Raw genomic sequence first — 113679 nt, forward strand, 5'->3', positions numbered from 1 at the left:
GGGGTTCGAGGATCTTCAGCTCGGCGGCGTCCGGCAGCTGCCGTGCTGCCAGCGGGCTGTTGGCGAAGAAGCTCTGCTGGCGGATGTACATGCTGCGCATCAGCTGGCGGTTGGTCCACTCGAAATCCCACAGCAGGGCCAGGGCCTGGCGCACGCGACGGTCCTTGAACACTGGCCGTTGCAGGTTGAACACGAAACCCTGGGCGGCCTGCAGGCTTTGCGGCGCCAGGTGGGCGCGTTGCAGGCGGCCGTCGTCCAGCGCCGCGCTGTTGTACTTGATGGTGTAGCCGGTGGCGGAAAACTCGCGGTTGTAGTCGAAGGCGCCGCCCAGCAGCACCTGGCGCGCCACCTCGGTGTCGCCGAAGAACTCGATGCCGAACTGATCGAAGTTGTACAGCCCGCGGGTCACCGGCAGGTCCCGGGCCCACCAGTCCTTGTCGCGCTGGAAGGTGATGCTGCGGCCGTTGTCGACCTTGCCTACGGTGTAGGGGCCACTGCCGGGCGCGGCCTCGAAGCCACCGCCGTTGGCGAAGTCGTGGTCTTTCCACCAGTGCTCGGGCAGCACCGGCAGCGAGGCCAGGTCCAGGGGCAGGCTGCGGTTGTCGTTGGCGCTGAAGTCGAAGCGCACCTGGCGCGGCCCTTCGACCTCGACGTCTTTCACCTCGGCGAACTGGGTGCGAAAGCGCAGGCTGCCCTGGGTCATCAGCAGGTTGAAGGTGAACTTCACGTCGGCGGCGGTGATGGGCACGCCGTCGCTGAAGCGCGCCTTGGGGTTGATATAGAAGCGCAGCCACAGGCCGCTGTCGTCGCGTTCCATTTTCTCGGCGATCAGGCCGTACACCGTGTAGGCCTCGTCCAGCGAGCGCAGGGCCAGGGGTGCGTACAGCAGGCCGTCCACCTGGCTCACGCCGGTGCCCTTGTCTATATAAGGCAGCAGGTGGTCGAACTGGCCGATTTCCACGGCCGAGCGGCGCAGGCTGCCGCCCTTGGGGGCATCGGGGTTGACGTAGTCGAAGTGCTTGAAGCCGTCGGGGTACTTGGGCGGCTCGCCGTAGACGGTGAGGGCGTGCTGCGCGGCGGCAAGGGCGCAGGGGAGCATCAGCAACTGGGCGGTCAGCAGGAGAAGGGCGAAAACCGAGCGCATTGTCTGCCTTGTTCGAATGAGTGTGGGCGCGTGCTTACCCTATCATCAACCAAGGCACTGATCACAAACAAAACGGCCCGCACAAGGCGGGCCGTCAGCAGCGGGACAGGTATCAGTCCTGGCGGCTGGTGACTTCCAGCAGGTGGTAGCCGAACTGGGTCTTGACCGGGCCTTGCACCACGTTGATCGGGGCGCTGAACACCACGGTGTCGAATTCCTTGACCATCTGGCCTGGGCCGAACGAACCCAGGTCACCGCCCTGGCGGCTGGATGGGCAGGTGGAGTTGGCCTTGGCGACTTCGGCGAAATCGGCGCCGCCTTCGATTTGCGCTTTCAGTTCGTTGCACTTGGCTTCGGAGGAAACCAGGATGTGACGGGCAGTGGCTTTGGCCATGGGAAAGTACTCCAAAAAAACCTAAAGAAGGCAGCCTACCGCAATTTGCGCAAAAGCGCTGCCCCGGGGGCGATTATGTGGCGCCCCGGGACGCGGCCTGCGGCCGCTGCTACGGGACCGCATTACACGCGTAGCAGCAACTGTCTTGTGGGAGCTGGCTTGCCAGCGAGCTTTTAAGGCCCCAACAGCTCGCTGGCAAGCCAGCTCCCACAGGATGTAGCAGCTGCCGAAGGCTGCGTCCGCTTCAGCCGCGCAATTGGCGGGCGGCGTTGCGCAGCAGCGCCTCGGTGTCGTCCCAGCCCAGGCAGCCGTCGGTCACCGACACGCCGTAGCGCATGCCCGGGCCAATGGCCTGGCAGCCTTCGAACAGGTGGCTTTCGAGCATCGTCGCCACCAGCGAGCGGTCGCCGGCCAGGCGCTGGCGCAGCACGTCGTTGAACACCTCGGGCTGGCGCAGCGGGTTCTTGCTGCTGTTGGCGTGGCTGCAGTCGACCATGATGCGCGCCGGGATGCCGGCCTTGCCCAGGGCGCTGTGCACCTGCGCGACGCTGTCCTGGTCGTAGTTCGGCCCGCGGTGGCCGCCGCGCAGCACCAGGTGGGTGTCGGGGTTGCCGGCGGTCTCGATGATGGCCGGGTGGCCGTCGGCCGACACGCCGAAATGGCGGTGCGGGTGGGCAGCGCTGCGCATGGCGTCGCAGGCAATGGCGATGCCGCCATCGGTGCCGTTCTTGAAGCCCACGGGCATCTTCAGGCCGCTGGCCATCTCGCGGTGGATCTGCGATTCGGTGGTGCGGGCACCGATCGCCACCCAGCTCAGCAGGTCGTCCAGGTAGCCGGCGGCCATGGGCTGCAGCAGCTCGGTGGCCAGGGGCAGGCCCATGTGCAGCATTTCGCGCATCAGGTCGCGGGACAGCTTCAGGCCGCCGACCATGTCGTCGCTTCCGTCCATGCGCGGGTCGTACGCCAGGCCTTTCCAGCCGACCGTGGTGCGCGGCTTTTCAACGTAGGCGCGCATCACCAGCAGCAGCTGGCCTTTCAGGTCGCTGCCCAGGGTGGCCAGGCGCTCGGCGTATTCCAGCGCGGCTTCGGGGTCGTGCAGCGAGCAGGGGCCGACCACCACCAGCATGCGTTCGTCGCGGCCTTCGAGAATGGCGCGGATCGCGTTGCGGTGGCCGTTTACCTGTTGGGCCAGGTCGCGGCTCAGGGGCAGCTGTTGCTTGAGTTCGGTGGTGCTGGGCAGGCGTTGCAGGGCCGGGGCATTGGCGGCGGGGGCCAGGGGCTGGACGGCGGCGGTGGCGAGGGGCAGGGCGCTGATGGAGATGTTCATGTGTAATTTTTCCCTGGGCTGGCGGCGCAGTCTGCTGCGCTCGCTCAGCCCTATCGCGATGTTCGACTAATGACGTTTGTCTGTGTATGGCCACCCAGGCAGGACCGGTCGGAGGCGGCAAGCTGGCCCGAACGGAGGGTGGTAAATCGCCAGGCGGTGCAGTAGTCGTAGCGGTAATAGGTGGCGTAGTTCATTGCGGTAATCCTCTGTATCAAATTGGTGGAAGGCGGAAAAAACAAAACCCCCGGTCGGGAGGCCGACCGGGGGTTTTGGAGTTTCTCAAACCGGGCGACCTTGGGATCTGGCCGCCGGATATCTAGGTATCAGGCGCGCCAGTGGCTAAACCAATACCCATAGTAATAATCTGCAACAACGGCAGCGCACGCGCAGGCAACCGCTACCGGGCGACGAGCGCTGGCAGTGTGTTGAGCCTTGAGGTGAGCTGGGTGCGACATGAAATGTCTCCGTTTGAATGCGCCGAGCTTACTGCAGCGTGGCTAAATGTTTCAAGCACTATTCACATCACCCCTGTAGCAGCGGCCACCGGCCGCGTCACCGGGCACCGCGGAATTCGCGGATGGCCTGGGACGCCGCCTTCGGCAGCTGCTACGGGGATCGTGCGCTGGCGGAAATGTTGCGGCATGATGCAGGCCTTCTCGTCTCGCCAAAGGGAAGGACCCATGACTCGCCTGTGCATTGCCGCCGCCCAAGCCTGCGCCGTGGCTGGCGACCTCGTCGCCAATATCGCCCACCACCTGCGCTTCATGGACCTGGCCGCCGCCCACGGCGTGCAGTTCCTGTTGTTTCCCGAACTGTCCCTCACCGGCTACGAGCCGACGCTGGCTGCCGAGCTTGCGCTGGCGCCCGACGCGCCCGTGCTGCAACCCCTGCGCGACCGCGCACGCCAACTGGCGATGACCACCGTGGTCGGCCTGCCCCTGCGTGAAACCGGTCAAACAGGCGTGCAGGTGGGCGCGCTGGTATTGGGTGCCGATGGCCAGCAAGCGGTCTACACCAAGCAGCACTTGCACGGCGGTGAGGAGGCGTATTTCATCCCCGGCCATGGCGGTGCGCCGCTGCAACTGGGCGGCGAGCAGATTGCCCTGGCGGTGTGCGCGGACTTCGGCCAGGCCAGCCATCCACGCCTGGCACGCGAGGCCGGCGCCAGCCTGTACGCCGCCAGCGTGCTGATCGGCGAATCGGGCTACGCGGTCGATGGCGCCATCCTTCAGGGCTATGCTCAAACCCATGGCATGGCGGTGCTGGTGGCCAACCATGGTGGCGTCACCGGTGGCTGGCAGGCTGCCGGGCGCAGCGCGCTGTGGGACGCTTCCGGCTCACTTGTCGTCGAAGCCCAAGGCGCGGGCGACCAGTTGCTGCTGGCGCGCCTGGCCGCCAACGGTTGGCAGGGCAACGTGGTTCAGTTCACTTGAGGGGAGGGACGATGGAGCTTGCGCTGCGTGCGGCCACCGAGCACGACCTGACCTTCGCGCGTGACCTCACGCGCCGTGCCATGCTGCCGTACTACGGCCGCTACAGCCTGCTGTGGCAGGAAGAGGCGTTCAACCAGGCGTGGTTGTGGCGCGACAATTTCATTGTCCTGGCCGATGGCGTCGCCCAGGGGTATTTCAGCCTGAGCATCGACCGGCAGGCGCTGTTCATCCGTGAGCTGCACCTGCTGCCCGAAGCGCGCAACCGCGGCATTGGCGGGTGGGCGCTGGACCGGATCGTGGAACTGGCCCGCGAGCGGCGCCTGCCGCGGGTGCGGCTGATGGTGTTCCAGTCCAATCCGGCGCGGCACCTTTACCTGCGCAAAGGCTTTGCCGAGGTTGGCGAGGACCAGTGCTTCTGGCGCATGGAGCGCCTGAGCGGCGACTGATCCGGGGCGCCCGTCACTCTGGCGCCCGGTCCGGCAATATCCCTTCCTTCATCCCCAACAAAACGGCGACGCGGTGCGATTCCCCGCGGCGTCCCTTCTTGCGTCCCGACAGCACCTGGTAGGTGGTGGCCGGATCCACGCCATGTTCCCTGGCAAACTCTTGTACCGATTTTCCCTGCTGGTCTAGCCAGGCCCTGGCTTGTGCGGCAGTCCGTATACCGTGCATAGTTCAAGTCCGTTTTATTTGGTGTAATTGTGGTTATAAACATCACCCGATTGGGTGATTAATAAGGGATTATACATTCAAATGACTGGAATCGGTTCGCGTTTGAGGGAAGAACGGGACAGGCTTGGCCTGACCCAGAAGGAGTTCGGCGACATCGGTGGTGTCGAGCCCAACGCCCAGGGAAAATACGAAAGCGGTGAACGCACCCCCAAGGCTACGTACCTTGCCAGCGTCGCCACCCACGGGGTGGACGTGCTCTATGTGCTCACCGGGGACCGCGCGCCCATCCCCGCTGATCGGCTAAGCCAGGCCGAGGAGCATGTTCTGGGGCATTATCGGGTTCTCCCACGGGAGGGGCAGGACGCCATCCGGCACATGGCAATCAGCCTGGCGGAAATGGCCGCCAGCTACACCGCGCGCCCGCGTCGCGGGTCGCCCAAGCCTCGATGAAGGCAGCCAGGCAGGCGCATGGCGTCATGTGGATGACGCTTTGCGCTAGGTTCCGGATCCGATTTTTTGCTAAGGTGGCTAACATTCCGTAAAAGACCACAACAACGAGGTGTCTGCTTGATTAGGGTCCTAGTAGTCGATGATCATGATCTGGTACGTACGGGCATTACCCGTATGCTGGCGGACATCGACGGGCTGCAGGTAATCGGCCAGGCCGAGTCGGGTGAAGAGGCCCTGCGCCTCACGCGCGAACTCAAGCCCGACGTGGTCCTGATGGACGTCAAGATGCCTGGCATCGGCGGTCTGGAAGCCACGCGCAAGCTGCTGCGCAGCTACCCCGACATCAAGGTGGTGGCGGTGACGGTGTGCGAGGAAGACCCGTTCCCCACGCGCCTGCTGCAGGCCGGCGCTGCCGGCTACCTGACCAAGGGCGCAGGCCTGGATGAAATGATCCAGGCCATTCGCCTGGTGTTCGCCGGGCAACGCTACATCAGCCCACAGATCGCCCAGCAGCTGGCGCTCAAGTCGTTCCAGCCGCAAACCACCAACTCGCCGTTCGACCTGTTGTCCGAGCGCGAGATCCAGATCGCGTTGATGATCGTCAACTGCCAGAAAGTGCAGATCATCTCCGACAAGCTCTGCCTGTCGCCCAAGACCGTGAACACCTACCGCTACCGCATCTTCGAGAAACTGTCGATCGCCAGCGACGTGGAGCTGACGCTGTTGGCGGTACGGCACGGTATGGTTGACGCTGCACTTTGACCATGGACACCCCCTTCGATCCTTCTGCCTTCCTGTCCACCTGTAGCGGTCGCCCCGGGGTGTACCGCATGTTCGACAGCGAGGCGCGCCTGCTCTACGTGGGCAAGGCCAAGAACCTCAAGAAGCGTCTGGCCAGCTATTTCCGCAAGACTGGCCTGGCGCCCAAGACCGCCGCGCTGGTGGGGCGTATCGCCCAGGTGGAAACCACCATCACCGCCAACGAGACCGAGGCGCTGCTGCTGGAGCAGACGCTGATCAAGGAATGGCGGCCGCCGTACAACATCCTGCTGCGCGACGATAAATCGTATCCCTATGTGTTCCTGTCCGATGGCCAGTTTCCGCGCCTGAGCATTCACCGCGGGGCGAAGAAGGCCAAGGGCAAGTATTTCGGGCCTTACCCCAGCGCGGGCGCCATCCGCGAAAGCCTGGGCCTGCTGCAGAAGACCTTCTTCGTGCGTCAGTGCGAGGACAGCTACTACAAGAACCGTACCCGGCCCTGTCTGCAATACCAGATCAAGCGCTGCAAGGCGCCCTGCGTAGGCCTGGTGGAGCCGGAGGAATACGCCGAGGACGTCCGCCACTCGATCATGTTCCTCGAAGGGCGCAGCCACCAGCTCACCAATGAACTGTCGGCGAGCATGGAAAAGGCCGCCATGGCCCTGGACTTCGAGAACGCCGCCTTGCTGCGCGACCAGATCGCCTTGCTGCGCCGGGTCCAGGACCAGCAGAGCATGGAAGGCGGCAGCGGCGACGTCGACGTGGTGGCGGCCTTCGTCAACCCGGGCGGCGCCTGCGTACACCTGATCAGCGTGCGCGGCGGGCGCGTGCTGGGCAGCAAGAACTTCTTCCCGCAGGTGGGCATCGAGGAGGAAGTGGCCGAGGTCATGTCGGCGTTCCTCGCGCAGTATTACCTCACCAGTTCGGAGCGCGACCTGCCCAGCGAGCTGATCGTCAACGTGGTGCCCGAGGACGTCGAGGCCCTGGTGGCCGCCATCGACAGCCTGCGCGGCCGCGAGCTCAGCGTCAGCCACCGGGTGCGTGGCACTCGCGCGCGTTGGCAGCAGTTGGCAGTGACCAACGCCGAGCAGGCCCTGAGTGCGCGCCTGGCCAACCGCCAGCACGTGGCCGCGCGGTTCGAAGCCCTGGCCGAAGTGCTCAACCTCGACGAGCCGCCGCAGCGCCTGGAGTGCTATGACATCAGCCATTCCAGCGGCGAGGCCACGGTGGCCTCGTGCGTGGTGTTCGGCCCCGAGGGGCCGATCAAGTCGGACTACCGCCGTTACAATATTGAAGGCGTCACCGCCGGCGACGACTACGCCGCCATGCACCAGGCCCTGACCCGGCGCTTCAGCCGGCTCAAGGAAGGCGAGGGCAAGCTGCCCGACGTGCTGCTGGTGGACGGCGGCAAGGGCCAGCTGAACATGGCCCGCGAGGTGCTCGAAGAGCTGGCGGTGCCCGACCTGATCCTGCTGGGCGTGGCCAAGGGCACCACCCGCAAGGCCGGTTTCGAAACCCTGTACCTGAACGACGTGGCCCACGAATTCACCCTCAAGGGTGATTCGCCGGCGCTGCACCTGATCCAGCAGATCCGCGACGAAGCCCACCGTTTTGCTATCACCGGCCACCGGGCCCGGCGTGGCAAGACCCGGCGCACCTCCACCCTGGAAGGGGTGGCGGGCGTGGGGCCGAAGCGTCGACGCGATTTGTTGAAACATTTTGGTGGCTTGCAGGAGCTGTCTCGTGCAAGCATCGAAGAAATTGCCAAAGCCCCTGGCATCAGCAAAAAGCTGGCGGAGTCGATTTATGCGAATCTGCACAGCGAGTAGAATGCCCCACTCACCCAGCCGCCAGTTGTGCCGATGAATATCCCGAACCTGCTTACCGTTCTGCGCGTCCTGCTCATTCCGTTTTTCATCCTGCTGTTCTACCTCCCTTACGAGTGGAGTTATGCGGCGGCCAGCACGGTCTTCGCCATTGCCGCCGCCACTGACTGGCTGGACGGCTACCTGGCGCGTCGCCTGGAGCAGAGCACACCCTTTGGTGCGTTCCTGGATCCTGTGGCCGACAAGCTGATGGTGGCGGTGGCTCTGGTGCTGCTGGTGCAGGCCCACCACAACGTGTGGCTGACCTTGCCGGCGGCGGTGATCATCGGCCGCGAGATCGTGGTGTCGGCGCTGCGCGAATGGATGGCCGAGATTGGCGCGCGCGCCCATGTGGCGGTGTCCAACCTGGGCAAGTGGAAAACCGCTGCGCAGATGCTGGCGCTGGTGATCCTGCTGGCCAACCCGCCGGCCATTACCTTCTGGGTGCTGCTGGGCTATGGCCTGCTGGTGGTGTCGGCGGCGCTGACGCTGTGGTCCATGGCGCACTACCTGCGCGCTGCGTGGCCGCACCTGAACAGCCATTCTGAAAATAAATAAAACTTTTTTGAATCAAAGGGTTGACGGCGATTTTTAAATCGTTAAAATGGCGCCCATCAACACGACGCGGGAATAGCTCAGTTGGTAGAGCACGACCTTGCCAAGGTCGGGGTCGCGAGTTCGAGTCTCGTTTCCCGCTCCACTTTACATGTGGAGCAGCGGTTGTAAAGTTGCTTCACATTTGAGGCCGAGTAGCAAAGTGGTTATGCTCCGGATTGCAAATCCGTCTACGCCGGTTCGATTCCGACCTCGGCCTCCATTATAAACGAGCTCTGTAGATCCTTGATCTACAGAGCTTTTTTATTTCCAGGGCAGTGTAATATTTTGTCTTGGAAAGCCCCTGATGGTTGTTGCGTGATCAGGGGGGGATGTATATATTCAACGGCTCGCTGTTGTATGGCCTGATGATTTCGATGGTTATTACACAGCCAGCGCAGGGGATTTGAAATTCCTTGTTGCAAGCAACACCGCGCTACCGCCCGAATGGCGAAATTGGTAGACGCATGGGACTTAAAATCCCCCGTTCGTAAGGACGTGCCGGTTCGACCCCGGCTTCGGGCACCAACTCCATACAAGGGCTTGCCGCACACTGTGCTGGCAGGCCTTTGTTGTTTCTGGCGTTCTGTTTTTACTTTGTAACAAGACAGTCACCGTTCATGGTGCGTCTGTTTTTCCCATGTTATCGTCCGATTTTTTGGGGAAATACCCGCACCATGGACGTTTTAATCAGGCAGGTCGCCCAGCGGCCTGGCAGGAGCATCTTCCTGATCAGCCTCGTTGTACTGATGGCGCTGCAATACAAACCCGCCGTACTCAACTACACCACCCGCTTTGTCGACTTCGCCGACTACATGTTGCATCACGGCCTGACGCTGTTTCCCATCGCCGATGACTTGCAGCCGTATCCTGACTACACCATTGCCAATACGTTGTTGGTGTACCTGGCCTCGTTGCCGTTTGGCCGCTTGTCGATCCTGTCCATGGGGCTGCCCGTGTGCATCGCCGGCGCACTGATGCTGGTGTTCGTCTACAAGCTGGGGGCGCTGCACGACAAGCGCTGGGGCGCCTATGGCGTGCTGTTTTCATTATTTACCTGGGCGTTTCTCGATGGCGTAAGTTACCTGGCGCTGGATGTTTACCCGGCGCTGGTAACGCTCCTGTGTTTTTACCTGGCGTACCGCGCCGATATTAAGCAGGTGCGGGCGCAACTGCCGCTGATAGGGGTAGCGCTGGCGCTGGGCTTTTTCTTCCGCGGGCCGGTGGGGCTTATCGGGCCCACCATTGTAGTGGCGGCTTACTACACGTTGAGCCGGCAATGGCGAACGCTGTGCTACTTCCTGTTGGTTGCGGGGCTGACCCTGATGGTCGGCGTGGCATTGCTGACGTGGGCGGCCTATGTGCAAGGGGGCAGGGCGTTCATGATGGAAGTGCTGATGATGCAAGGCCTGGGGCGCGTGGCCAATACCCACGCGCCGCGCTACTACTTCTATTTCAGCGCTGGCCTGCTGACGTATGGCGTGACGGTGTTCTACGCCTTGCAGGTTATCTTCAAGCGCTGCCGGCACTTCCTGGCCGCACCGCGCCAAGCGGATACGGCGTTGCTGCTGTATCTCGCGGCCTGGTTGCTCGCGCTGCTGGTGTTCTTCACCATCCCCAACTCGAAGAAGCCGCGCTACATCCTCTCGATTACCCCGGCCATTGCCCTGCTGGCCGCCTACATCTTCGTCGACGCCGACGGGCAGTTCGCCAAGGCGCGGCGCGGCTTGTTGCGCTTTTGCCTGAACCTGCCGCTAGTGGGGCTGGCGATGTTGTTGGTGGTGGTGGCGTACAACCAGGTCGCCGCCACGCCGCTGCAGCCCAATTACCCGGTCGTCATCGGCGGCTGCCTGCTCCTGGCGCTGGCGCGCCCGCTGCTGGCCAGGCAGCTGGCCGGCCATGCGCACCGGGAGTTCATCACCCTGGCGTTCGGGTTGGTGGCGTTCCTGTGGCTGGATGCGTTCCTGTTCAATGCCAGTACCTACCAACTGGAGCTGGCGGTGGAGCCTACGCCGAAGTTCTTGCCGTATTGGTTTTGGTGAGCTGACGGTATTTGCTGAAGACGTGGCCGGTGCGGCCTGCCTTGAGCGTCAAGCGCAGGATTGAAGGCGGTGAACCTCCCGACATATTTGATCACCGTTCTCCATCTGCGCTCTGCGCAGGTCGTAGGCTGCCTGCAGGTTTAGCCAGAATTGGGCGGTAGTTCCCAGTGCGGCCGCTAGACGCAGTGCAACATCAGCGCTGATATTCCGACGTTGCCGAACAATGTCATTCACCGTGGGGGCAGAGACGCACAGTGCCCGGGCAAGGGCGGCTGCGGTGATGCCTAGCGGCTCCAGATACTCTTCCTTCAAAATTTCGCCCGGATGAATGGGGCGCATGCCGTTGTTGTGCATGGTTAGCCTCAGTGGTAGTCGACTATCTCCACGTTTTCCGGGCCAGTACGCCCCCACGTGAAGCAAATTCGGTATTGTCTGTTGATGCGTATGCTGCACTGGCCAAACCTGTTGCCTTCCAGCGCCTCAAGGCAGTTTCCAGGTGGTGATCTCAGATCATCAAGCTCCACGGCGGCATCCAGCATTGTCAATTTTCGCTCACATACCCTGCTGATGGCGCTCCAGCGGCGCGTTCGGCCGGTTTTGAATAGCAGTTCCGTCTGAGTGCAGCGAAAGGATCGAATCGTCATAATGGTTAACGTTATCCGTTAATATGCAGCTTACAGGAATTTGCGGGCTTTTCAATTTCCTGTCCAGTGAGGCACAGGAAGTGCGCGGCCTCGATGAGCTCATGGAATTTCTGATGCGAAGGGGAAAGCCTGCCTATCGTTGCTCCTCAATCCTCCGCTGGCTACCCGACACGCGGCGCAAATTGATAACAGAACGTAACTCACGGGCAGTCGGAACACCGACACCCCACCCTTGACCCAAATCACCCCCCACCCCGCATTCCCCATTTATCCTGTTTGTAGTAAAACGATTCCACGGCCGTGTTGATCCAATGCGTAGCCCCCGTGTTTCAAGGACTGAAACCATGACCCCCAGCAAAGCCCTGGCCTGCGGCCTATTGTTTTCCCCGGTGGTGGTAGCGCTGTCTGGCCACGCCGCGCCGCTTGAGCGACCGACGGTGGCCGAAGGCAACCGCGAAATCTCGATTTATGACATTCCCTTGAAGGACCAGGACAACCTGGAGTCGGCCATGACCAGCGCGCACTTGCTGCGCGCCAGCAGCGGCCCCGGCAGCGGGCCCAGTGCCGAGGAGCGGGCGCTGATCGCGGAGAAGTTGCGCCAGCGCAGGAAGCCCAGCAGCTACGTGGAAACCGTGGACAACGCCAGCATGGCCACGCGCCTGGCGCAGATGCAGGCCCAGCGCCCGGCGCGCAAGCGCGCCAACGGGCCGGGGCTGTACGAGGCGCCGCGCCTGAGCCTGACACGGCAGTGCGAGGTGCAGGCGTCGTACAAGATGGGCGTGGCCACCGATGCCGGCTTGAACGGGCTGCGCCGCTACCTGCATTGCCCGGACGGTGACCTGCTGCTGCAGGACATGGTGCTCAAGGGCGTGTCGGTAACCACCATCAAGGAGCTGGCCAACGTCGACCTGGGCGGCCACCGCGGCATGATGTACGGCGTGCGCGATGGCAATGGCAACAGCTACACCCGGCTGACCTGGGTGTCGAACAACACCCATCACCTGGCGGACAAGGCCGGCACCACGCCGCAGGTGCGCGGCTGGCTGGTGAGCTACGGCAAGGAATTGGTGGCGAAAGGGATGTGACCCTCGTAGCAGCTGCCGAAGACTGCGTCACGTACCCTGACGCCGCCTTCGGCAGCTGCGACGGGGTGGCGGGTTGTACAACGTCTGTAGAGGTTTTTTCCAAGGCAACGCGATAGAATTTGCTACTGTGCTGTCTGAGTCCTGACTGTCTGTTTGATTTATAAGCGGATGACCATGATTCGTGCCATTTCCGTACCGGATTGATCGGCACGCATAAGGAGATCTTCTTTGACATCCGGCGACAATTCAGCTGCCTTGGCCCAGGCCACTGACAACTGCGCGAAAGAACGCATCCACCTGCCGGGCAGTATCCAGCCCCATGGCTTCATGCTGGTGCTCGACCCCCAGAGCCTGGTGGTGCTGCAGGTCAGTGAGAACATCCAGCACTGGCTGGGCGAGCCCGCCCCCTGGTGGCTGGGGCAGGCGTTGCCGGCGTTGCTGCACAACGGCGCCCAGGTGGTACGGCTGCTGGCCGAGCGCGCCAGCGAGGAGCACAAGCCGGTGCACGTGGCGGACGTGCGCTTTGCCGTGGGCACCTATGACGGCCCGCCAATCGCACTGATGGTGCACCGCTTCGACGGTGTGCTGATCGCCGAATTCGAGCCCGCCAGCGACGTGCTGGCCGCCTATGCCAGCCTGTACCCGCTGGTGCGTACCTTCATTGGCCAACTGCAGGGTTCGCAGAGCATCCAGCAGGTGTGCGCCCAGGCGGTTGCCGAGGTCAAGCGCATCACCGGTTTCGGCCGGGTCAAGGCCTACAGTTTCGACGAGGCAGGCAACGGCCTGGTGCTGGCCGAGCAGGCCGACCCTGGTTACCCCAGTTACCTGGGCCTGTGTTTCCCCGCCTCGGACATTCCGCCCCAGGCGCGGGCGCTGTATTGCGCCAACCGCATCCGCGTGATCGAGGACGCCAACTACGTGCCGGCGGCGCTGTTGCCGCAGCTCAATCCGGTCACCGCCAAGCCGCTGGACCTCAGCCACGCGGCCTTGCGCAGCGTGTCGCCGGTGCACCTGCAGTACATGCGCAACATGGGCACCCTGGCGTCCATGTCGATTTCCATCGTGGTCGGCGGCAAGCTCTGGGGCCTGATTTCCTGCCACCACGCCGAGCCGCGCCCGGTGCGCTTCCAGAGCCGTACGGCCTGCGAGCTGCTGGGCAGCGTGTTGTCGCTGCAGATCGAATCCATGGAGCTGCACGTACGCAACCAGCGCCTGCTGGGCGTGCGCCAGCAGATCGTGCAGCTACTGTCGGCCATGGCCGACCGCGACAGCGTGCGTGAGGGCGCCCTGGTGCTCAGCGACACCCTGCTGGGCTTCGCCCAGGCCACGGGGGCCGCCATCATCACCTCGTCCAGCTGCGACCTGGTGGGCCAGACCCCGCCCCAGGAACTGGTGTTGGCGCTGACCGAGTGGCTGGCCGAGCGCGGCGGCGGCACCGTATTCCACAGTGACAACGTGGGCCGCGACATTTCCAGCCTGCAAGGCCTGGCCGCCCACGTGGGTGGCGTGCTGGCCGTGGCGATTTCGGAAATCCATTCCCATTACCTGATCTGGTTCAAGCCCGAGCAGGCGCGCACCGTGACCTGGGCCGGGCAGCCGGCGAAGGCGGTCAGCGCCAGTGGCGTGCTGACCCCGCGCAACAGTTTCGACAGCTGGCAGCAGACCGTGAAAGGCTTCTCCACCCCCTGGGACCCGCTGGAGGTGGAGGGCGTGGCCGAGTTGCGCACCGCGGTGCTGGGCATCGTGCTGCGCAAGGCCGAGGAGCTGGCGCAGCTGGCCGGCGAGCTCAAGCGTTCGAACAAAGAGCTGGAAGCGTTCTCCTACAGCGTGTCCCACGACCTGCGCGCGCCGCTACGGCATATCGCCGGCTACGCCGAGCTGCTGGGCGACTTCGAGGGCGAGAAGCTTTCCGAGCGCGGCCAGCGCTTCCTCGACCACATCGGCGAGTCGGCGCGCTTCGCCGGCAGCCTGGTGGACAACCTGCTGAGCTTCTCGCAGATGGGCCGCGCGGCCCTGCGCCTGTCCGACGTCGACCTGGGCGCGCTGGTGGAGGCCATCCGCCTGGAAATGGCCCCTGACTACGAAGGACGCGAGGTGCAATGGCGCATCCAGGCCCTGCCGCGGGTGGTGGCTGACGCTGCGTTCCTGCACCTGGCGCTGCGCAACCTGATCAGCAACGCCATCAAGTACAGCCGCGACAGCACCCCGGCCATCATCGAGATCGGCGCCGAGGAGCAATTGGGCGAAATCGTGGTCTATGTTCGTGATAACGGTGTGGGTTTCGACATGCAGTACGTCGACAAGCTGTTCGGCGTGTTCCAGCGCCTGCACCGCATGGAAGAGTTCGAGGGTACCGGCATCGGCCTGGCCAGCGTGCGCCGCATCATCGAACGCCATGACGGCCGCGTGTGGGCCCAGGGCAGCCTGGGCGAAGGGGCGACCTTCAGCTTCGCCTTGCCCCGGCCCGCGGCCAGCCCCCAAGACTGAATTTTTTTACCGAGGCTGCACATGCTTAAACCCATCCTGCTGGTGGAAGACAATCCACGAGACCTGGAACTGACGCTGGTGGCGCTGGAGCGCAGCCAGCTGGCCAACGAAGTGATCGTCATGCGTGACGGCGCCGAGGCGCTGGACTACCTGTTTCGCCGCAACGCCCATGCCGAGCGCCTGGAGGGCAACCCGGCGGTGCTGCTGCTGGACCTCAAGCTGCCCAAGGTCGATGGCCTGGAAGTATTGAAGGCGGTGCGCGAGACGCCCGAGCTGCGCAGCATTCCCACGGTGATGCTGACCTCGTCGCGCGAGGAGCCCGACCTGCTGCGCGCCTATGAACTGGGGGTCAACGCCTACGTGGTCAAGCCTGTGGAGTTCAAGGAGTTCGTCGCGGCGATCTCCGACCTGGGCATATTCTGGGCCGTGCTCAACGAGCCACCGCCGGGGTCGTTGCGCTTGCAGCGCCGCCCTACCTGAACCTTTAGCGGTCTACATCAAGCGAGAACGACACCTGCGTATGCTGTCCAAGCCCTTGCAATTGCTGATGATCGAAGACAGCCCGCGCGACGCCGAACTGAGCTTGCTCACGTTGGAGCGAGCCGGCCTGGTGATCGAATCGACACTGGTGTTCAACCACCAGGGTGCCGAGCAGGTCCTGCGCACCAAAGTGTTTGACCTGATTCTGTGCGACTTCCTGCTGCCGGGGTCCTCCGGGGCCCAGGTGCTGCAGCGTGCGCGGGAAATTGCCCCGCAAACCCCGTTCATTTTCCTCTCCGGCGTGTTCGGCGAGGAAAACGCCGTGGAGATGATGCGCCTGGGCGCCATCGACTACGTGCTCAAGCAGAACCTGAGCCTGCTGCCCAAGGCCGTGAAGCGCGCCCTGGCCGAGGTGGACGAACGTCGCCAGCGCGTGCGCGCCGAGGAAAACCTGCAGCAGGTGGAAGTGCGTGCGCGCCTGGCCATCGATGCCGCGCAGATGGGCGTGTGGGACCTGTCGCCGGTCACCGGCCTGCTGCTGTGGGACGAGCGCTGCCGGGCGCTGTACGGCATTCCTGAATCCACGCCCATCGACCTGGATTATTTTCTCGTCCACTGCCACCCCGAGGATCGCCCGCTGGTGGAGGCCAGGATGGCCCAGGCCATGTCGCCCGAGGGCAACGTCGGCTACCAGGCCGAATACCGCGCGCTGCTGCCCGATGGCGGCGAGCGCTGGCTGTCCACCAGTGGCCGGGCGTTCTTCGAGGGCCTGGTGTGCGTGCGCTTCACCGGCGTGATCCAGGACATCACCGAGCAGAAACAAGCCACCGAAGCCTTGCAGCGCCTCAATGAGCTGCTCGGGGACCGGGTGGAAAAACGCACCCGCGAACGCGACCGCACCTGGGAATTGTCCCGCGAGCTGCTGGCGGTGATGCGCTTCGACATGTCGCCCATCGCCCTCAACCCGGCCTGGGAAGACGCCCTGGGCTGGTCGCGGCAGACTCTGGGGCAGATGCAGTTGTGGGAGCTGGTGCACCCCAACGACATCGGCGCCACCGTGCGCGAGACCGAGAACATCGCCAGCGGCAATGTCTCTACGCGCTTCGTCAACCGCATGCGCCACGCCGACGGCGACTACCGCTGGCTGTCCTGGACCATCGTGCCCGACGAAGAGCTGATGTACGCCGCCGTGCGTGACATCACCAGCGAGCGCATGGTGCTCGACGAACTGGCCGCGGCCAACGAACAGCTGCGCCAGCAGATCAAGGAGCGCGAGCGCATCGAGGCCACGTTGCAGCAGATGCAGCGCCTGGAGGCGGTGGGGCAACTCACGGCCGGCGTCGCCCACGACTTCAACAACCTGCTGACGGTGATCCTCACCAGCGCCACTTTCCTGTCCCGAGACCTGGAGCGCGGTGTGCACGAGAAGGTGCAAAGTCGCCTGCACAACATTCGCGAGGCGGGCGAGCGCGGGGCCAAGCTTACCGCCCAGCTGCTGGCGTTCTCGCGTCGGCAACGGCTGGAACCGATTCCGGTCAACCTCAACGACACCGTGTTCGGCATGTTCGAGCTGCTGCAGCGCACCCTGGGCGGCAGCATCTGGATCCAGACCCACACCGATGACGGCCTGTGGAGCGCCCTGGTCGACCCGACCCAGACCGAGATGATCATTCTCAACCTGGCCATCAACGCCCGCGACGCCATGCCCGGTGGCGGCACCCTGCGCCTGGCGACCCGCAATGAAATCGTCGAGCGCCCGGCGCAGCACCCCCAGGACCCCGAGCCGGGAGCCTACGTGGTGCTATCGATTGGCGACACCGGCAGTGGCATGAGCGCCCAGGTGCTGGCCAAGGCCTTCGAGCCATTCTTCACCACCAAGGACATCGGCAAGGGCTCGGGCCTGGGCCTGGCCCAGGTGTTCGGCTTCGCCAAGCAGTCGGGCGGCGGCGTGGGTATTGTCACGGCGCCGGGGCAGGGCACCACGGTGGACGTCTACCTGCCGGCCCTGGCCGCCCATGTCGAGCGGCCGGTGGCCGTCGTTGCCACCAGCGTCGAGCGCCCGCTCAGCGGCGGCGACCGCACGGTGCTGCTGGTGGACGACGACCACCAGGTGCGCGAGCTGACCGCGCAGCTGCTGGCGCGCCTGGGCTACCGGGTGCTGGAAGCCGCCAGCGGGCAGGCCGCGCTGGACGTGTTGAGCGAGCAGGTGGATGTGCTGGTGACCGACTACGCCATGCCTGGCATGAACGGCGCGCAGCTGGCGCAGGTGGCGAGGGGAGTATTCCCCGGGCTGCCGGTGGTGTTCATCACCGGTTATGCGGACATGGGCGGCTTCGAGGGGCAGGACCCGCTGGTGGTGCAGAAACCGTTCCGTGACGACGAGCTGGCGGACAAGCTCGAGCAGGCATTGATGCCCGAGCGCAGCCTTGCGGACACGCGGCCGCTGCCCTGAGTGAACAGGGGCACCTTCAGCGCTGTGGGTGCTTGGAAAACGTGCGACTGGGCCTAGGGCCCAGGCGGCAAGGCGGGAACGCAGGAGACCTTAGTGGTTGTGGTCTTCTTTTTCGGGGGCAGGGCTGCCGGCCTGAATGCGTTTGTAGATTTCTTCGCGGTGAACCTGGACTTCCTTCGGCGCGTCGATGCCGATGCGGACCTGCATCCCCTTTACGCCCAGGATGGTAATTTTGATGTCGTCGTTGATGACGATGGTCTCGCCTACTTTACGGGTGAGTATCAGCATGTGCTGCTCCTTGCTGGGTCAGTGAGTCCACTTATGACGTTTGGGTCGGGATTGAGACGCACAGGACCGGATTAAATTCCCCGAACTTGCCTTGATCCGGTCTTTTCAGAATAGGAAACAAATAAGTATCAGGATGTGATGCATGCCATTATGGCTGTTTCCGCGCGTTTGCGCCTGCCTGAATGAAAAACTTCATTGCGCATGCACAATTCGTCATGCCCCAGGGCCCCGGACGCGGCCTGGCGGCCGCTGCTACGGGATCGTGCACGGGGGTCACGGTTGCCAATGGGTGCGCTGGCCGCCCAGCTTGCGGTCGAGGAAGCTGGCCGCGCTGATCAGCGCCAGGTGCGACAGCGCCTGGGGCGTGTTGCCCAGGTGGCAGCCCTGGCGGTCGAACTCCTCGGCGTACAGGCCCAGGGGGTTGGCGTAGCGCAACAGCTGCTCGAATTCCAGGTGCGCCTGCTCCACCCGGCCGGCCCGCGCCAGGCACTCCACGTACCAGAAGCTGCACGCGGTGAAGGCGCCTTCCTCGCCGTCCAGGCCGTCGCCGCTGCGGTAGCGGTAGACCATGCCGTCACGCACCAACTCGCGCTCGATCACCGCCAGCGTCGCCAGCCAGCGCGGGTCGCTGGCGCCGACGAAGCGCACCAGCGGCATCAGCAGCAGGGCGGCGTCGACGTCGCGGCTGCCCAGGTGCTGCACGAAGTGCCCAGCGTCGGCGTCCCAGAAGTTGTCCCAGATGTCGGCGTGGATGGCCTGGCGCACCTCGTCCCAACGGGCGAAGGGTGCCGGCAACGAACGCTTGTTGGCCAGGCGCAGGGCGCGGTCCAGGGCCACCCAGCACATCAGCCGCGAGTGCAGGAAGTGCTGCGGGTTGTCGCGCATCTCCCAGATGCCCACGTCCTTGCTTTGCCAGCGCTCGCACACCTTGTCCACCAGGGTGCAGACATTGCTCCAGCCTTCGTGGGAGATGGCCTCGCCGTATTTGTTCGCCAGGTACACCGCGTCCAGCAGCTCGCCGTAGATGTCCAGCTGGGTCTGGGTGTAAGCGTCGTTGCCGATGCGCACCGGGCGCGCGCCGCCGTGGCCGGCCAGCTGCGGCAATTCACTCTCCGGCAGCTGCTGGCGGCCGTCCAGGGCGTACATCAGGCGCAGGTCGACCTTCTCCTGGCAGCAGTCGCTGACCCGCGCGCGCACCCAGCGCACGTAGTCGTTGGCCTCTTCGCTGAAGCCCAGGCGCATGAACGCGTAGACGGTGAACGAGGCATCGCGGATCCAGGTGTAGCGGTAATCCCAGTTGCGCGCGCCGCCGGCCTGCTCGGGCAGGCCGAAGGTGGGGGCGGCGATGATGCCGCCGTGCTTGCGTGAGGTCAGCAGCTTCAGCGCCAGGGCCGAGCGGTGGACCATCTCGCGCCAGCGGCCCTGGTAGTGGGACTGGCGCAGCCAGTCGCGCCAGAACTTCAGGGTGTGTTCGAAGCAGCTCAGGCCCTGGCCGGCGCGCACCAGCGGGTCGTCGTCGCCGCCCAGGATGAATTCGGCGCACTCGCCTTCGGCCAGTTCGAACTCGGCCAGCGCCCAACCGTCACCCGTGGCGCTCAGTGCCTGGCAGGACGCCAGGCGCAGGCCCGGCTGGCCGTCGGCGGTGAAACAGACGCTGTCGCCGTCCTGCCGGGCGCTGGAGGCGGCGCGGCTGTAATCGTGGCGCACCCGGCAGCGCATGCGCACCTGGGCGCTGCCGTTGACCACGCGGATGCGCCGCACCAGGCGCGGCAGGTCATCGGCGGTCTCGCCGATGGGCATCAGGTCGGTGATCTCCACCACCGCGTCATGGTCGATCCAGCGGGTCTGCAGGATGTTGCTGTCGGGCAGGTAGATCTGCTGGCGGCGCGCGTCCGGCAGCACCGGGCCGAGTTCGAATACCCCGGCGTCGGGGGTGTCCAGCAGTGCGGTGAAAATCGACGGGCTGTCGAAATCCGGCCAGCAGAAGAAGTCCACCGCGCCGGTGTCGGCGATCAGGGCGGCGCTGCGCATGTCGCCGATGATGCCGTGGGCCTGGATGGGGCGCTGCGAATTGTGTTCAGCCATTGTCTTTGAATCCTGGGTAAAGGCTCATGCCGCCATCGATGAACAGGGTGGTGCCGTGCACGTAGTCCGAGGCATCGGAGGCCAGCCAGACCACGGCGTTGGCCACGTCCTCGACCTCGCCCAAGCGGCCATAGGGAATCAGTTCCAGCAGGCGCTTGGCGTTGTCGCCCGCCGTGGTGTCCTGGTTGATGGCCGTGCGCACCGCGCCCGGGGCGATGGCGTTGACGCGGATGCGCTGGCCGCCCACTTCCTGGGCGATGCTGCGCATCAGCAGGTCGACGGCGCCCTTGGAGGCGGCGTAGTTGGCGTGGCCGGCCCAGGGAATCAGCTGGTGCACCGAGCTCATGTGGATGATCTTGCCCAGCGCCCGCGACACCCAAGGCCGCGGGCCCTGGCGGGTGAACTGGCGCAGGGCCTCGCGGGCACAGAGGAACTGGCCGGTGACGTTCACCTCCAGCACCTGGTTCCAGTCGGCCAGGGTCATGTCGACGGTGGCGGCGTCGCGCTGCAGGCCGGAGTTGGCCAGCAGGATGTCGAGCGCGCCGAAGGTCTCGACGGTGCGGGCGAACAGGGCCTGCACCTGATCCTCTTTTGACACGTCGGCCTGCACGGCGATGGCCTTGCCGCCCTGCTGGCGTATGCGCTCGGCCAGCTGTTCGGCGGGCTCGCCATGGCGGTTGTAGTTGATGACCACCGCCGCGCCGGCCTCGGCCAGGGCCAGCGCGGCCCCGGCGCCCAGGCCAGAGCTGGCGCCGGTCACCAGCGCGACCTGATGTTGCAGGGAAATGTGCATGCCGTTCTCCGGGCAATGGGCGTGCACAGTCGACTGGCGCGCGGCGCCAGGAGTTCAGCGCAAATCCCTGCCCTGTAGCAGCGGCCACAGGCCGCGTCCAAACATTCCGCGCACCCCCAGGCAGACGGCGTCGCAGCCTGACGCAGCCTGCGGCAGCTGCTACGGGGGGGTGTTTGCAAGCGTTGCGGCAAGGTAGGGGGCGGTCTTGCTGGCCTTCGCGCTCGCCACCTTCTCCGGGCGCCCGCTGGCCACCACCGTGCCGCCCTTGTCGCCAGCCCCCGGCCCCATGTCGATCACCCAGTCACTCTGGGCCACCACGCGCATGTCGTGTTCCACCACGATCACCGTGTTGCCGGCATCTACCAAACCGTTGAGCTGCGCCAGCAGGCGGTCGACGTCGCAGGGGTGCAGGCCGGTGGTGGGTTCGTCCAGCACGTACAGGGTGGCGCCGCGCTGGCCACGTTGCAGTTCGGTGGCCAGCTTGATGCGCTGGGCCTCGCCGCCCGACAGCTCGGTGGCCGGCTGGCCCAGGCGCAAATAGCCCAGGCCGATGTCGCGCAGCACCGTCAGCGCGCGGCTGATGGCCGGCTGCCCGGTGAACACCGCGCAGGCCTGGTCCACGGTGAGTTGCAGCACCTGGGCGATGTTCAGGCCCAGGCATTGCACCTCCAGCGTCTGTGGGCTGTAGCGGGCGCCGTGGCAGGTGGGGCAGGGCGCGTAGACGCTGGGCATGAACAGCAGCTCGACGCTGACGAAGCCTTCGCCCTCGCACTGCGGGCAGCGCCCCTTGGCGACGTTGAAGGAGAACTGCCCGGCGTCGAAGCCACGCTCGCGGGCCTGGGGCGTGGCGGCGAACAGCTTGCGCACCTGGTCGAACAGGCCGGTGTAGGTGGCCAGGTTTGAACGAGGAGTGCGGCCGATGGGTTTCTGGTCGACCTTCACCAGCCGCTGGATGGCGGCCATGCCGTCGACGATATGCCCTGACTCGGTGACCGGCGCCGCGTCTTCCAGCGGGTTGTCCTGGCCTTCTTCTTCATCGGGCAGGGCGTGGCCCAAGGCGGTGGCCACCAGCTCCAGCAGCACCTGGCTGACCAGGCTGGACTTGCCCGAACCGGACACGCCGGTGACGGCCGTGAAGGCGTGCAACGGGAACGCCACCGCCAGTCGGTGCAGGTTGTTGCGGGTGACGTCGGCCAGCTTCAGCCAGTCGCGCACCGGGCGCCGGGGGAAGGGCACCGGCACTGCGCCGCCATACAGATGCAGGCGGGTCTGCGATTCCTCGATATCGCTCAGGCCATGGGGCGGCCCGCTGAACAGCACGGTGCCGCCGTGCTCGCCAGCGGCAGGGCCGACGTCCACCAGCCAGTCGGCGCGGCGCATGGTCTCCAGGTCGTGCTCCACCACGAACAGCGAATTACCGGCGGCCTTCAGGCCCTGCAACGCCGTGAACAACGCCTCGCCATCGGCCGGGTGCAGGCCGGCCGAGGGCTCGTCGAGCACGTAGATCACCCCGAACAGCTGGGAATTGAGCTGAGTGGCCAGGCGCAGGCGCTGCAGCTCGCCGGACGACAGCGTCGGCGTGCTGCGCTCCAGCGCCAGGTAGCCCAGGCCCAGGTCGGTGAGGGTGTGCAGGCGCTGCAGCAGGTCATGGGCCAGGCGCTGCGCGGCCAGCTGCTTTTCCACCGACAGCCCGGCGCTGGCGCTGGGGCCATGGGCCGCCAGGGGCTTCAGTACCTCGGCCAGGCGCGCCAGCGGCATCTGCGACAGCTCGCCGATGTCCAGCCCGGCGAAGGTCACCTGAAGCGCCGCCTGCTTCAGGCGCTTGCCCTGGCACAGCGGGCAGAGGGCGCCGCGCATGAACTGGCTGACGCGCTTTTTCATCAGCGCGCTCTGCGAGTGAGTAAAAGTGTGCAGCACGTAGCGCCGGGCCCCGGTGAAGGTGCCTTGGTAGCTGGGCTCCAGCTTGCGCTTGAGCGCCTGGCGGGTCTCGGCCGGGGTGAAGCCGGCGTACACCGGCACCGTGGGTTGTTCCTCGGTGTACAGGATCCAGTCGCGTTGCTCGCGGGGCAGGTCGCGCCAGGGGATGTCCACGTCATAGCCCAGGGTCACCAGGATGTCGCGCAGGTTCTGGCCTTGCCAGGCGGTGGGCCAGGCGGCCACGGCGCGCTCGCGGATGGTCAGCGAGTCGTCGGGCACCATGGTCTGCTCGTTCACCTCGTACACCCGGCCCAGGCCATGGCACTCGGGGCAGGCGCCCTGGGGCGTGTTGGGCGAGAAGTCCTCGGCGTACAGAATGCCCATGCCCGCCGGGTAGTGCCCGGCGCGCGAGTACAGCATGCGCACCAGGCTGCCCAGGGTGGTCACGCTGCCCACCGAGGACCGGGTGCTGGGCGTGCCCCGTTGCTGTTGCAAGGCCACGGCGGGTGGCAGGCCGTCGATGGCGTCGACGTCCGGTACCCCGACCTGGTCGATCAGCCGCCGCGCATAGGGCGCCACGGATTCGAAATAGCGCCGCTGCGCCTCGGCGTACAAGGTGCCGAAGGCCAGGGACGATTTGCCCGAACCCGATACCCCGGTGAACACCACCAGGGCGTCGCGGGGAATGTCGACGTCGACGTTCTTGAGGTTGTGCTCGCGAGCACCGCGCACGCGCACGTAGCCGGACTGGCCGATGGGTTTCATGGAGGCTGCACCTGCAATGGCGATCACGTCTTATAACCGACCGTCGGCGGTTGGCAAAGTGCGCCGCAGTTACAGCTGCGCGTCGAAGACGATGGTTACGTTGCCGGTGTACTGGCGGCCGGTGCGCTTCATCATGGTCGCCACGTGCGGCGCGTCCACCGAGTAATGCAGCCGCCCAGGCCGCCCCGCGGCGACGGCCACGCTCTGGAAGGCCAGCGCCTGGTCTTCGCCCAACGGCAGGGGCAGTGCCTGGACGGGGTTGCCCTTATGGCGAATTTCCCTGGGCAGCGATACCGCCACCACCAGGGGTACCCTGTGGCCACTGATCGGCTCGCGGAGGCTGCATCGGTTGGACAGGAGGGTATCGCACTTGAGGTACATCTTCATGGGCGCCGACGCCGATATCTGGAACGGGTGCACCCGCTCCAGGCGCGGCGGCAAGCGGCTGCCGGCCAACCAGCGTGGCCAGCCGCCGTCGGGCTCCAGCACTACGCGGTGGGAGTCAGCGGGGAAATCCACGCGCAGTTCGTGCAGCACCTTCAGCTCGAAATTGAACGTTACCTGGGCATCGCTGTACTGGCCGTTGCCCAGGTCGATCTGCTGGCCAGGACCCAGGGTGTAGGTGAGGGCACCCCGATAGGTGCCATTGCTCAACGCGAAGGGGTTGGGCGCCTCGAGTTCATAGCCAATGGACACCTGGCTGATCGTGCCGGTGTATGGACCGAGCGGCTCGGGCTTGGGCGGGCGGCTGCAGGTTGTCCAGCCGGCCGGCACTGTCCAGGCGAAACTGTACATGGTGTCATGGCCGGCCCCCGCGCGCCCCCGGCAGTCGCCGCTGCTGGCGCCCTGCGCGCCCGAGGCGTTGGCGACGATGCCGATGCTGCCCACCGTGCCTCCAGACGCCAGGGTGCCCAGGTCGTAGCGGCGCGCCAGCAGGTTGAGGCGAAACTGCAGCGGTACCGTCATCGGGCCGCGGTCATGGCTGACGTTGACGGTTTTCCAGTCGCCGTCCACTCGTTGGTAGCCATGGCCCTCGGGTGGGCCGGGGTTTTGCCACTGACGCTCAATTGTCAGGGGAATGGTGAGGGTGAACTCGCCTGGGCGACAATGGACCGAGCCATTACAGTAGCCTGACTGCGGCGTGGTGTTGGTAAACTTCACCGCGTTCGGCGCGCTGGCACGGGGCGCGAACTCTGCCGTTATCGCCAGCTCGCTGGCCTGGGGTGTAGTGCCGACAAGCACTAGCAGGCTGGGCCCCATGCATCGCATCCAGTTCACGGCGTGTTTCCCCTCTCCTCGTATAGAGGGAAAGATTTTGCCGGTCAGTACGTCATCCGTCTGTAGGGCGATTCCCAAAATGCGCAAACTTACAACTGCGCGTCGAAGACGATGGTCACCTCGCCACTGTACTGCCGGCCGGCGTTCTGCATCATCGCCGCCAGATACGACGGCTCCACCCAGTAATGCATGCGCGCCTGGCGCCCGGCGGCAACCGCCACGTTCTGGAGCTGCAGCGCCTGGGCCTCGCCCAGTGGCAACGGCTGTTCGTGCAGCACGGCGCCGTTGTGGCGCACTTCGCCCGGCAGGGTCACCGCCACCACGATGGGCACCTGATGGCCGCTTAGCGGCTCGCGGATGCTGCACTGGTTGCCCACAGGCGCTGCGCACTTGAGGTACATCTTCATGGGGGCGGATGCCCAGATCAGGAACGGGTGCGTGCGCCGCAGCCGCGTCGGTTGGCGGTTGCCATGCTGCCAGCCGCTGTCGGGCTCCAGCACGGCGTGGTCGCTGCCGTCGGGGAAATCCACGCGCAGTTCATGCTGCACGGTGAGTTCAAAATTGAAGTTGATCTGCTGCTCGTCGTATTGGCCGCTGCCCAGGTCGATCTGCATGCCCGGGCCGAGGCTGTAGCGCAGGCTGCCGCGATAGGTGCCGTTGCCCAGGGCGAAGGGGTTGGGGGCCTCCAGCTCATAACCCACCGAAATCTGGTTGAGGTTGCCTGCATAAGGGCCCATCACGCCGGCCGCGGGTGGCCGGGTGCAGGTGACGACCCCTTCGGGCACGCTCCAGGCAAATGAGTACAGGGCATCGGCGCCGGCTCCCACCCGGCCCTGACAACCGCCTGTGCTTGCTCCCGACACTCCGGCGCGGTTGGCGATGATGCCAATGCTGCCCACTTCGCCGCCGGGCATCAGGGTGCCGCGGTTGTAGCGCCGGCCCAGCAGGTTCAGGCGAAAGCGCACCGGTGCTGGTGCGGCGCCGTTGTCCCCTGTGACCCACACGGTTTTCCATTCGCCGTCGACGCGCTGGTAGTTGTGACCCTCGATGGCGCCGGGGGTTATCCATTCGCGTTGGATGGTCAGGGGAAACAGGATGGTGAAGTCCCCGGGGCGGCAACTTGGGTTGTTATTCGCGCAGTAGCCCGATACCGGCGTGGTGTTGACGAACTTGACGTTGCCGGGCGAGCTGACGCGTGGGATGAATTCGGCGGTGATGTCCAGCTCGCTGGCCCAGCCTGGCGTGGTGAGCAGCGTCAGGCCTAGCGAGGCAAGTTGCAGATGAGCCCTGTTCATGTGGCGTCCCTTCCAATGTGCTTTCAAGAAACAGCCATTGTTGTGGGTAAAGACGGCCTATTCTGTAGGACTTTTCCTAAAGAAACCTCCCGGCGCGAAGTGGCCGGGCGGCTCTCAGATGGAGAAGTTGAACGCCACGGAGATCCGCGGGCGGTCGCCCTCGTAGCGCCGCACCGAGTGCAACAGCCAGGAAGGAAACATCAGCAGCGTGCCGCTTTGCGGCGTGTGGGCGTGGCCCGCGCCGGCGCCCAGGCAGCCTTCGATGCGCATGCGCAGCGCCGGGTTGAGCAGCATGGGCGTGATGCCGCGCGGGTCGACGAACTCCAGTTCACCGCCCACTGCCGGGTCATCGGCGCGGCCGCCGTCATCCACCCAGTACACCCCGGACCAGAATGAGCCCGGGTGGCCGTGCAGGGCGTTGGCGTGGCCGCGACGGTTGATGTTGGCCCAGGCGCTGTAGTTCCACTTCAGGTGCGCCTCGATCAGGCCATGTTCCGGCGAGCTGACGGCCGACAGCTGGTTGGCCAGCTCCTGGGCGAAGGCCAGCAACTGCGCGCCGGGTTCACCGGCCCAGTCGGTGAAGCCGTCGTCCGACTGCCAGCCGCCCAGGTTGCTGTGCTGGGTGCCGGGATGGGACTCGCTGCGCGCCAGGATCACCGTCTTGAGGCGTTCGTTGAGGTGCTCGAAGTCCGGGTGTTGCAACGCGGCGATGGGCGTGGGGAACAGCCGGGTGATCTTGATCTGGTCGGGGTCGACCTGCGGTGGGAAGTTGGACTCGGACATGGCGGGGCTCGCGGGCGGAGGAGGTGGCAATTATCGCCCAGTGCGCGCCCCCCGCGCCAGCGGGCGGGTGGCGAGCCTGTGATCCAGGCCGTATCCAGCCTGTGACCTGGCCTGTGACCTGGCCTGTGACCTGGCCTGTGACCTGCTGTTGATCTGCTGTTGATCTGGCTTTTGCTCTGGTTTTTGATTTTGCTTTTGATCTTGATTGTATGCCCCGTAAAGCGCCCGGGCCGACTGGAGGCGTCGATCAATGGGCTGCCCGAAGGGCCGAGGCCGCAGGCCGAAGAGACGGTAACCCGCAGGCTTCTATAGCGGGTGCCGTCTGCCCGTTGAGCGGCGCCGGAAGGAGGGGACCCGTAGCGAAGCGTAGGGCCCAAGCAGGGGCAAGCCTTTTTTGCTTACTTTTTGTGGCGTTTGACAAAAAGTGAGTCGCCGTAAGGGCGAAACGGTCAGTGGTCGCACCGCGAAAATGGATATGTCCGAAACCCTCAAAAGCGGGATCCAAATACCGTGAACATATCCATTACCGAGGGTGATGCAGAATCACCTTTCCGGCCTTACGCCGGGTCACTTTTTGGCAAACGCCCCAAAAAGTAACCAAAAAGGGCTTGCCCCTGCTTGGTCCCTACGCTTCGCTGCGGGTCCCCTCCCTCCGGCGTCGTCCAAGCGGCCGACGGCCCGGAATAGAAGCGCCTCCGGTTCCGTCTTCCCCGGCTACGCCGTGGACCGCTTGGCCAACGCCTCCAGTCGGCCCTGGCGCTTTATGGGGCACACAATCAAGATCAAAGGCCGCACGGGATCAAGATCAAGATCAAAATCTACGGCAGTGGGCAGTGGGCAGTGGGCAGTGGGCAGTGGGGAGTGGGCAGTGGGCAGCTGCCGCTGCCGCTGCCGCCAGCGCTACGCCGCCGCAGCCTCCTGCGCAGCCACCAACCTCTGCAAAAACGTCGCCAACGCCACTTCCTCCAACCGCAACCCTTTACGCTTGCGCGGCTTCGGCAGTTTGGCCAGCTCCCCCAGCACATACCGCTCCAGCACGGCCGGGTGGATGTAGCACTTGCGGCATACCGCCGGGGTGTTGCCTAGGGTACGCGCCACGGCCTTGACCATCTCGACGATTTGCCGCTTGGCCTCCGGCTCGGGCTGCCAGTGCAACTCGCGCAGCATGGCCAGGGCCAGCGCGCTGCCAGCCCAGGTGCGGTAGTCCTTGGCGGTGAAGTCGGCGCCGGTCATTTCGTGCAGGTAGGCGTTGACGTCGTTGGAGCTGACCGTGTGCCGCTCGCCATGCTCGTCCAGGTACTGGAACAGGTGCTGGCCGGGCAGCTCCAGGCAGCGCTTGATGATCCGCGCCAGGCGCTTGTCGCGCACCGATACCCGATGTTCAACGCCGCTCTTGCCGCGAAAGTGGAACTCGATGGCGCTGCCTTTCACCGCCACATGGCGGTTGCGCAAGGTGGTCAGGCCGTAGGAGCGGTTGTCCCGGGCGTACTGGGTGTTGCCCACGCGGATCAGCGTGGTGTCGAGCAGCGAGATCACCGTGGCCATGATCTTGTTGCGGTCCAGGCCGGGCAGCGCCAGGTGCCCCTCCAGTTGCTTGCGCAGCTTGGGCAGGGCCTTGCCGAACTCGATCATGCGCGCGTACTTGTCCTGGTCACGCACCTCGCGCCAGCGTGCGTGATAGCGGTACTGCTTGCGGCCACGGGCGTCACGGCCGGTGGCCTGCAGGTGGCCGCGCGGGTCGCTGCAGATCCACACGTCGGTGTAGGCGGGAGGTACGGCCAGGGCGTTGATGCGCTTGATCTCTTCGGCGTCGCCCACGCGGCCGCCATCGGCGTGGAAGTAGACGAAGTGGTCGCCCTGGCGCTCGCGGCGAATGCCCGGTTGCTGGTCGTCGACGTAATGCAGGTCCGGGGGCAGGTCGGGCAGGTCGGCGGCGATGTCGTTGATTTCGGCCATGGCGCATAGGTTTCCAGGGGGGCATGAAGGATGGACCACGGCCTGTGCCGCAGGTGCCATCGGCGTGTGGGCCCCGGAAACAGGGGCTTCGGAAATTTCCTCGTTTCGTTCGGAAGCGTCCGACTTTTCGCCCAAGTCGCGTCGCCAATAATTCGCTCCGTTGACTGCCTGGGCCTGCTCGCCCGGCCTGGCGGTCGGTAGGGCAGGCGTGCTGCCCACTCAACGAATACAACGGAGATCCACCATGAAAAAGCTCTTCCTCGCCTTGCCCCTGGCCCTGTTTGTCGTCGGTAATGCGATGGCTGTCGACCCCATCGAGAAGCAAGTGACGGTGACGGCTGTCATCCCGACCGACAGCTTCTATGTGGAGCCAGTGGGTGGCAACTGGATGAACGATCCGCAGGAAATGGCCTGGAACCCCTTCCAGCAGACCCTGACCCCGATCAGCAAGCAACTGCAGGTCAAGAGCACCACCGGTGCCATCTCCGCCTATGTGCTGACCCCGCCGGTAATGACCAGCGGCGCCAACAACATTGGCCTGCAGGTGTCAGTGGCCGGCAAGGCGTTGACCACCACGGCTGCCCAAGTGGTAACAGCTGCCCAGGCAGCACCCGGCAGCACCGTATCGTTCCAGGTAGCGGCCTTGGGCGACGGTTCCACCTACGTGCCGGGTGCCTATCAGGGCGTGGTCAACATGATGTTCGAAACCGTCACCCCGCCGGGTAACTGATCGCGTTTCACCTTTATTACCGTTCCCGACCCGTGCCCCGTGGCGCGGGGCGGGCGCGGTTTACCCGTGAACCGTAGATGGCGCCTGTCATGAACCTTGCATTTTTCATTCGCCTGGCGCTGGGTTGTTGTGCCGCGTCATTGTGGTGTGCCCAGGCCCAGGCGGCGCCCTCCGCGCCGACCCCGCTGGGCGTGCTGAGCCAGGCCGAGAACCTGCCCAGCGATTTCAGCGAACATTTCTTCGACGTGCCGCTGGCCGTGCGCGTCGACCTCGATGGCCGTTTCCTTGGCGAAGCGATGATCGTGCTGTCACGCAATGAAACCGTGCAACTGCTGGAGTTCACCCAGGTGGACGAAAGCCACGAACCCGATGCCACCCGCCAGCGCTGGCGCGACCTGCTGGTGGACGGCCGGCCCTTGGGCAACTGCCTCAAGGACTGCGCCCAGGACCTGGTGGCCCTGCACTACAGTCTGGTGAACTCGCAGCTGTCGATTCTGACCCGTGCCGTGGAGCAGGACCCGGCCCAGGCACGCTTCTATTCGCTGCCCGAGCAGGGCAGCCGCGGCCTGATCGTGCGCAACCAGCTCAACCTGGCCCGCGACGGCGACCAGACCAGCGGCCGCTACGCCCTGCAGGGGCAGAGCAGCCTGGGCAACTGGACCGGCCTTGCCAACGTGCAGGCTGACCGCAGCAACGAGGTCGGTGCCCAGTCTCGCCACCGCGTCGACCAGCTGTACGGCGAGCGGCTCAGCCCCGCGCATTTTTTCCGCCTGGGCTATTTCACGCCCAGCTCCCAGGGCCTCACCCGCCAGCCGCGGCTGATGGGCTCGAGCCCCGACGCCACGGTGGGGGTGATGTTCGGCAGCAGCGACAGCCTGGCCATCAACAACGGCGCACCCAGCAGCACGCCGATCTACGTCACGCCCAACCGTCCGGGCGTGGTCGAGATCTACCGCAACGGCCAGCTGATCAATAGCCAGCCGGTGCAGGCTGGCCTGCAAGCCATCGACACCCGCGTGCTGCCCGGCGGTATCTACGAGGTGGAGGTGCGCCTGGTGGAAGACGGCCAGGTGACCTCGCGCACCCCCGAGTTCATCTACAAGCCCGGCAACTGGGCCAACCCCGAGCAGCGCTGGCGCTACAACCTGTTCGCCGGCCAGCAGCGCGACCTGCTCAGCAACTGGGACAACCAGGATGAGGAGGGCGGCCTGAGCGCTGGCGTGCTCACCAACTACCTGCTGCACCCGCGCGCCGTGGTCGGCCTGTCGGCCCAACGCGTCGACGACCGCATGCAGTACGGTACGTCGCTGGACTGGGACCCCCATGACCGCTTCAAGTTGTTCGGCAACCTGTACCACACCCAGGACCAGGGCGATGGCTTCGACCTGCAGGGCATCATCAACTACGAGCGCGGCAGCCTGGTGGCCAGCCACACCCGCGCCTGGACCGAGCCGCCCAAGCTGGACCGCCGCGATAACCCGCGCCGCTACAGTAACTGGCGCGGCGGCCAGACCCGGCAAAGCTCGCTGTCCCTGAGCCACCGCCTGACCCGTGAAAACACCGTCAGCGCGCGCCTGTCCCACAGCAGCGGCGCCATCCAGGGCATGGCCATGGACCTGGGCTGGGCCTACCACGGCACCCTCAAGGGCTCGGACGCCACCTGGCGGCTGTCGCTGTTCGACCGCCCCGGCACCTATAGCTCGGGCAGCCAGCGCAACCGTGGCGTCAACCTGAGCCTGAGTCTGGCGCTGGGCAAGCCCGGCCAGCGCCTGTCGGCCAGCGTCGGCAGCCAGACTTCGCGCGATGGCGGCCGCGACCAGACCGCCACGCTCACCTACCAGCAGGACCTGCAGCACCACACCCTGCGCAGCGTCTCCGGCTCGGTGTCGGCGGACCGCTACGGCGCCGGTTTCGGTGCCAACACCCAGTTCCACAACGGTTACCTGTTCGGCGATGCCTACGCGCAGAACTCTTCCTACAACGGCGAGCTGTCGGGTGGCCTGAACCTGGAAAGCACCCTGGCCCTGGGCGAAGGGCACGTGGCCATGAGCGGCGAGTACGGGCTGTATGACGCCGGCCTGATCGTCGACGTGGATTCGGATTTGGCGCAACTGGACCTGCGCGCCGACGATATCTCCGGCGCCAGCACCGCCTTGCACCCGGGGCGCAACGTGATCGCGGTGCAGGCCTACAAGTCCGGCAGCGTGCAGCTGGACTTCGCCGGCCGCGATGCCCACGCGGCGGTGATCCAGCCGGCCAGCCTGGGCTACCACCTGAACAAGGGCGGCGTGGAGTACCGCCAGGTGCGGGTGATGCGCACCCTGACCGTGCTCGGGCGCCTGCTGGACGGACAGGGGCAGCCGCTCAGGGGTGCGCTGGTGATCAACCATGCCAGCCGCAGTGTCAGCGAGGCCGACGGCTTCTTCGCGGTGGAGATGAGCGAGTCCACGCCCACCCTCGAAGTGCGCCACAAAGGCGCCAGGGTGTGCTTCCTGCGCCTGGACGCCAGGCACGCGCGGCGTGAGAACGAAGTGCTGCTGGTGGGCGACCAGCGTTGCACCACCGACACCCTGGCCCAGGCCGATGGAGCGGCGGGCGAGGGCGCTTAGGCCGCCATCGGCACGAAGGTAACTCGGAAATTTCGACGGGGTGTTTGGGAATCGGCCTACATCCCGCGTCGATCAGTTTTCCAATAATGGGCGCAGTCGCCGGCCACCTGGCAGCGCTGCCCCGTCACTGCAAGGTCAACCATCATGAAACGACTCATCGTTGCCATCGCCTGCCTGTTGCCCGGGCTGCTGCAGGCCGCGCCGCAACTCAATATCGGCGGCCTCTATGACTACCTGGACGGCAACCGCAGCACCCAGCTCAAGCGGGTGCGCAACGGCGGCGACAGCACTGCTTTCGTCAAGGTCAGCGTGGCCGAGATCGTCTATGCCGCCGACGGCACCTCGCGCGAGGTGCCCATGGACGGCCTGCCGGCCGAGCAGCGTGCGCTGGTGGCCAGCCCGGCGCGGCTGATCGTGCCGGCCAACGGCATGCAGGCCGTGCGCCTGCTGTACCGCGGCGAGCGCGATCGCGAACGCTACTTCCGCCTGCGCTTCATCCCGGTGCTGCCCCAGGTCAACGACGGTTTTGCCCTGACCCAACAGGAAAGCGAGCAGTACAAGGATTCGCTCAAGGCGGGGGTGAATATCCTCGCCGGCTACGGCTCGCTGCTGTTCGTGCGGCCCCAGGCCACCCGCTTCGACACCCAGGTGCTGCAGGAGCCGGGGCGCTTCCTGGTGCCCAACCAGGGCAACAGCACCGTGGTGCTGGACCATTTCAACGACTGCGACGCCAGCGGCCAGCAATGCGAAGTCACCACCAAGCACCACCTGCTGCCCAATTCGCGTCGCAGCTTCACCAAACAGCCGGGGCGCCAGTACCGGTTTGAATTGATCGAGGGCGAGCAATCGCGCCAGGTCGAGTTTCGGGGTTGAGCAGCGATTTGCCAGCCCCAGCGAGGATGCCATGTACAGAGCGATGATTGTCGATGACCACCCGTTTATCCGCGCCAGCGTGCGGTTGCTGTTGGAGAAGATGAAGATCAGGGTGGTGGCCGAGCTGGACAACGGCGTGGACGCCCTGGCGGTGATCCGCGACTGGATGCCCGAGCTGCTGGTCCTCGACATCGCCATGCCCCGGCTCGACGGCATGGAGGTCATCGCGCGTATTCGGGACATGCAGCTGCCGATCAAGATCCTGGTGCTGACGTCTCAGGCGCCGGACTATTTTTCCCTGCGCTGCATGAAGGCCGGCGCGGCCGGCTACGTCTCCAAGTCCGACAACCTCAACGAGCTGACCAAGGCGGTGCAGGCCGTGCGCAGCGGCTATTCGTACTTTCCCGACGTGGCCTTGAGTTCGGTGCACCGTGGCGACAGCCTGGACAGCGAGGCCCAGTGCATCGCCCGGCTCACCGACCGCGAGCTGCTGATCCTGCAGCAACTGGCGCGCGGGTACAGCAACAAGGCCATCGGCCACGAAATGCTGCTGAGCAACAAGACCGTGAGCACCTACAAAACCCGCCTGATCGAGAAGTTGCGGGTCAAATCCCTGGTCGACCTGGCGGATCTGGCCAGGCGCCATGCGCTGATATAGGACGCCGCGATGAAGGCACGGATGCTGTGCTGGCTGTGGCTGTGGCTGGCGTGCCCGGCGCTGGCCGATGACGCGGCGCCCATGCTCTACGGCCGCTCGAACCTGGCCGCGGCTGAAATCGAGCAGCTGGAGCTGACCGATGATGACCGCCGCTGGCTATGGCAGCAGCGCACCCTGCGCCTGGGCGTCAGCCAGCCCGAATACGCGCCGTTCGATGTGCTGGGCACCGGCCGCGAGTACGAAGGCATCACCGCCGACTACGCGGCGCTGGTGGCCACGCTGCTGAACCTGAGCGTGGAAGTGGTGCGTTACCCATCACGGGCGGAGGCGCTGGCGGCGGTGCGCGATGGTGCCATCGACATGCTCGGGACCTCCAATGGCTTCGAGGCGTCCATGGCCTACCTGGTGCTGTCCGAAGCCTACGCCCAGGACGATTCGGTGCTGGCCACCCGCACCGACGATCGCACGGCACTGCTCAGCGGCCTCGATGACCGCCGCCTGGCCATGCAGGAGTTCTACCTGCCGCGCGAGATGGTCACACACCTGTACCCCAACGCCCACCTGCAGCTCTACCCCTCGACGCTGGCGGCCCTGGGGGCGGTGGCTTTCGGCCAGGCGGATGTGTTCCTGGGCAACGCCCTGGGGGCCTATTACCAGATCAACAAGGGCCAGCTCAACGGCCTGTTCCTCAGCCACCTGGTGCAGGCGCAGAGCAACCATTTCGGCTTTGCCCTGTCGCCGCGCAACAGCCGGCTGCTGGCCCTGGTCAATACCGCGCTGCAGGCCATTCCCGAGAGCGAGCGGCGGGCTATCCTGGGGCGCTGGAGTGTCGGCGGCGTCAGCATCGGCCAGCGCCGCGAGCTGGGGTTGAACGCGGCCGAACAACGCTGGCTGGCCACTGCGCCGACGCTGCGGGTATTGATGGACGACCAGTTCCTGCCGGTCAGCTACCGCGATGCCCAGGGCCGCTACCGGGGCATCAGCGCCCAGGTGCTGGACGTGATCGGGCAGATGACCGGGCTGCGCTTCGACGTCCAGTCCGGCACCACCCTGGAGGCGATGACCGAGCAGGTGGAACGCGGCGAGGCCGACCTGATCGCGGCCCTGCCGCAAAGCCGCGCCCGCGAGGAGCACCTGGGGTTCACCCGCGCCTACCTGAGCAGCCCGCGGGTGCTGGTCACGCGTGACCAGCGGGGCACTGCGCAGTCGCTGGAGCAACTGAGCGGCAAGCGCCTGGCGCTGATCCATGGCAGCTTCATGCGCGACCGGGTGGTCGACCAGTACCCTGCCATCATCCCTGTGGGCGCGCGCAGTGCCGACCATGCGCTGACGCTGGTGGCCGAGGGCAAGGCCGATGCGGCGATCCTCACGCTGATTGGCGCGCGCTATCGTATCCAGCGCCAATATTCCGGGCGGCTGCGCATCAGTGCCACGCTGCCGGTGCGCCCGGCCAGCCTGGCGTTCGCCACCTCGCGCCAGGCCCACGAGCTGCTGTCCATCCTCAATAAGGCGCTGTTGGCCATTCCCCCCCAGGAATTCAACGACCTGGCCGCCCGCTGGCGCGGCGAAGTGGTGCTGGAGGATAGCTTCTGGTCGCGGCACCGCTGGCACATCGTGCAACTGCTGATCACCACCCTGGTCCTGCTGGGCCTGCTGCTGGGCTGGCTCAGCCAGCTGCGGCGCCAGGTCAAGCGCCGGCGCGAAGCCGAGGCCAAGCTGACCGACCAGCTGGAGTTCATGCGCGAGATGATCGATGGCACGCCGCACCCGCTGTACGTGCGCGACCGCAGCGGTGAGCTGGTGACCTGCAATGCCAGTTACCTGGAAGCGTTGCAGGTGCTGCGCGACGAGGTCATCGGCAAGCCCGTGGGGCAGACCATCGCCCTGACCGCCGAGCAGGCCGAGGACTACCAGCAGGCCTACCTGGAGGCCATGGACGCGGGGGAAAAGGTGGTCGAGGACCGTGAAGTGCAATTGCGCAGCGGCGAAACCAAGACCATCTACCACTGGGTGCTGCCCTACAAGGCCGGCGACGGCCAGATCGCCGGCCTGATCGGTGGCTGGGTCGACATCACCGAGCGCCAGCGCCTGCTGCTGGCCTACCAGCAGGCGAAGGAGCAGGCCGAGGCCGCCAACCACGCCAAGACGGTGTTCCTGGCCACCATGAGCCACGAGATCCGCACACCGATGAACGCCATCACCGGCATGCTCGAACTGGCGCTGAAGAAATCCCAGCAGGGCCGCCTGGACCACCTGTCAATCGAAGTGGCGGCCGGCGCTGCCAGTGGCCTGCTGGCGTTGATTGGCGACATTCTCGACATCACCCGCATCGAGACCGGCCAGCTGACCCTGGCGCCCGTGCCCACCCTGTTGATGGCCCATGTGGAGGCCGTGGAGCGGCTGTTCCAGGGGCAGGCGCGGCACAAGCGCTTGCGCCTGGCCCTGGAGGTGCAGGGCCAGGCCGACACCCCGGTCATGCTCGACCCGCTGCGCTTCAAGCAGATCATCTCTAACGTGATCAGCAATGCCGTGAAGTTCACCCAGCGCGGCCAGGTCCTGGTGCGGGTGGTTTTCACCCCGAAAGACGCCGCCGTGGGGGTGCAGTTGACGATCAGCGACACCGGCGTGGGCATCCCGCCCGACGAGCTGTCGAAACTGGGTGCCGCGTTCGCCCAGGCCAGCAATCATCAGCACTCGGCCCGCGAAGGCTGCGGGCTGGGGCTGAACATCAGCCGCACCCTGTGCGCCATGATGGATGGCAGCATGAGCCTGGACAGCACCCTGGGCGAAGGCACGCAGGTGGTGATCGAACTGCAGCTACCGCGCGCCGAGGCCGTGCCGCCGCCCAAAGTGGCGCCGGAGGTGCCTAGCCAGGGCCCGGCGCTGAACATCCTGGTGGTGGACGACTACCGCGCCAACCGCATCCTGTTGCAGCAGCAACTGGCGTACCTGGGCCACCGGGTTACCCTGGCCGAGGACGGTGGCAGCGGCCTGCGCGCCTGGTTGGGCGGGCAGTTCGACGTGGTCATGAGCGACTGCAACATGCCGGGCCTGGACGGCTACCAGCTGGTGCGCGCGATTCGCGTGCACGAACGCCGGCAGCGCCGCCCGCGCTGCCGCGTGCTGGGCTTCACCGCCAACGCGGTGCCCCAGGAACGGGTGCGTTGCCTGGAAGCGGGCATGGACGGTTGCCTGTTCAAGCCCCTGGGCCTGACCGAGTTGGCCGTGGCCCTGCAGCCTGGCCAGGGTGGGCAGGTGACGGTGGCGCCGGCCAGCGACGGCATCGACCTGGCGTCACTGGAAGAGCTGACCGCGGGCGACAGCGTGGCGCTCAAAGGCCTTCTCGGCGATCTGGTGGAGTGTTGCCGCCAGGACCTGGGCAGCCTGGCCATGCTGGACGTCGAGGCCGACCGCGAAGGCATCGCCAACCTGGCGCATCGGGTCAAGGGCGGCGCGCGCATTATCCGTGCTGCGCAGGTGCTGGAGGCGTGCGAGCTGGTGGAGCGGGCGTGCGCGGATGCGCAGCAGCCGTTGGCGGGCAGGGTGGAGCAGTTGCGCGATGCGCTGCAGGAACTGACCGCGGGCCTGGAGGTCCGCTGCCGCGCCTGACCCCGTAGCAGCGGCCCCAGGCCGCGTCCGGTCGCGCCGCGGTACTTCAGTTGCGCTGCGGCGCTACCGGACGCGGCCTAAGGGCCGCTGCTACGTGCCTATTTGTTGTACTTGTCCAACCGGCTCTTCACCCGGTCGGTAATCTCGATGCAGTCCTTCACGTTGCCCTTGTCGCGGGCTGCGGCGGCAGAGTCGATGTCCTTGCCCACCAGCTCGTGCACTTTCGGGTCAGTGGTGGCAGCGCTGTTGATGCGGTCCTGCAAGCGCTGGATGTTCGCGTTGCACGTCTCGGTCTCGCCGGCGGCGCTGGCCTGGAAACTCAACGCCCCTGCCAGCACCAACAGCCCACAGCTCAAGATTCGCTTCATGGATGACGTCCTCGATCAATTGGTTGAACCATCTCGTTTAGGACAAGCACAAGCCAGTGTAGATGGCTTATTTGGTACGACAGATGTTGTTGTCGCTTCGTTCAGACAAAGATGCAGGCAAAACGCTTGCAGGACGGGACATGGCTGGCAGGCATTTGGTTAATGTATATAATCATTAATCGTATTATCCATGTGCCACCACAACCACAACAAGAGATGCACACCATGCCTGTACGTCCCGCTTCCCCGCGGCCGGTATTGACCGTCGCGCTGTGCTGCGCCGTGGCCTTGCTCGAAGGCTTCGACCTGCAATCCACCGGTATAACCGCACCCTTCCTCGCCAAGGCCTTCGGCCTGGCACCCGCACAGTTGGGCTGGGTATTCAGCGCCGGGCTCATGGGCCTGCTGCCCGGCGCCTTCCTGGGCGGCTGGCTGGCCGACCGTGCCGGACGCAAGGGCACCTTGCTGGCGGCGGTGCTACTGTTCGGCGCCTTCACCCTGTTCACCGCCCATGCCAGCAGCTACCCCGGCCTGTTGCTGGCGCGGCTGCTGACCGGCCTCGGCCTGGGCGCGGCGCTGCCCATCATCATTGCCGTGGCCAGCGAGGCTGCAGCGCCGCGGCTGCGCAGCACCGCCGTCAGCCTGACCTATTGCGGCGTGCCACTGGGGGGTGCGCTGGCCTCGCTGATCAGCCTGTCGGGGGTAGGGGAGCAGTGGCGCACGGTGTTTCACATCGGCGGCCTGGCGCCGCTGCTGATCGCCGTGGCCCTGCTGGTGTGGCTGCCGCGCCTGGGCGTGGCGGCAACGTCGCAGCGTGCCGAGGGCTCGCCCGCCGGCCGCCTGTTCAGCCAGGGGCGGGCGCGGCAGACGCTGCTGTTGTGGCTGGCGTGCTTCTTCACTTTGACCGTGCTGTACCTGCTGCTGAACTGGCTGCCCTCGCTGCTCATGGCCAAGGGCTTCGACCGCGTGCAGGCCGGCTGGGTGCAGGTGCTGTTCAACCTCGGCGGCGCCGCAGGCTCGCTGCTGACCGGCCGGCTGATGGACCGCCGGCGCACCGGGCTGGCGGTGGTGATCGCCTACCTTGGCATGCTGGTGGCCCTGGCCGGCCTGGGCCTGGCCGCGACGTTCACCGGCATGGCGCTGGCCGGCGTGCTGGGCGGCTACTGCTGCATCGGCGCGCAGCTGGTGCTGTATGCGCTGGCGCCACGGGTCTACCCGGCGGACATGCGCGCCACCGGCGTGGGCGCGTGCGTGGCGGTGGGGCGCCTGGGGTCCATGGCCGGGCCGCTGGCGGCGGGGCAGATCCTGGCGGCAGGGGCGGGTGTGGGCGGGGTGCTGCTGGCGGCCTCGCCGGGGCTGGTGGTCGCGGCGCTGGCGGCGTTGGCGTTGGTCGGTGAAGGGAGGGGTAAGGCTTTTTCTGGAAATATAGTTAATAGTATTAACGATTAATTGACGTAACCAGTTTTAGCCATTACTGTCTCTTCATCCACAACGCACAGCCCAAGAACAAGAGGTGTGAAATGAGCCGCTACGCAAACCGCTGGCAGACCGTGACCGTCGACGTCGAGGACGGCATCGCCTGGGTAACCCTCAACCGCCCGGAAAAACGCAACGCCATGAGCCCCACCCTCAACCGGGAAATGCGCGACGTGCTGGAAACCGTCGAGCAGGACGCCGACGCCCGCGTGCTGGTGTTGACCGGCGCCGGCAGCGCCTGGACCGCCGGCATGGACCTCAAGGAATACTTCCGCGAAGTGGACGCCGGCCCCGAGATCCTGCAGGAGCGCATTCGCCGTGATGCCTCGGAATGGCAATGGAAACTGCTGCGCCTGTACAGCAAGCCGACCATCGCCATGGTCAACGGCTGGTGCTTTGGCGGCGGCTTCAGCCCGCTGGTGGCCTGCGACCTGGCCATCTGCGCCGACGAGGCTACGTTCGGCCTGTCGGAGATCAACTGGGGCATCCCACCGGGCAACCTGGTGAGCAAGGCCATGGCCGACACCGTGGGCCACCGCCAGTCGCTGTACTACATCATGACCGGCAAGACCTTCGACGGGCAGAAGGCCGCCGAGATGGGCCTGGTGAACAAGAGCGTGCCGCTCAACCAGCTGCGCGAAGAGGTTATCCTGCTGGCCCAGGACCTGCTGGACAAGAACCCGGTGGTGCTGCGCGCGGCGAAGAACGGCTTCAAGCGCTGCCGCGAACTGACCTGGGAGCAGAGCGAGGACTACCTGTACGCCAAGCTCGACCAGGCGCAGCTGCGCGACCCCGAGCACGGCCGCGAGCAGGGCCTCAAGCAATTCCTCGACGACAAGAGCATCAAGCCCGGCCTGCAAGCCTACAAGCGCTGACCCGTTGTGGGAGCTGGCTTGCCAGCGAGTTTTGCGGGCCCCTGAAAATCTCGCTGGCAAGCCAGCTCCCACACGTACCGTCGTGACAACGCATCATTCCCGACAACCATAACAACGAGGAATGCACCATGTTCGAAGTCCCCTTGCTGATCGCCGGCAAGGCCGTGGGCGCCCGCGACGGGCGCACGTTCGAGCGCCGCTGCCCGATGACCGGGCAGGTGGTGTCGATTGCCGCGGCCGCCACCCTCGAAGACGCCGACGCCGCAGTGGACGCTGCCCACGCGGCGTTCCCGGCCTGGGCCGCGTTGGGCCCCGGCGAGCGTCGCAACCGCCTGCTGCGCGCCGCCGACGGCATGCTCGCGCGCAGCGCCGAATTCATGGCCATGGCCGCCGAGACCGGGGCCATGGCCAACTGGTACGGCTTCAACGTACAACTGGCGGCCAACATCCTGCGCGAGGCCGCAGCGCTGACCACCCAGGTCAACGGCCAGGTCATCCCGTCTGATGTGCCCGGCAGTTTCGCCATGGCCCTGCGCCAGCCGTGCGGCGTCATTCTCAGCATTGCGCCGTGGAACGCGCCGGTGATTCTCGCTACTCGCGCCATCGCCATGCCACTGGCGTGCGGCAACACCGTGGTGCTCAAGTCCTCGGAGCTGAGCCCGGCGGTGCACCGGCTGATCGGCCAGGTGCTGGAGGACGCCGGCATCGGCGCCGGCGTGGTCAATATTCTCAGCAATGCCCCGGCCGATGCCGCGGCCATTGTCGAGCGGCTCATCGCCCACCCGGCGGTGCGCCGGGTCAATTTCACCGGCTCCACCCATGTCGGCCGTATCATCGGCCAAGTGGCGGCGCGGCACTTGAAGCCGGCGTTGCTGGAGCTGGGCGGCAAGGCGCCGTTCCTGGTGCTGGCCGACGCCGACCTGGACGCAGCGGTGGAGGCGGCGGCCTTCGGCGCCTACTTCAACCAGGGGCAGATCTGCATGTCCACCGAGCGGCTGATCGTCGACACGGCGGTGGCCGATAACTTCGTCGCGCGGCTGGCGCGCAAGGTCGCCGGCCTGCGCGCCGGTGACCCGGCGGACAGCCGCTCGGTGCTCGGTTCGCTGGTCGACCCTGCGGCGGCCACGCGCCTCCAGGCGCTGGTGGCCGACGCGGTCAGCCTGGGCGCCACCCAGGTGTGTGGTGGCGCGGTGCAGGGCAGCGTCATGCAGCCAGTGCTGCTGGACCACGTGACCCCGGCCATGCGCCTGTACCACGAGGAGTCGTTCGGCCCGGTGGCTGTGGTGCAGCGCGCCGATGGCGACGAGGCGCTGCTGGCGCTGGCCAATGATTCGGCCTTCGGCCTGTCGGCGGCCATCTTCAGCCGCGACACCAGCCGCGCGTTGGCCCTGGCCCAGCGCCTGGAGTCGGGCATCTGCCACATCAACGGCCCCACCGTGCACGACGAGGCGCACATGCCCTTCGGCGGCGTGAAGGCCAGCGGCTACGGCAGCTTTGGTGCCAGCGCCGCCATCGAGCAGTTTACCCAGCTGCGTTGGGTAACGCTGCAGAACGGCCCTCGTCACTACCCAATCTAACCGCAACCCCATTAACTGCTTCCAATAACAACAAGCAGAGGGACATCGCGTGAATCGTTCAATGGCAGCGGCGCCCTGGCGCGCCGTGAACATCGGCCACCCCCAGGTGCAGGTCGATGAAGTGCAAGGGGTGCTGCACATGCGCGCCCTGGAACCGCTGCAGGCACACCCCCAGCGGCTGATGGAGCGCCTGGTGCAGTGGGCCCAGGCGCGCCCGCAGCAGACCTTCGCCGCCCGCCGCGACGGCCAGGGCCAATGGCAGCGCATCAGCTACGCGCAGATGCTCGAACGCACCCGCGCCATCGCCGCGCGTTTGCTGGGCTTCAACCTCAGCGCCGAGCGGCCGCTGGTGATCCTGTCGGGCAACGACCTGGAGCACCTGCAGCTGACCTGCGCCGCGTTGTACGCCGGCATTCCGTATTGCCCGGTGTCGCCGGCCTACTCGCTGGTGTCGCGGGACTACGGCAAGCTGCGCCACATCATCGACACCCTGACGCCAGGCCTGGTGTTCGCCAGCGATAGCGCCTACCTGCCAGCTATAGAGGCAGTGCTGCCAGCGGATGTGCCGGTGATCTTTGCTGATGGGCAGGCGCCCGGGCTGGCCTTCGATGAACTGCTCGGCGCTGCCGACCCAGCCCTGGCGGACGCGGCGTTCGCGGCCGTGACCGCCGACAGCATCGCCAAGTTTCTCTTCACTTCGGGCTCCACCAAGCTACCCAAGGGCGTGGTCACCACCCAGCGCATGCTCTGCGCCAACCAGCAGATGCTGCTGCAGACCTTTCCCGAGTTCGCCGACGAGCCGCCGGTGCTGGTGGACTGGCTGCCGTGGAACCACACCTTCGGGGGCAGCCACAACGTCGGCATCGTGCTGTACAACGGCGGCAGCCTGTACATCGACGACGGCAAGCCCACGCCCACGTTGTTCGCCGAGACCCTGCGCAACCTGGGCGAGATCTCGCCCACGGCCTACCTCACCGTGCCCAAGGGCTGGGAGGAGCTGGTCAGCCAGCTGGAGCAGGACGGTGACCTGCGCGAGCGCTTCTTCGCGCGCATGAAGCTGTTCTTCTTCGCCGGGGCAGGGCTGTCGCAATCGGTGTGGGACCGCCTGGACAAGGTTGCCGTGGCCCACTGCGGCGAGCGCATCCGCATGATGGCCGGGCTGGGCATGACCGAGACCGCGCCGTCGTGCACCTTCACCACCGGGCCGCTGGCGGTGGCCGGCTACGTCGGCCTGCCGGCGCCTGGCTGCGAGGTCAAGCTGGTGCCGCGCGACGGCAAGCTGGAGGTGCGCTTCCGTGGCCCCCACGTGATGCCGGGCTACTGGCGCGCGCCGCAGCAGAGCCGCGAGGCGTTCGATGAGCAGGGTTATTACTGCTCCGGCGACGCCGTGCGCCTGGCCGACCCGCAGAACCCGCAGCTGGGGTTGATGTTCGATGGCCGCATCGCCGAGGACTTCAAGCTGTCCTCGGGGGTGTTCGTCAGCGTCGGGCCGCTGCGCACGCGGGTGATCCTCGACGGCGCGCCGTACGTGCATGACGTGGTGGTGGCGGGCCCGGATCGCGAGCGCCTGGGGCTGCTGATTTTCCCGCGGCTGGACGAGTGTCGGCAGTTGGCAGGGCTGGGTGCCGATGCCACGGTGGCACAGGTGCTGGCGGCAGCACCTGTGCAAGCCTGGCTGGCGGACCTGCTGGGGCGTCTCAACCAGCACGCCACTGGCAGCGCCAGCCGCATCGACTGGGCGAGCCTGGCGCAACAGCCGCCGTCCATCGACAGCGGCGAGATCACCGACAAGGGCTCGATCAACCAGCGCCTGGTGTTGCAAGGCCGCGCCGCGCTGATCGACGACCTGTACGCCGGCAAGGTACCGCGTACCCTGGCCCGATAACGCGGCCCGCGGCCGCTGCTACGTAGCAGCTGCCGCAGGCGGCGTCCACAGGCTCAGGCGTTACCCTGATACACCTTGCGCAACAACCCCAGCAACTGCTCGCGCTCTTCGGCGCTCAGGTTCGCCGTGGCTTCCTGGTCGCTGCGCGCGGCCACCTCTTTCAGTTCTTTGAGCAACGCCTCGCCGGCCTTGCTCAGGAACAGTCCATAGGAACGCTTGTCCGGCTTGCAGCGCACCCGCAAGGCCAGCCCGCGTTCTTCCAGCTTGTTGACCATGGGCACCACCTGCGGCGGTTCGATGGCCAGGCTCTTGGCCAGTTCCGCCTGGGTGGGGCCGGGGTTCTGGGCGATGATCGCCAGGGCGGAAAACTGCGCCGGGCGCAGGTCATAGGCATTGAGCTGTTCCACCAGGTGCTGGAACACCTGGATCTGCGCGCGGCGCAGGGCATAGCCGATCAGATCGTCGAGCACGCCGGTGTCCAGCGGGTCGGGGGTGGTGGGCGGGGAGCTGGGAGTGGCCATAGTATCGGGCTTTTATTAGGGGAATCGTTAACCAGTATAACGGTTTATCCCGCCCCTGGTGTACCACCTTGCCGGACGACGAAGGGCAGGGGCGGCGACTTGACGAACGCACGGAGGCAGCGAATACTGGTTCAAGATTCATATAGATGACTACATAACTAAAAGAGCCCGTCTGCCATGAACAGTCTTTCCAGTGACGAGCGCCTGCCGCTGTACCAGCGCTTGCGCGACCAGCTCGCCGAGCAGATCGCCAGCAACCGCTGGCAGCCTGGCGCGGCCATTCCCACCGAGTCGGCGCTGGCGGCCGAGTACGGCCTGTCGATCGGCACCGTGCGCAAGGCCATCGACCAACTGGTCAGCGAGTCGCTGCTGGAACGCCAGCAAGGCCGCGGCACCTTCGTCCGCCGCCCGCAATTCCAGTCCTCGCTGTTCCGCTTCTTCCGCTTCCAGGACGCCGACGGCGCGCGCCAGGTGCCGGAAAGCCGCATCCTTTCCAATGAAGCCCTGCAGGCGCCTGCCGACGTGGCCCATGCCCTGGCCCTGGAGCCCGGCGCCCCGGTCATCCGCCTGCTGCGTCTGCGCCTGATCAACGCCCAGCCGCTGCTGGTGGAAGAGATCTGGCTGCCCCACGAACCGTTCGCCGCCATCCTCGACCACGACCTCAATGCCCACGGCCCGCTGCTGTACCCGGTGTATGAAAGCCTGTGCGGGCAGGTGATTGCCGCCGCCGACGAGACCCTCACCGCCGAAGCGGTCAGCGAAGTGCACGCGCGCCTGCTGCGCGTGGACGCCGGCAGCCCGGTAGTGGTGATCGAACGGGTGGCGCGCAACTACGCCGGCCAACCGCTGGAATGGCGGCGCTCCTGGGGCCACGCCCGGCACTTCCGCTACAGCGTTGAAATCCGCTGACCTGTCCCACCCATAAGGATAAGAAAACATGTTCACCTGGTATCGAGACGTCACCGCGCGCGAGCGCAAGACCTTCTGGGCCTGCTTCGGCGGCTGGGCGCTGGACGCCCTGGAAGTGCAAATGTTTGGCCTGGCGATTCCAGCGCTGATCGCCGCGTTCGCCCTGAGCAACACCCAGGCCGGGTTGATCAGCAGCGTCACGCTGATCACGTCGGCGGTGGGCGGCTGGCTGGGTGGCACGCTGTCGGACCGTTATGGTCGGGTGCGCACCCTGCAGTGGATGATCCTGTGGTTCTCGCTGTTCACCTTCGCCTCGGCGTTTGTCACCGACTTCAACCAGTTGGTGGTAATCAAGGCCCTGCAGGGCTTTGGCATTGGCGGCGAATGGGCGGCGGGTGCGGTGCTGATGGCCGAGAGCATCCAGGCGCGCTACCGCGGCAAGGTCATGGGCACGGTGCAGAGCGCCTGGGCCGTAGGCTGGGGCACCGCGGTAGGGGTGTTCACGCTGATCTATTCCTTCGTGCCCGCGGACTACGCCTGGCGGGTGATGTTCCTGGTGGGCCTGCTGCCGGCCATCCTGATCATCTACGTGCGCCGCAGCGTGCCGGAGCCGGACAGCTTCCTGCGCCAGCAACAGGCCAAGGCCGCGCCCTTGAACCTGTTCGCGGCCATGGCGGCCATTTTCCGCCCGCAACTGCTGCGCGTGACCTTGCTGGGCGGCCTGCTGGGCCTGGGCGCCCACGGCGGTTACCACGCGGTGATGACCTGGCTGCCGACCTTCCTCAAGACCGAGCGCAACCTCTCGGTGCTGAGCTCGGGCGGCTACCTGGCGGTGATCATCGTCGCCTTCTTCTGCGGCTGCGTGGCCAGTGGTTTCCTGGTGGACCGCATCGGCCGGCGCAAGAACATCATCCTGTTCGCCTTCTGCTGCGTGCTGACGGTGCAGGCCTACCTGTTCCTGCCGCTCACCAACCAACAGATGCTGTTCCTGGGCTTCCCCCTGGGCTTCTTCGCCGCCGGTATTCCCGCCAGCCTCGGCTCGTTGTTCAACGAACTGTACCCGGCCGATGTGCGCGGCGCCGGGGTGGGCTTCTGCTACAACTTCGGCCGCGTGGTGGCCGCGGTGTTCCCGGCCATGGTCGGCCACCTGAGCGCGAGCATGTCCCTGGGCTCGGCCATCGGTATCGACGCCGGCATCGCCTACGGCGTGGCGATGATCGCCGCCCTGGCACTGCCCGAAACCCGCGGCCGCAGCCTGGTCGCCGAGACCCCGGGCGCCACCCCCAAGCCTGTGGCGGGCACCCACCCGTCACGGGCCTGACCCCATCACTCCATGCAGACCATCACCATGCCACTGACCGCCCCCTTGCCGATCCTCGGCATTGACGCCCACGCCCACGTGTTCGGCCGCCAGCTCGACTTCGTCGACGGCCGCCGCTACACCCCGGACTACGACGCCACCCTGGCGCAATGGCTGGGTCACCTGCGCGAACAGGGGCTAAGCCACGGCGTGCTGGTGCAGCCCAGCTTCCTGGGCACCGACAACAGCCACCTGCTCCAGGCCCTGGCCGCTGCCCCCGAGCAGCTGCGCGGGGTGGCGGTGGTGGCGCCGGACGTCAGCCAGTCCCAGCTCAAGCGCATGGCCCGGCTGGGCGTGTGCGGCATCCGCCTGAACCTCATGGGCCAGGCCTTGCCGGACCTGGCGTCGCCCACCTGGGCGCCGCTGCTGGAAACGGTGGCGGAGCTAGGCTGGCACGTGGAGCTGCACCGCCAGATCGAAGACATTCCCAGCCTGTGGGCGGCGCTGCAGCGCTACGGCTGCAAGGTCGCCATCGACCACGTCGGCCGCCCCCACGCCGGTTTCGGCGCCAGCCACGCCACCTTCCAGCGCCTGCTGGAACTGGGCGACGGCAAGCGCACCTGGGTCAAGCTCTCCGGGGTCTACCGCCTGGGCGGCACCCACAGCGAGAACCTGTCGTTCGCCCACGACGCGGTGCCGCTGCTGATCGAGCACTTCGGCGCCGACCGGCTGATGTGGGGCAGCGACTGGCCGCACACCCAGCACGAGCGGCAGGTGAATTATGCAGGTGAGTTCGAGCTGTTCCAGAGCCTGGTGCCGTGGGCGGCGCAGCGGCGGGCGATTCTGTGTGATGGGCCGGGGAAGCTGTTCGGCTTTTGAGGCTGGCGTCGTAGCCGCAGGGTTGGCAGTGCGGCTACGAGCGTTTGGCGGGGTACAACTTTAGTGACGAGTGATCCAGCGCTGTGCCTAGTCCTGAAGTTCGGCGGCCAGTACAGGCACCGCCTCCAGTCGTGCCTTGAGCTGATCGACGTAGGCCTGTGCTTCTTCCTCGGTGCGGAAGGTCACGGGGTCGTCGTTCAGCCAGACCAGGCAGGAGGAATCGTTGTTGTTTTTTTCGATCTTGATCTTCATCCGTAAAGCCATCTGCAGTTTTTGTGCGGGCGATAGTAGCCGAATCTTTCGCCACGTCAAATGTATCTTGAGGTGTCTAAAACGCGGCTTTCAGCGATTTTTAGGGTTTTGCTAGTAAATACTGGTATTTCGCTAGCATTGAAGGATCGTTCGATATAAACAATCAAGCCTGTCTGTGTCGTCGCTGAAAAACAGACCTGGGGCGCACGACCTGTAGCAGCACTGTCTTTGTGGGAGCTGGCTTGCCAGCGAGTTTTCAGGCCTCAACAGCTCGCTGGCAAGCCAGCTCCCACAGTACGTAGCAGCGGCCGCAGGCCGCGTCCTGGCGCACCGCACCTCCCATCACCCCAGATGCGCCGCATCCACGTCAATCAACAACAACCGCTGGCCGTTGGCGAAGAACTGCCCTGCGGTGAGGCAATACTGGTTGCTGGTGGCGTCGCGGTAGGTGCTGGACAGGATCAGCCGGCGTTCGTCCCAGCCTTCGGCCAGCAGGTGGTAGAAGTACGGGCGCCACGACCAGTTGTGGCCCAGGTAGCTGGGGTCGGCGTGCCAGCCCTGTTGGCGCCATTCCATGTTGGGGGTCAGTTGGGTGCCGTGGCGGTCGCACTGGTAGAAGCGCAGCAGCCAGGGGTAGGCGTCCAGCCGGGGCAGGGCGCTGGCAGGGGCGCCGGCCTGGGCCCAGGGTTGCAGCACGGCCATCAGCTCGCCCAGTTGCAGGCGCAGGTTCATCAGCCGCGCACGCTCGCCCAGTTTCTGCTGCACGTAGCGCTCGCGCAGGGCGGCGAAGCGGGTGACGAAGGCGTCGGCGGGGAAGAAGTCCGGTTCGGCGCGGGCGAACAGGTAGCCCTGCACGTAGCGTGAGCCGCATTCCAGGGCGAAGTTGAGCTCGGCTTCGGTTTCCACGCCCTCGGCGATGATCCAGCAGCCGGTTTTCTCCGCCATCTGTGCCAGGGCCTTGACCACTTCGCTGCTGGGGCCACCGCGGGCGGCGGCCTGGAACAGGCGCATGTCGAGCTTGAGGATGTCGGGTTGCAGCGCCAGCACGCGGTCCAGTTGCGAATAGCCGGCGCCGAAGTCATCGATGGCGATGCGCGCGCCGGCCTCGCGGTAGCGCTGCACCACCTGGCTGAGGCGACGGCTGTCGCCGCCCAGTTCGGTGATCTCGAACACCACTCGCTCGGCCGGCACGCCGTGGCGCTGCAGTTGGGTCAGGCTGGGCAGCGGCTGGTTGTCGCGCACGCGGCTGATCCAGCGCGGCGAGATATTCAGGCTCAGGAACCAGTCCTGCGGCGCCTCATGCAGGCGGGCCAGGGCGTCGCCGCGGATCTGCCGGTCCAGGCGCCGCAGGGCTGGGGCCAGGGTGCGTGGGTCGCTGAACAGCGGCCCCACCGACTGCACCGTGCCGTCGGCCTGGCGCAGGCGGCCCAGGGCCTCCACGCCGGCGATGCGGCCGGTGGCGGTATCGATGAAGGGTTGAAACCAGGCGAGCGGTTGCCCGTCGAACACGGCGGCTCCTCAGATGGCAGCTTCTTGAGCGCCCCGGCCGGAACCGGGGCATGGCCTAGGGCCTTTGCAAGAATGTAGCCAAATGATGGCAATCTAGTCCTTGCGTTGCATGGCCAGCTTGATCAGGGGCAGCAGGCTGGTGCCCAGCTTCACCAGGCGCGTCAGCCCGCCAGTGCCGCCGCTTTTGGCACCTTTGCCGGTGAGGAAGCCCAGCAGCACCACGCCGGCCAGGCCCCACAACGGTGCATGCTTGATGCCCAAGCCGTCCTGGACCGACTGGCCCATGCCGCGCAGGCGGTTCAAGGGGTTGATCAGCTGGCCGGATTCGTGGCGAATTTCCTGACGGTGCATTTCCATGCGCAAGCGGATCAAGGCCTTGCGCATTTCGCGACGCGACTGGTTCTGTGGCAGGTTCGGTGCACTCATGGCAACAGGCGCTCCCGATCGTTGGCCAGCTCTTCGAGGGTGCCGCTGAACGGCGAGGATTCATCGAAGATCGCCGCTTTCAACTTCATGGCGCAGAACAGCCCTGCCAGCAGGTAGAACACCGCCAGGCCAATCATGCCCTGCATGCGGTAGTTGTCCCACAGCAGAATCAGGATCAGGCCTGACAAGGCCACCAGTGCCAGCAGCGCGAACACCAAGGCCAGCCCGGCGAACAGCAGCAGGCTCAAGGTGCGCGATTTCTGCTCCTGCAGTTCGATGCCGAACAGTTCCACATGGCTGTGCAACAGGCCCAGCAGAGCCGCGCCCAGGCGCCGCGACGACGGCCCGGCGGCCGTCGATTTCGAGTCCATGTCCAAGGCCATCGGTTAGCGCCTTGTGGCCAGCAGGCCGACCAGGAAGCCCACGCCGGCGGCGATGCCGATGGACTGCCAGGGGTTTTCCTGCACGTAGGCCTCGGTCTTGGCCACGGCCAGTTCGCCCTTCAGGCGCAGGGTCTGCTCGGTGGCCTTCAGAGTTTCGCGGGCGCGCAGCAGGCTGTCGTGGATCTGCTCGCGCAGCTCGTCAGCCTGGTCGCCGGCCAGGGTCTTGGTGTGGTCCAGCAGCTTCTCGGTGTCGCGCACCAACGTCTGAAAATCAGCCATCAGTACGTCTTGTGCAGTCTTTGCCGTGGTGCGGGCCATGGTGCTCTCCATTGGTTGGCGTCTGGTGTTTCGAGTGCCCAGGCTTTCTGAAGGTTCCTTCACGTTTGCCTGGTACAGCTTTTGCTTTTCGTTGGTGCATAACAGCAGGCCCGTGCGCCAGATCGGCGCGCCAGAGCCTGCGGTGGAAATAAACCTTAACCCAAACGAAATAAACCCGAGGAAAAATTACCACGCAGTCGAATAAAGAGCGCGTTGCACGTCCCATATTGGTGCAATGACTCATCGGTCGACCTGCTTTGGTGCTGTTTTTCCGGACTTCAGGTCTGCCTTCTCGATGGATAATCTGCAAAGCGCCGTGCAAACACTGATTCACGGCTCCAATACCCTGTTTCTGCTGATGGGCGCTGTCATGGTCCTGGCCATGCACGCCGGCTTCGCGTTCCTGGAAGTCGGCACCGTGCGCCAGAAGAACCAGGTGAACGCGCTGTCGAAGATCCTCAGCGACTTCGCCGTGTCCACCCTGGCCTATTTCTTTATAGGCTACTGGATCGCCTATGGCGTCACCTTCATTGCCCCGGCCAGCGAGCTGAGCGCGGACCATGGCTATGCACTGGTGAAATTCTTCTTCCTGCTGACCTTTGCCGCGGCCATTCCGGCGATCATCTCCGGCGGCATCGCCGAGCGTGCGCGTTTCGTCCCGCAGCTGTGCGCCACCACGCTGATCGTGGCCTTCGTCTACCCGTTCTTCGAGGGCATTGCCTGGAACGGCAACTTTGGCGTGCAGCCGTGGCTGCTGGCGCACTTTGGCGCCACCTTCCATGACTTCGCAGGCTCGGTGGTGGTGCACGCCATGGGCGGCTGGCTGGCGCTGGCGGCGGTGCTGTTGCTGGGCCCGCGGCAGGGGCGTTACCGCGATGGTCGCGTGGTGGCCTTCGCACCGTCGAACATTCCGTTCCTGGCGCTGGGCTCGTGGATTCTGATTGTCGGCTGGTTCGGCTTCAACGTCATGAGCGCACAAAGCGTGGCGGGCATGAGCGGCCTGGTGGCGATCAACTCGCTGATGGCCATGGTCGGCGGTACCATCGCCGCGCTGATCGTCGGCCGCAACGACCCCGGCTTCCTGCACAACGGCCCGCTGGCGGGGCTGGTGGCAGTGTGCGCCGGTTCCGACCTGATGCACCCCATCGGCGCCCTGGCCACCGGTGCCATCGCCGGCGCGCTGTTCGTGGGCTGCTTCATTGCCGCCCAGGGCAAGTGGAAGATCGATGACGTGCTGGGCGTGTGGCCGCTGCACGGCATCTGTGGCGTGTGGGGCGGCGTGGCCTGCGGCATCTTTGGCCAGCAGGCGCTGGGCGGCATGGGCGGCGTGAGCCTGGCCGTGCAGGTGCTGGGCAGCCTGGCCGGGGTGGTCGTGGCGCTGGTGGGCGGCTTTGCGGTGTACGGGCTGCTCAAGGCGGTGGTGGGTATTCGCCTGAGCCAGGAGCAGGAGTACTACGGCGCCGACCTGTCGCTGCACAAGATTGGCGCGGTCAACCACGATTGACCGGGTGGCGTCCCGGCCGCGATGCGGCGCTTGGGGACGCGGCCTGCAGCCGCTGCTACGGAGGGTGGGGGTGATGGCAGTTTGACGCCATAAACCAATGGTTTTCTTGCGTCGGCGTTCGGCATAGCATGCAGTTGGCCCAGGAGCATTTACCCTGGGCCACGGCTTTGGTATGGGGTTCGAACACAAGGGGCAAGGGGTATGGAGCGCCTGTTTTCGTTGCAGGGCATGCGGGGCGTCGCGGTAGTGGGCGTGGTGTTGTTCCACATGGCGGCGGTTGAAGCCAAATACAGCGGTGGTGACCTGTTGCTGCCATCCATGGTGGATTTCTTCCAGCTGGGCGTCGACCTGTTCTTCGTCATCAGCGGCTTCGTCATGGTCATCGTCACCCGCGGCCGCCACCAAGACTGGGTGCAGGGCCAGCGCTTCCTGTTCAATCGCCTGTCGCGCATCTATCCCAACTACTGGCTCTATTACCTGATCACCCTGGGCATCTACCTGGCGGCGCCGGGGCTGGTCAATTCCACCCACGGCGACTCGAACCTGGGCATGTCCTTCCTGCTGCTGCCCAGCGACAAGGTGCTGCTGGTGATGGTGGCCTGGTCGCTGGTGTTCGAACTGTGGTTCTACCTGGTGTTTGCCGCGCTGCTGTTCCTGCGCGAACAGTGGCTGCCCTGGCTGCTGGCGGGTTGGGCGCTGGTGCTGGTGGCCTTCAACCTGACCCAGGACTGGCAGGACTATTCCCCGGCGCTGCGGATCATGCTTCACCCCTACGCCCTGGAATTCATCGTTGGCTGCGCCGTGGCGCGCTACTTCTATTCGGCGCGCAGTGCCGCGCTGCCCACCGGCGTGGTCTGGGTGATGCTGCTGGCCTCGGTGCTGGTAGGCATGCCGCTGATCGCCAGCCTGGGCCTGTACAAGACGGTGGGGCTGCCGCGCATGCTGGCGGCTGCCCTGGTGTTCGGCACGCTGACCTTGTCGCTGGCGTTGCTGGAACGGCGAAAACTGATCACGGTACCGCGCTTCCTTACGCACATAGGTGACATGTCCTACACCGTCTACCTGTCGCACCTGCTGGTGCTCGGGGTGATGGGGCAGGTGTGGCGCCTGGTGGGCGCGAATCCGGACAGTCTGTGGGACAACCTGGCGTTTGTGCTGCTGATGCTGGCAGCCACGTTGTGCTATGGGGCAGTGGCGTACCGGGTGTTCGAGAAACCGCTGCTGGACCGCGCCACGGCGTGGTGCAACCAGCGCTTTCGCAAGGCACCGGCACGCGGGGGGTACGACACGGTGTGACGCATTCGTCGTCACGGGGCTTGGCGCTTTTTCGTCAGGTGACATCACATGGGCAAAACAACAACAAAAACAGTCAACGCAAACCTCAACTGGCTCAAACTTACCCTGGCCCTGATCGTGGTCGCGGTGCATTGCAAGATACTCGGCGGCAACGACACCCTGGCCGGGTACCTGTTGTGCAATGGTGTTTTCCGCGTGGTCGTGCCGGTGTTCTTCATCATCAACGGCTACTTTCTGGGCCAGGCGCCCATGACCTGGCCGGTGATGCGCCAATGGCTATGGCGCGTGACCATGCTCTACGTATTCTGGATGGTCATCTATAGCCCGCTGTACCTCACGGGGCTGGGCTTTGCCGATATGCTGGCGGCCATCAAGCAATGGGTCATCGGCTATTTCCACCTGTGGTATCTGGTGGGCATGATCGGCGCCGGCGCCCTGCTGTTCGTGCTGCACCAGCGCTCCACCGCCACGCTTGCGGCCGCGGCCCTGGCCACCTTCGCCATTGGCGTGGCGCTGCAGTACGCCAGGGTGTACGTGCACATTCCCAATGACTTCCTGCAGCACTTCAACCAGAACGACTACACCGCGCGCAATTTCCTGTTCATGGCGTTTCCGTTCATGGCCCTGGGCTACCTGCTGGCGCGCCACCCGCTGCACCTGCGCCTCAACCGCAGCCTGGTGTGGGGTTGGCTGCTGCTGGCCATGGCGCTGATGCTGCTGGAGTCCGAGCTCAACTACCGCAATGACCCGGTGCACCTGTTCAACTTTGACCTGCTGGCTTCGATGCCACTGGTGGCGCCGGCGCTGTTCATGCTGGTGATGGTCTACGACCGGCCTACCCAGAGCGTCTACGTAGGGCAGATGTCATCGGCGGTGTACTTCGTGCACCCGCTGATCTTGTGGTGTGCCCTGGGCGCGGGGGTGGTCTATGGAAACTTCATGGTGGCGCTGGTGACCCTGGCGGCCGTTGCGCTGGCGCCGCTGTTGATTGCCATGAACCAGCGCTGGCGTTTCATGCTCTAGGTGCGCGAGGCTCGACGGCAAATAGCCATCACCGATAAGATGGTGGCTGTTGCCGCTGCTACGCTGTGTGGCGGTTGGACTGCTCCAGGTTTTTCCAATTTCGCCCACTAGAGCGCTTAGGGATGAGCAAGATCGTCAACGCAAACCTGGACCGGCTCAAGCTGCTGCTGGCGCTGATGGTAGTGGCCATGCACTGCAAGGTGCTGGGTGGCAACGACAGCCTGCCGGGCTACCTGTTGTGCAACGGCCTGCTGCGCATCGCGGTGCCGGTGTTCTTCCTGATCAACGGCTATTTCCTCGGCCAGGCGCTGCAGGGCGCGGCCGGCATACGCCGCTGGCTGGGGCGCATCGTGCTGCTGTACGTGTTCTGGATGCTGGTCTACAGCCCGTTCTACGTGGCGGGTTCAGGCGTGGGCGCGGTGCTGCTGGCGCTCAAGCAGTGGCTGATCGGCTTCTTCCACCTGTGGTACCTGCTGGGCATGATCGGTGGTGGCCTGCTGCTGTATGCCGTGCGCGAGCGCCGCACCTGGCAGGTCGCCGCGCTGGCGTTGATTGCCTTTGCCCTGGGCCTGGCGCTGCAGTACGCGCGGGCCTACGTGCAGATTCCCGAGGCGTTCCTGCAACACTTCAACCAGAACGACTACGCGGCGCGCAACTTCCTGTTCATGGGCTTCCCGTTCGTGGCGACGGGCTTCCTGCTGGCCCGCCACCAGGTGCCGGCACGCCTGGCCCCGGGGCTGTTGTGGAGTTGGCTGGTGGTGGCGCTGCTGCTGATGCTGGCCGAGTCGTGGTTCAACTACCAGCACGCCCCCGACCGCGTCATCAATTTTGACTTCATGTTCACGCTGCCGCTGGTGGCCCCGGTGGTGGTGCTGCTGGCCCTGCATTACCCGCGCCCAGGCACGGGTGACCGCGTGGGTCGATTGTCGGCGGCGGTCTACTTCACCCACCCGTTGTTGATGTTCGCGGCGATGGCTGCGGGGCTGGCGTACGGCAGCCTGATGGCCCTGCTGGTGGCGCTGCTGACCCTGGCCGTGGCACCCCTGGTGATTGCCGCCAGCCGGCGTTGGCGGTTTATCCTGTAGGTTCTAGAATAGGGCCCATTCCAACCTTGCCCGGTAAGCATCATGCCTGCTGAATGCCAATTGCTTGGAACCCTGGGGTGCCACCTGTGCGAGCTGGCCGAGGCTGAGCTGATGCCGCTGGTGGAGCACGGGTTGCAGGTGGAACTGATCGACATCGCCGAAAACCCCGTGCTGTTCGACAGCTACTCGCTGCACATCCCCGTGCTGCTGCGCATCGACACCGGTGCCGAACTGCGCTGGCCGTTCGACACCGACCAGGTGGTCGCCTTCGTGCGCTGAGCCTGCGCAGGCTTTCCCGCTGCCCCGTCGCCGCGCCTACATAGATAACTACACGCTCCCTCCACCGGCCCCGGACAATGGCCGGTGCACCCGTGCGCACGTCAAGGAGCGACTGCATGAACCTGAGCGACAACTTCACCCTGGCAGAGATGATTGCCTCCCCCTCGGCCGCCAAGGCCGGCATCGACAACACCCCCGACGCGGCCGTTATCGCCAACCTGCGCCGCCTGTGCCAGCTGCTTGAGGCCATCCGCACCCTGGTGGACGCGCCGCTGCTGATCAGCAGCGGCTACCGTGGCCCGGCGTTGAACGCGCTGATTGGCGGTTCGCCCACCAGTGCGCACCTGCGTGGCCTGGCCGCGGATTTCACGGTGGTGGGCTTGGCGCCGCGGCAAACGGTGGAACTGATCGCCGACAGCGGCCTGGTGTTCGACCAGCTGATCCTGGAGTTCGACCGCTGGGTGCACCTGGCCGTCAGCGAGCGGCCACCGCGCCGCGAAGTGCTGACCATTCGCAAGGACACCGGCTACCTGCCCGGGATTGTCTGAGGCGCCACCGATCATCTGCGCATTGACGCAGAGGGTAGCGATCCTTATGCTGTATATAAATACAGTGTTCATGGAAGTGCGCACTACAGGGTGCCCGCGCGTGCCCTGAGCAACGAAGTCAGAGGATTGCCCGCGTGGTCAATGTCGAACAACTGAAATACAGCGTCAACCGCATGAGCCCGGAAGTGGTCCAGGAGGCGGTGCTGGAGCTGCGCCTCGATGGCCTGGTAACGGAAGGCAAGACGCCCTTCAACAAATTGCATTTCAACACCTGCTTCGCCGAGATCGAGGCACTGTTCCAGCGTGCCGGCTACCATCGCCCGCTGGACGTGGTGGGCTACGAGGGCCTGCTGTACGCCCTGTACGACCCCACTCGCTGGGAAGCGGTGCAGGTGCTGCGCTGGCTCAAGGAGTTCACCGACGCGGCGCGCCAGGCCCACGCGCAATGACAGCGGGCGCGGCACTGGGGGATAATGCCAGGCTGCCTTAGCCCAGAGCCCTGCCCATGTCCGATCGTGCCTTCAACGCTGCCCATCACCAGGCCAGCACCCTCAGCCTGCCGCCTGGCCCCTGGACGACGGTGCTGGATTGCCTGTGCGATCACTTCAAGGCCATCGACCGCGCCCAGTGGCTGGACCGCATTGCCCGGGGCAGGGTACTGGACGCCCAGGGGCAGCCGATAGCGGTCGACCTGCCCTACAAACAGGGCCTGCGCATTCACTATTTCCGTGAAGTGCCCAATGAAAAGCCCATCGCTGCCCAGGAGCAGATCCTGCACGTGGACGAGCACCTGGTGGTGGCCGACAAGCCGCACTTTCTGCCGGTGACGCCCACTGGCGAGTACGTGGAGCACACCTTGCTGCGCCGGCTGATCCGCCGCCTGGACAACCCGCACCTGGTGCCGCTGCACCGTATCGACCGCCACACCGCCGGGCTGGTGCTGTTTTCGGCCAACCCCGAGAGCCGCTCGGCCTACCAGTCGCTGTTCCCCAACCGTCAGATCGACAAGCGCTACCACGCCATTGCCCCGGCGTTGCCGCACCTGAGCTTCCCGCTGGTGCACAAGAGCCGCATGGTGCACGGCGAGCCGTTCTTCCGCATGCAGGAAGTGGACGGCGTGCCCAACAGCGAGACCTTGGTGGAAGTGGGGGAGAAGCACGGAGACCTGTGGCGCTACATCCTCTATCCCATCACCGGCAAGACCCACCAGCTGCGGGTGCACATGACGGCGCTGGGGGCCAGCCTGTGCAACGACCCGTTCTACCCGCAGGTGTGCGGGCAGGGCGAGGCGGATGATTACGCGAAACCGTTGAAGCTGCTGGCGCAGAGCCTGCGCTTCAAGGACCCGTTGACGGGTGAGGAACGCAGCTTCGAGAGCCGCCTGACGTTGGAGTGGTGACCGACGCTGGCCACCTGTAGCCGCTGCCGCCAGGCTGCGCTGGCCCATTCGTACACTGAAGATCTTCAGCGTGGGGCATGGCCAGCGCAGCCTTCGGCAGCGGCTACGGTCGATCGGCGTCCGGTTCAGAACACCGAGTTGAACAACCAGTACAACGAGCCTGACAGCAGGATGGCCGCCGGCAAGGTCAGCACCCAGGCCATCACCAGGTTGCGGATGGTGCGCATCTGCAGCCCCGAGCCGTTGGCCACCATGGCCCCGGCCACGCCCGAGGACAGCACGTGGGTGGTGGACACCGGCAGCCCGTACATGTCCGCCGCGCCGATGGTCAGCATAGCCACCACTTCGGCGCTGGCGCCCTGGGCGTAGGTCAGGTGGTTCTTGCCGATTTTCTCACCGACCGTCACCACGATGCGCTTCCAGCCCACCATGGTGCCCAGCCCCAGGGCGATGGCCACGGCCACTTTCACCCACAGCGGGATGAAGCGGGTGGAGCTGTCGATCTGCTGCTTGAACTGCGAGACCTTGGCCTGGGTGTCGGCGTCAAACTGGCCGACCTTGTCCTTGTCCATCAGGCGAATCGCCTCGGAGGTCAGGTACATGTCGTTACGCACGTTGCCCACCGCGGCGGCAGGGATGGCGGTAAGGCTGCCGTAGGCGTTGACCTCGTTGCCGATCAGCCCGGCAATGGCGGCCAGGGCCGGTACCAGTTCCGGGGTAGGCTGCTTGTTGCGGATATAGTCCGTCAGGATCGCCCGCGGGTCGCCGTTCACCGGCGTTGGCGCGGCCTTGACCAGCGCCTGTTGGGTCACCTGGGCCACGGCGGCGAACTGCACCGACTGGTCGGCCGGCATGGCGCGGTTCAGGGCGTAGGCCATGGGCAGGGTGCCCACCAGGATCAGCATGATCAGGCCCATGCCTTTCTGGCCGTCGTTGGAGCCGTGGGCGAAGGACACGCCGGTGCAGGTCAGAATCAGCAGGCCGCGAATCCACCATGGCGGTGGCGCGTCGCTGACGGGCGCCTTGTACAGGGCGCGGTTTTTCACGAACACGCGCAGCACCACCAGCAACAGCGCGGCGAAGGCGAAGCCCAGCAGCGGCGACAGCAGCAGCGAGTAACCGATTTTCAGCGCCTGGCCCCAGTCCACGCCGCTGGTGCCGTCGCGGCCGTGCATGAGTGCGTTGGCCACGCCCACGCCGATGATCGAACCAATCAGGGTGTGCGACGAGGAGGCCGGCAGGCCCAGCCACCAGGTGCCCAGGTTCCAGATGATGGCCGCCAGCAGCAGGGCGAAGATCATCGAGAAACCGGCGGACGAGCCCACCTGCAGAATCAGCTCCACCGGCAGCAGGGCGATGATGCCGAACGCCACCGCGCCGCTGGAGGTCAGCACGCCGAGGAAGTTGAACAGGCCCGACCACACCACCGCGAACTGCGGCGGCAGCGAATGGGTGTAGATCACCGTGGCCACCGCGTTGGCGGTGTCATGGAAACCGTTGACGAACTCGAAGCCCAGGGCGATCAGCAGGGCCACGCCCAGCAGGATGAACGGCGTCCAGGTGGTGACGATGGTGCCCATCTCGTCGACGTCGGTGACCAGGCTCCAGGTGCTGTAGATCAGCCCGATGGCCAGCACGATGAAGAAGCCGATGAGGGTGCCGCGCCCTGGCTTGCGGTCAAACTGCGGGCGCGCTTGAGTACTGCTGGGGGATGAAGAAGCCAGGGTTGGCGTAGCCATGTCAGGCAACTCGATTGAGGGAGGGAACCCTCATAATCGTTGCAAAATGTGACAGACTGGCGTCAGCCCCGGGTCAGTAGTCGGTCCGCTTGCGGAACGCCCAGCGCCCGGCCAGCAGGGTGAAGGTGGCCACCAGCGCCACCAGGATCCAGAAGCCCTCCGGGTCGCTGGCCAGCGGGATGCCGCCCACGTTCATGCCGAAGAAGCCGGCGATGATGTTGATGGGCAGGGCCAGCACCGTCACCACGGTCAGGGTGAACAGGGTGCGGTTGCTCTGTTCGTTGAGGTTGGCGGCAATTTCTTCCTGCAGCAGCTTGATGCGTTCGCCCAGGGCCGTGAGGTCGCTGAGCACCAGGGCGAACTCCTCGGTAGCCTGGCGCAGGGCCTGCACGTCATCCTCCTGCAGCCAGGCCGGCGGCCGGTTCAGCAGCCGCAGCAACGAGCCCGGCTCCAGCGCCAGCAGGCGCTGCAGGCGCACCAGCACCCGGCGCATGCTGCCCAGTTCAGCGCGGTTGTTGCTCAGGCGCAGGGACAGCAGTTGGTCTTCGATATTGTCGACGCTCATGCTGGTCTTGCGCACGATCTGCGTCAGCACCTCGGCCTGGTCGCGGAACAGGTGCACCAGCAGCTCCATGGGCGAGCGGAAGCGCTCGCCGCGCTTCACCGACGAACGCAGCTTGTCCACCGAGTGCAGCGGCTGCAGGCGGGCGCTGACCAGCACCCGCTCGTTGGCGCACAGCCATAGGGTGGAAATGTCCGAGGAGACCATGCCGAAGTTGAACACCACGTCGTTGACCACCGCCAGCAGGGCGTCGTCGACGTGCTCGATGCGCGTGGAACGCGAGCCTTCGTGCAGCGATTCGTAGAAATCATCGGGCAGCTGCAGGTGCGCGCGCATCCAGCGCTCGCAGCCGGCGTGGGCCAGGTTCAGGTGCAGCCAGACGAACTCGTCGTTGTGCTCGGCGTCGCCCAGGGTTTGCAGCACGGCGGCCGAATCCAGCTCGCACACCGGGCCACCGGGGCGGAAGCGGTAGCCGTACAGCAAGCCGAAAAGGTCCGAGTCCTGGTGGCTCTTGATGATGCTCGAATTCATGTCGGCTCGCGGCGCAAGGGCTGATGGCGCGATCATGAGGAGGAAATATTGCAGTTATGTGACAGTTTGTGAGCGGATGTGAATGTTCATCTAGGTTCGCGCAATCCATGAAAATTGCTGGGTGCGCGGCGCCGGCCAGTGAGTGCGGCGGCGGTAGCTACCCAGCGCGTCGGTATGGCAGCAGGTGCAGAGGTCGACGACCTCGACCTGATCGGCGGCAATGCCTTGCTCGGCCAACAGCAATTGGCCGTAGCGCGCCAGGTCGAACCACAGGCCGTGGGTGTTCATGGCTGGTGGCTGCGGCAGGGCGTTTGGCTGCGCGGGGGCCGGACGCTGCTGATACCAGGGTGGATTCGAGCCGGCCCACAGCGTGCGAAAATCATCGCTCACCTCATAGCAGCAGGGCTTGATCGACGGGCCGATGGCAACGCGCACGCGGTGCCGTGGCACGCGCGCCTGGGCGAAGCGGCGCAGGGCGTTGCCCAGGATGCCGGCCCGCAGGCCCTTCCAGCCGCCGTGCACGGCGGCCACGTGCCGGCCGTCGGTGGAGGCCATCAGCACGGGCAGGCAGTCGGCGGTGAAGACGGCGATGGGCCGTTGCTGATCGGTGAACAGGCCATCGGCGATCACGTCCCCGTGGGTGGGGGCGACGATCTCGGCGGTGTGCTTCTGGTTGCAACAGAAGGTATCGGCAGGCAGCGCATCGTCGATGCCGAGGAATCCATGGGCGATGCCGGGGATGTCGGCCAGGTTGTTGGCGGTCCAGCGCATGAAAGGGCTTTCCGTGGATGTTGGGTGGAACAGGATAATGCGCCTGTAGCAGCGGCCGCTAGGCCGCGTCACAGGCGCTGGGCGTGTTGGCCATGACGCGGCCTTCGGCCGCTGCTACAGCGCGATCGGCGGTGCGCGCAGCCCTGTAGCAGCTGCCGCAGGCGGCGTCCGGGTTCGCTGCGGTGTGCCGGGAATAGCGCGGCACCTTGTACGCGGCCTTCGGCGAAAGACCGTTGCTGCTACAGGGTTGGTAGGGTCAGCCGCCGTGCAGTCCGGCCAGCGAGGCATCCACCTTTTCCCCCAACAGAATCTCCAATTCGAACGCCCGCAACGCGGCCCCCACCACTTCAGCCACCTGCCCATCGGCAACGATGTCCGCTGCCGTCATGCCTTTGGCCAACAGGTTGACCGTCACCGACGCCTGCTCCACCAGGTGCGCCGACATGGTCCGCAGCACCAGGCGCAGCGCCGCCTGGGCGTCGCTGGCGCGTGGGGAGGCGTTGAATAGCGCCACCGGCTTGCCGGGGAATTGCTGGCTGGCCACCAGCCAGTCCAAGGCGTTCTTGAAGGCTCCAGGAATACCGCGGGCGTATTCGGGGCAGGCGATCAGCAGGCCGTCGGCGGCGTCCACCGCTGCGTGCAGGGCTTGCACCAAAGGCGGTGGCGTGTCGCTGAGGTCGGGGTTGAACAATGGCAGCTCGCTGATGCCCTCGTAGTGCTTGAGGTGCAGGCCCGGGGGCGCCAGTTGCGCGGCGGCGCGCAGCAGCGCGCGGTTGGATGAACCTTGGCGCAGGCTGCCGCAGAGGGTGAGGAGGTGGGGCACGGGCAGGGTCCTTTGCGTGGGTGGTTCGAGGCGGCGGCGGGGGCTTTTGACGCAGCGTGCGGCAGCTGCTACGTCGAATGAAGGAGCGCCTTCAGGCGCATTGTTGTCCCTCGCTGTGCCAGCGGCCCTCGTACGCCAGCTTCAATTCATAAAGATGGTGATCAAGGTCGTTGATCTTGTTGATGGCAGTCATGAGGTCGGCTTCCCCTGTCTTCGCCTCCAAATACAAACCTCGCAAATAGCGATCACTCACGGTTGGAATTTTGCCGGTTTTTTCCCAGATTGCCACCGCTTGGCTGGTGAGCCCGACAATGTCGCCCAAGCGCTCCTGGGACAAGCCCAATTCCTTGCGCAGAAACCGAAATTCGGCGCCTGTCAGCGGTGCCGGTTTTTCTGCGAGTGCCTTGCCTATTGTGTCGTGCAGCCCTTGCACATCGGTGATGCCCAAGGCTTCACCATATGACGTCTGTTTCAGTACGTAGCCGTTGCTCAGCCACACGTTCGGCAAGCCGCTCTCAACGTAGTGGTACATAAATTCACCTCTGTTTCTGAATCGCGGTCACCACGACGAGATAGGTCCCGTCCTCGTCAATATCTATCGCGCCCACAACCTGGAGGGGTGACCCTGCCCGGAACCAGGAAAGTGTGAAGCGCCAATCCCCTTTTGGCATGTAGGCCGGCCCTTCAGTGATTTGCCCTTTGGCCAGGCATTCCATGACATCCGGCAAGGTGATCTCGCGCTCGGTCATTCTTTGTCGCGCATGGGCCGTGTACAGGACACGGCCCGAATTCACTGCGATCTGGCGAATCAAGCTGAGCGCGGTCTGTTTCGGAAGCGGGTACGGCAGCGACCTGATCATGGCTTAATCTATAAAAACTATAGGTCGCGCTATGCTAAATGACAACACCCAGCTGTCAATGAATCGATTGTTCGGTTTTGTTTCCCGGCTATGTCCTGGAACACCGGGCACAAAAAAGCCCGCACAAGGCGGGCTTTTCTTCACAAAACTGGTCGGGGAGACAGGATTCGAACCTGCGGCCTTCTCGTCCCGAACGAGACGCGCTACCTGGCTGCGCTACACCCCGATAGACCTGATTCTATTCCAAAATCGGCGCTCGGCAAGTGGGGGCACGCCGGCCAGGCGTGCCCCTGGGGTCAGGCCGTCACAGCTCTTTGACGGTGCGTACCTGATCCTTGTTGATGCGGGTTTCCTTGCCATCCAGCTGCTTGATTTCGTAGAAGCCCGAGTCTTCATCGTATTTGGGCGTGTCCACCGCCTGGATCTCGCGCCCGTCGTTGAGGGTGATGACCGTGGGCGTGGAGCAACCCGCCAGGGTGGCCAGGCCCATTGCCAGGAGCAGAGCGGGAAGGGTCCGTTTAGTCATTGTCTGTTTCTCCAAAGGGGGACGATTGTTCCATGTACAAGGTTTGAGACGGTTGTACCCTGGGTGAGTTCCATTTTTTTGACACTGTCAGGCATCGCCCAGCAGCTGCGGGGTGTTGAGGTTGGCCAGCCGCGGGTCATCGGCCGGGCACTGCAGCGCCTGGGCGCCAAGGGCCAGCATGACCTGGCGCGGGCTGCGCTCGCCGGCCTGCCAGGCCTGCTCGAACACCGCCGCATGGGCCACCGGGATCACGCACAGCAGCGGCTCCCAATGCTCGCCCTGGCGCACCATCAATGGTTGTTGCGGCTGCGCGAACGCCAAGCGCAGCATGGCCTGCAACAAGTCGCCGTCAATGCCCGGCACGTCGCAGGGCAGCACCAGCAGGTGGCTGTGGCGGGCGGCGGCCAGGCCTGCGCGAATGCCTGCCAGGGGGCCGGGGAAGTCGGCGCTGTCGTCGCCTACCAGGCGGTCGGCGTAGGCGGCGTAGATGGCCTGGTTGCGGTTGCAGGAGATGATCAGGTCGTCGCCCAGGCCGCGCACCCGGGCGTGCAGGTGGGCAATCAGCGGGTGGCCGCGCCAGGGCAGCAGGCCCTTGTCGCGACCGCCCATGCGCTGGCCACGGCCACCGGCCAGCAACAGGACGGAACAGGCGGGCAGGGCAGTGTCGGGCATCGCAGGTCTCGGTCTTCAGATGAGGGCTGCTGTGATATAACACTGCCTATTCCTACACACAACCGGACGAGCCCTGATGAAAGCCAAGGCTGATGTACCTTTTGTGCCGCTCAATATTGCGGTGCTGACTGTCAGTGACACCCGTACCCTGGAAACCGACACCTCCGGGCAAATGTTCGTCGACCGCCTGACCGCCGCCGGCCACCTGCTGGCCGAGCGCGTGCTGCTCAAGGACGACCTGTACAAGATTCGCGCGAAAGTCGCCCACTGGATCGCCGAGGACGTGGTGCAGGTGGTGCTGATCACCGGCGGCACCGGCTTCACCGGCCGCGACAGCACCCCCGAGGCCGTGGCCTGCCTGCTGGACAAGCAGGTGGACGGTTTTGGCGAGCTGTTCCGCCAGATCAGCGTACCGGACATCGGCACCTCCACCGTGCAGTCGCGCGCCCTGGCGGGCCTGGCCAACGGCACCCTGGTGTGCTGCCTGCCGGGCTCCACCAACGCCGTGCGCACCGGTTGGGACGGTATCCTCGCCGAGCAGCTGGACGTGCGCCACCGCCCGTGCAACTTCGTCCCTCACCTCAAGCAGGCCGAGCCCTGCCAGTCCCGTGGCTGAGTTGGGCGCGGCCAAGCCGCTGATGCCGCTGGAGCAGGCGCTGGAGCGCCTGCTGGCCATGGCTGACCAGGCGCCGCTGCGCGAGACCGAGCGCGTGGCCCTGGCCGACGCCGATGGCCGGGTGCTGGCCACCGACCTGGTGTCGGCCCTGGACCTGCCGCCCTGGTCCAACAGCGCCATGGACGGCTATGCCCTGCGCCTGGCCGACTGGAGCGGCGAGCCGCTGCCGGTGAGCCAGCGCATCCAGGCCGGGCAGATGCCCACGCCGCTGGCGGCGGGCACCTGCGCGCGCATCTTCACCGGCGCGCCCGTGCCGGCGGGTGCCGACTGCGTGGAAATGCAGGAAAACGCCGAGGTGCTGGACGACGGCCGCGTGCGCTTCACCGAAGCGCTCAGCCTGAACCAGAACATCCGCCCCCAAGGCCAGGAAACCCGCGTCGGTGAGCAGGTGCTGCCGGCCGGCACGCGCCTGGGCCCGATCGAACTGGGCCTGGCGGCGTCCCTGGGCCACGCCGAGCTGGACGTGGTACGGCGCGTGCGCGTGGCGGTGCTGTCCACCGGCGATGAGCTGGTGGATCCCGGCCAGCCGCTGGCACCGGGGCAGATCTACAACAGCAACCGCCGCCTGCTGGTGAGCTGGCTGCAGCGCCTGGGCTGCGAGGTGATCGACGCCGGCATCCTGCCCGACGACCTCGCCCGCACCCGCGCGCGCCTGGCCGAGCTGGGCCAGGCCGAGCTGATCCTGTCCACCGGTGGTGTGTCGGTGGGCGAGGCGGATTTCCTCGGCGTGGCCTTGCGCGAGGAAGGCGAGCTGGCGCTGTGGAAGCTGGCGATCAAGCCGGGCAAGCCGCTGACCTTCGGGCATTTCCGTGGCGTGCCGGTGATCGGCCTGCCAGGCAACCCGGCCTCCACCCTGGTGACCTTCGCGCTGCTGGCGCGGCCGTACCTGTTGCGGCGCATGGGCGTGGCCGACGTCGCGCCGCTGGCGTTCGAGGTGCCGGTGGGCTTTACCTGGGACAAGCCGGGTAACCGCCGCGAGTACCTGCGCGGGCGCCTGGAGAACGGCCGCGCGGTCATCTACCCCAACCAGAGCTCCGGGGTGCTGCGCAGCGCCGCCTGGGCCGAGGGCCTGGTGGAGGTGCTGGAAGGCCGCACCCTGGCCGAAGGCGACCGCGTGCGCTTCATTCCCCTGAGCGAAGTGCTGGCCTGAATTAATTGTTACCGGCCTCGGCCCCGTGTGCGCTAATCTTCAACACGCTGTACCGCACATCGGGTGCCGTTGTCGGCAGGCTTGGCCTGCACCGCCAATGGCCGCAACAAATGGACTTGGCAATCACGTGGGGATATGGCCATGACGACTTTGAAAGTAGCGTGCGTGGTCCCAACCTACAATGGTCAAAGGGATCTGCAACGTCTGTTGGATTCGCTGGGTAGCCAGACGATTGATTTCGATACCCTGATCGTCGATTCCTCCTCCAGCGACGGCACCACCGAACTTGGGCGCGAATGCGCCGACCATTTCCTGTTGATCCCTAGCCGCGAGTTCAACCACGGTGGCACGCGCCAGCGCATGGTCGAGGAGTTTCCCGGCTATGACGTGTACGTGTTCATGACCCAGGATGCCTACCTCGAAGACCCCCAGGCGCTGGCGCGCATCGTCGCGCCCTTCGCCGATGACAGCGTGGGCGCGGTGTGCGGGCGGCAGCTGGCGCACAAGGACGCCAACCTGTTGTCGGCCCACGCGCGGGCGTTCAACTACCCGGCCAGCTCGCAGCTCAAGAGCATGGCCGACGTCGACCGCCTGGGCATCAAGACCTGTTTCATGTCCAACTCGTTCGCCGCCTACCGCCGCAAGGCGCTGATGCAGGTGGGCGGCTTCCCGCTGCACGTGATCCTCTCGGAAGACATGTACGTGGCCGCGCGCATGCTGGTGGCCGGTTGGAAGATTGCCTATGCCGGGGATGCCTGCTGCCGGCATTCGCACAACTACACCCTGGCCGAGGAGTTCCGCCGCTACTTCGACATCGGCGTGTTCCAGGCCCGCGAACCCTGGATTCGCGAGCAGTTCGGCGGGGCAGGTGGCGAGGGCTTGCGCTACGTGAAGTCAGAGCTCAAGTACCTGGGGGTGCGCCGGTGCTGGCTGTGGCCAGCCTCGTTCCTGCGCAACGGCTTGAAGCTGCTGGCGTACAAGTTCAGCCAGCAGGAAGCACGCTTGCCGGTGAAGTGGAAGAAACGCCTGGGGATGCACAAGCGTTACTGGGACAGCCCTTACGCCTGAGCACGGCGCGACCCGGCCTGCGGCCGGTGCCACGGGGCGCGCCGTGGGTGCTTCAGGCGCGCGCCCAGGGCCGCAGCCACATCCCCAGCCCCACCAACAGCACCAGCCCGCACACGCAGCTCACGCCCAGTTGCACCCACATGCCCGGCAACGGGTGCACCAGTAGTGCCGCCAGCAGCATCGCCACCGCGCCCAGCAGCCAATGGCTGCGCCACGGCAATTGCCCCAGCAGGGCCTGGCGGCGCATCAGTAGCACGCCGGTCAGCAGCACACCGCACAGGGCCGCCATGGCAATGCCGATCAGGCCGAAGGCCCACGGCAGCACACCCAGCAGCACGGCGTTGAGCAGGCTGCCGAGCAGTTCGCAATTGAGCGGCATGCGCGTGTCGCCCGCCGCGTAGGCGTAGCGCGCCAGCAGGGCGTTCCAGGCGCCGAACATTAGCGGTGCGCAGAACCAGGCCAGCAGTTCGGGCAGCGGGCTGCCAGCCGACTGGTTGGGCAGCAGCAGGGCCACCAGCGCCGCCGAGGCGCCGATCAGGCCGGTCACCGCCGGCACGGTCAGCAGGGTGGCGCTGCTCAGGCCCTTGCGCAGCAGAGTCAGGCGTTGCTCGCCGACGCTGCCGCTCATCAGGCCCAGCAGCACCTGGTTGAGGCTCATCAGGGCAATCAGCGGCAGGTTGATCAGCTTGCGGGCCAGGTTGATCCAGGTCACCGAACCTTCGCCCAGCAGCGACGCCACCATGCGCTCCAGCAGTGCCAGGCCCTGGCTGGCGAGGTTGCTGCTTAGCAGCGGGCCGATGCGTTGCAGCAGCTCCTTCACCGCCCCTGGCGCCTGTTCACGCTGCCACGGCCGCCAGCCGTTGCGCAGCAGCGACGGCGTGAGCACCGCCGGCATCAGCCAGCTCCCCAGCACGCAGGCGCAGGCCATGCCGGTGGTGGTGGCGTCGTGGCGCAGGATGGCCAGGTACAGCACCGGCGGCAGGTTGAACAGCAGCGACCCCAGGCCGGCCAGCACGAACCGCGAGCGCGCCTGCAGCGGCACGCAGAACAGCGCATGCAGCAGGAAGCCCGGCGCGCACCAGGCCAGCCAGTGCAGGGAACCCGCGGCGCGGGCATAGCCGTCGCTGTCCAGGCCCGGGCCGATGGCGCGTACCAGCAGCGGCGCGGCCAGGCTCAGCAGCAGCGCCAGCAACAGGCCCAGCAATAGAATGCGTGGCACCAGCGCGCCCAGCCAGGCGCGCTGGCCGTCGCTGTCGCGCTGCTGGAACAGCGGCAGCGCAGCGGCGCTCAGCAGCCCGGCTGCCAGCGCCATGCGCAAGGCTTCGGGCAGGAACAGCGAAACCAGGAAGGCGTCACTCTGCCCGCCCGCGCCCCAGGACGCCACCAGCAGCCATTCGCGGGCAAAGCCCGCGGCCAGGCCGGTCAGCGTCGCCAGGGTCAGCCACAGCGTCGATCCGAACATGGCAGGCCTCAGTGGAACAGGGTGAACAGGCCTTTGCCGCCCACCTTGTAGTTGAGGTTGCGGCAGCGCTCGCCCTTCACCTCGGCGTTGGGCCCGCCGACGATGGCATAGGGCGGCACCGGCTTGCTGACCACGGTGTTGCCACCGACGATCGCGCCCTCGCCGACGTGCGCGCCAAACGACAGCAGCGCGCGGGTGGCGATCCAGGCGTAGTCCTCGATGTACACCGGCCCGCCCACGGCCCAGAACTCGGGCGCCTGGGTGTCATGGCCGCCGGCGATGATCAGCACGTGGGAGGCGATGGTCACGTGGTCGCCGATGATCAGCCCGCCGCGGGCGTCGAGCTGGCAGTGCCAGCCCACGGTGGTGTCATCGCCGATGCGCAGGCTGTCGACACCCAGCACCTCGGTGTTGCGCCACACCGAGGAGCCCTTGCCGATCTTCGCCCCGCCCAGGCGCAGCCAGGCCAGGCGCAGGGTGTGGCTGGGAATCTTGCAGATGAGGATGTTGTAGGCCTGTTCCCAGGCCCGCAGCCAGCGGTCGCGCAGGGTCGCCCAGTTCTTGCCGTACAAGGGGATTAGCGCGCCTTTCAGCTCGCGGCCCAGCAGGGCGTAGAAGCGTCGCGCCAAGGGGTGTTCGATGCGCGGTTCGATGTTCACGTAGCTGATGAAGGTGAGAATGTTGCCCTTGAGTGGTTGTTCGAAGATCACTTCGTTGGCCAGCATCCATTCGTAGGCGCTTTCCAGTTCTTCCAGGCTCACACCCATCTTGATGGCGTATTCGGGCAGTGCCTGCCGCAGATTATGGGAGTGAAGTAGACGATGTCTCATAGGCGGCTTCCAACAGGGACTGAAGTAGTGGCAGGTGCGGCGCGCAGCCGCTGGGCCTCGTGCAGGTTGAGACCCAACAACAGCCAGAACAGTGCGACCAGCACCATGGTGAAACTGAAATAGTGGTCGAACAGGCCGCTGACCAGCGCCGCCAGCAGGCCCACCAGGGTGCCCAGCCAGATGGCGTTGTCATGGGTCAGCACCAGGGTCTTGGTGGTGGGGCCGCTGGCGCGCCACCAACTGCGCACCACCAGCAGGAACATCACCAGGCCGATGACCCCCACCTTGTAGATGTAGTTGAGGTACAGGTTGGAGATACCCCACAGCGTGGTGCCTGGCACCGGCGGGTCGACCTTGAAGCCGATGCCCAGCGGGTACATGGCCATGGCGCGGGGGAAGTTCGAGTATTCGTCGAAGCGCACCGAGGTACTGGCGTCATTGCTGGAGAACAGGTCCAGCACGCGGTCCTGCAACGGCGGGTAGAACATCAGCAGCAGCGCCGCGCCCACCAGGCCCACCATCAAGGCGCGGCCGGTGTAGGGCAGGCGCTTGCGCGCCAGCCACATCAGCACCAGCACCAGGCTCACCAGGGCACCCCGCGAACCGGTCAGCAGCAGGCCGAACATGCCCAGCAGGGTCACCGCAATGCCCAGGGCGCGCGGCCAGCCCTTGCGGGTCAGGCCGAAGCAGGCGGCCAGCGGCACCAGCAGGGCCATGGCGCCACCGGTGATGTTGGGGTGCGTCCAGCCCGAGGCCATGCGGCTGCTGAGGCCGGCCAGGCCTTCGCTTAGTTGGTCGATGGAGCCATAGCCCAGCTTGCCGAGGATGTCGGTGAGGGTGGCCGGGGTGCTGTCCTTGAGGTACACCGGGATCGCCAGCAGCAACAGGAACAGAGTGCCCAGCAGCAGGCCGATGACCAGTTGCTCACGCTTTTCCCGGGTGTCTAGCAGGCGCGGCACCAGGAACAACGTCGACAGGTTGAACAGCCAGCGCACCCAGTTCACCGGGCCGTTGCCGGCGGCATCGATGACGATCTGGCCGACCACGAACGGCAGGGCAGTGAACAGCATGAACGCCACCACCATGCGCTCGGTGTGCAGCAGCTTCGGCGCCCGGTGCATCTGGCCGAACAGGTGCTGGGCCATGACGCTGGCCCACACCAGCATGATCAGCGCTTCCGACACCGTGGTGCGAATGCCGACGTTGACCGTGGTATAGGGCAGGAAGGTGGCGATCACGGCAAACAACAGCAGGCCCCACAGGGGCTTGCGAATAACGGTGACGATGGCGGCGATGCCTATCATCACCGCCAGCACCTTGGGCGCGGGCAACAGCCAGGCCAGCACGCCGAAGGTAATGCTGGTGATCAGCGCGAGCGGAAAGGCCAGTGGCATCAGCGCAGCTCCCCGAGCAATTCATCGAAGCGTTGGCGGTAGGCCTGCTCGCCGTAGCCGTCGGCCCAGGCCTTGAGCGGGGCGCTGTCGACCGGATGGTCGAGGGCCAGTTCCTTCATCAGTTCCACCAGCGCGCCGGTGTCGGTGGGCGAGAAGCGCGGGCTGTCGGGCGGGGTGATCTCGTCCAGCGCCGAGCCGTTGGCCACGGCCACCGGGGTGCCCTGGGCCAGCGCCTCGATCACCGGCAGGCCGAAGCCTTCGGCGTAGGACGGTTGCCACAGCCGCGACGCGCCAGCGTACAGGGCGTGCAGCTGGGCGTCGCTGATGCCGCTGACAAAGTGCATGCCGTGCAAATGTTGCTGGGCCACCGGCAGGTGCTCGCGGGCGCCTACCAGCACCAGCTCGGGCACCTCGGGGTTCTGCTGGCGCGCCTGCTGCCAGGCGGCCACGAACCAGGGAATGTTCTTGCGCGGCTCGCGCGTGCCCACCACCAGCCAATAGCGCGGCGGCAGCTGCAGGTCGCTGATGTCGGCCAGGGCGTCGGTGTAGGGCAGCACCAGGTTGGGCAGCACGCGGGTCTTGTCGCGGGCCTGGGGGAACAGCTTTGCCACCTCGTCTGCGGTGTACTGCGACGGCACCCAGATGCGGTCGGCGACCTTCACTGACCAGCCGATCGACAGCTTGTCGGTGTAGCCATAGACCCGCGCCTTGAGCTGCGAGCCGTGGGCGTTGGTCAGGGTCAGCTGGAACAGGTCGTGCAACTGCAGGATGTACTTCATGCCCTCGGGCTTGCGCGCCAGTGGCAGGCCCATGTTGAAGTTGGCGATGTAGGTGTCCACCCCGGCTTCGCGCAGGGAACCGGGCAGGAAGCCGGCCTCGAACTTGAGCCGCAGCGGCAACCGGTGCACCCCGGCCAGCGGGGCGCCCCAGCGCGGGCAGTGGGCCTTGCGACGGATGAGGTGGTCCTCGGGGGCTACGCTGAACAACTGCAACTGCACGTCCGGGTTGGCCCGCAGCGCCTGCTCCAGGGCCAGGGTCTGGCGGCCGATGCCGCTGTTGGGGTAACTGGTGGCCGGGCGATAATCCAGTCCTATGCGCATACGCTGGTGTCTTCCATAGGTTGCAAAAGCCGTGAATAGACGTCTTCAAGCTGGGCCGCGGCGACGGCCCAGTCGTGATGGCCGCGCACGTAGCGGCGCGCGGCTTCGGAGAGTTGTTGCAGGCGGGCCGGGTCGCGCACGGCGTCGGCCAGCAGTTGGGCCAGGCCTTCGGCGGTTTCGCTGCCCAGGTAGTCCTGGCCATTGCTGACCGCCAGGCCCGACACGCCCTGGCCCGTAGTCACTACCGGCAGGCCGGCGGCCATGGCCTCCAGCACCTTGAGCTTGGAGCCGCCGCCCTGGCGCAGGGGCGCGAAGAACACCGCGGTCTGCTCCTGCAGCGCGCGCAGGTCGGGCACGAAACCCTGGAACTCCACCCGCGGGTCGGGCCAGCGCTGGCGCCACTGGGCGGGCAGGGCGAAGCCGCACACCGACAGGCGCACCTCGGGGTTCAGCGCCCACACCTTGGGCATGATTTCATCCAGCGCCCATTCCACCGCATCCAGGTTGGGGCTGTACTCGTAGTTGCCGATGAACAGCAGGCGCTGGCTGTCGAAGGCCGGGCGCACCGTGGCGTAATGCGGGCAGTCCACGCCGTTGACCACCACCGACGCCTGGCGCTGGAACAGCACCTGCATCTGCCGGGCATCCGCCTCGGTCACCGCCACCAGCTGCGCGGCCTGGCTGAACACGCGTTGCTCCCAGCGCCGGTAGCGCCACTGGTCGTAGGCGGTGAACGGCTTCATCCAGCCGGGCAGGCGGTCATAGCTGGCCGCGCCCAGGGCCGACTCGATGTTGTGCTCGGTGAGCAGGAACGGCTGGCCGTGGCGTTGCAGCGCTCGTTCGTAGGGCTGGAAGCTGTAGCTGTGCTCGATCTGCACCACGTCCCACGGGGTGGCCAGCAACTGGTCGAAATAGCGTTCCAGCTCCGGTGCCAGGCCGTTGATGCTGGCCAGCATCGGGTAAGGCGCCGCCAGTACCGCCAGCAGGGTCTTGAGGCTGCGCAGGGGCCGGCGCGGCAACACGATCAACTGCTCCAGGAACGGCTCCAGGGCGTTGCGCGTGGCCTGGTCGACCTCGGTCTTGGATTGCACCAGCAGCGTGATTCGGTGCCCGCGCGCCGCCAGGCTGCGCAACAGGTGGTACTGACGGGTCTTGCCGCCGCTGGTGGTAGGCCAGGGCAAATACGGCAGTGTCCATAAAATGCGCATTCAATCGTCCTTGTTACCAGACCAGCATTTGCAGGCTGGTCTTGAGCGGAACACTGATGCCCTGGGCGTTGGCCAGGGTGGTGCTGGTGCCCTGCAGCGGGTCGAACAGCGTCGCCGAGGTCACCGAAGGCAGGCTGACCGAGGTGCCCGAGGCGCTCCAGAACAGCCATAGATGAGTGCCGTCGGCGCGGGTCCAGGCCACGTTGAACAGGTCGCCCGGGCCGTTGGTGTAGGCGGGTGGGTCCGCCGGTTCCAGGCGCGCGCCGGTCACCCCGAGGAAATTCTTCAGGGCGGTGTACACTGGCTTGGGGTTGCCGTTCAGGTCAACCAGGCCGTAGTACTGGTCGCGGGCCGAGGCGCGCGCGTCCAGGTCATTGAGATTGAACAGGAAGATGCGCTGGTAGTCCATGGCGCTCATCAACGCCAGGCGGCGCAGGGTGTAGTCGGCCTGGCCGTCGACGCCGATCACCGCCTGCATTTCCACCGGGCCTGCGTAGCTGGACCAGCCCCACTCGGTGGCCCACACCTGGGTCACGCCCTTGGCGTGCAGGGCGCTGTTGATGTAGTTGCCGCGCTGGATGAAGTCCTTGGCGGTGGTGTCGTCGCCCTCGGGGTATTCGGAGTAGGGGTGGTAGGCGGCGACGATATTGCTGGTGGGCAGGCCCTGGGTCAGCAGGTCGGCCAGCATCAGGCCGTCGGTGCTGCGCATCTGGCTGTAGTAGGCCATGCCGGCGGTGGCCACGGGCTTGTCGGGGATGGCCTTGCGAATGGCGGTGGCGGTGCTGAACAGCAGGTTGCCGTAGGCGGTGGGGTCTTCCTTGGGCAGCCAGACGATATTGGGCTCGTTCCACACCTGCCAGGTGTTCACCTGCGGGTAGCGCTTGGCGAGCATGGTCATGCGGTCGGCGAAAATGCTGTAGTCGGTGGGCGGGTACTGGTCGGTGCTGGCGGCGCCGCTGGGGGCGCTGCTGTCGAATGTTGCCGAGCCCACCATGTAGGCGAGAATGTTGTACTTGTGCTGGGCCATGGCAGTCATGGCACCGTCCAGGGCGGTGAGGTCGAAGTTGCCCTGGGTGGGCTCGATGATCGGCCAATGGATGGTCAGGCGCACCCAGGTCAGGCCCAGGGCGTCGAGCGCGGCCATCTGCTTCTGGTAGACCGAGGGGTCAAAATATTCGAACTGGGCGTTGACGCCCAGGAAGTCACTCCATGTGACCGCTCGCGGACCCTTGAGGCTGATGTCAGCCTCGGCCTTGTCGCTCCAGGGCAGGGTGCTGAACGCCACGGCGGCGCACAGCAGGACGGGTATCCATACGATTGGCTTCTTCCACATGATCAGCGGCCTCCACAGGCGTCCTCGAACATTTGCACAAAACGCCCGGCCGTGAGTGGCCAGGTACGTTGGCTGCCGATCAGACTGGCGTGCTCGGCCCAGCGAATGGCCAGCTCGGGAGCAGCGCACAGGTGACTCAATTCTGCGGCCAGGGTCGGTACATTGCCCTGGGGGAAGATGACGCCGTTGTCGTGGGCCACTTCCTCGGCGAACGAGCGGGCGTCGGAGGTAATGGCCCCGCGCCCGCACGCGACCGCCCAGGACAGCGCGCCACTGGTGCCGCGCAGGTTGCCCAGCAGCTTGAGCTTGCTGGACTCGCGGTAGGGCAGCACCATCACGTGATGGGCCTGGATCACCGCCGGGATGTCCGCGGCGGGCAGGTCCAGGCCCCATTCGATGTTGTCGTTGAGTTGCAGCTGGCTGATGCGCTGGCGCAGCTGGTCCAGGTAGCTGCCCGACGGCCCGAAGGCCATTTCCGGTTCGCTGCCACCGGCCAGGGTCAGGCGGATGCGCTCGCGCAGCGCCGGTTGCTGGCTGAACGTCAGGGCCAGGGCGTCGAGCAGGTCCTCAATGCCCTTGCCACGGTAAATGAAACCGAAGTACAGCAGGCGCAGGGGCTCCAGCGGTGGCAGCGGCGCCGGTGGTATGACCAGGTTGCCGTGGGGAATCACCACCATCTGTTCGGTCGCAAGGCCCATGCGTTGTTTCAGGCACTGGCTGCCCGACTGGGTCAGGGTCACCAGTCGCGTGAGGCTGCGCGCCAGCAGGCGTTCCTCGCGCAGGCACAAGGGGTCGGCCAGCACCGTGGCCACCTGCGGCAACGGGTTGGGCATGCCCGCCACCATCGACAGCGGCCAGGGCAGCTGTTCGCGGCGCCACACCAGGCGCTCCGGGTCGTGCACGGTGGCGGTCAGCGGCAGGCGCGGGAAGCGCTGGCGCAGGGTACGCAGGCCGTTGAACTCGGCCAGGCGGCCACCACCGATCTCTGCGTGCACCAGGTCGATGCCCTTCCAGTCAAACGCCTGCAGCGCCTCCTGGGTGCGCTGCACGTCGTTGCCCAGGCCCGCCAGCGGTGTGCTGACGGTCACGCCCCGTTGCTCCAGGGCGTGCTTGAGGTGCCCGGCGTAGTCGGCGATGCCGTTCTGTTCCGGTGGCAGGGGAGCCAGCAGGGCAATATGCATCAGGCATGGCTCCGGATGCGGGTCATGAAGTTCAGCACCTTGGCCGGGATCTCGAAGCGGCGGCGGTTGATGATGATGCCGTCCACGTGCTTGAACGCGGTGTTGAGGATCGACACGGCGTTTTCCAGCACCGGCACCGTGGTCTTCTCGGCTTCCACGATCAGCGCGATCAGGTCGGCTTCACGCAGGGTCACGAAGGCTTCCTGGTTGGAGAAGAACCCGGCGGCGTCCAGCAGCACGATTTCGCCCGGTTGCGCGCTGGCCTCGCCGTTGACGCGCACCTTGTGGCCGCGGTCTTCCAGCAGCTTGCGCAGGTGCTCGATGACGAAGCTCACGCCTTCGCCCTTGCGCGCCGAGGTCAGGCCGATGCTCAGGCCGCTGAGTGCCACTTGCTTGAGCGGCAGCACGCCGTACAGGCGGTACATGCTGGCGGTGAAGGCGCTGATGCGCTGGGCGTCCTGGCCGCTGATGTCCTGCAGGCTGGTCCACACCTTGATGCCGAAGCGTTCCTCGATCTTGTCGCCGTCGTGGATGCGCTGGTCCAGCAGGTAGAAGAAGTACAGCGCCAGCAGGCCCACGGCCAGGCTGATCGGGATGGCGAACAGCAGCATCAGCAGGCTTTTCGGGAACACGCGGCTAGGGTTGAGGGTGGCCTGCTCGATCACCGCGATGTTGCTGATCTGGCTGGCGTCCAGTTCACGGTCGATGCGGGCTTTTTCCAGGCTGTCGCTGTACAGCGCGAAGCTCTTCTCGGCGGCGTCCAGTTCAAGTTGCAACTGCGACAGTTCCGGCTCCAGGCCCACGGCCTGGGTGCGGTCGGCTTCCAGCTTGGCCAGCTGGGTCTCCTGCTGGGCTGCCTGGGATTTCAGGCGGCTGAGGCTGGCGGCCTGGTCGGCGTAGCTGTTCTGCAGGCGGGTGTAGATGGGGTTGGGTGCCATGTTCTGCGAGCGCTGCACGGTGGCGTTCTCGCCGTTCATCAGCGCTTGCAGGTTGGCGATGGCGGTGTTGATCGCACGGACCGGCGGGGCGTCGTCCTTGAAGGTGCGCAGCAGTTCCTGTTTCTCGATCTGCTTGGTGTTGATGCGCTGGCTCAGGTCTTCACGGTCGGGGTTGCGGGCGATCTCGCGGGCAATGCTGATTTCCTTGGGAATGCCGTTCATCTGTTGCTTCAGCACGTCCAGCCCGGCCTGGGTGGAGGCAATGGAGCGCAGGGTGTTCAGGCGTTCGCCCTTGAGGTCGTTGAGGTTGCGCGACACATCGTTCAGGCGCTCGGTGATGCTCACCGCGCCGAGTTTGTCGAGCAGGGTCTGGATGCGTTTCTTGGTGTCCAGGATGCGCTGCTGGGTGGCCTTGCTCTCGCCTTCATAGAAGGAATAGAGGCTTTTGCGGCCCAGGGTGCGGGTACGCTCTTCCTGATACTTGTCGAGCCAGTTCTTCACCACGGTCTGCGCCACTTGCGGGTCGCTCCAGGTGAAGCTGACCTCCATCACCGAGGAACCGGTGGCGTGGGTCACGGTGAAGTTCTTCTCCAGCTGGGTCGCCAGGCGCTCCACGGGGGTCTGCTTCTCTACCAGGCCCAGGGCCTGGAGGAAGCCGCGGCCGATGTCGGCCAGGCTCTGCACCGCGCCTTTCACGGCATACTTGATGCTGGCTACCACGCCTTCCTGGTGCGGCTGGCGCGCCTGGTCATCCAGGTACTGCTCGGCCACCAGGCGGGTGATCGGGCGGCCGGTGAGCATGCGCTCCTCGTCGGCCACCGGGTCGCGCTGCAGCGGGATCACGGCGGTCTGGCGGTCGCTCATCTCGATGGGCAGGGTGCTGTCGCGGCCGGGCTTGACCAGCAGCAGCGCGGTGGATTCATAGCGGTTGGGAAGCAGGAAGGCACCCAGCAGAATGACCACGAAGGTCACCGCCACGGTGATTTTCACTTCCCGCTTGAAGATAAAGAACAGCCGCAGCAAATCGCGGAAGGAACGGATATTGATCATGTCTGTTGTCCTTGGCGATTAGCTTCAGTTGGAGGAGTTGTAGTTGCGCAGGTCATACGTCACGCCAAGGCCGATGGACTTGGTGAACGGGATGAGCTGGTTCAAATACAGGTCCACCCACTCGATGCCGTTGCCCACGTGGGACTTGGGCACGAACACCACGTCGCCGCGCTGCAGCCATACGGGCGGGCGATCGTTGTTGGCATACAGGGAACTGGCGTAGTCGAAGAAGTACGTCTTGTACTTGCCGTCGGGCTCCTGGCGCATCAGCGCGACGTTGCCGCTGTCGGCCACCGACAGCACGCCACCGGCGCCGACGATGGCCTGGTCGAGGGTGGTGGCGACGTTCACCGACAGGTTGGCCGGGTTGCGCACCGCGCCACCGACGAACACCGTGTTGCCCGGCGCAGCGTTGATGTTGATGGTCAGCGAGGTCTCGCGGTAGATGTTCTCCAGCTTGACCTCCAGCACCTTGGTCAGCTCTTCGGTGGACAGGCCGGCGGCCTTGACCTGGCCCACGTAGGGGTAGGCGAAGGTGCCGTCGTTCTGCACGGTGAACAGCGTCAGTTCATAGATGGTGTTGGCGGTGAACGCCGAAATCGACGGCGCCTCGCCAGTGTTGCGCACAATCCTTAAAGTGTCGCCCGGGCGGATGCGCTGGGGTGGCAGGGGTTTGCCGGCCAGTGCGTCGCCGGCCTGGTGAGCTGCTTTCAGCACGTCGTTACTGGGCAATGAAACCTTAGCCTGATTGCTGCATGCGGCGAGCATGACAATACTTAATATGAGCAACACTTTTTTCATTGGTCAGTCTTCCTGTGGTGCATGAAATACAGCTCCCTGGCGAATCCGGGTCGGTGCAGCGTTAGAGGTCAAGGGTCAGGCTTTGGGTGCTTCCGGCACGCGGCCGTAGATGTCGGTGAAGCGCACGATGTCGTCCTCGCCCAGGTACTCGCCGCTTTGTACTTCAATCATCACCAGGTCGATGACCCCGGGGTTGACCAGGCGGTGGGTGTGGCCAGGCTTGATAAACGTCGATTCGTTGGTGTCGAGCAGGAACTCGCGCTCGCCATTGGTCACGCGGGCCATGCCGCTGACCACGATCCAGTGCTCGCTGCGGTGGTGGTGCATCTGCAGTGACAGCGAGGCGTTGGGGCGGACCACGATGCGCTTGATCTTGAAGCGCTTGCCTTCCTCCAGCACCGTGTAGGTGCCCCACGGGCGGGTGACGGTGCGGTGCAGGCGGTAGGCGTCGTGGCCCTGGCGCTTGAGCTCCTGGGCGATGAACTTGACCTCCTGGCTGCGCGCGGCGTCGGCGATCAGCAGGGCGTCGGGGGTGTCGATGACGATCAGGTTGTCCAGGCCCACGCCGCCCACCAGGCGCTTGGGCGAGTCGATGTAGCAGTTGTGCACGTCGTGCAGCACGGTCTCGCCGTTGCACTGGTTGCCGTTGGTGTCCGCCGGGCTCAATTCGCGCACCGCTTCCCACGAGCCGATGTCGCTCCAGCCCAGGTTGCAGGGGATGACCGCGACCTTCTGCGAGCGCTCCATGATGGCGTAGTCCACGGAAATGTCCGGGGCGTTGGCGAAGGCGCCGCTGTCCAGTTCCACCTGCAGTTCGCGGTTGCCGTCCTTGCGGTGGCTGGCGGCCAGGCAGGTGTTGACCGCCTCCAGCACGTCCGGGGCGTGGGCCTGGAACTCGCGCAGAATGGCGTCGACGCGCATGCAGAACATGCCGGCGTTCCACAGGTGCAGGCCGCCCTTGAGGTATTCCTGGGCGGTGGCGGCGTTGGGTTTCTCGACGAAGCGCGCCACCTGAAAACCACCTTCGGTCAAGGCCTGGCCCTTCTCGATGTAGCCGAAGCCGGTTTCGGCGCGGGTGGGGATGATGCCGAAGGTCACCAGCCAACCTTGGTCGGCCAGGCTGCGCGCGGCCTCCACGGCCTGGGTGAATGCCGCCACGTCGGTGATCAATTGGTCTGCGGGCAGCACCAGCAGCTGCGCGTCCTCGCCGTACAGGCGCGCGGTGTGCAGGGCCGCCGCGGCAATGGCCGGGGCGGTATTGCGACCGAACGGTTCAAGAATGAAATCCAGCCCCGCGCGACCCTTGTTCAGCAGGCGGTAGTCGTCCACGGTGCGGAAGAACACCTCGCGGTTGGTCACCGTCAGCAGGCGGTCGACGCCGGGCAGGCCGGCGGCGCGCAGGAAGGTTTTCTGCAGCAGGCTCTCGCCATCCGGCAGGCGCATGAAAGGCTTGGGCATCGCTTCGCGGGATACCGGCCACAGGCGGGTGCCAGCACCGCCGGCGATAATGCAGGGAATGAGCGTGCCCATTTCAATAAACCTCGCGCGTCAGGAGCACTGCCGGAACAGTGCGGAAGAGGATGTAGAGGTCGAACCACACGGACCAGTTCTCGATGTACTCGAGGTCGAACTCCACGCGTTTCTCGATCTTTTCCAGGGTGTCGGTCTCGCCGCGGTAGCCGTTGATCTGCGCAAGGCCGGTGATGCCCGGCTTGACCCGATGGCGGGAGGTGTATTCCTTCACCGCCTCTTCGAAGAGGATGCCGGCGGCCTTGGTGGCCGTGGCGTGGGGGCGCGGGCCGACCATCGACATGCTGCCGCCGAACACGTTGAACAACTGGGGCAGCTCATCCAGGCTGGTCTTGCGGATGAAGCGTCCTACCCGGGTAATGCGCGAGTCACCGCGCACGGTCTGCTTCTCGGCGTTGGCATCGGCCTGGTGCTGGTGCATGGAGCGGAACTTGTACACCTCGATCAGGCGGTTGTTGTAGCCGTAGCGCTTCTGCTTGAACAGCACCGGGCCTGGGGAGTCGAGCTTGATGGCCAGCGCCACCAGCAGCATGATCGGCGACAACGCCACCAGCGCCAGGCTGGAGATGAGCATGTCTTCCAGGCGCTTGAAGAACGGCGACCAGCCGCGCAACGGCACTTCGGAGGCGTTGAACATCGGCAGGTTGGCGACTTCGGTGATGCGGTTGTGCGAGTGGCGGAAGGCGACCATGTCCGGCACCAGCAGCACGTTCACCGGCAGCCGGCGCAGTTCGCGAATGATGTAGTCCATGCGGTTTTCCGCCGACCAGGGGATGGCCACCAGCACCTGGGTGACCTTCTCGTCGCGGATCAGTTGCTCCAGCTCCTGGCTGTTGCCCAGCAGGGGCAGGTTGACCAGGGTCTTGGGCAGGCGGGCGATGCGGTCGTCGATGAAGCCCACCACGCCGGAGCGGATGTCCTGGTGCTGCAGCAGGTATTCGGCCAGGCGCTGGCCGTTTTCGGTGGCGCCCAGGATCACCGCGTTCTGCAGGAATACCCCGCGCACCATCAGTTGCTGGAACAGGGTGAGGATGATCATCCGTTCGATGCCGAACAGGATGAAGGTGCCGATGAACCAGATCGCCAGCTGCAGGTTGCTGATGAAATCGAACAGCGACAGCGCCCGGTGCATGAACAGCAACAGGCAGAACGCCGACGCCCAGGCGTAGAAGGTGGTCTGGAAGCGCAGGCGGTTGCTGAAGATCGATTCGGCGTACACCCCCAGCGCCTGGAAGATCAGCACGCTGAGAAAACCGAAGAACACCAGCACGGCCAGGTCGTCCTTCACGGCGCCGGGCTTGATGTTCGAGTCGATCATCAAGATCAGCAAGCCAGGGGCGATGGCGGTAAGCCCGTGGACTAGGCGGATAGCGAACAGGAAATACTCGACCATACTGGGCCGAGTCATCAGCAGACTGTCCACGGGTTGCAAGCGCATAAATCCCTTCCCTCCAGACCATTGGTGATCCAAGGCCGACAACAAGAATTGCGGCAGTTCCATTGTGTACGTTGGGTGTTACCGTTTGTTGCTGACTCCGTCCCTGGTGGCAATTTTTTGTCGTTTTATTATTGGCGGGGAATTTTGCGTCAGTTTTCCGTTACAAATATTAATTTACGATTGAATGGCCCTCGAAGGCAATCTTTCCGATGGCACTTTGAAACCTGAGTAAAGTCCATGAAACACCGCCTTGCGAATCAAAAACGCGCAAAGCGCCAAAAAAATATGCAATCGCTGATGATCTGTATGGCTTTTTTTGACGGTGGTGTGGTCGAAACGCTTCAGTGGGCGGTTCTAGACGGGGAAACGGCATGGCAGCGCGCAAGGCATTTTTGATTCTGCACGGCAAGCAGGCCCTCAACGAGGACGTGCGGCGCGCCGTGGAAGCCCAGCGGGCGGCGGGCGTCGAGCTGGCGGTGCGGCTGACCTGGGAGGCAGGGGATGCCCAGCGCCTGGTGACGGAAGCGCTGGCGGCCGGTTACCCGCACATCATCGCTGGGGGCGGCGACGGTACCCTGCGTGATATCGCCGAGGCCATCGCCCTGGCGGGCACTGACGCCAGCCTGGTGCTGATGCCCCTGGGTACCGCCAACGATTTTGCCCGGGCCGCCGGCGTGCCGCTGGACTGCGCCGGGGCCCTGGCGCTACTGGATGCACCGGCCCGGCCGGTAGACCTGGGCGAGGTGGGCGGGCAGTTGTTCCTGAACATGGCCACCGGAGGGTTCGGCAGCCAGGTGACGGCCAACACCTCCGACGACCTGAAAAAGGTGCTGGGTGGTGCGGCCTACCTGTTCACCGGCTTGTCGCGCTTCGCCGAGCTGCGCCCGGCCTACTGCTGCTTGCGCGGGCCAGACTTCGAGTGGGAAGGGCAGTTGCTGGCGCTGGGCATCGGCAATGGCCGGCAGGCGGGTGGTGGCCACGTGCTGTGCCCCGAGGCGGTGGCGGATGACGGGCTGCTGGACATCAGCATCCTGCCGGCGCCCACCGAGGTGTTCAGCACCTTGAAGGATTTGCTCGCTGGTGGGCTCGGAGTGGATAACCTGTTCGTTCGGGTGCGCCTGCCCTGGGTGGAAATCCACAGTGCCGAGGGCCTGGACATCAATCTCGACGGCGAGCCGCTGACGGGCGACAGCCTGCGTTTCAGCGCCCGGCCCGGCGCCCTGAAGGTGCACCTGCCGGCGAATTCACCGCTGTTGTCGCGCGGGCGCCCGTGACGCGGCCTGCGGCCGCTGCTACATCACTCCCTGCGTAGCAGCTGCCGGAGGCTGCGTCAGGAGTTCCGCAATGCCGGCGCAATCATCAATCGTCGAGGCTGATGATGCGCTCGCGCACGGCGAACAGCACCAGGCCCGCCACGTCGAAGATCTGCAGGCGCTTCATGATCTGCGAGCGGTGGGTTTCCACGGTCTTCACGCTCAGCCCCAGGCCGGTGGCGATCTCGCGGGTGGACTTGCCGCGCACGATCAGCCGCAGGATCTCCAGCTGGCGCGGGGTGAGGTTGTGGTTGTCGGCCTGTTCCGGGCGGCTGCTCTGCGCGCGGATCAGCGCCTGGTTGATCACCGTGTGGGCGATGGCCGGGCTCAGGTAACGCTCGTTGCTGCGCAGGGCGTCCAGCGCCTGGCCCAGCTCGACGGCCGTGGTGTCCTTGAGCAGGTAGCCATGGGCGCCCATCTCCAGCGCCTGCATGATCATTTCCGGGTCGGTATGCATGGACAGGATCAGTACCTTGCTGCGCGCCCGGGTGGCCTGCAGCCGGCCCAGGGCTTCCAGCCCGCCGGTGTCACGCATGGACAGGTCGAGCAGGACGATGTCCGGGTCCAGCCGGCGCACCATGTCCACCAGTTGTGCACCATCGCTGGCCTCGCCCACCACCGCGTAACCGGGAATATCCGACACCAGGGCGCGCACGCCCGCCCTGATCAGGGAATGATCGTCCACCAGCAATAATTTGCAGATCATAGGCCTTTGCCGAGTTTGGCTCGTTGCAGGGCGCGCGGCGCCCAGGGGAAGAGTGCTTCAAGTTGGGTGCCCTGGCCGGGCTGGCTATTGACCTTCAGCCAGCCGCCAATCAGCGTGGCGCGCTCCTGCATGCCCGACATGCCCCGCAGGCCATGGCTGGCCGGGTCGCTGACGGGGGTGAAGCCCACGCCGTCATCGCTGACATACAGGTGCAGGCCTTCGGGGGTGCGTTGCAGGCGCACCAGCAGGTTGGTCGCCCGGGCATGGCGCAGCAGGTTGGTCACCGCTTCCTGGGTAATGCGGAAGGCGGCCACCGCCATCTCCTCGGGGATGCCGGTCATGGCCTGGTGGCATTCCAGGGTCCAGTTCACCTGGGTGTTTTCCAGGGTGCGCAGCAGGTGCCCGCGCAGGCTGGCTTCCAGGCCCAGGCTGGTGAGCTGGCGCGGGTTGAGGATGGCGGACACGTCGCGGACCTTGGTCAGGGTTTCGTCGATGGTCTCGCGCAAGGTCGCGAAGCCTTCTTCCAGGTCGTTGGGCAGGCGTCGTTGCAGCCAGTCTGATTGCATCTTGGCCGCAGTCAGCAGCTGGCCGATGTCATCGTGCAGTTCCCGGCTCAGGCGGTGCCGTTCGTTTTCCTGCACCTGCAACAGGTGGTCGGCGAGTTCCTGGGGCTTGAAGGCGATGGACTTCTGCGCGTTGCGATGCTGCACCCATACGCTGAGCATGGCGGCGATGTTGATGGCCAGCAGCCCCGCGGGAACCGTGCCTTGGGTGGCGAATATCCAGGCGTTGCCCAACAGCGAGCCCAGGCACAGCAATACCGTCAACCAGCGCATGTGTTGCACGCCCATTGGCCACGATGTGTATTTTCTGAAACTGGCGTACATAGAAAACGGAGCCAAGAAAAAGTCGCTGCTGAGAACCGGTTAAGGCGTTGTTGAAAGCCGTTTCCAAGGCTCCATGCTCTAGATGTAGCGCCGTGGGCGAAAGATGCAAATGAATAGAACATATCGCCCGATTCCCGATGACACCTTGCAAGTGTCAGGTGGTCAGGGCATCCGGTCCGTGGGGGGAATAGGTCTGCCATGGTATCACTTCATCAACAGTTGGTCGCCTGTTCAGCAATATATGCCTGAACGGTCAGGTTTATTTTCGGCGTTAACAGTTATCTCGCGAGCGCAATCACATCGCCATCATTGGGGGCGGCTGGAGTACGGTTGTCATCACATTGCAACTCAGGCCCCTGAACAACTTCAGTCAACGGACAAAAATGCACAATCATAGGGCAGGAACGCACTCCTGGTAACTTCGAGTGTAATGCCAAAGTTACAGAAAGCCGGGGGTAGTTGTACCTAGGGGAATAGCTGAGGGTGGCCTAGGTGAATGGCTGGTCATTTCATGAACGCACAATTATACCGCGCCCTGGCGCGGTGTATGGAACTGGCAACAAAGTGGATGCAGTCGGGGTCACATGACCCGTCGGTCCAATTGCCCGCTGGCCTTGCCCGCGGTGGGAGGTACAGGGGCGAGGCTCGAGTCGATGGTGACCGCCAGGGCCTCCACCAGCGCCACCTGTTCGTCACTGTCCAGGCTCAACTGGCCGGTGCGCGGGTCGATCAGCTCCAGTTGCCAGGCCAGCAGGGTGAGGCATTCGTTGAGCGCCTTGAGTGTGGCCCCCTCCAAACGATTGCGCGGTTTTGCCAGGTGCAGCAGCTGGCGCAGCTGCTGGCAAAATGCAGCCACTTGCTCAAGTGACAGGCCCTGGGCCCGTAAACCAAGGCTTTCCAGGGTGTACAGCAGGCAGTCGGCGGCGTCCTGATCGTTGCGGATCAGTTCGAGGTGGCTGATGCATTCCTGCAATTTGTTCAGCATGGCCTGGGCCTCGACGAGGAAGTCAGGCAGGGCACATGACCATTGGGTGTCATTGAGCATGTTGATCTCCACAACTCCGTGCGGACGCGTCCATTGCGTGCGGTCCGTGCGTTGGTTCCATCTGGCCACTCAAGCTTAGCTGCATCCGCGCACGGATGGCTGGCATTTGCGCTGTCATTTTCAATGTGTCCTGCGAGCCACAAGCCAGACACATTGTCTTGGCGGGAAAAGATGAAATCAGGCCCTTGCTGCCGCTCCGAAGGCTGCGATCGGGGGATAAAAAGCGAGCGAACAAAAGCCTGACTCCGTTCATGCATTGAGAATGGCGTCACATTAATGGCTATTGGATATTGCGAATATCAGGTTTCGCCCGATTGCCTATAGGGGAATCCCTGATAAGAAGGGAGGGTTCTTAGCAGTTTTGTATCTAAATGTTCAGCGACGGCAATGCGATCAGTTAAGCATGATGTTAATGTGACATCAATGCTCGCCAGCGTGTATTTCGTCGGGCTTCAAGATCGGTCGCGCGCTGCCGATAACCCTTATCAGTTCACCTCAGCATCATCCCCAGGAGTCATCGATGGCCGGCATTCTCGACACAGTAGACCAACGTACCCAGCTTGTGGGTGAGAACCGCCTTGAAATTCTGATGTTTCGCCTGGCGGGCCGGCAATTGTTCGCCATCAACGTGTTCAAGGTGCAGGAGGTGCTGCAACTGCCCAAGTTGACGCTGATGCCCCAGCGCCACGCTTTCGTGTGCGGGGTGGTCAACCTGCGCGGGCAGACCCTGCCGGTCATCGACCTGTCCCAGGCCATCGGCATGCGCCCGCTGCAGCCGGGGCCCAACAGCACCATCATCGTCACCGAGTACAACCGCTCGGTGCAGGCGTTCCTGGTGGGCGGCGTGGACCGCATCGTCAACATGAACTGGGAAGCCATCCTGCCGCCGCCTACCAGCGCTGGCCGCCAGCACTACCTCACCGCCATCAGCAAGGTCGATGACCAACTGGTGGAAATCATCGATGTGGAGAAAGTGCTGGCCGAGATCGTGCCCTACAGCGCCAAGGTGTCCCGCGAGAAGCTTGAAGACCCCGTGCTGGCCCGTGCCCGGGGCAGGGAAGTGCTGCTGGTGGACGACTCTACCGTGGCGCTGGCGCAGCTGCGCGACACTCTGTCCCAGCTGGGGGTGAAGATGCACGTGGCCAGCGATGGCCTCAAGGCGCTGAAGATGCTCAAGGCCTGGGCGGATGCCGGCGAAAACCTCACGGACAAACTGCTGATGGTGTTCACCGACGCGGAAATGCCCGAGATGGACGGCTACCGCCTGACCACCGAGATCCGCAACGACCCGCGGCTGCGCGGTTTGTACGTGGTGCTGCACACCTCGCTATCGGGCAGCTTCAACGAATCCATGGTCAAGAAGGTCGGCTGCGACAACTTCCTGTCCAAGTTCCAGCCGGACAAGCTGGTGGACGTGGTGCGCCAACGCCTCATGCTGGATAACTGACCCTGTGGGAGCTGGCTTGCCAGCGAGCTTTTCAGGCTTCAACAGCTCGCTGGCAAGCCAGCTCCCACAAAGAAGTGGCGTGATAAACTGCCGGTCTAAATTGACCGCAGGAAGCCGCCATGCACCTCAGCGCCCTCTACCGCTACCCCCTCAAGTCCGCCATCGCCGAACCCTTGCAGGCATCCGCCTTGGACAGCCTGGGCCTGGCCGGCGATCGCCGCTGGATGCTGGTGGACGAGGCCAGCGGGCGCTTCCTGACCCAGCGCGCCGAGGCACACATGAGCCAGCTGGGCGCCGCCCACCAGGGCGATGCCGGGCTGCAACTGTCGGCACCGGGCCTTGCGCCGCTGTTCGTGCCTACCCCTGGCGCCGACGCGCCGTTGCGCGGCGTGACCATCTGGCGGGACACCCTGCGCGTGCCTGATGCGGGCGATGAGGCAGCCCAGTGGGTCTCTTCCTTTATAGGCAAACCGACGCGCCTGGTGCAGGTGCCGGTCGAGCGGGCGCGCAGCACCCAGGCCGGCTACGGCCTGGACAGCGACCGCGTGGGCTTCGCCGATGGTTTCCCATTACTGCTGATTGGCCAGGCGTCGCTGGATGACCTGTCGAGCCGCGTGGGCCGTGAACTGGAGATGCTGCGGTTCCGCCCCAACCTGGTGGTCACCGGCAGCGAGGCGTTCGCCGAGGATGGCTGGAAGCGCATTCGCATTGGCGAGGTGGAGTTCCGGGTGGTGAAGCCGTGCTCGCGGTGCATCCTTACCACCATCGACCCCGCGACCGGAGTACGCAGTGACGATCGCGAGCCATTGGCGACGCTCAAGACCTATCGCCAGGTGGATGGCGACGTGATGTTCGGGCAGAACCTGGTCAACGACGGGGTAGGGCAGCTGCAGGTCGGCATGCCCGTCACGGTCCTCGAATAACCGTAGCAGCGGCCAAAGGCCGCGTCCACGGGGTTATTGGTCGTCGAAGAAGCGTTCGTTCCAGTCGGCGATCGGCTGCGGGATGTTCAGCTTCTGGCCGTAGATCACTGCGTAGGACAGCACGTTCTGCACGTACTGGCGGGTCTCGTCGAACGGAATCGACTCCACCCACACGTCGAAGCTCAGGTGGTTGGCGCCGCGCAGCCACTGTTTCACGCGGCCGGGGCCGGCGTTGTAGGCGGCGGAAGCGAGCACGCGGTTGCCGTTGAACTGCGCGTGCACCTGGCTCAGGTAGGCGGCGCCCAGCTGGATGTTCTTGTCCGGGTCGATGGCCTGCTGCGGCGAGGCCAGGGGGATGCTGAACTTGCGCGCGGTTTCCTTGGCGGTGCCGGGCATCAGCTGCATCAGGCCCATGGCGCCCACGCCCGAACGGGCGTCGTCCATGAACGCGCTTTCCTGGCGGGTGATGGCGAACGCCCAGCTGGCATGGATGCCGCGGTTGTTGGCTTCGCGCACCAGGGCCTCGCGGTGGGCCATGGGGAAGCGGATGTCCAGGTCATCCCAGTACTGCGCCTGGGCAATGGTGCGGATGGCTGGGAAGTACCAGTGCATGTCGTAGGCCAGCTTGGCCTGGGCGACCATTTCGTCGCGGCTGAACAGGTTGCTCACGTAGTACCACTCGCGGCGTGCGTCCACCACCTGGCCACGGTCCAGCAGCTCCATGGCGCGGCGGATGCCCGGGGTGTTGCGCACCTTGTTCATCAACGCCTGGCTGATCACCAGCGGGCGGTTGGCCAGGGAGTAGGGCGCCTGGGTGCGGTCGGCGGCGAGGAAGCCGTAGAAATCACGCTCCTTGGACACGTTGCGGTACAGCAGCGGCACCTGCGGGTTCTGTGGTTGTGCCAGCTCCAGGCTGCGCGCCTGCCAGTATTTCCAGCGGCTGGTGGCCGCCAGGTCCTGGGGCAGGCGGCGGGTCAGGTCGTAGGCGTCCTGCCAGCGGCCCAGGCGCAGCAGCAGGCGCAGGCGCCACTCGGTGACGGTGTTGTCGCGCAGCTCGGGGTCGTACTGGGTCATCAGGTCGAGGGCGCGCGGGTCGTAGTTGCGCGCCAGGGTCAGGCCGATTTCCCGGGCGATGGCCACCTTTTCGTCACGAGAAAAGTGCATGCTGTTGGCGTAGCCGTCGAGCATCTGCATGGCCCGGTCCGGGTCCTGCTTGGCCAGGCGCCGCAGGCCCAGGCCGACCACGTCGGACATGGCCTCGGTGGCCGGCTGGAAGCGCGACGGGTCGGTGAGCAGCTCGGGGTTCTGCGCCACGCTGATCAGCAGGCGGCCCTGGTTGCCCAGGGTCGGCAGGGTGGCGACCAACGCGTTGGCCAGGGCGTAGTTGCGGGTGTGGGCGGCCAGTTTCAGGCGCTGCCAGCGCTTGTCCTCGGTCAGCTGGCCGTCGGCGGCCCACAGGCCGAACAGCGCGTCGCAGGCGTCGGGCTGGGTCTTGCCGGTCAGCCACAGCTTCTGCGCGCTGGCGTAGCCCTCGGCCTTCTGGTTGTGGCCCAGTTGGTACTGGCCGTTGAGGCAGTCAAGCTCGGTGAAGTTGAGCTTGGCGTCATAATATTTGGCAAAGGTGTCCCAGTCGCCGCGTTCCGCCAGCCAGCGCAACCAGCGCAGCTTCATCCAGTTGGCCTGGGGCAGGTCACCGTGGGCGGCGAGGAATTTCTCGATCTCGTCGTTGCTGGCGGTCTTCAGGCGGGCGGTGAGCTCGTCATAGGCCAGGTACGGCTCCAGCGGGTAGTCGCTGAGCATCGGCGCGTAACGGTAGTAGGGACCGCTGTCGCCCTTGGCCAGGGCGCGCTTGGCCTCGTCGTAATACTGGCGCTGGGTGGTCAGGTCCACTGCGTGGGCGCAGGAGACGGCGGTGGCAGAGAGCAGCAGGCAGGACAAGAGGCTAGACAGGCGACCGCGCATGAGACATCCGTGCAGATAAGGCATGACAAGTGCGGCGTTGCCTGCACTGATTTCCCATTAGCTTAGCCGGTTGCGGGTGGCCGATGAAAGCATTGTGCTTGTAACAACAGATGAATTCAGACCGTCCGGCCCATATGGCGGCATTTACTGTGCTGGGCGCTCAAGTCAGGTAGAATGCGCGCCCGGTTTTTGGAGAAACACATGACCCTGCTCAAATTAAGCGATGTGTCCCTCGCTTTCGGCGCGATGCCGTTGTTGGACAAAGTGTCCTGGCAGATCGCCCGTGGAGAGCGGGTCTGCATCATCGGTCGCAACGGCACTGGCAAGTCCAGCATGTTGCGCCTGGTCAAGGGCGATCAGAAGCCTGACGAAGGCGAGGTCTGGCGTGCGCCGGGCCTGAAGATCGGCGAGCTGCCGCAGGAACTGCCGGTGGCCGACGATCGCACCGTGTTCGACGTGGTTGCCGAAGGCCTCGATGGTGTGGGCGCGTTGCTGGCCGAATATCACCACCTGAGCCAGAACATCGTCACCGATGAAGACCTGACCAAGCTCATGCACGTCCAGTCGGACCTCGAGGCCCGCGACGGCTGGCGCCTGCAACAACTGGTGGATAGCACCCTGAGCCGCCTGCAACTACCGGCCGACAAGACCCTGGCGCAGCTGTCCGGTGGCTGGCGCCGCCGCGTGCTGCTGGCCCAGGCGCTGGTGTCCGAGCCCGACCTGCTGCTGCTCGACGAGCCTACCAACCACCTGGACATCGGTGCGATTGCCTGGCTGGAAGAGGCCTTGAGCGGTTTCGGCGGCGCCGTGCTGTTCATCACGCACGACCGTTCCTTCCTGCAGAACCTGGCCACGCGCATCCTGGAACTGGACCGCGGCGGCCTGATCGACTGGAACGGCGACTACGCCAGCTTCCTGGTGCACAAGGAAGCCATGCTGGCGGCCGAAGAGACCGCCAATGCGCTGTTCGACAAGCGCCTGGCCCAGGAAGAGGTGTGGATTCGCCAGGGCATCAAGGCCCGTCGTACCCGTAACGAAGGCCGCGTGCGCGCCCTGAAAGAGCTGCGCGTCGAGCGCAGCGAGCGTCGCGAGCGCCAGGGCAAGGCCAACATCCAGCTTGATACCGCGGAGAAATCCGGCAAGCAGGTGATGGTGGTCGAGAACGTCAGCTTTGCCCACCCGGGCGGCCCGTTCCTGGTCAAGGACTTCTCCATGGTGCTGCAGCGCCAGGACCGCATTGGCCTGCTGGGCGCCAACGGCACCGGCAAGACCACGTTGCTCAAGCTGATGCTGGGCGACCTGGAAGCCACCAGCGGCACCGTGGCGGCCGGTACGCGCCTGGAAGTGGCGTACTTCGACCAGCTGCGCCACCAGCTGAACCTGGAAAAGACCGTGATCGACAACCTGGCCGAAGGCCGGGACTTCATCGAGATCGACGGCCAGAACCGCCACGTGCTCAGCTACCTGGGCGACTTCCTGTTCAGCCCGCAGCGTGCCCGCACGCCGGTCAAGGCGCTGTCGGGTGGCGAGCGTGCGCGCCTGCTGCTGGCCAAGCTGTTCAGCAAGCCGGCCAACCTGCTGGTGCTCGACGAACCGACCAACGACCTGGACGTGGAAACCCTGGAACTGCTGGAAGAAGTGCTGTCCAGCTTCAAGGGCACCGTGCTGATGGTCAGCCACGACCGGGCCTTCCTCGACAACGTGGTGACCAGCACCCTGGTCTTCGAAGGCGAGGGCAAGGTGCGCGAGTACGTGGGTGGCTACCAGGACTGGATTCGCCAGGGTGGTTCGCCGAAGCTGCTGGGCGTTACCGAGAACAAGTCGGGCAAGGCCGAGCTCAACAGCGCCGTGGTGACTGCCCCGGCAGCCGTCGTGGCACCGGCAGCGGAAGCTGCTGCCCCTGCGAAGAAGAAACTCAGCTACAAGCTGCAGCGCGAGCTGGAAGCCTTGCCGGGTGAGATCGACGCCCAGGAGCAGATGATTGCCGCGCTGGAAGCGACCATGGCGGATGCGGGTTTCTACCAGAAGCCGGCGGCCGAGACGGCCAAGGTGATTGCCGAGCTGGAACAGGCCCAGGCCAAGCTGGACGAGATGGTCGAGCGCTGGGCTGAGCTCGACGCCTGAGGTCTGACACTGTAGCCGCTGCCGTCAGGCTGCGCTGGCCCTTATGTACGCTGGAGATTTTCAGCGAGGCAGGAGGCCAGCGCAGCCTGGCGGCAGCGGCTACAGGTTTTTACTCAGGTTTCTTCAGGCGTACCGCCAGCACATCACAGGGCGCGCCATGCAGCACGTCATTGGACGTGGAGCCCAGCAGCAGCGCCAGGCCGTGGCGGGCATGGCTGCCCACCACCACCAGGTCGCAACCCTTTTCCTTGGCCAGGCCATGGATTTCCTGCTTGGGCTGGCCATAGGTCAGGTGGCAGTTCTCTTTCGTCAGTTCCGGGTACTTGGTGATCAGGCGCTCCAGGCGCTCCTTGGCCTGGTCGAACTGCTGCTGTTGCAGCTGCGACAGGTCCATGGGCACGTCGCCGCCGAAGGCCATGGCCATGGGTTCGACGATGTGCACCAGGGACAGCTTGGCGTCCTGGCTGGAAGACAGCTCGCGGGCCCGGTGGATCACCGGATCGCACTCTTCGGTCAGGTCGACGGCGACCAGAATATGTTGGTAGGGCATGGGAAGCTCTCCTGACGTGGCGATAGGCTAAGTATGGCCGGTTTCAAGTCGGTCTGTTTGCGCGTGTCCTAACCAACTCATTTCTAAAAGTTTTACAGGGTGCACAGTCATATGACGGTATGGATAGTGGTGTCAATCCTTGCGCTGGTTTTAAGCCCCCTGGTGTGGCTGCGCCCCTCGCGCAAGCAGAGCGGCCAGATGGCCCTGCGCATGGAAGCGCGCCGCCTGGGCCTGGCCATGCAGCTGATGCCCCAGGAATGGCCGCACTGGCTGCCCCAGCAGCCGCCAAGCCCCTGCGCGCAGTACTGCCGGCCGCGGCGGTCGGCCACGGCCGCGCGGTTCTGCTACTGGCAGACCGAGCCGGGGACCTGGCTCAACCAATGGCGCGAACCTTGTGAAGACCCGATCTTACTCGCGCAGTTCGCCACGTTGCCGGGTAATGTCTACAAGGTTGACGCAGGTCAACAGTTGATCGCCCTGTACTGGGGCGAGCGCGGGGAGGTGAGTGTGCTGGTGGCAATCGACCAGGTGCTGAAGGCGCTGGCATGACCTGTGGGGGCTGTCGCCCTGTGGGAGCTGGCTTGCCAGCGAGCTGTTGCGGAACAAGAAGCTCGCTGGCAAGCCAGCTCCCACAGGTGTCGGGGCGTTAGATTTCGGGCAATAAAAAGCCCGATAATCTGCGTCGGGCTGGGGTTGGCCAGGCAGGCCGGTAAGACATTTTCTGCATGTGTGGTCGACAGTGTAGTCGCGAAGCGATCTTACGCCGGCCTCTTTCAAAATTCCTTTCTTTTTATTTCCCTGCGACGTTTGGTTTGCCCCAAGCCCCGGTGTATCTGGCTGTCATGGGTATGTGCCATGCTGTTGCTGAATGTTGCGTCATCAGTCCCGGCGCGGCGTGCGCTGTTATGACGCACGCGTGACCGCAAAGTCGCGTTTTTGCCGCCTTCCAGCGCATTTGACAATTGCCGGTTTTTCCCTGAATGTGTGCATACCCAAATCAAACGGGCGTATGAATTGAGCGTTTGTCTTGTAGGAACGCTCTTATACAGAATCCCGAATATCGCGCTGACGGGTGTGTCTGGCAGCGAGGGAGCGGCAACCGGCGTCAATGCGCCTGCCGGCCTCGCACCAGCGTTTGGCGTGTACAGTTCAGCTTCCATATCGTGGAGATCAGTTGATGATTTACGAAGGTAAAGCCATCACGGTTAAGGCTCTTGAAAGTGGCATCGTCGAATTGAAGTTCGACCTCAAGGGTGAGTCCGTCAACAAATTCAACCGTCTGACCCTGGGCGAATTGCGCCAGGCGGTGGACACCATCAAGGCCGACGCCAGCATCAAGGGCGTGATTGTCAGCAGTGGCAAGGACGTTTTCATCGTCGGCGCGGACATCACCGAATTTGTCGACAACTTCAAGCTGCCCGAGGCCGAACTGGTCGCTGGTAACCTGGAAGCCAACCGCATTTTCAGCGACTTCGAAGACCTGGGCGTGCCCACCGTGGCCGCCATCAACGGCATCGCCCTGGGCGGCGGCCTGGAAATGTGCCTGGCCGCGGACTTCCGCGTCATGTCCGCCACCGCCAAGATCGGCCTGCCGGAAGTGAAGCTGGGCATCTACCCAGGCTTCGGCGGCACCGTGCGCCTGCCGCGCATCATCGGTGCCGACAACGCCATCGAGTGGATTGCCTCGGGCAAGGAAAACCGTGCCGATGACGCCCTGAAAGCCGGCGCCGTCGATGCCGTGGTCGCGCCTGAGCAGCTGCACGCGGCCGCCTTGGACCTGGTCAAGCGCGCCATCAGCGGCGAGTTCGACCACAAGGCCCGTCGCCAGCCCAAGCTGGACAAGCTCAAGCTCAACGCCATCGAGCAGATGATGGCCTTCGAGACCGCCAAGGGCTTCGTCGCCGGCCAGGCCGGCCCGAACTACCCGGCCCCGGTCGAAGCCATCAAGACCATCCAGAAAGCCGCCAACTTCGGTCGCGAGAAGGCCCTGGAAATCGAAGCCGCCGGTTTCGTGAAAATGGCCAAGACCCCGGCTGCGCAAAGCCTGGTGGGCCTGTTCCTGAATGACCAGGAACTGAAACGCAAGGCCAAGGCCTACGACGAGCTGGCCCACGACGTGAAGCAGGCCGCCGTGCTCGGCGCCGGCATCATGGGCGGTGGCATTGCCTACCAGTCCGCCGTCAAGGGCACCCCGATCCTGATGAAGGACATCAACGAGAAGGGCATCGAGCAAGGCCTGGCCGAAGCCTCGAAGCTGCTGGGCAAGCGCGTCGAGAAAGGCCGCCTGACCGCCGCGCAGATGGCCGAGTCGCTCAACGCCATTCGCCCGACCCTGTCGTACGGTGATTTCGGCCACGTCGACATCGTCGTCGAAGCCGTGGTCGAGAACCCCAAGGTCAAGCAGGCCGTGCTGGCCGAAGTCGAAGCCCAGGTCAAGGAGGACACCATCCTGGCGTCCAACACCTCGACCATTTCCATCAGCCTGTTGGCGAAAGCCCTCAAGCGTCCGGAAAACTTCGTCGGCATGCACTTCTTCAACCCGGTGCACATGATGCCGCTGGTGGAAGTCATCCGTGGCGAGAAGTCCAGCGAAGTGGCAGTCGCCACCACCGTGGCCTACGCCAAGAAGATGGGCAAGAACCCGATCGTGGTCAACGACTGCCCGGGCTTCCTGGTCAACCGCGTGCTGTTCCCGTACTTCGGCGGCTTCGCCAAGCTGGTCAGCGCCGGCATCGACTTCGTGCGAGTCGACAAGATCATGGAAAAATTCGGCTGGCCGATGGGCCCTGCCTACCTGATGGACGTGGTCGGCATCGATACCGGCCACCACGGCCGCGACGTGATGGCCGAAGGCTTCCCGGACCGCATGAAGGATGACCGTCGTTCGGCCATCGACGTGCTGTACGAGGCCAACCGCCTGGGCCAGAAGAACGGCAAGGGCTTCTACGCCTACGAGACCGACAAGAAGGGCAAGCCGAAGAAAGTCGCCGACGCCTCGGTGCTTGAAGTGCTGAAGCCGATCGTCTACGAGCAGCGCGAGCTGAGCGACGACGACATCCTCAACTGGATGATGATTCCGCTGTGCCTGGAAACCGTGCGTTGCCTGGAAGACGGTATCGTCGAAACCGCGGCCGAGGCCGACATGGGCCTGGTCTACGGCATCGGTTTCCCTCCGTTCCGTGGCGGCGCGCTGCGCTACATCGATTCGCTGGGCGTGGCCAACTTCGTCGCCCTGGCAGACCAGTACGCCGACCTGGGCCCGCTGTACCACCCCACCGCGAAGCTGCGTGAGATGGCCAAGAACGGCCAGAGCTTCTTCGGTTAAGCGCCCAACGACTAGAGCGAGAACGATTTTATGAGCTTGAATCCGAGAGATGTGGTGATCGTCGACTTCGGTCGCACGCCAATGGGCCGCTCCAAGGGTGGCATGCACCGCAACACCCGCGCCGAAGACATGTCGGCGCACCTGATCAGCAAACTGCTGGAGCGCAACGTCAAGGTCGACCCGAGCGAAGTCGAGGACGTGATCTGGGGCTGTGTGAACCAGACCCTGGAGCAGGGCTGGAACATCGCGCGCATGGCGTCGCTGATGACCCAGATCCCGCACACCGCGGCCGGCCAGACCGTCAGCCGCCTGTGCGGCTCGTCCATGAGCGCGCTGCACACCGCCGCCCAGGCGATCATGACCGGCAACGGCGACGTGTTCGTCGTCGGCGGCGTGGAGCACATGGGCCACGTGAGCATGATGCACGGCGTCGATCCCAACCCGCACATGTCCCTGTACGCCGCCAAGGCCTCGGGCATGATGGGCCTGACTGCGGAAATGCTCGGCAAGATGCACGGCATCACCCGCGAAGCCCAGGACGCCTTCGGCCTGCGCTCCCACCAACTGGCCCACAAGGCCACCGTGGAAGGCAAGTTCAAGGACGAGATCATCCCGATGCAAGGGTATGACGAGAACGGCTTCCTGAAGATGTTCGACTACGACGAGACCATTCGTCCGGACACTACCCTGGAGAGCCTGGCCGCGCTGCGTCCTGCGTTCAACCCCAAAGGTGGCACCGTGACAGCCGGCACTTCGTCGCAAATTACCGACGGTGCCTCTTGCATGATCGTCATGTCGGCCCAACGTGCCCAAGACCTGGGCATTCAGCCGATGGCGGTGATCCGCTCCATGGCCGTCGCCGGCGTCGACCCTGCAATCATGGGCTACGGCCCGGTGCCGGCGACCCAGAAAGCGCTGAAGCGCGCAGGCCTTTCGATCAACGATATCGACTTCTTCGAGCTCAACGAAGCCTTCGCCGCACAGGCCCTGCCGGTGCTGAAGGATCTGAAAGTGCTCGACAAGATGAACGAGAAGGTTAACCTGCACGGCGGCGCCATCGCCCTGGGTCACCCATTCGGTTGCTCTGGTGCACGTATTTCGGGCACCCTGTTGAATGTCATGAAGCAGAACAACGGCACCTTCGGGGTGTCCACCATGTGTGTAGGTCTGGGGCAGGGCATCACCACCGTCTTCGAACGCGTCTAAGCGCTCGCGAGTCGGCGAACCGGGGCCAGGTGCCCCGGTTTTTGTTTTTCAGGATATTTTGTTCAAGCGAGGCAAACATGCAGCTACAGCCAGGGCTCTATCGTCACTACAAAGGGCCTCACTACCGCGTATTCGGTGTTGCGCGCCATTCCGAAAGCGAGGAAGAGGTGGTCTGCTACCAGGCGCTGTACGGCGAATTTGGCCTGTGGGTACGGCCGCTGAGCATGTTCCTGGAGTCGGTCGAAGTTGACGGCGAGCGCGTACCGCGCTTTGCTTTGGTCGAGGCCGAACCGAGCCTGTTCGAGCAGCCCGGCGACGAGATCGCTTGATCATCCGCGCTTGACCTCGTTTCGTCGCCACTATATATAGCGGTGCCTCGAAGGCACCAATCGCTTTCATTTCTAGTATTCAGGAATTTTCCGATCCATGGGCAAATCGCTGGTCATTGTGGAATCCCCGGCTAAGGCCAAGACCATCAACAAGTATCTGGGCAACCAATACGTGGTGAAGTCGAGTATCGGCCATATCCGAGACCTGCCCACCAGCGGTTCGGCTAGCGCCACGAAAGAACCGGTGAAGCGTGGCAAGGCCGCGGCCGCCGAGGCGCCTGCCTTGTCGCCCAAGGAAAAGGCGCGCAAGCAGCTGGTGGCGCGCATGGGCGTCGACCCCGAGCACGGCTGGAAAGCCCACTACGAGATCCTTCCCGGCAAGGAGAAGGTGATCGAGGAGCTGCGCCGTCTCGCCAAGGATGCCGACACCATCTATCTCGCAACCGACTTGGACCGCGAGGGGGAAGCCATTGCCTGGCACCTGCGCGAAGCCATCGGTGGTGACGACACCCGCTACAAGCGCGTGGTGTTCAACGAAATTACCAAGAAGGCCATCCAGGAGGCCTTCTCCACGCCGGGCGAGCTGGACATCGACCGCGTCAACGCCCAGCAGGCGCGCCGTTTCCTCGACCGCGTGGTGGGCTATATGGTCTCGCCGCTGCTGTGGTCGAAGATCGCCCGTGGCCTGTCGGCTGGCCGCGTGCAGTCGGTGGCCGTGAAACTGGTGGTGGAGCGCGAGCGCGAAATTCGTGCGTTCATCCCTGAAGAGTACTGGGAGATCCACGCCGACCTGGGCACCGCCAAGAACGCCAAGGTGCGTTTCGAAGTGGCGCGCGAGAACGGCGAGGCCTTCAAGCCGCTGAACGAAGCCACGGCCATGGCCGCCCTGGCCAAGCTCAAGGCGTCCACCTACAGCATCGTCAAGCGTGAAGACAAGCCGACCAGCAGCAAGCCGTCGGCACCGTTCATCACCTCGACCCTGCAGCAGGCTGCCAGCAACCGCCTGGGCTTCGGCGTGAAGAAGACCATGATGATGGCCCAGCGTCTGTACGAAGCCGGCTACATCACCTACATGCGTACCGACTCCACCAACCTGTCCGCCGACGCGGTGGAAATGGCGCGCAGCTACATCGAGAGCGAATTCGGCAAGCAGTACCTGCCGCCCGCGCCCATGGTGTACAGCAGCAAGGAAGGCGCCCAGGAGGCGCACGAAGCCATTCGTCCGTCTGACGTCAACACCCACCCCACCAAGCTGGCGGGCATGGAGCGTGACGCCGAGCGCCTGTACGAGCTGATCTGGCGCCAGTTCCTGGCCTGCCAGATGCCGCCTGCGCAGTACCTGTCCACCACCGTCACCGTGGCCGCCGGCGAGTTCGAGCTGCGTGCCAAGGGCCGTATCCTCAAGTTCGACGGTTACACCCGCGTGATGCCGCAGATGGCCAAGCCGGGCGACGACGACGTGCTGCCGGAAATGGACCAGGGCGAGAAGCTGAAGCTGATCGAGCTGGACCCGACCCAGCATTTCACCAAACCGCCGGCGCGCTACTCCGAAGCCAGCCTGGTGAAAGAGATGGAAAAACGCGGTATCGGTCGCCCGTCGACCTACGCCGCCATCATCTCCACCATTCAGGACCGCGGCTACGTGGCCCTGCACAACCGCCGCTTCTACTCTGAGAAGATGGGTGACATCGTCACCGAGCGCCTGTCGGAGAGCTTCTCCAACCTGATGGACTACGGCTTCACCGCCGGCATGGAAGAGAACCTCGACGACGTGGCCCAGGGCGAGCGCGACTGGAAGAACGTGCTGGACGAGTTCTACGGCGACTTCAAGAACAAGCTGGAAGTGGCTGGTTCCGCCGACAGCGGCATGCGTGCCAACCAGCCGACGCCGACCGACATCACCTGCCGCGAGTGCGGCCGGCACATGATGATACGTACCGCGTCCACCGGTGTGTTCCTGGGTTGCTCGGGCTACAGCCTGCCGCCGAAAGAACGTTGCAAGGCCACCATCAACCTGGTGCCGGGCGACGAGATCGCCGCCGACGACGAGGGTGAATCCGAGTCGCTGGTGCTGCGTGGCAAACACCGCTGCCCGATCTGCGCCACCGCCATGGACGCCTACCTGCTGGATGAGAAGCGCAAGCTGCACATCTGCGGTAACAACCCGGACTGCGTGGGCTACGAGATCGAGGAAGGCAACTACCGCATCAAGGGCTACGAAGGCCCGAGCCTGGAATGCGACAAGTGCGGCAGTGAGATGCAGCTCAAGACCGGCCGTTTCGGCAAGTTCTTCGGTTGCACCAACCCCGAGTGCAAGAACACCCGCAAGCTGCTGAAGAGCGGCGAGGCGGCGCCGCCGAAGATGGACGCGGTGAAGATGCCGGAACTCAAGTGCGAGAAGGTCAACGACACCTACGTGCTGCGTGACGGCGCTTCGGGCCTGTTCCTGGCGGCCAGCCAGTTCCCGAAAAACCGCGAGACCCGTGCGCCACTGGTTATCGAGATCATCCCGCACAAGGACGAGATCGATCCCAAGTACCACTTCCTCTGCGAAGCGCCGAAGAAGGACCCTGATGGCCGCCCATCGGTGATCCGCTACAGCCGCAAGACCAAGGAGCAGTACGTGCAGACCGAAGTGGACGGCAAGCCGACGGGCTGGCGCGCGTTCTACGAAGGCGACAGCTGGAAGGTGGAAGACAAGCGGGCGAAAGAGAAAGAGCCGGCTTGATTCATCCCTGAGAAAAAACCGCGCCCCGGCGCGGTTTTTTTATGGCCCGATATTTATCTTGCGACGGCGGGCGTCCATCGCTGAAACTGTTCGTCTGCCCGAACCCCGTCGTTACTGGAGGGTGCCCGCCATGGCCCACGAACTCTACACCCGCACCAATCAGAAAATTTACTTCGCCGGCCTCTCCCTGGAAGCCATGGGCAAGGCCGAGCAGGGCCAGGCCATGAACGCCCTGGCGCGCATCCAGGCCGAGCGCGAGTCGTCGTTGTTCCACCTGTACGGTGCCTTGCTGGGCCTGTGCCATGAAATCGCCGGTTTCTACCGCTTGCCCCAGGCCGCTACGCCGCGCGCCGAAGAGTTGCTGACCCCGCAGATTCTGGCACAGATCGCCATCCCGGAAATGGCCGAGCTGGTCGAGCTGGCCCAGGCCCCAGGCAGCTGGGTGTACGAGCTGCTGGCTGCCCACGCGGCGCTGCATCGCCCGCCCCAGGCGCCGAAGGTAGCGAAAGGTGATGTGACCCAGCCGCTGATCGTGGCGGTCAACCTGGATGCGCCTGAGGAGCCTGAGGAACTGACCCGCGAGGTGTTGGAGGGCTGGCGCCAGCAGCTCAAGAGTCTGGCCATTCGTTACCGCGATGGCCTCAGTGAGTGCTGATTGCGTCAGCGGCTGCTACAATAGCGCCCTCACGTGGAGAACCCCCCTTTATGCCAACGTCCTTTCTTGAAATTGTCGAGCTGCCCGACGGCCGAATTGAACTGCGCCGCGCCGAGGATGAAGGCTCGCTCGTGACCTTGGACTTCTCGGAAGACGCCAAGGCTTTCCTGCAAGGACAGCATGTTGAAGTCGCCAAGGCCATGCTCAGCGTGGGCGTGCAGATGGCGGGCAAGATGGTGGAAGGCGAGCTGGAGAAAGAAGAAGGCCCGCGCGTCCTGCATTGATCTGGCGCGACTGAGTCTGTGGGAGCTGGCTTGCCAGCGAGCTTTTGATCTTTAACAGCTCGCTGGCAAGCCAGCTCCCACAGACGTTCTACCCCATGCGAATGTTCAGGCTCTGGGCGTCGCCCAGGCGTGCGGCGGCAATCAATTGCTGGCGCGCGCTGCTGGCCAGCGGGTGCAACCAGCTCACCACCGTATGGCTGCGGCCCAGGCGCAGCGCCTCGCAGGTCAGCTGCAGGGCGCTCTGGTTGCCGCCGGTTTGCAGGATCAGGATGCGTTCGCGGTTCAGGCCGGCGTCGCGCAGCCAGGCCTGGGTCAGGCTGGCGGGCGGGGCGATCAGGGTCAGCCAGCGGGCGTCCTGGTCCTCGCTGAGCTCGCGCAGCATCGGGGCCAGCAGGTTCAGGCAGTTCCCGGCAGCGCCACGCAATGACACTTCACTGAAGACCTCGGGCTGCGGCGCCGTCCAGGGCACTTCGGTGGCGTGGGTGAACAGCGGCGCCACGGGTTGAGCCATGAAGGCCTCGAACAGGGACAGTTGGGCCGGTTGCATCGAGTGTGGGAACTGCATGGAGCCTCCTTTATCGGCGTATGACGCCGACGCTCAAGCCTTCGATGACCAGGTCCTGATCCTTGAGGTTGACTTCGATGGGTGCGAACTCGGGGTTTTCCGCCAGCAGCCAGACCTTGCTGCCTTCGCGCTTGAAGCGCTTGACGGTGACTTCGTCGCCGATGCGCGCCACCACGATCTGGCCGTTGCGGGCCTCGCGGCAGGTGTGCACGGCCAGCAGGTCGCCGTCGAAGATGCCGACGTCCTTCATGCTCATGCCGTGCACGCGCAGCAGGTAGTCGGCGCGGGGGTGGAAGAAGGTGGGGTTGATGTTGCAGGATTCCTCGATGTGCTGCTGGGCCAGTATCGGCGCACCGGCAGCGACCCGGCCAATGATGGGCAGGGTGGATTCGTCGGCCTTGGCCTCGAAACCGGGAATGCGGATGCCGCGGGACGCGCCCGGGGTCATTTCGATGGCCCCCTTGCGCGCCAGCGCCTTGAGGTGTTCTTCAGCGGCGTTCGGCGACTTGAAACCCAGTTCCTGGGCGATTTCCGCGCGGGTGGGCGGGAAGCCGTTGTCGTCGAGGCAGCGCTTGATGAAAGCCAGGATCTCGGCTTGGCGTGGCGTCAGTTTCAGCATGTCGATCGCTCTGTCTTTTTATACAGTGACTGGGATTATATACAGTATGCGGGGCTTGGCAATCCTGCCGTGCCCACCGCTCGTCCCTCGAGGCCGCCATGCCGCCTGGCGGTTGCTTCGTGGCGAAACCCCGGCAATGGGGGCGAACCCCCCACCGGCTGTGGTTAAATACGTGACCGACCAGACACAAAACGCCTGCCCGGACTTGACAGGGCAGGGGTATGAAACGTATGTTTCAAACAAGTGTTTGTCAGGTGGAATTAGCATGGCCCAGTCGGAAACCGTTGAACGCATACTCGACGCTGCCGAGCAGTTGTTCGCGGAAAAAGGTTTTGCCGAAACCTCGTTGCGGCTGATCACCAGCAAGGCCGGGGTCAACCTGGCGGCGGTGAATTATCATTTCGGCTCCAAGAAAGCCCTGATCCAGGCGGTGTTCTCGCGCTTCCTGGGGCCTTTCTGCGTCAGCCTCGAGCGTGAGCTGGACCGCCGCCAGGCGCGCCCCGAGCACAAGGCCAACCTGGAAGAACTGCTGGAAATCCTGGTGGAGCAGGCCATGGTGGTGCAGCCGCGCAGCGGCGACGACCTGTCGATCTTCATGCGCCTGCTGGGCCTGGCGTTCAGCCAGAGCCAGGGCCACCTGCGCCGTTACCTGGAAGACATGTACGGCAAGGTGTTCCGCCGCTACATGCTGCTGGTCAACGAAGCCGCGCCGCGTATCCCGCCGCTGGAGCTGTTCTGGCGCGTGCACTTCATGCTTGGCGCCGCGGCGTTCAGCATGTCCGGCATCAAGGCCCTGCGGGCCATCGCCGAGACCAATTTCGGCATCGATACCTCCATCGAGCAGGTGATGCGCCTGATGGTGCCGTTCCTGGCTGCCGGCATGCGCGCCGACAGCGGCGTCACCGACGAGGCCATGGCCACCGCGCAGCTGCGCCCGCGCAGCAAGTCCACGCCGGCCCTGGCCAAGGCCTGAAACAATTGACGGTGGGCGTGGCCGGCAGCTTCCGCTAAGCTAGCCGCCCATGCCTATTCTGAACCTGCGGCGTCGTCCAGGCGCCGTGTTTACCCCCTTGCTGATCGACCCCTGCGCTGCCCCGGGCTGCGTGGGGCGGCACGCATGCACCCGCGAATCAAGGACTACCCCATGACTTCCCGCCTCCAAGGCTCGTTGATGGTCGATATCGCCGGCACCTGGCTGACCGCCGAAGACCGGCACCTGCTGCGCCAGCCCGAAGTGGCCGGCCTGATCATCTTCGCCCGCAACATCGAACACGCCCGCCAGGTGCGCGAGCTGACCGCGTCGATCCGCGCCATCCGCCCGGACCTGATTCTCGCCGTGGATCAGGAAGGCGGCCGCGTGCAGCGCCTGCGCCAGGGCTTCGTGCGGCTGCCGGCCATGCGCGCGCTGGCCGACAACCCCAACGCCGAGTACCTGGCCGAGCAGTGCGGCTGGATCATGGCCACCGAAGTCCTGGCGGTGGGCCTGGACCTGAGCTTCGCCCCGGTGCTGGACCTGGATCACCAGCGCAGCGCCGTGGTCGGCAGCCGCGCCTTCGAGGGCAACCCCGAGCGCGCCACCGCCCTGGCCGGTGCCTTTATCAAGGGCATGAACGCCGCCGGCATGGCCGCGTGCGGCAAGCACTTCCCCGGCCATGGCTGGGCCGAGGCCGACTCCCACGTGGCCATCCCCACCGACGAGCGCAGCCTGGAGCAGATCCGCGCCCTGGACCTGGTGCCGTTCGCCCGCCTGAGCCAGCAGCTGGCGGCGGTGATGCCGGCCCACGTCATCTATCCCCAGGTCGACAGCCAACCGGCCGGTTTCTCGCGCCGCTGGCTGCAGGACATCCTGCGCGGCGAGCTCAAGTTCGACGGTGTGATCTTCAGTGACGACCTGTCCATGGCCGGCGCCCACGTGGTCGGCGACGCCGCCAGCCGCATCGAGGCGGCCTTGAGCGCCGGTTGCGACATGGGCCTGGTGTGCAACGACCGCGCCGCCGCCGAACTGGCTCTCAGCGCTGCCCAGCGCCTGCAGGTGCAGCCGTCGCCGCGCATCGCCGGCATGCGTGGCCAGGCGTTCAGCAACGTCGAATACCGCCAGGATCCACGCTGGCTTACCGCTGTCGGAGCGCTGCGCGACGCCCAACTGATCGACTGAGGGTAATTCATGACTGTCTACGCGATTATCGGCGGCACCGGCCTGACCCAGCTCGATGGGCTGACCATCACCCGCAGCCTGGCCTTGGACACGCCCTACGGGGCGCCCTCGGCGGATATCCTCCAGGGCGAGTACGCCGGCCACGAGGTGCTGTTCCTGGCGCGCCACGGCCACCCGCACCGGGTGCCGCCGCACAAGGTCAACTACCGCGCTAATATCTGGGCGCTGAAGCAGGCCGGCGCCCAGGCGATCCTGGCAGTCAACGCGGTGGGTGGCATCCATCCAGCCATGGGCACTGGGCATTTGTGCGTGCCGCATCAGTTGGTGGACTACACCAGCGGGCGCGAGCACACCTTTTTCGCCGATGACCTGGAGCAGGTCACCCACATCGATTTCAGCTACCCCTACACCGAGGCGCTGCGCACCCGGCTGATCGCCGCGCTGGCGGCGCAGGGCCTGGCCCACAGCGATTTCGGCGTGTACGCCTGCACCCAGGGCCCGCGCCTGGAAACCGCGGCGGAGATCGTGCGGCTGGAACGCGATGGCTGCGACATCGTCGGCATGACCGGCATGCCGGAAGCGGCGCTGGCCCGCGAGCTGGACCTGGATTACGCCTGTCTGGCGCTGGTGGTTAACCCCGCGGCGGGCAAGTCGACGGCAGTGATCACCATGGCCGAGATCGAACAGGCACTGCACGACGGCATGGGCCAGGTAAAGGCCACCCTGGCCCACGTCCTGGCAAACCCGGCCACCCGCCCGTAACGCGGGTGCGCGGAGGCCCCGGACGCGGCCTTGCGGCCTCGGCGCAATCCTCCTGGAAATACGCGGTGCATCCGGACGCGGCCTTGCGGCCGCTGCTACGGAGGGCGGCGTAGCAGCTGCCGCAGGCTGCGTCCGGCCCCGGCGCAATCTTCCTGGGAATACGCGGTGCATCCGGACGCGGCCTGTGGCCGCTGCTACGGGGTTTATTTCGGTTTGCGTGGCTTGCGGCCGGGCAGGGGTTCGAACAGTGCGTCGATGTCTTCGGGCGCCAGTTTCCAATCGCCGGTCTCGCGGCCTTCGAGGATGCCGGCGGCCAGCGCCGATTTCTCCGACTGCAGATGCTGGATTTTCTCCTCCACCGTGCCGCGGGTGATCAGCTTGTAGACGAACACCGGCTTCTCCTGGCCGATGCGGTACGCACGGTCGGTGGCCTGGTGCTCTGCGGCCGGGTTCCACCACGGGTCGTAATGGATCACCGTGTCGGCCGCGGTCAGGTTCAGGCCCACGCCACCGGCCTTCAGGCTGATGAGGAAGATCTGCACCTTGCCTTTCTGGAAGTCCTGCACCGGTATGCGGCGGTTCTTGGTGGAGCCGGTCAGCAGCGCGTACTCGATGCCGCGGTGCTGCAGTTCCTGCTCGATCAGCCCCAGCATCGAGGTGAACTGCGAGAACAGCAGGATGCGCCGATTCTCCAGCAGCAGCTCCTCGAGCATTTCCATCAGGCTGGCCAGCTTGCCCGAGCTGTGGCCGGGGCGCGGCGGCGTGACGCTGTTGACCAGGCGCAGGTCGCAGCACACCTGGCGCAGCTTGAGCAGCGCCTCGAGGATGATGATCTGGCTGCGTGCCACACCCTTGCGGTTGATTTCCTCGCGCACCTTGCGGTCCATGGCCAGGCGCACGGTCTCGTACACGTCGCGCTGGGCCTCGTTGAGCTCCACCCAGTGGGTGATCTCGGTCTTGGCCGGCAGCTCGGTGGCCACCTGCTCCTTGGTGCGGCGCAGCAGGAACGGTTTGATGCGCGCATTAAGGTGCTGCAGGCGCTCCTGGTCGCCGTGTTTCTCGATGGGCACGCGGTAATCGCGGTTGAACGCCTTGGCGTCGCCCAGCCAGCCCGGCAGCAGGAAGTGGAACAGCGACCACAGCTCGCCCAGGTGGTTTTCCAGCGGCGTGCCGCTCAGGCACAGGCGCTGCCGCGCGCGCAGCTGGCGTGCGGCCTGGGCGGCCTTGCTGCCCGGGGTCTTGATGTACTGCGCCTCGTCGAGGATCAGCACGTGCAGCGGCACCTTGCTCAGCACCTCCAGGTCCTTGGGCAGCAGGGCGTAGGTGGTCAGCAGCACGTCGTAGTCGAACAGGTGGTCGAAATGCTTCTTGCGCCCGGCGCCGTGCAACGCGGCCACGCGCAGGGTAGGGGCGAAGCGCTGGGCCTCGTCCTGCCAGTTGGGGATCAGGCTGGTGGGCATCACCACCATGGCCGGCCGGTCCAGGCGCCCGGCGTTTTTCTCGCTCAGCAGGTGCGCCAGGGTCTGCAGGGTCTTGCCCAGGCCCATGTCGTCCGCCAGGATGCCGCCCACTTCCAGCTCGCGCAGGGCCTGCATCCAGCTCAGGCCTTCATGCTGGTAGGGGCGCAGCGTGGCCTTGAGGTCGGCGGGCGGCACGGCGGGCTGGGTGCGAATGTCGCGCAGGCGTTCGGCAAAGCCGCGCAGGCGCTCGCCGCCTTCCCAGCTCAGCGGCAGCTCCTTGAGTGCGTTGAGCCGCGTGGCATCGGGCGTGGACAGGCGCAGGCGGGTCTCGCCCGGCTCGCGCAGGTAAAAGTCGCCCAGGGTCGCCAGCACCGGTTTCAGGCGGCCATAGGGCAGGGCTACCTGGATCAGCTTGGCCTTGTTGCCCTGGGGGCTGTGCACCGGCACCAGGATCTGCTCGTCGTCGCGGCGCCGCGCCAGTTGCGCCGGGTTCAGGAGTTCGGGGTGGGTGCGCAGCAGGTTGATCAGGATCGGCAGCAGGCTCAGGCGTTCGCCGTTGACCACGATGCCCAGCTCCAGGTCGAACCAGTCGCGGTCGCCGGCCTCGTCAATCACCGCGTACCAGTCGTCCACCGGGGTCAGGTCGAAGGCGAAGTCGTCCGAATATTCAATTTCCCAGCCCTGGTCGCGCAGCACTGGCAGGTCGTTGAGCACGAAGCGCAGCCAGGCGCTGTCGCTGGGCAGCTCGAAGATGTCGCCGGCGCTTTCGGGCAGCGCCTTGCTTTGCCGGGTGGCGATGCGAAAGCCCAGGTTCTGCAGGGTCTCGCGCAGCAGTTTTTCGCTCAGGGGTTGGCGCGCCACGCTCGGTTCGTGAGGCAGGCGGTTGCTGGACACATAGTGCCCGGCGTAGCCGAACGCCAGCGCGGCGCGGTGCTGGATATGCCGCTGCATGCGGCCGTTGCGCGGTTCGAAGGCGCTGAACTCGACACTCCCCAGCCACAAGCGTGGCCGGGGTTCGAGGGTGGTCAGGTGTTCGGACATTTAGCTGGCAGACACCTTGTTCAAAACGACAATCATGTTCATGCGGACTTCGGCGTCAGGCGCTCGAACAGCGCCTCCAGGGTGTTGAAGCGTTCATCGGCGCGCTCCATGGGCACCATGAACTTGAACAGCGTGGCGCCTTCGAACTTGTAGCGGTTGGGCTGGCCCTGGATCAGCTTGATCAGCACCAGCGGGTCCACCGGCGTCTCGGCCGCGAACTCGATGCGGCCGCCTTGCGGGCCGGCGTCGACCTTCTTGATGCCCAGGGTTTCCGCCTGCAGCTTGAGCAGGGTCAGGCGCACCAGGTTCTTGGTCGGCTCGGGCAGCAGGCCGAAGCGGTCGATCATCTCCACCTGCAGGTCCTTGAGGCCGTCCTCGTCCACCGCCGAGGCGATGCGCTTGTACAGGATAAGCCGCGCGTGCACGTCGGGCAGGTAGTCCTCGGGGATCAGCGCCGGCAGGCGCAGGTTGATCTCCGGGCCGCCGCCCAGGGGCTGGTCGAGGTTGGGCTGCTCGCCCTTGCGGATGGCCTTCACCGCGCGTTCGAGCATTTCCATGTACAGGGTGAAGCCCACTGCCTGGATCTGGCCGCTCTGGCCTTCGCCCAGCAGCTCGCCGGCGCCACGGATTTCCAGGTCGTTGGTGGCCAGCACAAAGCCGGCGCCCAGGTCCTGGGTGTTGGCGATGGCCTCCAGGCGCTTTTCGGCGTCCGGGGTGATCTGTTGCCGGGGTGGCGTCAGCAGGTAGGCGTAGGCCTGGTGGTGGCTACGGCCCACGCGGCCACGCAGCTGGTGCAGTTGGGCCAGGCCGAACTTGTCGGCGCGCTCGATGATGATGGTGTTGGCGCTGGGCACGTCGATGCCGGTCTCGATGATGGTCGAGGCAATCAGCACGTTGAAGCGCTTGTGGTAGAAGTCACTCATCACCTGTTCGAGTTCGCGCTCGCGCATCTGCCCGTGGCCGATGCCGATGCGAGCCTCGGGCACCAGTTCGGCGAGGTCGGCGGCGCACTTCTCGATGGTCTTCACGTCGTTGTGCAGGTAGTACACCTGGCCGCCACGCAGCAGCTCACGCAGCAGCGCCTCTTTCACGGTGCTCTTGTTCTGCTCCATGACGAAGGTGCGCACCGACAGCCGCCGCGCGGGCGGGGTGGCGATGATCGACAGGTCGCGCATGCCCGACACCGCCATGTTCAGCGTGCGCGGGATGGGCGTGGCGGTCAGGGTGAGGATGTCCACTTCGCTGCGCAGGGCCTTGAGCTGCTCCTTCTGGCGCACGCCGAAACGGTGTTCCTCGTCGATGATCACCAGGCCCAGGTTCTTGATCTTGACGTCGTCCTGCAGCAGCTTGTGGGTGCCGATGACGATGTCGATCTTGCCTTCGGCCAGCTCTGCCACGGCGGCGCTGACTTCCTTGGCGGACTTGAAGCGGCTCATCACCTCGACGCGCACCGGCCAGTCGGCGAAGCGGTCGCGGAAGCTGTTGTAGTGCTGCTGGGCGAGCAGGGTGGTGGGCACCAGGATGGCCACCTGGCGGCCGCCGTGCACGGCGATGAACGCCGCGCGCATGGCCACTTCGGTCTTGCCGAAGCCGACGTCGCCGCACACCAGGCGGTCCATGGGCTTGGGCGCGAGCATGTCCTCGCGCACCGCCTCAATGGCCGACTGCTGGTCGGGAGTTTCCTCGAAGGGGAAGCCGGCGCTGAAGGTCGCGTAGTCCAGCGATGGGTCGGCGAAGGCGTAGCCCTTGCGTGCCGCCCGGCGGGCGTAGATGTCGAGCAGCTCGGCGGCCACGTCGCGCACCTGTTCGGCGGCCTTGCGCTTGGCCTTCTGCCAGGTTTCCGAGCCCAGCCGGTGCAGCGGCGCCAGGGCGTCATCGCTGCCGGTGTAGCGGGCAATCAGGTGCAGGTTGGCCACTGGCACGTAGAGCTTGGCGTTCTCGGCGTATTCCAGGGTGAGGAATTCGGCCATCTGGTTTTCGATTTCCAGGGTCGCCAGGCCCAGGTAACGGCCCACGCCGTGGTCGATGTGCACCACCGGCGCGCCTTCGCGCAGCTCGGCGAGGTTCTTGATGACCGCGTCGTTGTTGCCGTCGGTGCGTTTTTCCCGGCGGCGGCGCTGCATCACGCGCTGGCCGAACAGCGGGCTCTCGGCGACCAGCGCCAGGGCCGGGTCGTCCAGCACCAGGCCTTCGTCCAGCGGCGCGATGGTGATGGCCAGGCGGTCCTTGCCACCGGCGAAATCGGCCCAGCCGTCGACGGTCTTCGGCTTCAGCTTGAGGCGGTCCAGCAGCTCCAGCAGCACCTCGCGGCGGCCCGCCGATTCGGCGGTGAACAGCACGCGGCCGGGGAACTGGTCGAGGAAGTTCGACAGCGCCGCCAGCGGCTGGTTGGCCTTGGCCTCGATGGCAAGGTTGGGCAGTACCTGCGCCGGGAAGCGGTCGCGGCCCACGCCAGGCTCGATGTCGGCCTGGCTGACGACTACGCGCGGCCAGCCCTTGAGACGGGCGAAGCAGTCTTCCACCGGCAGGAACAGCTCGGCCGGCGGCAGCAGCGGCCGCTGCTTGTCGATCTTGCGTTCCTCGTAGCGGTTGCGCACGTCGTTCCAGAAGTTCTCCGCGGCCTGCTCGATGCCCGGCAGCGAGAACACCTGGGTGTCCTGGGGCAGGTAGTCGAACAGCGTCGAGGTGTCCTCGAAGAACAGCGGCAGGTAGTACTCGATGCCGGCCGGGGTGATGCCGCTGCTCAGGTCCTGGAAGATTGGCGTGCGGCGGAAGTCGACGTCGAAGCGCTCGCGGAAGCGCGCCTTGAAGCGCGTCACGGCTTCCTTCTGCAGCGGGAACTCGCGGGCCGGCAGCAGGCGCACCGAGTCCACCTTGTCGATGGAGCGCTGGGTTTCCGGGTCGAAGGTGCGCAGGGTCTCGATCTCGTCATCGAACAGGTCGATGCGGTAGGGCAGCTTGCTGCCCATGGGGAACAGGTCGATCAGCGCGCCGCGCACGGTGAACTCGCCGTGCTCGTACACCGTGTCCACGTAGCGGTAGCCGCTGGCCTCCAGGCGCGTGCGCATTTGCTCCACGTCCAGCTTCTGGCCGACGTCCAGCACCAGGCTGCTGCCGAGCAGGAATTGCGTGGGCGCCAGCCGATGTAGGGCAGTGGTCACCGGCACTACCAAAACCCCGTGGTCGAGCTCCGGCAGGCGGTACAGGCTGGCAATGCGCTGGGAAATGATGTCCTGGTGCGGCGAGAACAGGTCGTACGGCAGGGTTTCCCAGTCGGGAAAATGCAGCACGGGCAGGCCGGGGGCGAAGAAGCGCAGCTCCTGCTCCAGCCGGTCGGCGCTCTGGCTGTCGGCGGTCAGCAGCAGGGTAAAGCGCTTGGCGGCGCTGGCGGCTTCGGCAATGGCCAGGCTCAGGGCAGCCCCTGGCAGGTTGCCCCAGGTGTGTTTCCCCGCGGTGGAGGACAGTAGCGGTAGACGCAGGACAGGCACGGGCGGTCAGGCTCCAGGCATTGCGACAAAGACAACGATTGTACCGACCCTTGGCCGGGCTGTCAGTTTCGACCGCTCGAAAACGAAACCTTCGCCGCAAAGCCCGGTCTATGAGCCTGTGTCGACAGGCGCTCATTGCTCCGGCGTGCGCGCGAAGTCATAATGTAGCCCCTTTTTTCTGTCCCTACATGTGGAAGGTTCCCGTGACTCAGAAGCCCGACCAGTGTCTTGGTGAATGGATCGATCGTGAAGCGCTCGCCGAGGCGATGATTCCGCTGATCGGTCAGCTCTACCGCAATAACAACGTGGTGAGCTCGATCTATGGCCGCAGCCTGATCAACCGTTCCGTCATTCAGATCCTCAAGGCCCACCGCTTTGCGCGTCACCGCCAGGCCGGCGAAGTTGAATTGTCTGTCCACGAGACATTCCCCCTGCTCAAGGCCATGAGCGAGCTGAAACTGGGCGCCGCCTCGGTGGACCTGGGCCGCCTGGCCAACAAGTTCAAGGAACAGGGCAACGGCCGTACTGCCGAGCAGTTCGTTCGTGAAGAAATGGCTGACATCGTCGGCCAGCAGAACGCTTCCCCACGCAAGGGCAAGGACGTCGTGCTGTACGGCTTCGGTCGCATCGGCCGCCTGCTGGCACGCATCCTGATCGAGAAGACCGGTGGCGGCGACGGCCTGCGCCTGCGGGCCATCGTGGTGCGCAAGGGCGCCGAGAACGACCTGGTCAAGCGCGCCAGCCTGCTGCGTCGCGACTCGGTACACGGCCCGTTCGACGGCACCATCACCATCGACGAAGCCAACAGCACCATCACCGCCAACGGCAACCTGATCCAGGTTATCTACGCGAAGAACCCGTCCGAAGTCGACTACACCCAGTACGGCATCAGCGACGCGCTGCTGGTGGACAACACCGGCGTATGGCGTGACGCCGACGGCCTGGGCCAGCACCTGGCCTGCCCGGGTATCGACCGCGTGGTGCTGACCGCACCGGGCAAGGGCAAGCTGAAGAACATCGTCCACGGCATCAACCATGGCGAAATCACCGCTGACGACAAGATCGTTTCCGCGGCGTCCTGCACCACCAACGCCATCGTGCCGGTGCTCAAGGCCGTCAACGACAAGTTCGGCATCGTCAACGGCCACGTCGAGACCGTTCACTCGTACACCAACGACCAGAACCTGATCGACAACTTCCACAAGGGTTCGCGCCGTGGCCGCAGCGCCGCGCTGAACATGGTAATCACCGAGACCGGCGCCGCCACCGCTGCTGCCAAGGCCCTGCCTGAGCTGGCCGGCAAGCTGACCGGCAACGCCATTCGCGTGCCGACGCCGAACGTCTCGATGGCCATCCTGAACCTGAACCTGGAAAAGGCCACCACTCGCGAAGAGATCAACGAGTACCTGCGCCAGATGGCCATGCACTCGGACCTGCACAAGCAGATCGACTTCGTGAACTCCCAGGAAGTGGTGTCCACCGACTTCGTCGGCTCGCGCCACGCCGGGGTGGTGGATGCCGAGGCGACCATCGCCAATGACAACCGCGTTGTGCTGTACGTCTGGTACGACAACGAGTTTGGCTACAGCTGCCAGGTAGTGCGGGTGATGGAAGACATGGCGGGTGTGAATCCGCCGGCGTTTCCACGCTAAGCGCTAGCTTGGAAATGAAAAAGCCCCGGCAGTGATGCCGGGGTTTTTTTATTTTCGAAACACCGCGAACCGCTCTTGATCTTGATCCCGTGCGGCCGTTGATCTTGATTGTGTGCCCCGTAAAGCGCCAGGGCCGACTGGAGGCGTTGACCGAGCGGTCCACGGCGTAGCCGGGGAAGACGGAACCGGAGGCGCTTCTATTCCGGGCCGTCGGCCGCTTGGGCGACGCCGGAGGGAGGGGACCCGCAGCGAAGCGGAGGGACCAAGCAGGGGCAAGCCTTTTTTGGTTACTTTTTGAGGCGTTTGTCAAAAAGTGACTCGGCGTAAGGCCGAAAAGGTGATTGTGCATCACCCTGAATGCTGGATACGCATAGGGCTTTCGAATCCCGCTTCGGGGATTTCAAACATATCCATTTTCGCGGGGATGCCACCGACCGTTTCGCCCTTACGGCGACTCACTTTTTGGCAGTCGCCCCAAAAAGTAAGCAAAAAGGGCTTGCCCCTGCTTGGGCCCTTCGCTGCGCTACGGGTCCCCTCCTTCCGGCGCCGCTCAACGGGCAGACGGCACCCGCTATAGAAGCCTGCGGGTTACCGTCTCTTCGGCCTGCGGCCTCGGCCCTTCGGGCAGCCCGTTGAGCGACGCCTCCAGTCGGCCCTGGCGCTTTACGGGGCCGAGATCAAGATCAAAAGCAAGATCAAAAGCCAAATCACAAGCAGATCAACAGCAGATCAACAGCAGATCAACAGCAGATCAACAGCAGATCAACAGCAGATCAGCGGCGGATCCTATGGCTGTATTTACGCCCCCGCAGCCTCGGCTGTCCGCAACGCATGCTTGTTCCCATGGAACAACACCAACGTCGCCACCAACCCCAACACCGCAGCACCACTCAACCAGATCCCCGGCGCCGCCTTGTTGTCCAGCACATGGATCAAGTAGGTGCAGGCCGCCGGGGTGAAGCCGCCGAAGGTGGCGGTGGCCAGGCTGTAGGCCAGCGAGAAACCGGTGGTCCGTACCTCTACTGGCATGATCTCGGTCAGGGCCACCACCATGGCGCCGTTGTAGCTGCCGTACAGGAACGACAACCACAGTTCCACCATCAGCAGCCGTTCAAAGCTGGGCGCCTGCACCATCCAGTTCAGCGCCGGGTAGGCCGTGAGGATCGCCAGGATGGTCGCCGCCAACAGCAGCGGCTTGCGGCCGATGCGGTCGGACACCGCGCCCATCACCGGCAGCCAGAAAAAGTTCGACAGGCCAATCAGTACGGTGACCAGCAGGGCGTCGAAGTCGGACAGGTGCAGCTCGGCCTTGCCGAAGGTGGGGGTGTAGGCGGTGATCAGGTAGAACGACACGGTGGTCATCACCACCAGCGCCATGCCGGCCAGTACCAGGCCGAAGTTCTGGCCGATGGAGCGCACGATTTCCTTGAGGCTGGGGCGGTGCTTGCGGGCCTGGAACTCCGGGGTTTCTTCCAGCGAGCGGCGAATCATGAAGATGGCCGGCACGATCATGCAGCCCACCAGGAACGGC

General features: G+C 65.3%; 100 protein-coding genes and 4 tRNA genes (2 of these 104 running past the window's edge). 53 read left to right on the top strand and 51 right to left on the bottom strand.

Annotated elements, in window-relative coordinates:
• The 3 genes from AC0J42_RS09735 to AC0J42_RS09745 all read right to left on the bottom strand — a co-directional run.
• Nucleotides 1–1144, bottom strand: the 5' portion of a protein-coding gene (locus AC0J42_RS09735) for an extracellular solute-binding protein (RefSeq protein WP_473005975.1). It extends 704 nt beyond the left edge of the window; the window shows 1144 of its 1848 coding nt (coding positions 1–1144); it begins with the start codon at nt 1142–1144; the stop codon falls past the left edge of the window.
• Nucleotides 1145–1256: 112 nt separating this feature from the next.
• The gene (locus AC0J42_RS09740; RefSeq protein WP_007952068.1) at nt 1257–1538 is read right to left on the bottom strand and encodes a peptidylprolyl isomerase; all 282 of its coding nucleotides are present in this window, start codon (nt 1536–1538) and stop codon (nt 1257–1259) included.
• 244 nt (nt 1539–1782) lie between these two features.
• Complete coding sequence (locus tag AC0J42_RS09745) at nt 1783–2865, bottom strand: 3-deoxy-7-phosphoheptulonate synthase (RefSeq protein WP_473005976.1); 1083 nt, start codon at nt 2863–2865, stop codon at nt 1783–1785.
• A 680-nt stretch (nt 2866–3545) separates the two neighbouring features.
• Between AC0J42_RS09745 and AC0J42_RS09750 the strand changes: the two genes are divergently transcribed.
• Both AC0J42_RS09750 and AC0J42_RS09755 read left to right on the top strand, forming a co-directional pair.
• Complete coding sequence (locus tag AC0J42_RS09750; RefSeq protein WP_473005977.1) at nt 3546–4298, top strand: carbon-nitrogen hydrolase family protein; 753 nt, start codon at nt 3546–3548, stop codon at nt 4296–4298.
• 11 nt (nt 4299–4309) lie between these two features.
• Nucleotides 4310–4744: a GNAT family N-acetyltransferase gene (locus AC0J42_RS09755; protein WP_416423349.1), complete on the top strand. Its 435-nt coding sequence runs from the start codon at nt 4310–4312 to the stop codon at nt 4742–4744.
• 13 nt (nt 4745–4757) lie between these two features.
• On the opposite strand, the gene AC0J42_RS09760 is transcribed toward AC0J42_RS09755, so the two are convergent.
• Nucleotides 4758–4970, bottom strand: a complete 213-nt coding sequence (locus tag AC0J42_RS09760) for a DNA-binding protein (protein ID WP_416423350.1) — start codon at nt 4968–4970, stop codon at nt 4758–4760.
• 81 nt (nt 4971–5051) lie between these two features.
• On the opposite strand from AC0J42_RS09760, the gene AC0J42_RS09765 reads away from it, so the two are divergent.
• The 8 genes from AC0J42_RS09765 (at nt 5052) to AC0J42_RS09800 (ending at nt 10680) form a co-directional block, all read left to right on the top strand.
• A complete protein-coding gene (locus AC0J42_RS09765) occupies nt 5052–5420 on the top strand; it encodes a helix-turn-helix domain-containing protein (RefSeq protein WP_416423351.1) in 369 nt (122 codons plus the stop codon).
• Between the two features lie 117 nt (nt 5421–5537).
• Entirely contained in the window at nt 5538–6182 is a 645-nt protein-coding gene (gene gacA / locus AC0J42_RS09770) for a response regulator transcription factor GacA (RefSeq protein WP_416423352.1), read from the top strand.
• Between the two features lie 2 nt (nt 6183–6184).
• Entirely contained in the window at nt 6185–8008 is a 1824-nt protein-coding gene (gene uvrC / locus AC0J42_RS09775; protein ID WP_473005980.1) for an excinuclease ABC subunit UvrC, read from the top strand.
• Nucleotides 8009–8041: 33 nt separating this feature from the next.
• Nucleotides 8042–8602, top strand: a complete 561-nt coding sequence (gene pgsA / locus AC0J42_RS09780; protein WP_416423354.1) for a CDP-diacylglycerol--glycerol-3-phosphate 3-phosphatidyltransferase — start codon at nt 8042–8044, stop codon at nt 8600–8602.
• A gap of 66 nt (nt 8603–8668) precedes the next feature.
• Nucleotides 8669–8744 (top strand) — tRNA-Gly (locus AC0J42_RS09785).
• A gap of 43 nt (nt 8745–8787) precedes the next feature.
• Nucleotides 8788–8861: transfer RNA gene (locus AC0J42_RS09790), tRNA-Cys, on the top strand.
• 218 nt (nt 8862–9079) lie between these two features.
• Nucleotides 9080–9166, top strand: a tRNA-Leu gene (locus tag AC0J42_RS09795).
• A gap of 149 nt (nt 9167–9315) precedes the next feature.
• On the top strand, nt 9316–10680 hold the full coding sequence (locus tag AC0J42_RS09800; protein WP_473005982.1) for an ArnT family glycosyltransferase: 1365 nt from the start codon (nt 9316–9318) through the stop codon (nt 10678–10680).
• A gap of 48 nt (nt 10681–10728) precedes the next feature.
• Here the strand turns inward: AC0J42_RS09800 and AC0J42_RS09805 are convergent, their stop codons facing one another.
• Both AC0J42_RS09805 and AC0J42_RS09810 read right to left on the bottom strand, forming a co-directional pair.
• Nucleotides 10729–11034, bottom strand: a complete 306-nt coding sequence (locus tag AC0J42_RS09805; RefSeq protein ID WP_416423356.1) for a HigA family addiction module antitoxin — start codon at nt 11032–11034, stop codon at nt 10729–10731.
• 8 nt (nt 11035–11042) lie between these two features.
• Complete coding sequence (locus tag AC0J42_RS09810) at nt 11043–11324, bottom strand: type II toxin-antitoxin system RelE/ParE family toxin (protein ID WP_416423357.1); 282 nt, start codon at nt 11322–11324, stop codon at nt 11043–11045.
• Between the two features lie 344 nt (nt 11325–11668).
• Between AC0J42_RS09810 and AC0J42_RS09815 the strand changes: the two genes are divergently transcribed.
• The 4 genes from AC0J42_RS09815 to AC0J42_RS09830 all read left to right on the top strand — a co-directional run bounded on the left by AC0J42_RS09815 (nt 11669) and on the right by AC0J42_RS09830 (nt 17828).
• On the top strand, nt 11669–12409 hold the full coding sequence (locus AC0J42_RS09815; RefSeq protein WP_416423358.1) for a hypothetical protein: 741 nt from the start codon (nt 11669–11671) through the stop codon (nt 12407–12409).
• A 228-nt stretch (nt 12410–12637) separates the two neighbouring features.
• A complete protein-coding gene (locus tag AC0J42_RS09820) occupies nt 12638–14896 on the top strand; it encodes an ATP-binding protein (RefSeq protein WP_473005984.1) in 2259 nt (752 codons plus the stop codon).
• A 21-nt stretch (nt 14897–14917) separates the two neighbouring features.
• A complete protein-coding gene (locus AC0J42_RS09825) occupies nt 14918–15376 on the top strand; it encodes a response regulator (protein ID WP_416423360.1) in 459 nt (152 codons plus the stop codon).
• A 40-nt stretch (nt 15377–15416) separates the two neighbouring features.
• Nucleotides 15417–17828: a response regulator gene (locus AC0J42_RS09830; protein ID WP_416423361.1), complete on the top strand. Its 2412-nt coding sequence runs from the start codon at nt 15417–15419 to the stop codon at nt 17826–17828.
• A gap of 90 nt (nt 17829–17918) precedes the next feature.
• Here AC0J42_RS09830 and csrA read toward each other — a convergent pair whose 3' ends face one another.
• The 8 genes from csrA to AC0J42_RS09870 form a co-directional block, all read right to left on the bottom strand.
• Entirely contained in the window at nt 17919–18116 is a 198-nt protein-coding gene (csrA, locus tag AC0J42_RS09835; protein ID WP_027979421.1) for a carbon storage regulator CsrA, read from the bottom strand.
• A 273-nt stretch (nt 18117–18389) separates the two neighbouring features.
• A complete protein-coding gene (locus AC0J42_RS09840; protein WP_473005987.1) occupies nt 18390–20201 on the bottom strand; it encodes a glycoside hydrolase family 15 protein in 1812 nt (603 codons plus the stop codon).
• Nucleotides 20194–20994 carry a glucose 1-dehydrogenase gene (locus AC0J42_RS09845; protein ID WP_473005988.1) on the bottom strand — a complete coding sequence of 267 codons (801 nt, stop codon included), beginning with the start codon at nt 20992–20994 and terminating at the stop codon, nt 20194–20196. Before AC0J42_RS09845 ends, AC0J42_RS09840 begins: the two co-directional genes overlap by 8 nt.
• A gap of 159 nt (nt 20995–21153) precedes the next feature.
• Nucleotides 21154–23676 carry an excinuclease ABC subunit UvrA gene (locus tag AC0J42_RS09850; protein WP_473005990.1) on the bottom strand — a complete coding sequence of 841 codons (2523 nt, stop codon included), beginning with the start codon at nt 23674–23676 and terminating at the stop codon, nt 21154–21156.
• A 69-nt stretch (nt 23677–23745) separates the two neighbouring features.
• Nucleotides 23746–24945, bottom strand: a complete 1200-nt coding sequence (locus tag AC0J42_RS09855) for a hypothetical protein (protein WP_473006833.1) — start codon at nt 24943–24945, stop codon at nt 23746–23748.
• Nucleotides 24946–25043: 98 nt separating this feature from the next.
• The gene (locus AC0J42_RS09860) at nt 25044–26249 is read right to left on the bottom strand and encodes a hypothetical protein (protein ID WP_473005991.1); all 1206 of its coding nucleotides are present in this window, start codon (nt 26247–26249) and stop codon (nt 25044–25046) included.
• Nucleotides 26250–26363: 114 nt separating this feature from the next.
• Complete coding sequence (locus tag AC0J42_RS09865) at nt 26364–27032, bottom strand: TIGR02466 family protein (protein ID WP_473005992.1); 669 nt, start codon at nt 27030–27032, stop codon at nt 26364–26366.
• A 900-nt stretch (nt 27033–27932) separates the two neighbouring features.
• Complete coding sequence (locus tag AC0J42_RS09870) at nt 27933–28988, bottom strand: DNA topoisomerase IB (protein ID WP_473005995.1); 1056 nt, start codon at nt 28986–28988, stop codon at nt 27933–27935.
• A 244-nt stretch (nt 28989–29232) separates the two neighbouring features.
• Here AC0J42_RS09870 and AC0J42_RS09875 point away from each other — a divergent pair, with 244 nt between their 5' ends.
• The 5 genes from AC0J42_RS09875 (at nt 29233) to AC0J42_RS09895 (ending at nt 37467) form a co-directional block, all read left to right on the top strand.
• Nucleotides 29233–29718, top strand: coding sequence for a CS1 type fimbrial major subunit (locus AC0J42_RS09875; RefSeq protein ID WP_473005996.1), 486 nt, complete (start codon nt 29233–29235; stop codon nt 29716–29718).
• Nucleotides 29719–29807: 89 nt separating this feature from the next.
• Complete coding sequence (locus tag AC0J42_RS09880) at nt 29808–32327, top strand: TcfC E-set like domain-containing protein (protein WP_473005998.1); 2520 nt, start codon at nt 29808–29810, stop codon at nt 32325–32327.
• Nucleotides 32328–32471: 144 nt separating this feature from the next.
• The gene (locus AC0J42_RS09885) at nt 32472–33200 is read left to right on the top strand and encodes a molecular chaperone (protein ID WP_473005999.1); all 729 of its coding nucleotides are present in this window, start codon (nt 32472–32474) and stop codon (nt 33198–33200) included.
• A gap of 31 nt (nt 33201–33231) precedes the next feature.
• Complete coding sequence (locus AC0J42_RS09890) at nt 33232–33858, top strand: response regulator (protein WP_416423372.1); 627 nt, start codon at nt 33232–33234, stop codon at nt 33856–33858.
• Nucleotides 33859–33867: 9 nt separating this feature from the next.
• A complete protein-coding gene (locus AC0J42_RS09895; protein ID WP_473006000.1) occupies nt 33868–37467 on the top strand; it encodes a transporter substrate-binding domain-containing protein in 3600 nt (1199 codons plus the stop codon).
• 98 nt (nt 37468–37565) lie between these two features.
• On the opposite strand, the gene AC0J42_RS09900 is transcribed toward AC0J42_RS09895, so the two are convergent.
• On the bottom strand, nt 37566–37835 hold the full coding sequence (locus AC0J42_RS09900) for a hypothetical protein (RefSeq protein WP_416423374.1): 270 nt from the start codon (nt 37833–37835) through the stop codon (nt 37566–37568).
• 225 nt (nt 37836–38060) lie between these two features.
• On the opposite strand from AC0J42_RS09900, the gene mhpT reads away from it, so the two are divergent.
• From mhpT to AC0J42_RS09920, 4 genes are all read left to right on the top strand, one after another.
• The gene (mhpT, locus tag AC0J42_RS09905) at nt 38061–39284 is read left to right on the top strand and encodes a 3-(3-hydroxy-phenyl)propionate transporter MhpT (protein WP_473006001.1); all 1224 of its coding nucleotides are present in this window, start codon (nt 38061–38063) and stop codon (nt 39282–39284) included.
• Nucleotides 39285–39355: 71 nt separating this feature from the next.
• Nucleotides 39356–40186: a p-hydroxycinnamoyl CoA hydratase/lyase gene (locus AC0J42_RS09910; RefSeq protein WP_416423376.1), complete on the top strand. Its 831-nt coding sequence runs from the start codon at nt 39356–39358 to the stop codon at nt 40184–40186.
• Nucleotides 40187–40314: 128 nt separating this feature from the next.
• Nucleotides 40315–41763: an aldehyde dehydrogenase gene (locus tag AC0J42_RS09915; RefSeq protein ID WP_473006003.1), complete on the top strand. Its 1449-nt coding sequence runs from the start codon at nt 40315–40317 to the stop codon at nt 41761–41763.
• Between the two features lie 61 nt (nt 41764–41824).
• A complete protein-coding gene (locus tag AC0J42_RS09920; RefSeq protein WP_473006834.1) occupies nt 41825–43648 on the top strand; it encodes a feruloyl-CoA synthase in 1824 nt (607 codons plus the stop codon).
• 53 nt (nt 43649–43701) lie between these two features.
• Here AC0J42_RS09920 and AC0J42_RS09925 read toward each other — a convergent pair whose 3' ends face one another.
• Nucleotides 43702–44169, bottom strand: a complete 468-nt coding sequence (locus AC0J42_RS09925; RefSeq protein WP_416423378.1) for a MarR family winged helix-turn-helix transcriptional regulator — start codon at nt 44167–44169, stop codon at nt 43702–43704.
• A gap of 177 nt (nt 44170–44346) precedes the next feature.
• Here AC0J42_RS09925 and AC0J42_RS09930 point away from each other — a divergent pair, with 177 nt between their 5' ends.
• The 3 genes from AC0J42_RS09930 to AC0J42_RS09940 are packed head-to-tail and all read left to right on the top strand — an operon-like array spanning nt 44347 to nt 47257.
• A complete protein-coding gene (locus tag AC0J42_RS09930) occupies nt 44347–45078 on the top strand; it encodes a GntR family transcriptional regulator (RefSeq protein ID WP_416423379.1) in 732 nt (243 codons plus the stop codon).
• A gap of 28 nt (nt 45079–45106) precedes the next feature.
• Nucleotides 45107–46399, top strand: coding sequence for an MFS transporter (locus AC0J42_RS09935; RefSeq protein ID WP_473006005.1), 1293 nt, complete (start codon nt 45107–45109; stop codon nt 46397–46399).
• Nucleotides 46400–46426: 27 nt separating this feature from the next.
• Complete coding sequence (locus AC0J42_RS09940; RefSeq protein WP_473006006.1) at nt 46427–47257, top strand: amidohydrolase family protein; 831 nt, start codon at nt 46427–46429, stop codon at nt 47255–47257.
• An 87-nt stretch (nt 47258–47344) separates the two neighbouring features.
• Here the strand turns inward: AC0J42_RS09940 and AC0J42_RS09945 are convergent, their stop codons facing one another.
• The 5 genes from AC0J42_RS09945 to AC0J42_RS09965 form a co-directional block, all read right to left on the bottom strand.
• A complete protein-coding gene (locus AC0J42_RS09945) occupies nt 47345–47509 on the bottom strand; it encodes a hypothetical protein (RefSeq protein ID WP_416423382.1) in 165 nt (54 codons plus the stop codon).
• Nucleotides 47510–47851: 342 nt separating this feature from the next.
• Nucleotides 47852–49018, bottom strand: a complete 1167-nt coding sequence (locus AC0J42_RS09950) for an EAL domain-containing protein (RefSeq protein ID WP_416423383.1) — start codon at nt 49016–49018, stop codon at nt 47852–47854.
• Between the two features lie 93 nt (nt 49019–49111).
• A complete protein-coding gene (locus tag AC0J42_RS09955) occupies nt 49112–49444 on the bottom strand; it encodes a hypothetical protein (protein WP_416423384.1) in 333 nt (110 codons plus the stop codon).
• Nucleotides 49441–49815 carry a phage holin family protein gene (locus tag AC0J42_RS09960; RefSeq protein ID WP_416427569.1) on the bottom strand — a complete coding sequence of 125 codons (375 nt, stop codon included), beginning with the start codon at nt 49813–49815 and terminating at the stop codon, nt 49441–49443. Before AC0J42_RS09960 ends, AC0J42_RS09955 begins: the two co-directional genes overlap by 4 nt.
• A 15-nt stretch (nt 49816–49830) precedes the next feature.
• Nucleotides 49831–50145, bottom strand: coding sequence for an ElaB/YgaM/YqjD family protein (locus tag AC0J42_RS09965; RefSeq protein WP_416423385.1), 315 nt, complete (start codon nt 50143–50145; stop codon nt 49831–49833).
• 295 nt (nt 50146–50440) lie between these two features.
• On the opposite strand from AC0J42_RS09965, the gene AC0J42_RS09970 reads away from it, so the two are divergent.
• From AC0J42_RS09970 to AC0J42_RS10005, 8 genes are all read left to right on the top strand, one after another.
• Complete coding sequence (locus AC0J42_RS09970) at nt 50441–51649, top strand: ammonium transporter (RefSeq protein WP_473006008.1); 1209 nt, start codon at nt 50441–50443, stop codon at nt 51647–51649.
• A 201-nt stretch (nt 51650–51850) separates the two neighbouring features.
• Nucleotides 51851–52945 (top strand): acyltransferase family protein, encoded by a 1095-nt coding sequence (locus AC0J42_RS09975; RefSeq protein WP_473006009.1) that lies wholly within the window; start codon nt 51851–51853, stop codon nt 52943–52945.
• A 48-nt stretch (nt 52946–52993) separates the two neighbouring features.
• Nucleotides 52994–53968, top strand: coding sequence for an acyltransferase family protein (locus AC0J42_RS09980; RefSeq protein WP_416423388.1), 975 nt, complete (start codon nt 52994–52996; stop codon nt 53966–53968).
• 122 nt (nt 53969–54090) lie between these two features.
• Nucleotides 54091–55053, top strand: coding sequence for an acyltransferase family protein (locus tag AC0J42_RS09985; RefSeq protein ID WP_416423389.1), 963 nt, complete (start codon nt 54091–54093; stop codon nt 55051–55053).
• Between the two features lie 42 nt (nt 55054–55095).
• Complete coding sequence (locus tag AC0J42_RS09990) at nt 55096–55332, top strand: glutaredoxin family protein (protein WP_473006011.1); 237 nt, start codon at nt 55096–55098, stop codon at nt 55330–55332.
• A 116-nt stretch (nt 55333–55448) separates the two neighbouring features.
• On the top strand, nt 55449–55880 hold the full coding sequence (locus tag AC0J42_RS09995; RefSeq protein WP_416423391.1) for a D-Ala-D-Ala carboxypeptidase family metallohydrolase: 432 nt from the start codon (nt 55449–55451) through the stop codon (nt 55878–55880).
• A gap of 134 nt (nt 55881–56014) precedes the next feature.
• Complete coding sequence (locus AC0J42_RS10000; protein ID WP_416423392.1) at nt 56015–56329, top strand: transcriptional regulator; 315 nt, start codon at nt 56015–56017, stop codon at nt 56327–56329.
• A 56-nt stretch (nt 56330–56385) separates the two neighbouring features.
• Nucleotides 56386–57279: a pseudouridine synthase gene (locus tag AC0J42_RS10005; RefSeq protein ID WP_473006013.1), complete on the top strand. Its 894-nt coding sequence runs from the start codon at nt 56386–56388 to the stop codon at nt 57277–57279.
• 125 nt (nt 57280–57404) lie between these two features.
• Here the strand turns inward: AC0J42_RS10005 and AC0J42_RS10010 are convergent, their stop codons facing one another.
• The 9 genes from AC0J42_RS10010 to mobA form a co-directional block, all read right to left on the bottom strand.
• Complete coding sequence (locus AC0J42_RS10010; RefSeq protein WP_473006015.1) at nt 57405–59018, bottom strand: inorganic phosphate transporter; 1614 nt, start codon at nt 59016–59018, stop codon at nt 57405–57407.
• Nucleotides 59019–59091: 73 nt separating this feature from the next.
• Nucleotides 59092–60111: a transporter gene (locus tag AC0J42_RS10015; RefSeq protein WP_416423395.1), complete on the bottom strand. Its 1020-nt coding sequence runs from the start codon at nt 60109–60111 to the stop codon at nt 59092–59094.
• A gap of 90 nt (nt 60112–60201) precedes the next feature.
• Nucleotides 60202–60882 (bottom strand): purine nucleoside phosphorylase YfiH/LACC1 family protein, encoded by a 681-nt coding sequence (locus AC0J42_RS10020; protein ID WP_473006016.1) that lies wholly within the window; start codon nt 60880–60882, stop codon nt 60202–60204.
• Nucleotides 60883–61138: 256 nt separating this feature from the next.
• Complete coding sequence (locus tag AC0J42_RS10025) at nt 61139–61705, bottom strand: NADPH-dependent FMN reductase (protein WP_473006017.1); 567 nt, start codon at nt 61703–61705, stop codon at nt 61139–61141.
• Between the two features lie 91 nt (nt 61706–61796).
• Nucleotides 61797–62237 carry a transcriptional regulator gene (locus AC0J42_RS10030; RefSeq protein ID WP_416423398.1) on the bottom strand — a complete coding sequence of 147 codons (441 nt, stop codon included), beginning with the start codon at nt 62235–62237 and terminating at the stop codon, nt 61797–61799.
• Between the two features lie 4 nt (nt 62238–62241).
• Nucleotides 62242–62565 (bottom strand): DUF4258 domain-containing protein, encoded by a 324-nt coding sequence (locus tag AC0J42_RS10035; protein ID WP_416423399.1) that lies wholly within the window; start codon nt 62563–62565, stop codon nt 62242–62244.
• 149 nt (nt 62566–62714) lie between these two features.
• A tRNA-Pro gene (locus AC0J42_RS10040) sits at nt 62715–62791 on the bottom strand.
• 78 nt (nt 62792–62869) lie between these two features.
• Complete coding sequence (locus AC0J42_RS10045) at nt 62870–63091, bottom strand: YgdI/YgdR family lipoprotein (RefSeq protein ID WP_027978455.1); 222 nt, start codon at nt 63089–63091, stop codon at nt 62870–62872.
• An 87-nt stretch (nt 63092–63178) separates the two neighbouring features.
• Nucleotides 63179–63763: a molybdenum cofactor guanylyltransferase MobA gene (gene mobA, locus AC0J42_RS10050; protein WP_473006018.1), complete on the bottom strand. Its 585-nt coding sequence runs from the start codon at nt 63761–63763 to the stop codon at nt 63179–63181.
• A gap of 76 nt (nt 63764–63839) precedes the next feature.
• On the opposite strand from mobA, the gene moaB reads away from it, so the two are divergent.
• The 3 genes from moaB (at nt 63840) to AC0J42_RS10065 (ending at nt 66657) form a co-directional block, all read left to right on the top strand.
• Nucleotides 63840–64379 carry a molybdenum cofactor biosynthesis protein B gene (gene moaB / locus AC0J42_RS10055; protein ID WP_027978453.1) on the top strand — a complete coding sequence of 180 codons (540 nt, stop codon included), beginning with the start codon at nt 63840–63842 and terminating at the stop codon, nt 64377–64379.
• Nucleotides 64380–64401: 22 nt separating this feature from the next.
• On the top strand, nt 64402–65589 hold the full coding sequence (locus AC0J42_RS10060) for a molybdopterin molybdotransferase MoeA (protein WP_473006835.1): 1188 nt from the start codon (nt 64402–64404) through the stop codon (nt 65587–65589).
• A gap of 141 nt (nt 65590–65730) precedes the next feature.
• A complete protein-coding gene (locus AC0J42_RS10065; RefSeq protein ID WP_416423401.1) occupies nt 65731–66657 on the top strand; it encodes a glycosyltransferase family 2 protein in 927 nt (308 codons plus the stop codon).
• Nucleotides 66658–66709: 52 nt separating this feature from the next.
• Here the strand turns inward: AC0J42_RS10065 and AC0J42_RS10070 are convergent, their stop codons facing one another.
• The 11 genes from AC0J42_RS10070 to AC0J42_RS10120 all read right to left on the bottom strand — a co-directional run bounded on the left by AC0J42_RS10070 (nt 66710) and on the right by AC0J42_RS10120 (nt 80922).
• A complete protein-coding gene (locus tag AC0J42_RS10070; RefSeq protein WP_473006019.1) occupies nt 66710–68119 on the bottom strand; it encodes a lipid II flippase MurJ in 1410 nt (469 codons plus the stop codon).
• A gap of 8 nt (nt 68120–68127) precedes the next feature.
• Nucleotides 68128–68949 (bottom strand): acyltransferase, encoded by an 822-nt coding sequence (locus tag AC0J42_RS10075; protein WP_416423403.1) that lies wholly within the window; start codon nt 68947–68949, stop codon nt 68128–68130.
• A complete protein-coding gene (locus tag AC0J42_RS10080; protein ID WP_473006020.1) occupies nt 68946–70343 on the bottom strand; it encodes an O-antigen ligase family protein in 1398 nt (465 codons plus the stop codon). Before AC0J42_RS10080 ends, AC0J42_RS10075 begins: the two co-directional genes overlap by 4 nt.
• Nucleotides 70343–71443: a glycosyltransferase family 4 protein gene (locus AC0J42_RS10085; RefSeq protein WP_473006021.1), complete on the bottom strand. Its 1101-nt coding sequence runs from the start codon at nt 71441–71443 to the stop codon at nt 70343–70345. Before AC0J42_RS10085 ends, AC0J42_RS10080 begins: the two co-directional genes overlap by 1 nt.
• A complete protein-coding gene (locus tag AC0J42_RS10090; protein ID WP_473006022.1) occupies nt 71434–72651 on the bottom strand; it encodes a glycosyltransferase family 4 protein in 1218 nt (405 codons plus the stop codon). Before AC0J42_RS10090 ends, AC0J42_RS10085 begins: the two co-directional genes overlap by 10 nt.
• 13 nt (nt 72652–72664) lie before the next feature.
• The gene (locus tag AC0J42_RS10095) at nt 72665–73984 is read right to left on the bottom strand and encodes a beta-xylosidase (RefSeq protein WP_416423407.1); all 1320 of its coding nucleotides are present in this window, start codon (nt 73982–73984) and stop codon (nt 72665–72667) included.
• Nucleotides 73985–73986: 2 nt separating this feature from the next.
• A complete protein-coding gene (locus AC0J42_RS10100; RefSeq protein ID WP_473006023.1) occupies nt 73987–75165 on the bottom strand; it encodes a glycosyltransferase in 1179 nt (392 codons plus the stop codon).
• Nucleotides 75165–77153: an exopolysaccharide transport family protein gene (locus tag AC0J42_RS10105; RefSeq protein ID WP_416423409.1), complete on the bottom strand. Its 1989-nt coding sequence runs from the start codon at nt 77151–77153 to the stop codon at nt 75165–75167. The genes AC0J42_RS10100 and AC0J42_RS10105 overlap by 1 nt, the downstream gene beginning before the upstream one ends.
• Before the next feature lie 24 nt (nt 77154–77177).
• Entirely contained in the window at nt 77178–77954 is a 777-nt protein-coding gene (locus tag AC0J42_RS10110; protein ID WP_473006024.1) for a polysaccharide biosynthesis/export family protein, read from the bottom strand.
• Between the two features lie 75 nt (nt 77955–78029).
• Entirely contained in the window at nt 78030–79484 is a 1455-nt protein-coding gene (locus AC0J42_RS10115) for a mannose-1-phosphate guanylyltransferase/mannose-6-phosphate isomerase (RefSeq protein WP_416423411.1), read from the bottom strand.
• Between the two features lies 1 nt (nt 79485).
• Complete coding sequence (locus tag AC0J42_RS10120; RefSeq protein WP_416423412.1) at nt 79486–80922, bottom strand: undecaprenyl-phosphate glucose phosphotransferase; 1437 nt, start codon at nt 80920–80922, stop codon at nt 79486–79488.
• A gap of 237 nt (nt 80923–81159) precedes the next feature.
• Between AC0J42_RS10120 and AC0J42_RS10125 the strand changes: the two genes are divergently transcribed.
• Complete coding sequence (locus AC0J42_RS10125) at nt 81160–81318, top strand: hypothetical protein (RefSeq protein ID WP_473006026.1); 159 nt, start codon at nt 81160–81162, stop codon at nt 81316–81318.
• Nucleotides 81294–82196 (top strand): lipid kinase YegS, encoded by a 903-nt coding sequence (yegS, locus tag AC0J42_RS10130; RefSeq protein WP_473006027.1) that lies wholly within the window; start codon nt 81294–81296, stop codon nt 82194–82196. The genes AC0J42_RS10125 and yegS overlap by 25 nt, the downstream gene beginning before the upstream one ends.
• Nucleotides 82197–82281: 85 nt before the next feature.
• Here yegS and AC0J42_RS10135 read toward each other — a convergent pair whose 3' ends face one another.
• The 3 genes from AC0J42_RS10135 to AC0J42_RS10145 all read right to left on the bottom strand — a co-directional run bounded on the left by AC0J42_RS10135 (nt 82282) and on the right by AC0J42_RS10145 (nt 84873).
• A complete protein-coding gene (locus AC0J42_RS10135) occupies nt 82282–82941 on the bottom strand; it encodes a response regulator (RefSeq protein ID WP_416423415.1) in 660 nt (219 codons plus the stop codon).
• Nucleotides 82938–83828 carry a sensor histidine kinase gene (locus tag AC0J42_RS10140; protein WP_473006836.1) on the bottom strand — a complete coding sequence of 297 codons (891 nt, stop codon included), beginning with the start codon at nt 83826–83828 and terminating at the stop codon, nt 82938–82940. Before AC0J42_RS10140 ends, AC0J42_RS10135 begins: the two co-directional genes overlap by 4 nt.
• A gap of 580 nt (nt 83829–84408) precedes the next feature.
• The gene (locus AC0J42_RS10145) at nt 84409–84873 is read right to left on the bottom strand and encodes a hypothetical protein (protein WP_473006028.1); all 465 of its coding nucleotides are present in this window, start codon (nt 84871–84873) and stop codon (nt 84409–84411) included.
• A gap of 520 nt (nt 84874–85393) precedes the next feature.
• On the opposite strand from AC0J42_RS10145, the gene AC0J42_RS10150 reads away from it, so the two are divergent.
• Nucleotides 85394–86320 (top strand): chemotaxis protein CheV, encoded by a 927-nt coding sequence (locus tag AC0J42_RS10150; protein WP_473006030.1) that lies wholly within the window; start codon nt 85394–85396, stop codon nt 86318–86320.
• A 119-nt stretch (nt 86321–86439) separates the two neighbouring features.
• Entirely contained in the window at nt 86440–87243 is an 804-nt protein-coding gene (locus AC0J42_RS10155; protein ID WP_416423418.1) for an MOSC domain-containing protein, read from the top strand.
• Between the two features lie 33 nt (nt 87244–87276).
• Here AC0J42_RS10155 and AC0J42_RS10160 read toward each other — a convergent pair whose 3' ends face one another.
• Nucleotides 87277–89205: a transglycosylase SLT domain-containing protein gene (locus AC0J42_RS10160; protein WP_473006031.1), complete on the bottom strand. Its 1929-nt coding sequence runs from the start codon at nt 89203–89205 to the stop codon at nt 87277–87279.
• 201 nt (nt 89206–89406) lie between these two features.
• Here AC0J42_RS10160 and AC0J42_RS10165 point away from each other — a divergent pair, with 201 nt between their 5' ends.
• On the top strand, nt 89407–91329 hold the full coding sequence (locus AC0J42_RS10165; protein WP_473006032.1) for an ATP-binding cassette domain-containing protein: 1923 nt from the start codon (nt 89407–89409) through the stop codon (nt 91327–91329).
• A 109-nt stretch (nt 91330–91438) separates the two neighbouring features.
• On the opposite strand, the gene AC0J42_RS10170 is transcribed toward AC0J42_RS10165, so the two are convergent.
• Nucleotides 91439–91879, bottom strand: a complete 441-nt coding sequence (locus AC0J42_RS10170; protein ID WP_416423421.1) for a universal stress protein — start codon at nt 91877–91879, stop codon at nt 91439–91441.
• A gap of 111 nt (nt 91880–91990) precedes the next feature.
• Here AC0J42_RS10170 and AC0J42_RS10175 point away from each other — a divergent pair, with 111 nt between their 5' ends.
• From AC0J42_RS10175 to AC0J42_RS10205, 7 genes are all read left to right on the top strand, one after another.
• On the top strand, nt 91991–92428 hold the full coding sequence (locus AC0J42_RS10175) for a hypothetical protein (RefSeq protein WP_416423422.1): 438 nt from the start codon (nt 91991–91993) through the stop codon (nt 92426–92428).
• Between the two features lie 628 nt (nt 92429–93056).
• Nucleotides 93057–95204, top strand: coding sequence for a fatty acid oxidation complex subunit alpha FadB (gene fadB, locus AC0J42_RS10180; protein ID WP_416423423.1), 2148 nt, complete (start codon nt 93057–93059; stop codon nt 95202–95204).
• A gap of 30 nt (nt 95205–95234) precedes the next feature.
• On the top strand, nt 95235–96410 hold the full coding sequence (gene fadA, locus AC0J42_RS10185) for an acetyl-CoA C-acyltransferase FadA (protein WP_416423424.1): 1176 nt from the start codon (nt 95235–95237) through the stop codon (nt 96408–96410).
• A 77-nt stretch (nt 96411–96487) separates the two neighbouring features.
• Complete coding sequence (locus AC0J42_RS10190; RefSeq protein ID WP_416423425.1) at nt 96488–96739, top strand: DUF1653 domain-containing protein; 252 nt, start codon at nt 96488–96490, stop codon at nt 96737–96739.
• 97 nt (nt 96740–96836) lie between these two features.
• On the top strand, nt 96837–99467 hold the full coding sequence (gene topA / locus AC0J42_RS10195) for a type I DNA topoisomerase (RefSeq protein WP_473006035.1): 2631 nt from the start codon (nt 96837–96839) through the stop codon (nt 99465–99467).
• 130 nt (nt 99468–99597) lie between these two features.
• On the top strand, nt 99598–100122 hold the full coding sequence (locus AC0J42_RS10200; RefSeq protein ID WP_416423427.1) for a DUF6586 family protein: 525 nt from the start codon (nt 99598–99600) through the stop codon (nt 100120–100122).
• A gap of 50 nt (nt 100123–100172) precedes the next feature.
• Nucleotides 100173–100406, top strand: coding sequence for a hypothetical protein (locus AC0J42_RS10205; RefSeq protein WP_416423428.1), 234 nt, complete (start codon nt 100173–100175; stop codon nt 100404–100406).
• 88 nt (nt 100407–100494) lie between these two features.
• Here the strand turns inward: AC0J42_RS10205 and sulA are convergent, their stop codons facing one another.
• Together sulA and lexA are read right to left on the bottom strand one after the other, a co-directional pair.
• On the bottom strand, nt 100495–100971 hold the full coding sequence (sulA, locus tag AC0J42_RS10210; RefSeq protein WP_416423429.1) for an SOS-induced cell division inhibitor SulA: 477 nt from the start codon (nt 100969–100971) through the stop codon (nt 100495–100497).
• Between the two features lie 10 nt (nt 100972–100981).
• Entirely contained in the window at nt 100982–101590 is a 609-nt protein-coding gene (gene lexA / locus AC0J42_RS10215) for a transcriptional repressor LexA (protein ID WP_027978423.1), read from the bottom strand.
• Between the two features lie 265 nt (nt 101591–101855).
• On the opposite strand from lexA, the gene AC0J42_RS10220 reads away from it, so the two are divergent.
• From AC0J42_RS10220 to AC0J42_RS10230, 3 genes are all read left to right on the top strand, one after another.
• Nucleotides 101856–102563 (top strand): TetR/AcrR family transcriptional regulator, encoded by a 708-nt coding sequence (locus AC0J42_RS10220; protein WP_416423430.1) that lies wholly within the window; start codon nt 101856–101858, stop codon nt 102561–102563.
• Between the two features lie 171 nt (nt 102564–102734).
• The gene (gene nagZ, locus AC0J42_RS10225; protein WP_416423431.1) at nt 102735–103745 is read left to right on the top strand and encodes a beta-N-acetylhexosaminidase; all 1011 of its coding nucleotides are present in this window, start codon (nt 102735–102737) and stop codon (nt 103743–103745) included.
• Nucleotides 103746–103754: 9 nt separating this feature from the next.
• On the top strand, nt 103755–104507 hold the full coding sequence (locus AC0J42_RS10230) for an S-methyl-5'-thioinosine phosphorylase (protein ID WP_473006036.1): 753 nt from the start codon (nt 103755–103757) through the stop codon (nt 104505–104507).
• Between the two features lie 203 nt (nt 104508–104710).
• On the opposite strand, the gene AC0J42_RS10235 is transcribed toward AC0J42_RS10230, so the two are convergent.
• Nucleotides 104711–107008, bottom strand: a complete 2298-nt coding sequence (locus tag AC0J42_RS10235; RefSeq protein WP_473006038.1) for a DEAD/DEAH box helicase — start codon at nt 107006–107008, stop codon at nt 104711–104713.
• Nucleotides 107009–107046: 38 nt separating this feature from the next.
• Nucleotides 107047–110496 carry a transcription-repair coupling factor gene (mfd, locus tag AC0J42_RS10240; protein ID WP_416423434.1) on the bottom strand — a complete coding sequence of 1150 codons (3450 nt, stop codon included), beginning with the start codon at nt 110494–110496 and terminating at the stop codon, nt 107047–107049.
• Nucleotides 110497–110684: 188 nt separating this feature from the next.
• Between mfd and AC0J42_RS10245 the strand changes: the two genes are divergently transcribed.
• The gene (locus AC0J42_RS10245; RefSeq protein WP_473006039.1) at nt 110685–112148 is read left to right on the top strand and encodes a glyceraldehyde-3-phosphate dehydrogenase; all 1464 of its coding nucleotides are present in this window, start codon (nt 110685–110687) and stop codon (nt 112146–112148) included.
• 798 nt (nt 112149–112946) lie between these two features.
• Here AC0J42_RS10245 and tcuC read toward each other — a convergent pair.
• On the bottom strand, nt 112947–113679 hold the 3' portion of the coding sequence (tcuC, locus tag AC0J42_RS10250) for a tricarballylate/proton symporter TcuC (RefSeq protein WP_473006040.1). The gene runs 557 nt beyond the window's last position; the window shows 733 of its 1290 coding nt (coding positions 558–1290); its start codon lies beyond the right edge, outside the window — the gene reads right to left on this strand; it ends in the stop codon at nt 112947–112949.

This window comes from Pseudomonas sp. Tav-5-1A (assembly GCF_055755055.1).

What these genes read in the sequence shown, in the direction of transcription:
- AC0J42_RS09740 (WP_007952068.1), bottom strand. Translation starts at nt 1,538, where the DNA reads ATGGCCAAAGCCACTGCCCGTCACATCCTGGTTTCCTCCGAAGCCAAG.
- AC0J42_RS09745 (WP_473005976.1), bottom strand. Translation starts at nt 2,865, where the DNA reads ATGAACATCTCCATCAGCGCCCTGCCCCTCGCCACCGCCGCCGTCCAG.
- AC0J42_RS09750 (WP_473005977.1), top strand. Translation starts at nt 3,546, where the DNA reads ATGACTCGCCTGTGCATTGCCGCCGCCCAAGCCTGCGCCGTGGCTGGC.
- AC0J42_RS09755 (WP_416423349.1), top strand. Translation starts at nt 4,310, where the DNA reads ATGGAGCTTGCGCTGCGTGCGGCCACCGAGCACGACCTGACCTTCGCG.
- AC0J42_RS09760 (WP_416423350.1), bottom strand. Translation starts at nt 4,970, where the DNA reads ATGCACGGTATACGGACTGCCGCACAAGCCAGGGCCTGGCTAGACCAG.
- AC0J42_RS09765 (WP_416423351.1), top strand. Translation starts at nt 5,052, where the DNA reads ATGACTGGAATCGGTTCGCGTTTGAGGGAAGAACGGGACAGGCTTGGC.
- uvrC (WP_473005980.1), top strand. Translation starts at nt 6,185, where the DNA reads ATGGACACCCCCTTCGATCCTTCTGCCTTCCTGTCCACCTGTAGCGGT.
- pgsA (WP_416423354.1), top strand. Translation starts at nt 8,042, where the DNA reads ATGAATATCCCGAACCTGCTTACCGTTCTGCGCGTCCTGCTCATTCCG.
- AC0J42_RS09800 (WP_473005982.1), top strand. Translation starts at nt 9,316, where the DNA reads ATGGACGTTTTAATCAGGCAGGTCGCCCAGCGGCCTGGCAGGAGCATC.
- AC0J42_RS09805 (WP_416423356.1), bottom strand. Translation starts at nt 11,034, where the DNA reads ATGCACAACAACGGCATGCGCCCCATTCATCCGGGCGAAATTTTGAAG.
- AC0J42_RS09810 (WP_416423357.1), bottom strand. Translation starts at nt 11,324, where the DNA reads ATGACGATTCGATCCTTTCGCTGCACTCAGACGGAACTGCTATTCAAA.
- AC0J42_RS09815 (WP_416423358.1), top strand. Translation starts at nt 11,669, where the DNA reads ATGACCCCCAGCAAAGCCCTGGCCTGCGGCCTATTGTTTTCCCCGGTG.
- AC0J42_RS09825 (WP_416423360.1), top strand. Translation starts at nt 14,918, where the DNA reads ATGCTTAAACCCATCCTGCTGGTGGAAGACAATCCACGAGACCTGGAA.
- AC0J42_RS09830 (WP_416423361.1), top strand. Translation starts at nt 15,417, where the DNA reads ATGCTGTCCAAGCCCTTGCAATTGCTGATGATCGAAGACAGCCCGCGC.
- csrA (WP_027979421.1), bottom strand. Translation starts at nt 18,116, where the DNA reads ATGCTGATACTCACCCGTAAAGTAGGCGAGACCATCGTCATCAACGAC.
- AC0J42_RS09840 (WP_473005987.1), bottom strand. Translation starts at nt 20,201, where the DNA reads ATGGCTGAACACAATTCGCAGCGCCCCATCCAGGCCCACGGCATCATC.
- AC0J42_RS09845 (WP_473005988.1), bottom strand. Translation starts at nt 20,994, where the DNA reads ATGCACATTTCCCTGCAACATCAGGTCGCGCTGGTGACCGGCGCCAGC.
- AC0J42_RS09850 (WP_473005990.1), bottom strand. Translation starts at nt 23,676, where the DNA reads ATGAAACCCATCGGCCAGTCCGGCTACGTGCGCGTGCGCGGTGCTCGC.
- AC0J42_RS09855 (WP_473006833.1), bottom strand. Translation starts at nt 24,945, where the DNA reads ATGCGATGCATGGGGCCCAGCCTGCTAGTGCTTGTCGGCACTACACCC.
- AC0J42_RS09860 (WP_473005991.1), bottom strand. Translation starts at nt 26,249, where the DNA reads ATGAACAGGGCTCATCTGCAACTTGCCTCGCTAGGCCTGACGCTGCTC.
- AC0J42_RS09865 (WP_473005992.1), bottom strand. Translation starts at nt 27,032, where the DNA reads ATGTCCGAGTCCAACTTCCCACCGCAGGTCGACCCCGACCAGATCAAG.
- AC0J42_RS09870 (WP_473005995.1), bottom strand. Translation starts at nt 28,988, where the DNA reads ATGGCCGAAATCAACGACATCGCCGCCGACCTGCCCGACCTGCCCCCG.
- AC0J42_RS09875 (WP_473005996.1), top strand. Translation starts at nt 29,233, where the DNA reads ATGAAAAAGCTCTTCCTCGCCTTGCCCCTGGCCCTGTTTGTCGTCGGT.
- AC0J42_RS09880 (WP_473005998.1), top strand. Translation starts at nt 29,808, where the DNA reads ATGAACCTTGCATTTTTCATTCGCCTGGCGCTGGGTTGTTGTGCCGCG.
- AC0J42_RS09885 (WP_473005999.1), top strand. Translation starts at nt 32,472, where the DNA reads ATGAAACGACTCATCGTTGCCATCGCCTGCCTGTTGCCCGGGCTGCTG.
- AC0J42_RS09890 (WP_416423372.1), top strand. Translation starts at nt 33,232, where the DNA reads ATGTACAGAGCGATGATTGTCGATGACCACCCGTTTATCCGCGCCAGC.
- AC0J42_RS09895 (WP_473006000.1), top strand. Translation starts at nt 33,868, where the DNA reads ATGAAGGCACGGATGCTGTGCTGGCTGTGGCTGTGGCTGGCGTGCCCG.
- AC0J42_RS09900 (WP_416423374.1), bottom strand. Translation starts at nt 37,835, where the DNA reads ATGAAGCGAATCTTGAGCTGTGGGCTGTTGGTGCTGGCAGGGGCGTTG.
- mhpT (WP_473006001.1), top strand. Translation starts at nt 38,061, where the DNA reads ATGCCTGTACGTCCCGCTTCCCCGCGGCCGGTATTGACCGTCGCGCTG.
- AC0J42_RS09910 (WP_416423376.1), top strand. Translation starts at nt 39,356, where the DNA reads ATGAGCCGCTACGCAAACCGCTGGCAGACCGTGACCGTCGACGTCGAG.
- AC0J42_RS09915 (WP_473006003.1), top strand. Translation starts at nt 40,315, where the DNA reads ATGTTCGAAGTCCCCTTGCTGATCGCCGGCAAGGCCGTGGGCGCCCGC.
- AC0J42_RS09920 (WP_473006834.1), top strand. Translation starts at nt 41,825, where the DNA reads ATGGCAGCGGCGCCCTGGCGCGCCGTGAACATCGGCCACCCCCAGGTG.
- AC0J42_RS09925 (WP_416423378.1), bottom strand. Translation starts at nt 44,169, where the DNA reads ATGGCCACTCCCAGCTCCCCGCCCACCACCCCCGACCCGCTGGACACC.
- AC0J42_RS09930 (WP_416423379.1), top strand. Translation starts at nt 44,347, where the DNA reads ATGAACAGTCTTTCCAGTGACGAGCGCCTGCCGCTGTACCAGCGCTTG.
- AC0J42_RS09935 (WP_473006005.1), top strand. Translation starts at nt 45,107, where the DNA reads ATGTTCACCTGGTATCGAGACGTCACCGCGCGCGAGCGCAAGACCTTC.
- AC0J42_RS09940 (WP_473006006.1), top strand. Translation starts at nt 46,427, where the DNA reads ATGCCACTGACCGCCCCCTTGCCGATCCTCGGCATTGACGCCCACGCC.
- AC0J42_RS09945 (WP_416423382.1), bottom strand. Translation starts at nt 47,509, where the DNA reads ATGAAGATCAAGATCGAAAAAAACAACAACGATTCCTCCTGCCTGGTC.
- AC0J42_RS09955 (WP_416423384.1), bottom strand. Translation starts at nt 49,444, where the DNA reads ATGAGTGCACCGAACCTGCCACAGAACCAGTCGCGTCGCGAAATGCGC.
- AC0J42_RS09960 (WP_416427569.1), bottom strand. Translation starts at nt 49,815, where the DNA reads ATGGACTCGAAATCGACGGCCGCCGGGCCGTCGTCGCGGCGCCTGGGC.
- AC0J42_RS09965 (WP_416423385.1), bottom strand. Translation starts at nt 50,145, where the DNA reads ATGGCCCGCACCACGGCAAAGACTGCACAAGACGTACTGATGGCTGAT.
- AC0J42_RS09970 (WP_473006008.1), top strand. Translation starts at nt 50,441, where the DNA reads ATGGATAATCTGCAAAGCGCCGTGCAAACACTGATTCACGGCTCCAAT.
- AC0J42_RS09975 (WP_473006009.1), top strand. Translation starts at nt 51,851, where the DNA reads ATGGAGCGCCTGTTTTCGTTGCAGGGCATGCGGGGCGTCGCGGTAGTG.
- AC0J42_RS09980 (WP_416423388.1), top strand. Translation starts at nt 52,994, where the DNA reads ATGGGCAAAACAACAACAAAAACAGTCAACGCAAACCTCAACTGGCTC.
- AC0J42_RS09985 (WP_416423389.1), top strand. Translation starts at nt 54,091, where the DNA reads ATGAGCAAGATCGTCAACGCAAACCTGGACCGGCTCAAGCTGCTGCTG.
- AC0J42_RS09990 (WP_473006011.1), top strand. Translation starts at nt 55,096, where the DNA reads ATGCCTGCTGAATGCCAATTGCTTGGAACCCTGGGGTGCCACCTGTGC.
- AC0J42_RS09995 (WP_416423391.1), top strand. Translation starts at nt 55,449, where the DNA reads ATGAACCTGAGCGACAACTTCACCCTGGCAGAGATGATTGCCTCCCCC.
- AC0J42_RS10005 (WP_473006013.1), top strand. Translation starts at nt 56,386, where the DNA reads ATGTCCGATCGTGCCTTCAACGCTGCCCATCACCAGGCCAGCACCCTC.
- AC0J42_RS10010 (WP_473006015.1), bottom strand. Translation starts at nt 59,018, where the DNA reads ATGGCTACGCCAACCCTGGCTTCTTCATCCCCCAGCAGTACTCAAGCG.
- AC0J42_RS10015 (WP_416423395.1), bottom strand. Translation starts at nt 60,111, where the DNA reads ATGAATTCGAGCATCATCAAGAGCCACCAGGACTCGGACCTTTTCGGC.
- AC0J42_RS10020 (WP_473006016.1), bottom strand. Translation starts at nt 60,882, where the DNA reads ATGCGCTGGACCGCCAACAACCTGGCCGACATCCCCGGCATCGCCCAT.
- AC0J42_RS10030 (WP_416423398.1), bottom strand. Translation starts at nt 62,237, where the DNA reads ATGTACCACTACGTTGAGAGCGGCTTGCCGAACGTGTGGCTGAGCAAC.
- AC0J42_RS10035 (WP_416423399.1), bottom strand. Translation starts at nt 62,565, where the DNA reads ATGATCAGGTCGCTGCCGTACCCGCTTCCGAAACAGACCGCGCTCAGC.
- AC0J42_RS10045 (WP_027978455.1), bottom strand. Translation starts at nt 63,091, where the DNA reads ATGACTAAACGGACCCTTCCCGCTCTGCTCCTGGCAATGGGCCTGGCC.
- mobA (WP_473006018.1), bottom strand. Translation starts at nt 63,763, where the DNA reads ATGCCCGACACTGCCCTGCCCGCCTGTTCCGTCCTGTTGCTGGCCGGT.
- moaB (WP_027978453.1), top strand. Translation starts at nt 63,840, where the DNA reads ATGAAAGCCAAGGCTGATGTACCTTTTGTGCCGCTCAATATTGCGGTG.
- AC0J42_RS10060 (WP_473006835.1), top strand. Translation starts at nt 64,402, where the DNA reads ATGCCGCTGGAGCAGGCGCTGGAGCGCCTGCTGGCCATGGCTGACCAG.
- AC0J42_RS10065 (WP_416423401.1), top strand. Translation starts at nt 65,731, where the DNA reads ATGACGACTTTGAAAGTAGCGTGCGTGGTCCCAACCTACAATGGTCAA.
- AC0J42_RS10070 (WP_473006019.1), bottom strand. Translation starts at nt 68,119, where the DNA reads ATGTTCGGATCGACGCTGTGGCTGACCCTGGCGACGCTGACCGGCCTG.
- AC0J42_RS10075 (WP_416423403.1), bottom strand. Translation starts at nt 68,949, where the DNA reads ATGAGACATCGTCTACTTCACTCCCATAATCTGCGGCAGGCACTGCCC.
- AC0J42_RS10080 (WP_473006020.1), bottom strand. Translation starts at nt 70,343, where the DNA reads ATGCCACTGGCCTTTCCGCTCGCGCTGATCACCAGCATTACCTTCGGC.
- AC0J42_RS10085 (WP_473006021.1), bottom strand. Translation starts at nt 71,443, where the DNA reads ATGCGCATAGGACTGGATTATCGCCCGGCCACCAGTTACCCCAACAGC.
- AC0J42_RS10090 (WP_473006022.1), bottom strand. Translation starts at nt 72,651, where the DNA reads ATGCGCATTTTATGGACACTGCCGTATTTGCCCTGGCCTACCACCAGC.
- AC0J42_RS10095 (WP_416423407.1), bottom strand. Translation starts at nt 73,984, where the DNA reads ATGTGGAAGAAGCCAATCGTATGGATACCCGTCCTGCTGTGCGCCGCC.
- AC0J42_RS10100 (WP_473006023.1), bottom strand. Translation starts at nt 75,165, where the DNA reads ATGCATATTGCCCTGCTGGCTCCCCTGCCACCGGAACAGAACGGCATC.
- AC0J42_RS10105 (WP_416423409.1), bottom strand. Translation starts at nt 77,153, where the DNA reads ATGATCAATATCCGTTCCTTCCGCGATTTGCTGCGGCTGTTCTTTATC.
- AC0J42_RS10110 (WP_473006024.1), bottom strand. Translation starts at nt 77,954, where the DNA reads ATGAAAAAAGTGTTGCTCATATTAAGTATTGTCATGCTCGCCGCATGC.
- AC0J42_RS10115 (WP_416423411.1), bottom strand. Translation starts at nt 79,484, where the DNA reads ATGGGCACGCTCATTCCCTGCATTATCGCCGGCGGTGCTGGCACCCGC.
- AC0J42_RS10120 (WP_416423412.1), bottom strand. Translation starts at nt 80,922, where the DNA reads ATGCGCTTGCAACCCGTGGACAGTCTGCTGATGACTCGGCCCAGTATG.
- AC0J42_RS10125 (WP_473006026.1), top strand. Translation starts at nt 81,160, where the DNA reads ATGAAACACCGCCTTGCGAATCAAAAACGCGCAAAGCGCCAAAAAAAT.
- yegS (WP_473006027.1), top strand. Translation starts at nt 81,294, where the DNA reads ATGGCAGCGCGCAAGGCATTTTTGATTCTGCACGGCAAGCAGGCCCTC.
- AC0J42_RS10135 (WP_416423415.1), bottom strand. Translation starts at nt 82,941, where the DNA reads ATGATCTGCAAATTATTGCTGGTGGACGATCATTCCCTGATCAGGGCG.
- AC0J42_RS10140 (WP_473006836.1), bottom strand. Translation starts at nt 83,828, where the DNA reads ATGTACGCCAGTTTCAGAAAATACACATCGTGGCCAATGGGCGTGCAA.
- AC0J42_RS10145 (WP_473006028.1), bottom strand. Translation starts at nt 84,873, where the DNA reads ATGCTCAATGACACCCAATGGTCATGTGCCCTGCCTGACTTCCTCGTC.
- AC0J42_RS10150 (WP_473006030.1), top strand. Translation starts at nt 85,394, where the DNA reads ATGGCCGGCATTCTCGACACAGTAGACCAACGTACCCAGCTTGTGGGT.
- AC0J42_RS10155 (WP_416423418.1), top strand. Translation starts at nt 86,440, where the DNA reads ATGCACCTCAGCGCCCTCTACCGCTACCCCCTCAAGTCCGCCATCGCC.
- AC0J42_RS10160 (WP_473006031.1), bottom strand. Translation starts at nt 89,205, where the DNA reads ATGCGCGGTCGCCTGTCTAGCCTCTTGTCCTGCCTGCTGCTCTCTGCC.
- AC0J42_RS10165 (WP_473006032.1), top strand. Translation starts at nt 89,407, where the DNA reads ATGACCCTGCTCAAATTAAGCGATGTGTCCCTCGCTTTCGGCGCGATG.
- AC0J42_RS10170 (WP_416423421.1), bottom strand. Translation starts at nt 91,879, where the DNA reads ATGCCCTACCAACATATTCTGGTCGCCGTCGACCTGACCGAAGAGTGC.
- AC0J42_RS10175 (WP_416423422.1), top strand. Translation starts at nt 91,991, where the DNA reads ATGACGGTATGGATAGTGGTGTCAATCCTTGCGCTGGTTTTAAGCCCC.
- fadB (WP_416423423.1), top strand. Translation starts at nt 93,057, where the DNA reads ATGATTTACGAAGGTAAAGCCATCACGGTTAAGGCTCTTGAAAGTGGC.
- fadA (WP_416423424.1), top strand. Translation starts at nt 95,235, where the DNA reads ATGAGCTTGAATCCGAGAGATGTGGTGATCGTCGACTTCGGTCGCACG.
- AC0J42_RS10190 (WP_416423425.1), top strand. Translation starts at nt 96,488, where the DNA reads ATGCAGCTACAGCCAGGGCTCTATCGTCACTACAAAGGGCCTCACTAC.
- topA (WP_473006035.1), top strand. Translation starts at nt 96,837, where the DNA reads ATGGGCAAATCGCTGGTCATTGTGGAATCCCCGGCTAAGGCCAAGACC.
- AC0J42_RS10200 (WP_416423427.1), top strand. Translation starts at nt 99,598, where the DNA reads ATGGCCCACGAACTCTACACCCGCACCAATCAGAAAATTTACTTCGCC.
- AC0J42_RS10205 (WP_416423428.1), top strand. Translation starts at nt 100,173, where the DNA reads ATGCCAACGTCCTTTCTTGAAATTGTCGAGCTGCCCGACGGCCGAATT.
- sulA (WP_416423429.1), bottom strand. Translation starts at nt 100,971, where the DNA reads ATGCAGTTCCCACACTCGATGCAACCGGCCCAACTGTCCCTGTTCGAG.
- lexA (WP_027978423.1), bottom strand. Translation starts at nt 101,590, where the DNA reads ATGCTGAAACTGACGCCACGCCAAGCCGAGATCCTGGCTTTCATCAAG.
- AC0J42_RS10220 (WP_416423430.1), top strand. Translation starts at nt 101,856, where the DNA reads ATGGCCCAGTCGGAAACCGTTGAACGCATACTCGACGCTGCCGAGCAG.
- nagZ (WP_416423431.1), top strand. Translation starts at nt 102,735, where the DNA reads ATGACTTCCCGCCTCCAAGGCTCGTTGATGGTCGATATCGCCGGCACC.
- AC0J42_RS10230 (WP_473006036.1), top strand. Translation starts at nt 103,755, where the DNA reads ATGACTGTCTACGCGATTATCGGCGGCACCGGCCTGACCCAGCTCGAT.
- AC0J42_RS10235 (WP_473006038.1), bottom strand. Translation starts at nt 107,008, where the DNA reads ATGTCCGAACACCTGACCACCCTCGAACCCCGGCCACGCTTGTGGCTG.
- AC0J42_RS10245 (WP_473006039.1), top strand. Translation starts at nt 110,685, where the DNA reads ATGTGGAAGGTTCCCGTGACTCAGAAGCCCGACCAGTGTCTTGGTGAA.